Genomic DNA, 115,343 nt, shown 5'->3' with positions numbered 1-115,343 from the left:
TAGACTCAAAACAAAACTCAGGGGCAGAAGGTCTCTTAGTAATGGAATTAGTTGATGAAATAAATAAGAAAAAGAGTCACAATGATATAGTACAAGCTATAGAAGAAAAGGTAGCAAAAACTAAAATTCTAGTTAATGTTAAGAAAATAGATAATATGATTAAATCAGGAAGATTAAGTATAAATGCAGGAAAGGTAGCTAAATTTATAAATATGAAGCCTATTATTACTTTAGACAATGATGGCAGAGGAGCTTTAGAATCTATTGCTTTTAGTAATAAAGGAAGTTTAAATAAAACAGTAAAATCTATAAAAAGGGTATTAAAGGAAAATAAGATAAAGGAATACTCGATAGTGCATGTTAACAATGAAGAAGAAGCAAATATCTGGGCAAATATTTTTGAAAAAATCATTGGCAAAAAACCAAACTATATAGATAAAACTTCTTCGATAATAGCCATAGGAGCAGGCGATGGAGCTGTTGCTATTTCTTATATTACTGAATAGAGATGGGATTAGGGTTTAGACCATATTTTAAAATAATTGCACTCTACAATCTGAAAATAACACTTATTAAAGTGAAACCTTATCTCAAAAACAATAATATAAATATCAACAATATTCTAAAACAGAGGTTTTAAAAAAAAGGGGAATTAGAAAATGATTTATTTACAAACAGCGTTAGTTTTACTAGTGTATTTCACTATAGTTTTTATAATAGGACAATTTTTAGAGAATAACTCCATTGTTGATATGGCTTGGGGATTAGGATTTGTTATTGTTGCTATATTTACTTTCTTCATGGGAGGACATTATACCGTAAGAAGTATAGTGACGCTTATATTAGTATCTATTTGGGGCATGAGATTATTTTATCATATAGCTCGTAGAAATATTGGTAAGCGGGAAGATTTTAGATATGTCAATATGAGAAAAAATTGGGGTACAAAATTTGTGAGAGTAAAGGCATTTTTTAATGTTTATTTTCTCCAAATGGTACTTATGTATATAATTTCATTGACAATAATTCTAATAAACAACTCAAGTGATGCTACGTTACATATATTAGACTTTGTTGGTATTTTAGTTTGGATTATAGGATATATTTTTGAAGCTGTGGGAGACTATCAGTTAAAGATGTTCATAAAGGATAAAGCCAACAAAGGTAAGCTTATGAAGTATGGTCTGTGGAAATATACTAGACATCCAAATTATTTTGGTGAAGCTACAATGTGGTGGGGAATATTTATTATAGGATTATCAGTGAGTGGAGGACTATATGGAATGATAAGTCCAATAGTAATAACTTACTTATTAGTATTTGTATCTGGAGTTCCGTTGCTTGAGAAAAAATACAAAGATAGAGAAGATTTTAAAGAATATATGAAGGAGACTAGTATTTTTATACCTTGGTTTCCTAAAAAGAAGAAGAGGTGAAGTATGAATATTGTAAAAAGTTATTTAGTAACGTTCATTGTGTTTATGAGCATAGATTTAATTTGGCTAGGTGTTGTTGCAAAAAATCTCTACTCTAGAGAATTAGGATATATAATGAGCCCAAAACCAAATTGGCTGGCTGCTATAATTTTCTATCTTTTATTTGTAGGGGGAATAGTATTCTTTGTTCTAAATCCTGCCCTAGCTAAAGAAAGCTGGAAATATGCGCTATTTGTAGGAATGTTATTTGGATTTATAACCTACTCAACTTATGACCTAACAAATCTTGCTACATTAAAAGATTGGCCAATACTAATTACTTTTGTAGACCTAGTCTGGGGAACAACTCTAGGAGGAATAACGGCTGTTTTAAGTTATTTTATTGTGAATAAATTTTAATATAAAAATCATCAATAAAGGTGGATTATTGTGATTAAAAATCAGTGGTACGGAATATTGGATTCAAAGGAAGTAAGAGTGAACAAGCCTATTGGGGTAACACGTCTTGGAGAAAAGTTAGTGCTTTGGAGAAGTGAAGATGGCAAAGTGAATTGTATTTTTGACCAGTGTTGCCACAGAGGTGCTGCATTAAGTGCTGGCAAAGTAGTGCATGATAAAGTTGTTTGTCCATTTCACGGCTTTGAATATGATGCATCTGGTAAGGTGATTTCAATACCGGCTAATGGTAAAAATAATCTAGTTCAGGATAGATATAGAGTAAATGCATATAAGGTAGAGGATAAATACGGTATAATTTGGTTATGGTATGGAGAATATCAAGAAGATTTGCCTGAGATACCATTTTTTAAAGAATTACGAGAAGGCTTTTCATATGGAAGCTTTTCAGAGACTTGGCCAGTTCATTATACAAGAGCTATTGAAAATCAATTAGATGTTGTTCATTTACCTTTTGTACATGCATCATCTATTGGTAGAGGAAATAAAACTCTAGTAAATGGACCTGTTGTTAAATGGAAAGATAATTTAATGACATTCTACGTGAATAATGTTGTAGATGATGGCAATGTACAACCATTAAAACCAAAGGAAATTGAAAATTATGAAGACCTTTTTAGCCTTCAACTGCAGATTCCTAATACATGGCAAAATATTATTAGTGATAAAATTAGAATAGTGGCAATTTTTGCTCCTATAGATGATGAAAATACTCATATATATCTTAGATTTTATCAAAAATTTATGAATGTACCTATACTTAAAGAAATCGTTAATGGAATGAGCAGTATTAGCAATAAATATATTCTTCATCAAGATAGAAGAGTTGTTTTGACACAAATACCTAAGAAATCTGAGCTTAAAATGGGTGAAAATCTTATTCAAGGAGATGCACCAATTATTGAATATCGTAGAAAAAGAGCTATTCTTAAGGGTGAACCCAATAGTAAATAGTGCAAAGTATAAAGAGCGAGTCTGAAATTGTGCATGATTTCAAACTCGTTCTTTATAATATTAATGGAGGTAATAAAGTTGTATAATATAAGGTATATTATTATATACAAAGGAGTTTGTTATGGGAAATAACTTATCAATAGATACTATAATATTTGATGCAGGGTGCGTACTATTTTATATTAAAGAATTTAGGTCTTCCATTACGAGACGGGTACTTTTATCATCGGGATACTCCAGTGAAGAAGCTGATTTTGCATTAAACAAAGGCGAAGAATTCGATAAAAAATACATAGATGAAGGTAATGTAATAATAGGATGGCAAGATGAAAAAGAGTGGTTTAAGAAAAGATATGATGTAATTGCAGAAACTATTGATAAGTCAAATTTTGAATTAGCAGAAAAATTGTATATGCTAGCCTTTGATACGTTTCAATACAAAATATACGATGAAACTAAAGAAGTTCTAGATAGACTAAAAGAAAAATATAGTTTGAGTGTGCTTTCTAATGCAACTACTAGTTTGGATTGGGCATTTGACCTTTTAGACTTGCGAAAATATTTTAAAGAAGTGATAATTTCTTCTTATGTTCAGTGTGCTAAGCCAGATAAAAAAATATTTAATATAGCCCTTGATAAAATTGGTGTACAAGCTGGGCAATGTATTTTTATTGATGATAGATTAGAAAATATAAAAAGTGCAGAAGAATTGGGTTTTAATGTATTTCATCTAGAACGTAAGAAAGGTATGACACTATATGATTTTGAGGAGTATTTGGCACATCAGGTGATTGGTACAGAATAGGCATGAATTACATAAAAATATAAGATAACAAACAAGCAAAAGTATGCAATTTAAAAAATCCATCCTATAGAAAAAAAGAAAGTGCCATCAGTTACTCATGTAGAATTGGTGGCACTTTGTATATTGTATTAGAAAAAATCCTTATCGTAATAATATATTACTAACATATTTATCTAGAGATAATTTAACTTTATGCATATCCTCATTCATAGGTAAAACTTCTAAGGTTTTATCTATGAAATTTCTTTCTTCTATTAGTTTAAGGCTCACAGGGAAGTTTATATCAAAAATCCAAGTTAGAGTAAGAAGTCTCATATCATATCTAGTTTTAAGCAATTTTGAATTTGAATTTCTAAAGTTTATTATATCATCTATTATTAATGGAGAGTATGTTTCGCTTTGTGAAAGATTATGTTCTAATGCAGGATTTAAATCAAGGTCAAGTTCTTCATAGTAATTTGTTAAAACCTTATATATATCGATTTTATCTGCATCTCGTATTAATTTAGAAAAAAATAGGCATTTGTCATTTTCGTCTAAGGGAAGCTTGTACATATTATGATAGTTTATAGCTTTTATTATTAGTTCTTCTTCCTCTTTTGGTAACCTACTAAGAATTTTTGTGGATTTTAAAATGTTAACACCAAGTTCAGCATGATTTTCTGAATTTGGATCGCTAAAAGTTTTATATTTTGTAAACTGATAAAATCTTCCGATATCATGGAATAAAGCTATTGTTTCTGCTATAAGAGTAGAATTTTCATCTAAGGATAAATCTTTTGTAATAATAGACATATTTTCTAATACTCTTAGTGTATGGTCTCTTTTTAATATTATATTTGTTTGAATAGTTTCATTTTTAGAATGAAATCTTTCTACATAATCAAAGAAAAAATCTTTAAAATGTAGTAAATCTTTTTTATCCAACTATATCACCTCACAATTATTAATTATACTATTTTATGTTAATAAAAGTATAAATTTTTTATTAATAATCTTGAAAAGTATATTGGATAGTATGTATATTTTTATCTTTTAATATAGTATTTATAGCGGTTTCTTAAATGAGCTAGTTTTTGCATGTTTTCTAGGGTTTTTTTCTTTGTTTTTAATGGACCAATTAATATATAATTTGATTAGGCACATTTGTTTGCTTGAACCAAATACGCTAAAACTTTATAAACATCCTAAACTATTAGAAAAAGTTTTGAAGATTTTGGTTTTGAAAAAAATAAAATAAAAGTGAGTGAGTTAAATGAAAGGAATTATAGTTTACTTTAGCGGTACAGGCAATACTAAGTTTGTTGCTATGCAAATAAAAAAATATTTTGAAGATGAAGGAGTTTCTGTGGATATATGTTCCATAGAAGATGATTTTAAAATAAAAGATAATTTATATGATTTTATTGTTTTTGGAAGTCCTAAACATTATGAGTATACACCGTACTTCTTTGAAAACTGGTTAGAAAACAATGTTCCAGTTTTTAAAAAGGAAACTCCAGTAATTCTGTATTTGACAGGTACAGCACCGACAAAAACTAGCTTTAATTCAGAAGAAGCTATATTAAAAAATAAAAATTGCAGAGTGGTTATTTCAAAAACTATAAGAATGCCAAATAATTATTTGATTAACTTTTTTAGCGGAACATCTCCAGATAATTTTAGTGCATATACTTTTGAGGCATCAACTTCAAGTAAGAAAATAGTTACTTGTTTTTTAAAAGGGGAAGTTTCTAAAGAGAAAGTTAGACCTCTAATGGCACATTTATGTAAAGATGTTAGCAAATATTTTGGAAAAAGGACAGGCAAGGCAGGAAAGCATTTTTCAGCAGATGATACCTGCATACAATGTGGTTTGTGTATTAAGTCATGTCCAACAAAGAATATTACTTTAGAAAACAACAGGATTACATTCAGTGATAAATGTATTATGTGTACTCGATGTATAAATATTTGTCCAAGCAATGCTATTATTTATAAAGAAAAGAAAGTACCACAGTATAGGTATCATATGGATAAAATAGCTTAGTAGAAAAAGTGATTAAATGATAAAAACAAACAAAAAATTTACACCTCTATGATATGATAAATATTAGTATTGTAAGTGGTTAATAAGTGAAATTTTTGATAAAGATAAACTTAATGAAAGAGTTTATATTTATGTGAGGGGACATAGAATATGAATAAATTAGCATTAAAAGGGAAAAGACAGTTACAAATAATATTTGTGATTCAATTAATTTTGCCAATAAATAAAATTCTTAAGGATATTAGTGGGATGGGTAGGCTAGATTATATAACCAATACGATAGGGTTTTTTATAATAATAGGAATATTCTATTTAGTATTTAAGAAAAATAATGGAGCTAAAAATCTTATAGCTTTCTTAGCAATTATAGATGGAGTATCTGGAATTACTGAAAGTATAATTATAAGGGATATTGTTTCAATAATAGTAGCAATAGGGTATCTTGCATGTGGTATTATGCTATTCAATTCAAAACCAATAAAAGCTTATATGAAAAATGATGAATAAAGCGAAAATTTACCAAGCTAGTTAGTGGTACTATAGTATAAAAACTATTATGATATCTTGAACTTCTCAGTTATATGTGATATTTAGAAGTTTAAAAAGATATATAAAATAATAAGTAAACCCCAATATCTAAATTTCATATTGGGGTTATGTTTTTAATTAAGTTGCTCTTTAGTACTTAGTATAACACGGAAGTATTTTTGTTATGATTTTTTTATATTGATCACTACATAAAAATTAATAAACATAAATATAGTAGATAGTAGCGCTAATAGTTTAAAGGAAAATGCTAATGAACAAGTATCGCCAACTTTCCCGATTAAAGGGAAAATAACTATCATAAAGAAGCTAAATATCATACTTTGAAAGGATATTATTGTTGCTCTATTTTCACTTGGTATTAGTTTATTTATATAATCTGAAGTAGCAATAAATATAATTACTTCTATAGCATTTAAAATTATAAAAAATACACTTTCATAATTCGTAAGAGCTATTCCCCAGGCACATATTACAAAGAGTAACGGCATAATCAGTAATAAGCCCTTTTGTTTTAGTATTTTTTCAATTTTGTAGACTTTAGAGGCAATTATAGCACAAATTAGTGAGGAGATTGATAAAATTACGCCTATTTTAAATTCATTGCTCCCGCCAGTTTTCCAGTAGTTTTGTAGATAATAAAAGAGACAAGTCGAGAAAGCACTTATAACATTTGTAAATATAATTAAAAAGGCTATTTGTGTGTTCTCTTTAAGTATGATGAGACTACTTGTTACTTGATTCTTTAAGACTTTAAAAACATTATATTCTTTTTTACTTTTTTTTATAATTTTGGGTTCTTCAAAAATCATAGCTTGGAAGATTGTTATTAAGGCGAAACTTGCACTAAGCCAAAAGGTAAAAAAATAACTCTTAGTAGCCAAGTAGCCACCTAGTAAAAAAGAAATTATAGAAGCTATTTGAAATATAGTTTCATTATTTCCGTTTATTTTCATAAATCTTTTTTCTTCATTAAGATCTTTAAGAGAATCATATACTAAGGCATCTCCTGCACCAGATTCTAAATTATATCCGAGAGCAAGTATAATAAAAGATAAAGCAAACATGTAGAAACCGTTTGAATATATAAGTATAATTGTACTAATGAAAGTAGCGATTCTTCCAAGAATTCTACTAACCTTTCTTCCAAATATATCAGCAACAGCTCCTGTAGGTACTTCCATAAGAAAAGAAGTAACATGAAATAATCCTTCTAACATTCCTAGTTGTAATAAAGTCATACCTTTAAAGGCTAAATATAGCATCCATAAGCCTTGTGTTAAATCTAAGCGCGATAAAAATATAAATATATAGTTTAAATAGATGTTTTTTTCTAGTTTGTTTTTATAGTTCAATGTAGTACCCTCCAATATAATTTTTTATCAGTTAATGTTATATAGACATACAGAGCTACAACGTAAACTAATACAAGTACGTAATTTGTTACACCATCAAATTTAGTACATGTATAAATTTAATTTCAGCTAAGTATGTCTTAGAATTGTTGATTTGAGGGTAAAGTGCAGAATAAAAAAACCTGAGCAGAGAAACTATTCAGGTAAATAAATTTAAAATTATATTTACATGCAATTTCTCTTTATGGCAAATTCATTATTAATTTAATTTTAGACGCACTTATCCCTTGGCCTCTAAAAATGAATGTTTGGTTTTGAATTTCACTTAAAAATTCTAAAATATTGAATTTGCTCATGAAGTAAATTACACCACCTTTTAGTATAAATTTATAATCAACTAATACAAATTATAGCATGATTTTACTTTCTTTGAAAATATAATTACCTCAAAGGGGATTTTCAAGAAACAACAGCTTCTTAATAAATATATTAAGAAAAATAAATTACAACACGACGAAGTAATTTATATTGGTGATGAGATAAGCGATATAATTTCCTGCAAAGCCAGCGGAGTAAAAAGTATTGCTGTTACCTGGGGTTATGATTCCGTAGAGCTTATTAAATCTGAAAAGCCTGACTTTATTGCTTTTGAGCCCTGTGACATACTACGGATTGTAGAGGAGTTAGCTTGAAGGCAATATAATGTAAAAATATTATTTATTAAGGGCATCGATTTTTCGTTTAGTATTATATCTATTAAGCCATTTATGAATAGTATTAATTTCTTTTAATCCTAAATCGTCGGTTAGGTCTTTATCATTAAATAATAAATCTAATATATGAATACCAATCTTTCCACCTCTAGTTAGGGATTCTACACATTCTTGGCAATAGGTTAATATATATTTAGAATTAGCCTCACTAGCTCTTTCTTTCATTTGAGTTAAAGCAATCTTATTATTAGTTACAGCAACCATCGCTCCTGAGCCACAACATTGAGTTTTTTCTCTAGAGTATTCAAGCTCTTCTATATTAAGGTTCATCTGTTTTGTTATTTCTCTTACAGAATCGTGGATTATAGTCTCATAGCGAGTGGGACATGGGTCGTGAATAGCAAATATTAAGTCATTGTAAGTTTCCTTATATGTACTAGGGATACCAATTTCAGCGATTTCTTGGTATAGAGATTTCACTTTAATGTTTGGGCTATTATTTTTGAGTGAATTATAGCAGTTTTCACAGGCTACTATTACTTCTGATACATTAGATTTTTCAAAATCATTTTGTAAACTGTCATAATAATTATTGAATTTCTTATTATCTCCAAGTGTGTGTGTAGGATTGCCACAACATTTTAGCATAATATCTATATCTCTATGTTTTTTCAAATATTCATAGGTTTTCATTACAAGGTCTGGACTATGAGAAGATAAACTACAGCCTGGGAAAAATACAGTTTTTTTCTTTCTGTCAGTAGACTTTTTAACCTTTGTAGTGAAAAGTTTAGAAAAACTATTTTTCTGATGAAATTCAACGGAGGTAGTGTTGATAGTTTTAAACACATCCATAGTGTTATCAACAATTTCTTCTCTCAAACTATGAAAGACTGTTGGTAAATCCACAGATTTTGGGCACACTTCCATACAGAGTCCACAATGGTTGCAAGAATAGGGGATAATGGCTTCTATTTTGCTAGTTTCTACTATATTTCCTAGAAGTTCTTTTGGGGAATTACAAAACTCATTTAGCATAGGGCATGTCTTCATACACAATTTGCAATCTATACACTTATCCCATTCTTTATATATATTCTCTTTTACAGGTTGACAAATTTGTGCTTTATCCATAGTAAAATCTCCTTTTGCATATTTTAAATATAAGGGTTTATTGATGACTACATACAAAATATAGTCTAACATGCATTATGATGAATATAAAATAGAAAAAAATTATATAAGCATGAATAGTTATTTGAAATATTAATAGAGAAACAGTTAAGAATAATTTGAGCCTATAAATATGATAATAATGAGATGTATAAGAATAAACGATAAAAATTATTATTTACACTTGATTATCTAAAAGTAATAAGATATAATAAAATTATTAGGACACGATTAATCTTAAACTAATGAATGGAGTGTAAAAATGAAAAAATACGATGTAGTCATTATAGGAGCAGGTTCAGGTGGACTTACAGTTGCTTTTACTGCAGTAGGATTTGGCAAGAAAGTTTTGATTATAGATAAGAATAAACCAGGTGGTGAATGTACTTGGTCAGGATGTGTTCCATCTAAAGCATTGATAAATGAAGCTAAAAAAGTAAATAATATTAAAAAGTATGTAAATGATTATGAATATGATAGTTCATTAGTATTTAAACATATAAGAGAAGTTAGAGAAGATATTTATAAACATGAAGATCCAGAAGCGCTCGCTAAAGCTGGTATTGACTTTATACAGGGAGAAGCTACTTTTAAGGATTCAAAAACATTAATGGTAGGAAAAGAAGAGATTATAGGTAAGAAATACTTTATAGCAACAGGTTCATCTCCTTTTGTTCCACCAATTAAAGGGCTTAATGAAACTAGTTATTTAACTAATGAATCTTTCTTTGAATTAGAATTTCTACCAAAATCAATTATAGTATTAGGTGGAGGGGCTATAGGGGTAGAATTAACACAGGCGATGAATCGGTTAGGTGTTAAAGTTGACTTAGTTGAAATGATGCCCACTATTTTATTTAGAGAAGAACTTGATATGGTAGATTCTCTTCAAAAGCAATTAGAAAAAGAAGGGGTTATATTACATACAGGAGCAAAAGCAGTTGAGGTAAAAGAGGATGGTAAAGTTTATTTAACTTATGAGAAAGAAGGAGTACAAGAAACTATTGAGGCTGACAAAATACTTGTGGCAATAGGACGAAAACCTAATATCGACGGTTTAGGACTAGATGAAACTGGAGTTAAATATAATAGAAAAGGAATTGAAGTTAATAAATATCTACAAACAGCTAATTCAATTATTTATGCAATTGGGGATGTGGTAGGTCCTTATCAATTTTCTCATATGGCAAATGTCCAAGGGATTTTAGCTACTCAAAATGCAGTACTACCTATTAAGAGAAATATTTCATACGACCATGTGGCTTGGGTTACTTTTACAGAACCAGAACTTGCAAGAGCGGGTATGACTGAAAAAGAAGCAAGAGAAAAGTACGGTGATAAAGTTAGGGTATATAATTATGATTTCAATGACCTCGATAGAACTAAGACTAAAGGTGAATCTATAGAGAAAATGAAGGTCATACTTAACTCTAGAGGTAAGGTTCTTGGAACTTCAATATTGTCAGATAGAGCTGGTGAAATGATTGGAGAAGTTCAGGTGCTTAAGACTTTAGGACACAACTTCGCTAAAATGGGCAAGATTATTCACCCATATCCAACTTATAGTGAGGTATTTTCAAAAATAGGAAAGCAAGTTATGGTAGATAATCTTCTAAATAATCCTGTTATAAAGTTGTTCAGAAAATAGATAAGGTTATAAATGATATGTTTTTTTTCGTATAAGTTAGTGATTAAAATTTTAAAGGTTATCTGTAGAGAGGTGATATTATGAATGAAGAAAATCTTTTGCTTGAGAGACAAATATGCTTTAGATTATATAAAACATCTAGAAAAATGACTCGTTTATATCAGCCTATTTTAAATGAATTAGGGCTGACTTATCCACAATACTTGGTAATGCTAGTTTTGTGGGAACATAAAATTATTGATTTTAAAGAATTAAGTGAGATATTAGACTTGAAGACAGGGACATTGACACCTATTGTACAAAAATTAGCAAATATAGGATATTTGACAAAACAAAAAAATAAAGAGGATAATCGAAAGATAGATGTGAGTATTACAGATGATGGTATGGATATAAAGAAGAAAGCTATAGATGTACCAAATAGCGTGTTCACAAAAATTGGAATGACTCCTAATAAGTATTATGAGTATGTGAAAATACTAGATGAGATAGGAGAGGCTTTGGATGAAGCAGAAAAAAAATAGAGGAGGTAGAGGTAAAATGTATTATGTATTATATATTGTTTTAGCAGTAGTTTTAGTTCTTGTTTTAAATTTAGCTATAGGGAATATGAAAGCACCAAGTAATCTAGGGGTCAATGATGGTAAATTAGCACCATTACCAAATAAACCAAATGCAGTATCTAGTCAAACAGATAAAAAGGAATTTTACGTAGAGCCATTTCCATTTAAAGAAAGTTTAGAGGTATCAAAGGAAGCTATAATTAAGGCCGTTAATAATTTTGGAGATGGTGAGATAGTAGTAAATGATACAGGATATATAAGAGTTATGTTTACAACACCTAAAATGAAATACCATGACGATGTTGAATTTTATTTTGATGACGAGGCAAAGGTGATCCATTTCCGCTCTGCTTCACGTGTTGGATACTCAGATATGGGGCTTAATAAAGAACGTTATGATAAGCTATATGATTACTATATAAAAGATGTTAAGTAACAGCGATTATATTTAATAAGGGGACATCGATATCATAAAAGATTGGAAATAAAGGCACAATACACAGTTTATTATAAGTGTGTATTGTGCCTTTTGTTGTTATTATTATTCTGCTTTTTCTTGCAGCTTTGTATTTCTATCATTCCATATTTTTTTACCTAAAAATATTAGTATACTTAATGAGAATAATATAAGAAGTCCAAATACGAACATTTTAGTACCACCAACTAGCATACCACCAACATATGAATATATAATAGTTGCAGGAAGTTGTCCTAGACCTGTTGCAAGTATAAATGACCATATTCCCATAGAAGTAAGCCCAGCAGCATAGCTAACTATATCAAAAGAGATAAAAGGAAGTAATCTAGCTATTACAATAGCATATTTGCCATATTTATCAAAGAAATCATCTATATGCTCTAATGCAAACTTACTTGTAAGTTTTTCTACTACATCTCTACCTAGTAAACGAGCTATATAAAAGCATAAAATAGCACCCACCATAGAGCTAGTCCAAGATAAAATAGCACCGTATACCCATCCAAATAATCCTGCATTAGCAAAAGTTATAATAAAAGCAGGTAACGGTGCAAGTACTGACTGAATTATCATTAGGAAAAATGAAACAACTGGAGCCCATACACCAAAGGAAAGAATGTATCCACGAGCCATATCTACATTGATTGCGCTTAGTATAAAGATTGATTGTTTCAATTGGTCACGAATAGGTTTAATACATATTAATAAAACTAAAGCTATCAAAATAGATAGCTTTATTAGATTTGATTTTTTCATTTTTTTCATAAAGGAGAACCCTCTCTTATTTTAAATTATATTATTGCCCTATTATTCAATAGGCAAATCCTCATTTGCTGACCATTCATAGTAAGAAGCATCATAATTTTTAGCATTTTCATATCCAGCCATGGCTAGAACTATTTGCAAATGAGCTGAACGTATACCGGCTGTACAATAAGTTACTATTTCATCATCTTTATTTAATCCTGCATCTGCAAATATTTTTTCAAGTTCATCAGCACTTTTTAAAGTTCCATCTTCATTTAAAAGAGTATTAAATGTTAGAAGTTTTGCATTTTTGATATGTCCGCCTCTTTTTTCACCATATTTTGTTGCACCATCGTACTCAGCTTTTTCTCTGCTATCTATAATTACAACATCTTCTAATTTATATTTAAGTTCATCTGTACTTATTGTAGTAGAAGTGTTAAGTTCCTCTACTTTAAAACTGCTTACTGTAGGAGTCGTAACTTCTTTAGATGTTTCATAATCATTACTTTCCCAGTAATTCCAACCACCATCTAGCATTTTTGAGTTATAGGCACCGGCCATTCTTAACATCCAAACGAATCTACCATCTTCTCCCCAGCCGCTTTCTGTATCTGCATAGATAACTAAAGTTTTTTCATTATCAACACCGATACTTGCTAGTTTTTCAGAAAGAGTTTCAGCATCTAAAACAGTTCCCCAATCAGTATCTCCAGGTGCGCCATCCATTTTAGCAAATCCTTGCCAAGATACGCTTATAGATCCAGGAATATGTCCTTTTGCATATGCTTCATCTCCACGTGCATCAAGAATTAGCACTTCATCATTTTCTAAATTTTCTTTTAACCAGTCTGCATCAACTAAATAACTAGTATCTGCATATGTAGCTACAACTTCTTCTTCATTTTCAGTATTATTGGTATTATTAGCTACAGTGTTACCTGCATCGTTATTATTAGTTTTTGAACTGCAGCCTGTTAAAGCTGCGCTAAGTAATGATATAGCCAAAGCTGAAACAATAAGTCTTTTAATATTTTTCATTGTAAAATCCCCCATTTATTATATAGTTTTAGTTCAACTAGAAAATGCATGAATTACCTATTGATTTATGCTTGTACATTTCTTAGAATATTAAACATATACAAGTATAAAAAATTTACATAGACACTCTAGGCTGACTTGTTTAAATATTATCTAGCATACATCGCGTAGTGTACCATATTTTATATTAATTATAAAATAGAAAAAAATTATATATAGAGTTATAGTTATTAAAATTATCTATAGTAAGTAAATAATTAGAAGTATAGGTTGATTATAGACCGGTTTATAGTGATATAATAATGAGATGCATAAATATATTTTATGCAAATTAAATTTTGTACTTTTGCAAAAAAAAGGGGTTTATAAGGATGAAAAGTTATTTTAAATTTATTATTTTGATATTATTGATTATAGTAGGCTTTGTAGTTGTAAGAGTACTTAATATACAAAATGTATCGCCGCAAGTTATAAAGCAATTTGTTCTATCATTTGGTATATATGCGCCAATGATATATATACTTGCTTATATTTTAAGGTCAGTTTTATTTTTTCCTGCATCTATATTTACTATAGCAGGAGGATTAACTTTCGGACCAGTTTGGGGTACTATATATGTTGTTATAGGGGCTTCGTTGGGTGCATATTTATCTTTTTTCCTATCTAGAATTTTAGGAAAGGAAGTAATTAATAAATGGATTGGTAGTAGGATTACAGGAACAAAATTAGACCAAGAGATTGGGTTTAAGGCAGTAGTTATATTTAGACTAATACCAATATTCCCTTTTGATGGAGTGAGTTATGTATCAGGATTCACTGATATTCCGTTTTGGAAATATGCATTAGCTACAACAATTGGAATTATTCCTGGTACCTTTGCATTTATATATTTAGGCTATTCATTGAATAATCCTATTTCAAAAACTTTTTTTATAGCAATTGGGTTACTGGTATTATTGATGATAGTTCCTTCAGTTTATAAGAAGATTAGTGCAAAGAAAAAAGAGGAAAAGCATTTATAAAATATCTATTATGAAATCTTATTTAGTTCTTTTGAAAAAATTATGAATCACAATAGATAGGAGGAGGAAAACTTGGATAGCTTTAATTTAGATAGTAATCTAAAGGAAATCCTTTTGATAGGTGGTGGACATGTTCATGTGCACGTTATAAAAGAATTGAAAGAATACATAAAAAAAGGTTATAACATAACTTTAATTTCTGACGGACGATTTCAATATTATTCAGGTATGGCTGCCTCTTATCTTGAAAATATATACGAATTAGAAGAAATTGTTTTTGACCTTCAAGAAATTTGTAGGGGATACTCTGTGAAGTTCATTCAAAAAGAAGTAGAAAAAATAGATAGCATAAATAAAAAAGTGTGGTTAAATGATGGCACTTTTGAAAATTACTCAATTTTATCTATAAATATGGGTTCAACTATAGCTTTTAAAGATATGGCTAATAAGTATGAAAATGTGGTTACTGTAAAGCCATTATCAAATTTATCTAGTATAAAAGCAGCAATAGAAAAGTTACATAGTGAAGAGAAAATTGTTATTCTTGGAGGGGGAGCAGCAGGAGTAGAAATAGCATGTGCTCTAAGAGTAAACTTAAATCAATTACACAAAAACATTGACATTACTATTGTTGATGGCAATAATAGTATATTAAAAGGATTTAATGATAAAGCAAAAAAGATTGCTACTAAGAGAATTTTAGAATTAGGAATTAAAACTGAATTAAACAGTAGAGTAAAAGATATACAAAAAAATAATATAGTACTAGATAATGGGCAAACAGTACAATATAATTTGTTAATTATAGCATCTGGGGCAAAGGCTTCAAATGTTTTTATGAACAGTGATTTTTCTTGTGATAAAAAAGGGTATCCATGGATTGAAAGTACCCTTCAAACGAAAACTGATAATCATATTTTTGCTGTTGGGGATTGTGCCAGTTTTCAAGAATATACGCATGTTAAAAAAATAGGTGTTTATGCAATTAAGGAAGCACCTATTCTAGAAGAAAATATTAAGAGGATATTAGGAAGTAAAACATTAGTAGAATATTTACCTCAAAATAAATACCTGCTTATAGTATCATTAGGAGATAAGAAAGCCTTGTTAATTTACGATAAAGTTTCATTCTACGGAAGAATACCATGGGCTATTAAGAATTATATTGATAAGAGCTTTATGAAAAAGAAATAATTAACTTTAAGAAAAGTATGCTAGGAGGAGTATTTATGATTGATACAAAATATAGAAAACGTGTTCAACCATGGTTTGATTACTTAGCTAAAGGGTTTGTTAAGTGTAAGCTATCACCTAATATTATAACAATAGCTGCATTTATTATTGGTATAATAGCTAGTGTTTTTCTTTCGCAAGGATTTATTATTATTGCCTTAGTTTTACTCTGGATGTCAGGGTTGTTTGACGTTATAGACGGCACTGTGGCGAGGCTTACCAATAAATCTAGTAGAGCAGGGGCCTATATGGATTTGGTTTTTGACCGTATGGTTGAAGCTGCTGTTATATTAGGGTTCTATTTTTGGTATCCGGAGTATTCTTTCGCATATTTAGTCTTCTTTATTTCAGTTATCTTTAATTTTTCAACATTTATGGTAGCAGGGGCACTTTTTCGAAATGAAGGGAGTAAAAGTATGCACTATGATATAGGGATAGCAGAGCGTACGGAAACTTTTATTGCTTTTAGTTTGATGATGATATTTAATCAATATTTATTTTGGATACTTATGATATTTAATGCTATAATTTTTATAACTGGTATTATAAGATTTTTTAGAATAGTTAGATATGATATATAAAACATATAAAACATATAAAACCTACAAAAAACCTCAAGGGGGAAAATTTTTTGTAGGTTTTCTTATATTTATATGTAACATTTTAAATTATATGAAGTATAATATTTAAAAGGTGGTTGATATTATGGAATATAATGTTAGAAGCAACTTCAACAACTTAATTATTTATGAAGTTATGGTTTCATCATTTATAGATGGGGATCGAGATCTTGGATACAGGACTGGATTTGGTCCAAGCAGTTTTGGTGGAGATTTAAAAGGAATAAAAGAGGCATTGCCTTATATAAAAGACTTAGGAGTAAATATGATATGGATCACTCCTATTTTCGATTCTGATGGAGATTCTAAGCTTGATTCTACAGGGTATTTTGCAAGAGATTATTATAAAGTAGATTCAAGATTTGGTACTATAGAAGATGCTAAAAATCTAGTTAAGGAAGCACATAATATTGGATTGTATGTTATTTTAGACGGCGTTTTTGGACATCATAAGAGCGATGTTAAAGCTTCCCCAGAAGGTCTTAAACCTTTTGGAGAGGATGGTTTAGTTTCATATCCAGAAAGTTTGGAGTTTTATAAAGGTGTTGCAACCTTTTGGATTGATGAGTTAGAAATTGATGGATGGAGGTTTGACCAAAGTTATCAGCTTTCAGCTCCAGACCAGGATAGAAATTACTGGATAGATATACGGAGAGCTGTTGAGGATAAATGTAAGGAGAGAAAAAATGAAGGAAAAAAGTGGGGCATTTTAGGATATATGGTTGGTGAGGACTGGAATGGAGACCCTAAGGTTATTGCTGAAAGAACTTATGGAACAGAGGACAAGCCAGGATTATACTCTGCCTTCAATTTTCCACTAAGATATAAATTAGTACAGGTTTTGGCTACTCAAGAAATAGTAGATACATATAATGCATATGGAAGACCTGCATCTGTTTTGAACGAAGGATTGAATAATGAAGCTGTATATCCAAGTTATGCAATACCTAATTTAATGATAGGAAATCATGATCTAGTGAGGTTTGGTGATTTGATAGAAAGAGCACCAAATCTAAGCTATGGAAAAGAAAATGATGATTATTGGAAAAGATATAAGATAGCCTTTAGCTTTTTAGTGGCATATACGGGTCCTATTACTATATATTATGGGGAAGAAATTGGTGATGAAGTTAGTGGTTTTGTAAATAATGGAGATGAAGGTTTTTATGATGACCATGTATCAAGAACAAATGGGCAGATAATGAATTTATCATCACAGCAAGAGGATTTGCGTAGTTATGTGGCTACACTTATAAATGTAAGAAAAAATAATAGAGCTCTATGGAATGGAAAGAGAACAAATATAATAGCTAATGATATAATTTTTGTGGACCTTAAAGAAGATGAAGATAATAGAGTTATTTATGTACTCAATATTTCAACTGCAAAGCAAACTATAAATATCCCTAAGGAAAAGATTGATGGAAATTTTGTAGAAGATTTGATATCGGGCGATAAAATAGAGAGTTATGAAAATATATATAACATCCAAATTGATGGACTTTCTGCAAGATTTCTGATAGTTAAATATTAAACAAATTCATTGTATTATATTGGAAAGTTATATATAATTATTACTATAGAAGTATAAATTAACTATAATCTTATTGCATTGAAATTCAATATCTAATGAAAGTTAGATGAAACTTTTATGTAAAAATTAATATCTATATTAATTAGGCGGTGTTATATGGAAAAAAACTATCAAAGGGTGTTAGAAGATTTAGAGAATTATTATGGAGATTGGTTCAAGGATGAAGAAGTTTTGGAAAAAGGTAAAATGACAGCAAATAATTATCCTTACAATGAAATGTTCTCACCTATTACTATCAATAGGTTGAAGGTAAAAAACAGGTTAGTTATGGCGCCTATGGGTAATGTGCAAATGGCGGAAGAAACAGGTAGACCAAATGAGAAAATGATACAATATTTTGTGGAAAGAGCTAAAGGTGGAGTGGGCTTGATTACTTCAGGATTAGTTCCTACTAGCTTTGGTATTGACAATTCTCTTATAGAAAAAGGAAATCTTTCTTATTTTCCTAGAATAGATAGGTCACGTACGGTTTTTTCTGGATGGAGAGATTTAGCAGCTGGAGTGCATGCACATGGGTCAAAATTTTTTATTCAGTTAACACCAGGGCTTGGAAGGGTAGGAAATCCTCAATGTCTTGTAAATTCTCTTAAATTTCCTGTATCGGCTTCATGGAATCCTAATTATTATATGTCAGATGTGCCATGTAAACGTTTGACTGATGGTCAGTGTAAGAAGATTATTAAAAATACAGGTCAAGCTGCAGCTGATGCAAAGGCTGCAAATATTGATGGGGTTTACTTACATGGGCATGAAGGATACTTATTAGAGCAAATGACAAACCCAGCTTTCAACAGACGTAAAATAGGTAAATATGCAGATTGGCAAAGGTTTGGATTAGATATGGTAAAAGAAATTAGAAGACGATGCGGTGATAGGTATCCTATTATGTATAGAATAGATCTATCACTTGTTTTGAATATTACTTACGAATCAAAAATGGATACAGAAAAAGGTCTTAAAAAGTTCAAAAATGAAAGAACAGTAGAAATGACTTTAGATTATATGAAGAACCTTGTACAAGCAGGCGTAGACATTTTTGATGTTGATTTAGGTTGTTATGATAATTGGTGGTTACCTCATCCACCGGCATCGATGCCACCTGGATGCTTTTTAGATATTTCAAAAATTGTTAAAGATTATTTTAAAGATAATAATATTCTTTCAAATGCAGGTGTTGAAGTCCCTGTAGTTGCCGTTGGTAAGTTAGGATATCCTGATTTAGCTGAACAAGCACTTAGAGATAATAAATGTGATATGGTTATGCTTGGCAGACCACTTTTAGCAGATCCTAAGTGGCCAATGAAAGCATATAAGGGAGAGATAGATAGAATTATTCCATGTATTGGTTGCCAAGAAGGTTGCATTAATGAATTCGTTGAAGGTGGACATCCTCAATGTGCTGTAAATCCTAGAACTGCTTTTGAAAATATTTATCCTGAAACTTTCACAAAGACAGAGAAGGTTAAAAAAATAGCAGTTATTGGGTCAGGTCCTGCAGCAATTACATTTGCTTGTATAGCTGCAAAAAGAGGACATGATGTAACTATTTATGAAAAAGATATGCAAATTGGAGGAATGTTAAATCCAGGTTCAGAGCCATCTATAAAATATGAAATTAAAAATTATATAGCTTATTTAGGGAAATTAATAGAGGATACAAAAGAACAATACAAGTTAAGTATAGAGTTTGGACTAGAAATGACAGAAGAAAGTTTAAAAGATAAAGGATTTGATGTAATTGTAACGGCAACAGGTACAAAACCAGCATGTCCTAATATACCGGGTATTGATAAGGCACATGTACACCAAGCTATTGATATTTTAGGGAAGAGAGAATTAGCAAAAGACGCTACTAATATTGTAGTAGTTGGTGGTGGCGTAGTTGGATGTGAAGTGGCATATATGCTCAAGTATGAAATGAATAAAAATGTAAAAATTCTTGAAATGGAACCTTATTTCATGAATCATACTTGTACTGCTAATAGAGGGCATATAATTCATTATCTTGAAAAAGGAGAAGTAGAGCTATTAAATTGTACTGCCTTAAAAAGCATTGGTGAAAAATCAATTTTAGTTTCAAAAAATACATCAAATACAGTTCCTAATCCATATATAACCTGGAAACCTATTTTACCTGAAAATGTAGAAAACCCACTTGCAAAGAAGATTAAAGAAGAAAATCAAGAAGTGGATATGGAATGTGATTTAGTAGTTCTTGCTATGGGTGGTAGGTCTAATGATGCTCTTTATTATGAATGTGTAGGAAATAATACAGCAAAAGAAATTTATAATATTGGTGATTCTTTCGTTCAACACAAAGTTCTAGAGGCAACACGAGCTGCTTATGCGCTTGGAATAAGTATATAGGGGGATTATATGGAATATAAAATGGAACTGACTAGGGAAGAAAAAGATATTCTAGAAGGAAAACAAGGTGAAACACTTCAGAAGGTTTTGAAGACATTAGTTATGTATGGAGAAGTATTTGAAGCTAAAAGATTAGTCTCTATTGATGCACCAGCTCATCTCGTGACTTCTTTTGGGGTTTCTATTTTAAAGCCTTTGTATGAAATGATGGACGAATTAGTGGAAAATAATATAAAAACTAAAGAGCCATTTACTGTGGACCCTAGGCCAACTGATTATGAAAATGTTAAGGCAAATATGCTTCAAAAGCTTGTGTTTAAATTTGTATATGGGAAACAAAATGAGTATGAAAAACAGTTGCAAAAGGTAGGCCTTAAAAATAGTAACGCATTCACATGTACGTGTTATTTAGATGAGGTTGGAAATCAACCAAAACAAGGAGATATATTATCATGGGCAGAGTCTTCGGCCGTAGTATATGCCAATTCTGTGCTTGGTGCAAGGAGCAATAGGAACTCAGCTATTATGGAGTTGTTTGGGGCTATTATAGGCAAAGTCCCAGAGTTTGATTTATTAACAGATGAAGGAAGAAAAGCAACCTGGGTTATAGAAGTAAAAACTACAAAGATACCTGAAGCTCAAATATTAGGAAGTGCTATTGGACTTAAAGTTGTTGAAGAAGTCCCATATATTAAAGGCCTTGATAAATTTTTAGGCAATACTTTAAATGATTCAGCAAAATCCTATTTTAAAGATATGGGAGCAGCAAGTGCTTCTAATGGGTCTGTTGGATTGTATCATGTAGAAGGGTTAACTCCTGAAGCTGTTTCATTAGGGACTGATTTAATTAGTAGTAATGTAAAAACTTATGTCATTGATGATGCTGAATTAGAAAGAGTTTATAAGTCTTATCCAGTGATTTGGAAAGATAAAGAGGCTAAACCTAAAATATGTTTTATAGGGTGTCCGCATCTTTCATTTAGTCAGATTTATCAGTGGTACGAAAATATTAAGACTGGATTACTTGAAAATAATCAAAGCAAAGTAGCCCTAAGAACTATATTTTGCTGCGCTCCTGATGTACTTCAGAGGTTTATTAAAGAAGATAAAGAAAAATATGATGAATTAAAAAATCTTGGAGTTAATTTTACATCAATCTGTCCATTAATGTATATGAATAACCCTACTTGTGGTAAGCAACCAGTTATTACAAATTCTAATAAATTAAGAACCTATACTTCTAGTAGATATTATAAAGATGAAGATATCATTAAAATAATTGCAACTGGGAGGTGTTTATAATGGGTGAAAATAAAAGCATTAGTAATATAAAAGAAGCTACTGTTAATGAGAAAAGATTTAAGGGCAGAGTAATTATTGCTGGAGAGTTTAAAGGAAAATCTGTTGTTTCGAAAGAAGGAGTAAATACTCTAGCAACTTTTCAGAAAAGTGCTTTAAAGAAGGCAAAAGAAGCAATTTGTGCAGATCAAAACAATCCAGATTTATATAATAAAAACTTAACAGGTAAAGTTTTGTGTTTACCAACAACCATTGGTTCTACTACAGGAGGTCTGGTTTTGCAAACAGTATGCAAAATGGGCATAGCTCCTTCTGTTATGTTATTTTCAGAACATATAGATTCCTTAGCAGCAGCTGGTGTTATACTATCTGATATATGGACAGATAATACTATTATTGCTATTGATCAATTAGGTGAAGAATTTTTATCTTATATGGAAGATGATATGGAAGTAGAAGTTATGAAAGATGGAGAAGTAATTGTACGAAGGGTATAGTTAAAGGTTTTAATAAAGGGCTGTATTTTAAAGAAGTGTTGATATTAATAAGATTATTTGTATAATAGTTTAAATATCAATATTATTTTAAAACAGAACTTAAAAATGAAACATAAGTAGCTAGTGAGCTACTTATGTTTCATTTAACGTTAATTAGTTAAAATTATTCTTTAATATATGAACAACAATAATCAGTAGTTTCTTTTACAACTAGTTTGAAACTTGAGTTTGCAGGTACTTCAAACTCACTGCCAGATAGGAAGTTTTCCCATTTTTCACTTCCAGGTAGTTTTACATCTAGATTTCCTGCGGTAATTTCCATTAATTCTTTGTCTTCTGTTCCAAATTCATATTCTCCAGGTAACATTATACCCAAAGTTTTCTTTTCGCCATTTTCAAATAATACAACTCTACTTGTAACTTTTCCATCAAAATAAATATTTGCTTTTTTTAATATTGATACTTTTTCAAAATTATCCATTTGAATTCCTCCTTAAAGTTGTTCTAGTAGTATAATTATAATTGCTTTTTATAGAAAATTCTACTTTATAATTGATGTATAAACTATATATATCAAATCTTATGATTATTATGAAGAGGATGGAGATTCAAGAGATGAAAAAGAAGAATTAAGAATGAGATTTTGACAATTTATAATGAGTAAAAGGTTGTCGGAAAAACTTCTTGACTTATCTTAATTTATTAATATAATTTAATTGAAATGACGATATGTATTTTGTTAGTAATGGGTTGAGGTGATGGGAAAATGATGAATGTAATATTTGTGTATATTTTAATATTAGTTGCAAAAATAATTGAAGTAACATTAGCAACCACTAGAATTGTATTAATTACTAAAGGTGAAAAATTATTAGGATCTATAATTGGATTTTTTGAAGTCATAATTTGGGTTATTATTATATCAACGGTATTAAAGGACATAACTAGTGATCCTATTAAAGTAGTTGTATATGCTCTAGGTTTTGCTCTAGGAAATTATTTAGGGTCAATTGTTGAAGAAAAACTTAGTTTTGGTACATTAAGGCTAGAAGCTATAGTAAAGGAAAAAGATGGTGATGAGTTAGTTAAAACTTTGAGAGATAAAGGATTTGCTGTTACGGTTCTTAAAGGTAAAGGAATGAATTCGGAACGATATGTTTTGATTATGAATATAAAGAGAAGAAAATTATCAGAAGCAACTCAGTTGATAAGAGAGTTACAAAGTAATGTTGTAATTACAATTAATGATATTAAGCCGGTTTATGGAGGATATGGTTTAATAAAGAAATAAATATTTTCTTATTTAAGTTCACTTAGAATAGGGTGATGTTTTTTTTTAGTATCGAAAATCAAAGATCAAAGATATACAAGTAATACAGAAAGTTATTTTGGCTATAATATATATGAAAGGAATGTTTATATGAACAAACAAGAGTTACTTGGAAGATGGACTAAAGAAAAATCTGAAGAACTTTATGGGATAAAAAATTGGGGCAGGAGATATTTTTCTATTTCTGAACAGGGAGAAGTTTTAGTCAATCCTTATAAAAATGAAAATTCGGCAGTAAGCTTGATGGAAATAGTATCTGGAGTAAAAGAACGTGGTTTAGATATGCCAGTGCTTCTTAGGTTTGATAATTTGATAGATGCTCAAATTGCCTATTTAAATGATTCTTTTAATAAAGCAATGAGAGAACTTGACTATAAAGGTTGCTATAGAGGAGTATATCCTATTAAAGTTAATCAACAACAACAGATTGTTGAGGAAATTGCAAAATTTGGACAAAAATATCATCATGGATTAGAAGTAGGAAGTAAGCCAGAGCTTATAGCTGCTTTATCAGAAATGCAAGATAAGGAAGCTTGTTTGATATGTAATGGATATAAGGATGAAGAATTTATTGATCTTGGACTGTATGCTGTTAAGATGGGGTATAATTGCTTTTTCGTAATAGAAATGCCAAATGAATTAGATATAATTTTAGAACGTTCAAAAGTTATTGGTGTTAAACCTAATATTGGAGTTAGAATAAAACTTTCTGCAAAGGCAGGTGGACATTGGACAGAATCAGGTGGAGACCGTAGTATATTTGGACTTAATATTTCACAAATCATTGAAATAGTTGACAAACTTAGAGAAAAAGATATGTTAAATAGTCTTAAACTGCTTCACTACCATTTGGGTTCGCAGATACCTAATATAAGAGACATTCGAAATGCTGTGCTTGAAGCAGCAAGGGTATATGCTGAACTTGTAAAAGAAGGAGCACCGATGGGATATCTTGACCTTGGTGGAGGTCTAGCCATAGATTATGATGGTTCGAGTACAAATTATACTAATAGCCGTAACTACAGTGTAGAAGAGTATTGTGCAGATATAGTAGAGGCTGTTATGAGAGTAATGGATAGGAGTGAAATTCAGCATCCTGTTATAGTTACAGAATCAGGTAGAGCTTTGGTAGCGCATTGTTCTGTTTTGTTATTTAATGTTCTTGATGTAACAAAATTTGAGAAGTATGAGGTTCCAGAAAAACTCAATGAAAATATGCCAGAGCAAATTCAAAACCTATATGAGGTTAATAAGAATATTTCTCATAAGAATTTGCAAGAGTGCTATAATGATGCACTTTATTATAGAGATGAAATTAAAAGTATTTTCAAACATGGACGTATTAATTTAAGAGATAGGGCTTTCTCAGAGAAGATATTTTGGAATACTATTTATCAAATAGCTAAAGAAAAAGAAAAACTAAAGATTGCACCGCCTGAATTAGAAGATATTGAAAGTGCAATTGCAGATATATATTATTGTAATTTTTCAGTTTTTCAATCTATTCCGGATTTATGGGCTATAGATCAGTTGTTTCCTATTATGCCCATTCATAGATTATTAGAATTGCCTAAGAGAAATGGAATAATTGCTGATATTACTTGCGATTGTGATGGAAAAATAGATAGATTTATTGATTTACATGATGTTAATAAGACATTGTCATTACATGAGTTAAAGGAAGAAGAATATTATATTGGGACTTTTTTAGTAGGTGCTTATCAAGAAACTCTTGGTGATTTGCATAATCTATTTGGTGATACAAATGTAGTAAGTGTGCAAATTAACAAGGAAGGTGAATATCATCTTACTAAAGAAATAAGTGGTGATAGTGTAGAAGATGTATTATCATACGTAGAGTTTGATGCTAAACAAATGCGTTTGAAATTTAGAGAAATTGCTGAGAAGGCTATTAAAGAAGGTAGTATAAGTGCTAGTGAACGAAAGGAAATAATGAACTCTTTAGATAATGGACTACGAGGATATACATATTATGAAAGATAAATGAAAAAATTATTCAAGATATAAATAAGTAAAAAATAACGGAGGTAATAAAATGGGAAAAGCTTTAATAATAGGTGCCGGAGGGGTATCAAGTGTTGTTGTGCACAAATGCTGTCAAAATCCAGAAGTGTTTGAGGAGATTTGTATAGCTAGTCGTACTAAATCAAAATGTGATGCGCTGAAAGAAAAACTAGATGGTGGGAAAACAAAAATTTCAACTGCTAAAGTTGATGCAGATAATACTCAAGATGTAATTGATTTAATAAATGATTTTAAGCCGGATATGGTTATCAATGTGGCACTTCCATATCAAGATTTAACTATTATGGATGCTTGTCTTGCTACAGGAGTGCATTATCTTGATACAGCCAATTATGAACCACCTTCAGTACCTAAGTTTGAATATAAATGGCAATGGGTGTATAGAGAAAGGTTTGAAAAAGCTGGACTTACAGCTATACTAGGATGCGGATTTGATCCAGGGGTAACAGGGATATTTAGTGCTTATGCTATGAAACATTATTTTGATGAAATTCATTATATTGATATATTAGATGCTAATGCAGGAGACCACGGATATCCTTTTGCAACAAATTTTAATCCAGAGATAAATATCCGTGAAATCACAGCTAATGGTCGTTACTGGAATGAAGGAAAATGGATAGAAACAGAGCCACTAGAAATAAAAAGAGTTTATGATTTTCCACAAATAGGGGATAAAGATATGTACTTACTTTATCATGAGGAATTAGAGTCATTAGCTCAAAATATTAAAGGGATTAAACAAATAAGATTTTTTATGACATTTTCACAAAATTATATCAATCACTTAACTGTTCTTCAAAATGTAGGGATGACTTCTATCCAGCCTATTAAGTTTGAAGGAATGGAAATCCAACCGTTGCAATTTTTAAAAGCTGTTCTACCAGATCCAGCGAGTCTTGGACCACGTACAAAAGGTAAGACTAATATTGGTTGTATTTTTAGAGGGATAAAAGATGGTCAGGAAAAAACTTATTATGTATATAATGTTTGTGTACATGAAGAATGTTATGCAGAGGTAGGTTCACAAGCAATTTCTTATACAACAGGTGTACCAGCTATGATTGGTGCTAAGTTATTACTTGAAGGAAAGTGGAAGAAACCTGGGGTTTATAATGTAGAAGAATTTGACCCAGATCCATTTATGGAAGAGTTAAATAAACAAGGACTTCCTTGGCATGAAGAATTTAATCCAACATTAGTAGACTAAGGGGTAAAAGATGAATATAGATTTTAATAAAGTTCCAACACCATGCTATGTGGTAGATGAACGATTACTACAAAAGAATTTAGAAAAATTAAAAAGAGTACAAGATGAAACAGGATGTAAAATTCTTGTGGCATTGAAAGGTTTCTCTATGTATCATACTTTTCCACAGATTGCTAAAGTTTTAGCAGGAGTAACTTCAAGTTCTCTTAATGAAGCAAAACTTGGATTTGAGGAAATGAAAAAAGAAGTCCATATATATGCCCCTGCTTATCATAATCGAGAAATTGATGAAATTATTGGGTATGTAGACCATATGGTATTTAATTCTTTTGACCAATTAGACCGTTTTAAAGAAAAATTGGATAATGTTAAAGATAGATATATTCAAAGAGGGATTCGAATTAATCCTCAGTATTCTGAGATAAAAACTCCTATTTATGATCCTTGTTACAGAGGTTCAAGATTAGGTGTTACTTTAGACCAATTTGACAAGAGTAGATTAGATGAAATTGATGGTATACATTTCCATACTATGTGTGAACAAAATTCAGATACTTTAGAGAGAACTCTTGAAGTTGTTGAAGAGAAATTTGGCGATTTCCTTGGAAATATGAAATGGTTGAATTTTGGTGGGGGACACCATATTACTAGAGAAGATTATGATATAGATAGACTGATAAAGAGTATTAATTATATGAAAAACAAATATAAGGTAGATATTTATCTTGAACCAGGTGAAGCTATTGCATTAAATACTGGGTTTTTAGTTACAGAAGTTCTTGATATTGTTCATAATGAACTAGATGTAGCTATAGTTGATACATCTGCCGCATGTCATATGCCTGATGTAATAGAAATGCCTTATCGCCCTGAAATTATAGGAGCAGGTAAACCAGAAGAGAAGAAATATACTTATCGTCTAGGCGGAATGACTTGCCTTGCTGGTGATATAATTTCTGATTATTCTTTTGATGAACCTTTAAAAATAGGTGATAGGCTAGTATTTACTGATATGGCACATTACACTATGGTTAAAAATAATACCTTTAATGGAATCAATCTTCCGTCTATTGCAGTGGCAAATGATGGAGGAGTAAAAATTATTAAATCTTTTGGATATGAGGACTATAAAAGAAGATTATAATTTCTATAGTATAGAAAAATTGGAGTTATAATTATACTTGTGAATATAATAAAATTTCCATTTAAAATTTAGAATTTTGTAGTTGCAAAAATAAAAAAGACTTTCCTTTTTATAATTAGGATAGTCTTTTTATTTTTACCAGTGATTTTAAATTGCTTTAGTATATTTACTGATTTGCATTTCTTTTTCTGTTAATTTTCCTAGCATAGGAACAATTCTAGTAAAGTGCTCAGATTTAGCGTGGATAGCTAAAACTTCAGCATTTTCCCATTCTTCTATGAAAGTTAATATTGTAGGATCTTCAATATCTTGGAATAATTCATAACTAATATTTCCTTCTTCTTTTAATGTAGAAGCTACTAATTCTTTACATAATTCTTTAAATTCATCAACCTTATCTTTTTTAACAAAATTTTTCGCAACTATTTTTAACATATATTTACACCTCGTCCTATATATTTTTCAATTAAAGTATAAACCTTATTATATATTAAATCAAGTTATTGTAGATAATTAATTGTATACAAAATCATTAAGGAAAATAGTTAATGATAAAGAGAAACAATATGTTTTATCTTTGGAATGAATTGTAAATCCATGCTTTCAGAAAAATGACAAATAGATAAAATAATGACTGTTAAAATATTAATATGATTGAAAAATATTGATTATTTTAACAAAATGGTATATAATTATAACAATATTTATCAATTAAGTCATACTTTATAAAAAATGTAAAGTTATCAAATAATTATAAAATTATTAATCTAAGGGGATGTTTATTATGGCAATGGATATGAATTTATGGAGTGTTTTATCTAGTTTGAAAGAATGTAAGTGGGTTGATTTAACACAAGATTTTGGTTCTGATACACCTAAATGGTCAGGTTTTCAACCAGAGAATATTGAAACACTTTTTACAATTGAAGAACATGGTATTTTTGTGAATCAATTTACTCTACCAGGACAATATGGTACACATATGGACGCGCCAGGACATTTTGCAAAAGGTAAAAGGTTAATAGACGGTATAGAACTTAAAGAAATGGTATTACCTTTAGTAGTTATTGATTGTTCGGAAAAAGCTAAAGAAAATATTGATTACGAATTAACTATTGATGATATAAATGATTGGGAAAAGGAATATGGAATTATTCCAGAAGGTTCTTTTGTTGCAATGAGAACAGATTGGAGTAAGAATTGGCCAGACCAAGAAAAATGTTCAAATTTAGATAGTGAAGGAAATCCTCATTATCCAGGATGGTCATTAGACGCATTAAAGTTTTTGTACGAAGAACGTAATATAGCAGCAAATGGACATGAACCTTTTGATACTGATGCGCCAATAAGGCAGGGTGAACATGGATTCGCAGGTGAATATTATATATTGAATAGAAACACATATCAAATTGAAGTAATGGCAAATTTAGATCAAGTTCCACCAAAGGGAGCAATTATTTTCTGTATAGTTCCAAAGGCTAAAGATGCACCAGGTTTTCCAGTAAGAGCTTTTGCGATAGTGAATGAATAGTAGCAATTAAAGTTTAATAACATATTAGAAAAGCTAATGAGCATCAAGGAAATTATCCTTTATAATCATTAGTTTTTTTATTTAGGCAATGGTTTAAATAATTGTGAGTAATAAAGTATTTATTAATAATATTTTTATGCTTATTACTTTAGTGTTGAATAATTAGTGTATGTATTGTATCTTATAAATAACAAAGTTTTAATATAGGTATAAGATAATAATCTTTATTTTATACTTAATCTAGAATTATAATCTGCTTAGGAGGAATATTAATGAGGTTTGCTATTATAGGAGATATTCATAGTAATAAATTTGCACTTGATAGTGTATTTAAAGACATAAATGATAAAAAAGTTGATTTTATTATATCTACAGGAGATCTTGTAGGGTATTTAGCTTTCCCTAATGAAGTTATAGAAATGATGAGAGAGCATAAAGTACTTGTAGTTCAAGGAAATCATGATAAGAGAATTGGGGATTCAGAGAAGGTTAATAATGATATTATTAATGTTATGTCAGAGGAAGAAATTCAAAAGAAGGCTTCTCTTGTTTTTACTAATTGGATAATTAGTGATGATAATAGAAGGTATCTCAAAAATCTTCCAACTCGTTTAAAGCTTGTTTGTGGAAAATTAGAAATATTAGTGGTACATGGTAGCCATAGAGCAATAGACGAATATTTATATGAAGATAAGGAATATTTATCACAATTTGAAAAAACGGTTCAATCAGATGTTATTATATGCGGACATACGCACATACCTTATTACTTGAAAATTGGAGATAAACATTTTATTAATGCTGGTTCTGTAGGCAAACCAAAGCATGGTGATTCTAGAGCTACATATGTTATTGTTGATATTCAAGAGAGTAAAGTTAAGTGTGAGATTATTAAGGTGAGCTATGATGTTGAAAGTATGGTAAAAGCTATTAAAGAGAATAATATGATTTATGATAAGTTAATACCGATGATAGAAAAAGGATACTAAATTATAATGCACAATTTACAATTAAGGTGGATTTTCTTGCCGTTGGTCAGAAAATCTATAATTGTTAAATTGATTGAAAGATTTTGTGTAGCATAAGATATACATTACTAAAAATAAATCTATGCAATACCAAAATCACATACTTTTGTGAGGTTGAGACTTGCATAGAGTTATAGTTGTAGTTAAATTATTTATTTACTCATATCTTTAGATTTTTTTATACAAGCTGTAACGGATTCTATAACTGAAGATCTAAAGCCGGTTTTTTCTAATTCTTTTACTGCGTTGATTGTTGTTCCACCAGGGCTACAAACCATATCTTTAAGTGCACCTGGGTGCATACCTGTTTCAAGTACCATTTTAGCAGAACCATATACAGCTTGTGCTGCAAAAGTATAGGCATCAGCTCGAGGCATACCAGCCATAACAGCCGCATCGGCCATTGCTTCTATAAACATAAATACATATGCAGGAGAAGATCCACTTACCCCAATTACGCTATCAATTAAGTATTCACCAACTACTTTAGCTTTGCCAAAGCCAGAAAATATATTAACAATTAAGTCTTTTTCTTCATCAGAAATATTTTTATTTGGGCAAATTGCTGTCATACCTTCGTTAACTAAGGCAGGTGTATTTGGCATAGTACGTATGATTTTTTTATCATCTCCAAGTATGTTTTCTATAAAATTAATTGATATACCTGCTGCAATAGAAACTACTAGAGTAGAAGGTTGAATTTTATCTTTAATTTGCTTTAATACAATTCCAGAAATGTTTGGTTTTACGGCAACTATTATAATTTCTGAAGTTTCTGCTAACGCTGCAGAATCTGTTGTTGTGTTTATACCAAGTTCTTCATTAGCAGCTTTTAATGATGCTTCGTTCAAATCAGAAACAATAATTTCTTCAGGTTTTAATTGACCAGAATTAATAATACCCCCAATCATTGCTTTTCCCATATTACCACAACCGATAAATCCTAGTTTATTCATTTTATTTCCTCCAGTTCACATTTTTATATAAATTATAACACTAAAGATAAAACTTACGTAAGCTTAATTTATATATAGTACAAAAATAGCTGATTTGACGACGTATGGACTTTTATAAATTTATGTTCAAGTAGTTTATCTCTAATTAAACTTTTGTTCAGTTCTATAAATAATCTCATCTTGAAGTGCCTTATCAAGATTATTAAAATGGTCACTATAGCCAGCGACTCTAACAATAAGATCGTTATAGTCTTGAGGATTTGCCTGAGCATCTAGTAATAGTTGACGATCAATAACATTGAACTGTATATGATGACCATCCATTGTGAAATAGGATTTTACAAGTGAACTCATATTGTTTAATCCTTGCTCGCCTTCAACAACTGATGGAGTGAATTTTTGGTTCAGTAGTGTACCCCCTGTACTTAAATGATCCATTTTCGCCGCTGATTTTATAACAGCAGTAGGGCCATTAGTATCAGCACCTTTTTCAGGTGAAATACCTTCTGAAACAGGTTTGTGTGCAAGACGACCATTTGCACTTGCAGTCATTACAGATCCAAAATAAACATGACAAGTTGTTGGAAGCATATTAATTCTACAAGTTCCACCTTTTACAGTTGGACGTCCGGTTACTTCATCTCGGTAGGCAAAGAATACTTCTTTCATAATGTCATCAGCATAGTTATCGTCATTTCCATATTTAGGTGTTTTATTTAATACTAAATTATGAAGTTTTTCATAACCTACAAAGTTATTTTTAAGAGCATTCATTAGTTCTGACATGGTGAATTTTTCTTTATCAAAAACATTATATTTAATTGCAGTTAGTGAATCAGTAATAGTACCGATACCAACTCCTTGTATATAGTTAACGTTATATCGTGCTCCTCCAGCATTGTAGTCTTTAGCTCTAGAAATGCAGTCATCTGTAAGTATTGATAAGAATGGAGCAGGCATATACTCAGCATAAATTTTTTCAATTATATTATTTCCTTCAACTTTGATATCTACAAAATGCTTCATTTGTTTTTTGTAGGCTTGGAATAATTCATAATAGGATTTAAAATCTTCGGCATTACCAAGTTGTAAACCAAGTTGTTTTTTCGAAACAGGGTCAAAACCATTATTTAATGTTATTTCTAAAATTTTAGGTAAATTGAAATACCCAGTTAGTATATAAGCCTCTTTACCATAGGCTCCTGTTTCAACACAGCCACTTGTACCACCTTGACGAGCATCTTCTATAGATTTTCCTGCATTTAATAACTCTTGAATAATAGCTTCAGTGTTATAGAAGGCAGGCTGTCCCCAACCTTTTCTTGAAATTTCACAAGCACGTTTAATAAAGGCTTCAGGAGTTTTTTTGCTGATTTGAACATTTGAGCTTGGTTGAAGTAATTTCATTTCATCCATTGTATCGAGAATTAAATAACTTACCTCGTTTATACCATCATGGCCATCTTCTGTTATTCCACCAGTATTGATATTTGCAAAGTCAGTGTAAGTACCGCTTTCTTTTAGTGTTACACCAACTTTAGGAGGGGATGGCTGGTTATTAAATTTTATCCAGAGGCATTCGAGAATTTCTTGAGCTTTTTCTCTTGTTAAGATGCCTTCATTAATATCCTTTTTATAGAAAGGATTTAAATGTTGGTCAATACGTCCTGGGCTGTATGCATCCCAGTTGTTAAGTTCAGATGTTACACCAATATGAGCAAACCAATACATTTGAACAGCTTGCATGAATGTTTGTGGTTTATGAGCAGGAACAACATCGCAGTTTGAGGCAATTAGTAGTAAAATTTCCTTTTGTTTTTCATCTTTTTCTTTTGAGGCAAGTTCTCTTGCATAGTCGCCATAGCGTTTTCCATAGGAAATAATAGCATCACAGCAGATACTCATTGCTTTTAATTCTTCTCTTTTTTCTAATGCATCCAAATCATTAATAAAGTCTAGCTTTTCTAGTTCATTTTGAATTCTAGCTTTGAAATCTAGAAATCCATTTCTATACATTTTACCATCAGCAACAGTATGCCCAGGGCTTCTTTGTTCCATAAATTCGGTGTAAATACCACTGTAGTAACAGTCTCTCCATTCTTTAGAAACGGAGTTTATAATTTTATGTCTGATTGAACGATTCTCCCAGAAAGGAATAATTTCTTCCTCTTGAATTTTTCTAACTTCAGGACTAACGTTAAAATTAATACGTTCCCTTGAATTCATAACGTCAAAATCTTCAAGAGTATGGCAACATAATTCTGGAAAGGTTGGCGTTGATTGTGGACCTTCACCTTTTTCACCTACAATTAGTTCGCCTGGATTGATACATAATTTTTTGTTTTCCATAATATTTTTGAAAGTTAGAGCTCTTAAAACCGGAGTTGATACACTGCCTTGATAGTTTTTATAAGTTTCTGTCACTAGCTGAGCTCTTTCTATAGTTATACTTGGCTCTGTTGATACACTTTGTTTTCTTAATTGTTTTACTCTTTCAGTTGATCCTCGTTTTGACATAATTTAACCTCCTATTATTACAGAATAATTTTTTTCTTCTAAAATTGATTTATATTTATTTAGCTCTTCAGAAGTTGGTACTGAAAAAGCATTTTTATTGTAAGGAAGATTTAACTTATCATATTTACCCGCAGCAATTGAGTGGTAAGGTAATAAGTTAACTTGTTCAACATTTATATTATTTTCTTCAAGCAATGTAATTATGTTTTTAATATGTTCTTCAGTGGCATTGACACCTATAATAATTGGTAACCTTAAGAATATATTTGCTTTTAGTGAGCCAAGGTATTTTAAGTTCTCTATAATAAGAGAATTATCTACACCAGTAAAATTTTTATGAGCTTTCCTGTCTATTAGTTTTATATCGTAGAGGAAAAGATCAGTGTACGGAGCAATACGCTTAAAGTAATCTGTTGGAACATATCCACAAGTATCTATAGTTGTATGGATATTTCCAGCTTTAAGTCTTTTAAGTAGTTCTTCCACAAAATTAATTTGAGTAAGGCATTCTCCACCGGATAGGGTAACACCACCACCAGATTCTTCATAAAAAATTTTATCTTTTAAAGCTTCTTCAAGAGCGTCTTCTATAGTATAGATTTTTCCTGCAATTGTGAGTGCATTGTTTACACACTCATCAATAATATTTTCATCACCAGAGAATATTTGATTATTGATATTAAGCTTATTATCTTTAATAGTTATGGAACCATCAACACAATTTTTTGCACACTCACCGCAGAGAGTACATTTTTCTTTATTGTGTAAAAGTTCAGGTTTTAAGGAAAAGCTCTCAGGGTTATGACACCAAGCACATCTCATAGGACAGCCTTTAAAGAAAAGAGTAGTACGAATGCCAGGGCCATCGTGGATGGAGAATTTTTGTATATTAAATAAAGTCCCAGTTATCATTTTATCAACTCCTGCTTTTTAAAATTAGCAATTACTACAATTGTGAATTATGTTTTAAAAGGTTTTAAATTATTTGTATTTTCACTTCATATTTCACACTTTACTCTTTATATTATGATTTCAAAAACGGGTTAGGTGCACTTACAACTAGTATTCTTGTTACTTTATTAGTATAATTTGCCCAGTTATGATTAATTGTTGAAGGGTAGTGGGCAACATCTCTAGGATATAATTCCTCTCTTTTTTCATCCATAAAAAGGGTTAAAATCCCTTCAAGTACATAAACAAATTCTTCACCATCGTGACCATATTCACCTATTTTTTCATCATATTGACCAGGTAAGATTTCAATTAATCTTGGAAGCATAGTACTATGTTCTGCCATAGTTGTAAGGTGATATTGTATGTAACTATTATTTTCAATTTGAAATATAGATTGTTCATAATGTTTTAAAACAAAGGTATTTTTTTCTTTAGGACTTTCAAAAAAATAGGTAAGTTCAACGTTGAGAATATTTGCGATAGTACTAAGAGTATCAACAGCTATACTAGTCATACCTCTCTCTAACTGTGAAAGAAAACCTGTAGATAGATTTGAAAGTTCACTGAGCTCTTTTAAAGTCATTTTTTTTTCGGTTCTTAAATTTTTGATTTTTTCACCAATAGCTTTGTTCATGTAAACCTCCTTAAATAGGATATAATATTTTTTTAAACATAGACTAGTAATTATAAGTTCATTATACAACAATTAAGAGGTAAAATCTACAAATAATTTATAAATATGAATTATATTTCATATAAATGAATACAGTGTTTTTTTATAAATATAATAATTTATAATTAGGGGAATATTTTTATTATAGGTAATAATAAATGATTTTTAATATGTATGATGAAATTATAAGTAGTATTTTAACTAAATTAGTATAATATTTTTTCAATCAAAAATTAAATAAAGTATTTTGCAAGTATTGATTAAATAATATTATTAAAAATTATTAAAAAAATAATTTGACAAAGAATAAATATGGTGTTAGTATGTATATGAAACCGGTGCCACATATGGAGGAATAGAATGATAACGATTAAAGAGATTGCAGAAGAAGCTGGAGTTTCGAAATCAACTGTATCTAGAGTGTTAAACGATACTGGATATGTTAATGAAGAAACTCGTAAGAAAATTGAAGATTTAATTAAAAAACACAATTATTTGCCTTCTGCAATGGCTAGAAATCTATCTAAAAGAGAAACTAATACCATTGGAGTTGTGATTCCAGAGATTGATAATACTTTCTTTGGAGAAGTTTTAAAAGGCATTACTGAAATAGTAGACCAAAATGATTTTAATATTATTTACTGTGATACCAACAATAATGCTGAAAAAGAAGAAAAAGCTCTTCGAATGTTAGAAGAAAATAGAGTTAGAGGTGTTATTATGACACCAGCCGTTGATTATTCTCAACCCGATGCGTCAAACAAACTTAGGAGATTATTAAATAATTTAAGAGTTCCTGTTGTAATTGTCGATAGAGAAATCGAAAATTCACAGTGGGATGGTGTTTTTTATGAGAATTATAAAAGTGCTTATTGTGCAACAGAGGTATTGATTAATGAAGGTCACAAGAAAATTGGTATTATAACAGGTGATATGGACCTGAAATTAGCAAGAGATAGATTTAATGGGTTCAGAGATGCTATGGAAGACAACAAAATATGTGTAGAAGATAAGTATATATATCGTGGTGATTTTAGTATTGAAACGGCTTATAAAATTTCTAAAAATATATTTGAAAGTGAAGATATTCCAGAGGCAATATTTACATGTAATAATAGAACAAACTTAGGATTAATTAAAGCTGCTACAGAAAAGGAAATTAAAATAGGTAGAGATATTGCGGCTATTGGAATTGATCATATAGAGGTTTTAGATATTCTTGGATATAACTTTAGTTATGTTACAAGGGATACAATAGAAATGGGTAGAGTTGCAATGAATATGCTTTTAGAGAGATTTAAATCTCCTAATAAGGAAAGAAATATGTGTATTATGCCATATAAGTTGGTTTTGAAAGGTTCAGAGAAAAAAATTTAGAAATAAATTTTTTTATGGAATGTGGAACCGGTAACATAAAGGTTTTTTATTGCATTAAATTGCAATTTAAATAAATAATAAATAGGGGAGAGGTAATATTATGAAGAAAAAATTAATTATTCTTTCAATGGTAACATTAATGATGACATCACTAGTAGGATGTGGTGGAACAAACACAAATTCAGAAAACACAGTAAATGATTCAGATTCAGAAGCCTACGAAATCGCTGTCATAGTTAAGGCAACAGACTCAGATTATTGGCAAACATTATTGGCAGGTGCAGAAGCAGCAGCAGCAGATAGCAATGGAAAAATTGTAGTAACTACAGATGGACCACCATCAGAGGCTGATATTGATAAACAAGTATCTATTTTAGAAAATATAGTTATAAAGCAGCCAGATGGTATTGTAATTGCTTCTAGTAGTACAGATGCAACAGTTCCAGCTATTGAAGACGCAATGTCACAAAATATACCAGTAATTACTGTTGATAATCAGTTAAATACAGATAATTACACAGCTTTCTTAGCTACCGACCATGCTTTAGCAGCTGGGCAAGCAGCAGAAGCAATGCTAGAAGAATGGAAAGAAAATGGAATAGACCCATCAGGTAAAAAAGTAGTTGTTGTTAGTTCAGTTGCTGGTACAAAAGTAAATACTGATAGAACTGAAGGCTTTATAAACAAAATAAAAGAGCTAGTACCAGATATTGAAGTGTTAGAAACTCAATATGGAAATAATGATATAACAGAAGCATTGAGTATTACAGAAAATTTAATTTCTGCTAATCCAGAATTGATTGGGATTTTTGCAGATAATAATCATATGGGTGTTGGAGTAGCTAAAGCGCTTGAAGAAAATGGAAAAGCTGATGAAGTTATAGCTTATGCATTTGATGCTGATACAGATGAAATTAGTGCATTAGAGGCAGGTACTTTAAAAGGTCTTGTAGTACAAGATCCATACGGTATGGGCTACAATGGTGTTATGAAAGCAGTTGAAGCTATAGAGGGAAATGAAGTAGAAAAAAATATTATTATTGATGCAACTATTGTAACAAAAGATAATATGAATGATGAGGACATATATAAATTATTACACCCAGGTGAATAGTAGATATAAATAAGAATAGGATTTAGTGATGAGAACATTTAGTGGATGTAGATAAAGTTTCTACATCCACAATAATTGGTAAAGTATGTTAGGAGGATGACCATGCCTTTACAATATAAAAATGTAGTAGAAATGAAGGGGATAACAAAAGAATTCCCAGGGGTTAAGGCTTTGACTAGTGTAGATTTGGATATTAGGGCTGGTGAAGTTCATGCATTAGTTGGAGAAAATGGAGCAGGGAAATCAACCTTTATAAAAATTTTAATGGGTGTTTATACTAAAACAGCAGGAGAAGTTTTTGTTGAGGGGAAGAAAATAGATATAAAATCTCCATTGCAAGCACAGGCTCTAGGATTAGCAGCAGTTTATCAAGATGTTAATTTAGCATTGCAATTATCTGTTGCAGAAAACTTTTTTATGGGACAATTGCCTAAGACTAAGTTAGGGCTTATAGATTATGAAAAAATGTATCGAGAAACAAAGGAAATCATGGATTCTATTGAAATTCATATAGATCCAAAAGCAATTGTCAGTACGCTGTCAATAGCTCAACAAGAAATGGTTGCTATAGGAAAGATAGTTTACCAGAGAGCAAAATTAGTTATATTTGATGAGCCAACAGCCTTACTTACCAATGATGAAACAGAGCAATTATTTAAGATTATTAAAATGCTGAAAGAAAAAAATGTTGGTATAATTTATATTTCTCATAGAATGGAAGAAATTTTTAATATTTGTGATAGAGCAACTGTATTTAAAGATGGAGTAAAAGTAGACACATTAGATACAAATAAAACAAATGAAGACGAATTAATAGCAAAAATGGTTGGTAGAGATGTTGAGGATATGTATGGTATTGAAAGAGTAAAACCTAAAGACGTGGTACTTAAAGTAGAAAATTTAACTAGAGGCAAGGATTTTAAAAATATTAATTTTGATGTAAGACGCGGAGAAATTTTTGGTATGTTTGGGTTAGTTGGATCTGGAAGAACTGAAATAGTACGTAGTATTTTTGGCGCTGATTTAAAGGATAGTGGGAATGTAACTTTGAATGGAAAGTTGGCGGAGTTCAAAACTCCAAAGGAAGGTATAAATGCGGGAATTGCATTGTTGCCAGAAGATAGAAAAGAACAAGGTATAGCACTAGGACTTTCTATTGCAGTTAATACTAGCATGGTAGCAATTGATAATATATCGAAATATGGAATTATTGATAATAAAAAAGGCATAGAAGTTGCAGAGAAATATCGTAAAATTTTACGGATTAAAACACCTTCTGTAAACCAATTAGTTAAAAATCTTTCTGGTGGAAATCAGCAAAAGGTTGTTATCTCAAAGTGGCTTGCTATGGGCAGTGATATTTTTATTTTTGATGAACCAACAGTTGGGGTTGACGTTGGAGCTAAAACAGAAATATATAAAGTATTTGAGAGCTTAGTAAAAGAAGGTAAAACAATTATTATTATTTCTTCTTATTTGCCTGAAGTTATGGGATTATTAGATCGTATGCTTGTTATGTATGAAGGTAAACAAATGGGCATTTTAAATAGAGATGAATTTGATGAAGAAAAAATTATAAAATATGCTTCTGGTATGAATGGAGGAGAATAAAATGAGTGAGAGTGCATTGGGAAAAAATAAAAAGAATGGATTAAAAGTATTTAAAGGTGGGCTTAAAACAGAATTTTTTCTAGTTGGTGTTTTGTTTCTTTTGTTTGTTGTATTTGCTTTGTCATCTGATGTATTTTTAACTATGAATAGTTTGAAAACCCTAGTAAGACAAACTTCTATATATGGAATTATTGCAATTGGAATGGTTTTTGTAATTACGTCTGCAGGTATTGATTTATCTGTTGGTTCTGTAGTTGGTTTATCTGGTGTAATTACAGCTATGGGTTTAATTGCTGGTATGCCTATATGGATTACTATTATTATAGCAATAGCATTAAGTTCTTTAGTAGGTTTGTTAAATGGTGTTTTAGTACATGATGGTAAAGTACCACCATTTATTGCAACTATGGGAACAATGACAGTTATAAGGGCACTTATTATGCTACTTACTGGAGCAAAGATGATTTCGGGTTTACCGGATGATTTTAAGAGTATAGCTCAGTTTAGTGTTTTAGGATTACCGTTTTTATTTGTATCATGGATTGTAGTTATTATAGTGGCTTCATTTATAACTAAGAAAACAATATTCGGAAGAAATATTTATGCTGTAGGTAGTAACAAAGAAGCAGCTAGATTAAGTGGTATTAATATAAGAAAAACAACCTATGGAGTCTATGTTTTTTCAGCGATAGTATGTAGTATTGCGGGTATTTTATTAGCTTCAAGATTAGGAAATGGAGTGCCTACTGCAGGGACTGGGTATGAGCTAGATGCGATAGCAGCGGCAGTAGTAGGGGGCGCAAGTTTAGATGGTGGTGAAGGAAGTGTAATTGGTACAGTTTTAGGTGCTATGATTATGGCTACACTAAGACAAGGTGGTACGCTGCTTGGTGTCAATTCATTTATCTTAGAAATTATTATTGGTTCTTTAATTGTAATTGCAGTTTTACTAGATAAATTAAGAAAATAATTGTAATAATATTTAAGCATATTTGATAAGTTCAAATAGAAATTTATAGGAGGAATTTAAAATGTTATATAAAAAAGTTGATAAAATAAAAGAAGAAATATCTGCTATAGGAATTGGTTGTTGGAATTTTGGTGGTGATTGGGATTCTTCAGAAGAAAAAAATTCTATTAATATTGTACATGCAGCAATAGATGCAGGAATCAATTTATTTGATGTAGCACCTGTTTATGGTTGGGGTACTTCAGAAACTATTCTAGGAAAAGCATTAAAGGGCGGAAAGAGAGAAAAGATAATTCTAACGTCTAAATGTGGTTTGTTATGGAATGAAAAACACGAAACAACAAATAACCTTACAAAAGAAAGTATTTTGAAAGAAATTGATGATAGTTTAACCAGATTACAAACTGATTACATTGATGTCTATCAATTACATTGGCCAGATCATAACACTCCAATAGAGGAGACTGTAAGTGCACTGGAAGAAATAAAAAAAGCAGGGAAAATAAGATATGTTGGCTTGACTAATTATTCTAAAGAAGATGTTGAAACTTTTATGTCTATGATTGAAATTAATTCACAGCAAGTACTATATAATATGTTAGAAAGAAATACTGATAGCTATCATAATATTCCGTTAGAATATAAGACAGAAAAAGAAATATTACCAATGGTAAAAGAACATGGACAAGCATTTTTACCATATAGTCCATTGTTCCAAGGCCTGCTCACTGGTAAGTTTACAAAAGGTAGAAATTTTTCAGAAAAAGATATTCGTAATGCAAATCCTAAGTTAAAAGGGGAAGCTTTTAATACGTATTATAATGCTACACTTGAATTAGCAAAAATCGCAGAGAAGATTGAAAGACCAATGAATGAGATAGCACTAAACTGGTTAAGACAAAAGCCAGAAGTTACTTCTATTATTGGGGGAGCATCTTCAATTTCTCAACTAGAAAAGAATGTACATTCTACTACTTGGGATATTTCAGAAGAAACAATGGCTGAGATTGGAGAAGTATTAAAACCTTTTGAAAATTTATAGAAGAGTTTAAGTCGGCGCCATTTAAAATAAATATTTTTAAAACAAATGTGGAGATACATTTAAAGAAATTGATGGTTGGATAAGAAGGGAATTGAATGGGAAAATACCTAATAGTTCAATGCCACATAAAACCATAACTAATCAAAGATTGATTAGTTATGGTTTTATAAGTTTATCTTCACAGTATAAGAAAGTCAAATTATCATAATGGATTGCCGTATACAAAATGGCATGTACGATGGTGTGAGTAAAAGTTAAATAAAATGATGGTTTGCTTTCTACTTGATACTTAATTAGCTAGTTTTTCAATATCTTTATGGATGATAATGTGGGCTATTACTCCCACAATAAAATAAGATGAAACTAATGAAATGAAAATACCAACTATGCCAAAATGCTTTGAAGTGATTATAGCTAATGGGACATAGATAGCAAGCATCTGTATTAAATTTATAGAAGCTGCTTTAAAGGGTTTGTGTATAGCATTTAATGAACCGTTAATTATAAGTAGCATTCCTTGGAAGGCATAGCCTAGCGGAACAATTCTAAAATACGTAACTATAGTATTTGAAACTAAGGCATCTTTTGTAAATAAATATGATATAGGTCTTGCTAAAATAGCTAAAACAATATATATTATTATTCCTGATATTAAAGAGAATTTTTCACTTATTACAATGGCTTCTTTAATCCTACTGATTTTCTTAGCTCCAAAATTTTGGCCTACAAATACAGGTAGTACTGAGGCTAGTGCATTAATTATTGCAATGGCGAAATACTCAATTTTAGTAGCAATTCCAAAGCCAGCTACAGTTTCTGTTCCTAAAGTGGCAATTAAACCTGTTATTATTCCTACGCCTATAGGGATTACCATTCTTGCTATGGCATTTGGTATTCCGATGAATAGTATGCTTGTCCATGATTCTATAACTTCTTTAAGTTTAATATTATGCAGAGAAACAACTTTTTCTCTTACTATCAATATATACAAGGCTACACAGAATGTAAATGCTCTTGAAATTACCGTAGCTAAAGCAGCTCCAGATACATTTAATTCTGGTAATATTCCGATACCCATTATTAGTAATGGATCTAATACAATATTTATACTAGCAGCGACTAACATTACAAAACTTGGTGTTTTTGTATCGCCTAAAGCTCTTATTACGTTATTTCCAACTACTGGGATAACTATAAAGGGTACACCTGCATACCAGATTGTCATATAATCAATAATATATGGGAGTGTAGCTTCATCAGCACCTAGAGCACGGAAGAGAGGTTCAATAGTTAATTCACCTATTATGATGGCTGTTAGTGCAACGATAACTCCTAAGATTAAGCTATGAGTTGAAAGACGTATTACTCTATCCTTTTGATTTTCTCCAACAGCCTTTGAAATAGCAGCAGAAGTACCTATACCAATGCCATGATTTAGACTATTAATTACTAATATTACAGGAAAAGTGAAGGTTAAAGCGGCCATTTGAATTGTTCCTAGTTTACCAACGAAATAAGTATCAGCTAGATTGAAGGCTACAATTCCTAAGATACCAAATATCATAGGTAAAGTTAAATCCTTTAGAATTTTGCCTATACTACCTTCTGTTAGAATAATTCGATTATTTGATTTCATTTGATTTTTCCTCTCTCAGCTTATTTACACATTGCTGTACATTTGTATTTATTTGTTCAAGAGACTCAAATAGATATTCTCTTTTATCTTCAAATATACCTGTGGACATTATTTCAGTAATATTTAGTAATTCTTTTTTTAGTATAGGAACTAAATTTTTTCCTTCTTCGGTTAAATAGGATTTATGATTTCTACGATCTTCTTTATCTTCTAAAGTATATATATAACCCAATTGTTCTAATTTTTTTATAGCCCTATTTGTATTAGCTCTATCAATTTTTACGTTTTCACTTAAGTTTTTCTGATTGATACCTTCATTTTGAAAAATATTGAGTAGAAAAATATATTGACCACATCCAAAGCCGTATTTTTGAAAGCTATTATTTATTAATATGCTTTGATGTCTGTAAATTGATGAGATATATTGACCGATTGATTGTTCCTTCATAAGTTTACTCCTTTAAATTAATTGCTATAGCAATTATAATAACATGAATTGATTGTGATAGCAATTAATATGGCCCAATATATATTTAGTCAACATATTATTGATTACTAGGAATTTATGATTTGATTAAAATAAAAGTTAATGCACTAAAAAGTTTCCAAGGGGGAGTAGGAGACTTTTTAGTGCATTAATTATTTTAATTAACTATTCTGTTAAGGGATTTTCAATTGGTATGTTTATATAATAATATAGTATTCTTAAATTAACCTTAATTAATAAAAATCTCCTGATTTAGATATAAGAGATTTTTGTTATAGAATTATGCTATTTTATAATTGAATTACATAATGTAGGTAAATATTTTTCGATTAATATTCCTTCTTTAGTTGGTAGATTACTTTTCATACTTTCCTTTATTACTTTTGATAAAAAGTCAGAACTAATATTTATTGATTTTTCAAAAGTGAGCCCATATAGAATGCAACCTATAAGTATAGAAGTGAATGCATCGCCGGTACCAGGATAACTGATAGGAATTTTTTTGATTCTTTTTATATAAAAAGTGTTACTAATTTTATTATACATAAGTATATTTGTGTAAGTAACATCGTCATCAGGCACTGAAGTTATTATTACATATTTAGGTCCAAAAGATGATAAGGCAATTGCCCATTTTTTGATTTCTTGAAGCGATATATTACTGTTATAATCTTTACCTAACAAGAGTGCAGCTTCAGTATAATTAGGAGTAATTACATCACCTAATTTGATATAATTCTTCATTTTTTCTACCATATCTATATTAATTGTTCTATAAAGATTGCCGTTGTCACCCATAACAGGATCTATAACTATAAGATTGGTATTATTTTTAACAAGTTTTATATAATTAGAAATAATATCTATTTGATTTGGAGTTGATAAAAAGCCACTGTATATACAGTCAAAAGAGATATTGAGTTTATACCATTGATTAAAATAGTTTTCTAGAGTGCCTGTTAAATCTATATAACTAACATTGGCAAATCCAGTATGGGAAGAAAGCACTGCTGTTGGTGAAGGACAAACTTGAATACCCATAGAGGATAATATAGGAGTAATTATGCCTAAAGATGCTCGGCCAAAGCCACAAGAAGCATGTATAGCTGCAAGTTTTTTTATGTTTCCATTGTTTGTATTCATTAGTATCCTCTTTTCTTAAAAAATTATCTTATAAGCGTTCTTGTAATTTTACAGTAATACTTTTAGGCATAAGTTTTTTTATAACTTTTGAAAGAGGTATTGTTACTAAAATGCCTATAATTGTAGTAATTACAGAAGTTGAAGAGTGAGCAAATGAAATTGCAACACTTTGATAGATGAGCACTCCTGCTGCAAAATATCCTAATAAAGAAACTAAGCCACCAGCAACAAAGGCTATAATATTTGTAAGTAGATTGTTACCTTTATTATTATTAGAGAAAGCAATCCAGCCTACAACATATCCCGTTAAACCTTTTATCACAAATGTAAATGGAGCCCAAAAAGCGAAAGCAGGATCCATTATATCAAATAGACTCATACCAATTGCAGCTGCAATGCCAGCATCTTTTCCAATGATTATTGCTATTATGAATATGGCTGTAGTCCCTAGATGTATCATACTATTAAATCCACCTATTGAAATAGGTATGTGTATCCAAGTACATACATAACAAATAGCTGCCATTAGACTTATTATAACAAGTTTGAAAACATTGAGATTTTTTTCCATTTAAACTACTCCTTTTTCTTAAAACTTCAAACAAGAAACTTTTCCCATAATTCTAAAGATATTGTTATTATATTGCATATTATAAAATTGTCAATTGTATGGGTACAATAGCATGGGTATTAAAGATTCTTTGCAAGCATAGATTAAATTTCTATAAGGAATAGCTTTAATTATAAAGATTTATAATAATTATTTTTATTCTATAGAGAATATTAATACAAAGATGTAAGGATAGCTATATATAATAATATTTCTATATTTTATGATAAAATAATACTGTTGAGATTTTATATATGAATAGGTATTAGTTATTATAAAGGAGTGAATTTTGTGGAAAATAAAATTGTTAATGCAGTGGGATTAGATTGTCCAAGACCAATAATTGAAACTAAAAAGGCAATTGACGCTATAAAAGAAGGAAAGGTAACTACTATAGTGGATAATGAAATTGCTGTTCAGAATTTATTAAAGTTTGCAAAGAGCCAAAATTTTGAAGTAAGTAATAAAGTAGAGGGCGAATTATTTCATGTAACTATTACTAAAGAAGTAGTAGCAGAAGAAGATAATGCTTCACAGAACGAAGAAAATTTAGTGATTGCAATTACATCAGATGAATTAGGTACAGGAGCAAGAGAATTGGGAGTTAATTTAATGAAAGGATATGTTTATGCTCTTACAGAAGTTGACCCTAGACCAAAGACTCTTTTATTTATTAACAGCGGTGTGAATTTAACTGTTGAAGATTCTCCGGTTTTAGATAGTTTAAAGAAATTAGAAGAAGAAGGCGTAGAAATTTTATCTTGTGGTACTTGTCTTAACTTTTATGAATTAGCTGATAAATTAGCTATTGGAAGTGTTTCTAATATGTATACTATTGTGGAAAAACTTAATGGAGCTACTAATACTATAAAGATATAATGTCAATGCACAATTATAATAAAACAAATGCACAATGCACAATGCACAATGCATAATTATAAGAAAACAAATGCACAATGCACAATGTACAATGCACAATTAAGGATGATTTTCTTCGTTCCTCAGAAAATCTTTATTTAATTAACTGCACTTGCACTCTGCAAATTGCACTCTGTTTTTTAAAAAAGGGTGGAAAGATGAATAGTAAAATTTTTTACGTAGTTTCATTTGATTCTACGAGTCATGCTATAAAAACAGAAAAATTACTCCAAAAATATTTTAAGATTGCAGTTATTCCTACACCTAGAGAGATTACTAGAAACTGCGGACTGTCAATTAAAATATTTTCGTTAGATATTGAAGAGATAATAAATGTTCTAAAAGAGGTAAAAATACCTTATGGGCTTTATAGTTTAAGTGAAGAAAAAACTGAAGGTAAAAGAGAAATAAGTCAAATCATATAATTGTAATTAGAAATTGTTTTTTCAAAAGAGGGTGAAAGGTATAGTTTATTTAGATAATGCAGCTACTTCTTTTCCAAAGCCGGAAGTAGTGTATAAAGCAGTGGAAACTTGCATGAGAGAATACTGTGCAAATCCTGGTAGAGCGGGACATAAACTTGCACTAAAGGCAGGTAGAGAAATTTATAATACTAGGGAACTTGCGGCAGAATTATTTAATATTGAAGATCCTATGAGAGTTATTTTTACTAGCAATGCAACGGATGCTTTGAATTTAGCTCTAAAAGGTATATTAAAAGATGGTGATCATGTAGTTACTTCAAGCATGGAACATAACTCTGTAATAAGACCTTTAAATCATTTGAAAGAGAATGGAGTTACTAATACTATTGTTTACTGCAATAGTAAAGGTGAAATTGACATAAAAGATATAGAAAAAGCTATTTGTGATAATACTAAGCTTATATGTATTACACATGGTTCTAATGTAACAGGAACAATTTTACCTATAAAAGAAGTTAGTGAAATATGTGAAAAACATAATTTGTTATTTATGGTAGATGCATCTCAGACAGCAGGCGTTTATGATATTGATGTAGAAGAGATGAAAATAGATTTGCTTGCTATGGCTGGACATAAAGGACTAATGGGACCACAAGGTACAGGTCTTTTGTATATAAGAGAGGGGTTAGAGCTAAAATCTCTTAAAGAAGGCGGAACAGGAAGTAAATCAGAAGAAGTAGTACAACCAACTATTATGCCTGACTATTATGAGAGCGGAACTTTAAATACCCCTGGTATTGTGGGACTAGGTGCTGGTATTCAATTTGTAATGAAAACTACACCTACTAAAATAAGAGAGCACGAAGCTAAATTAACAAAACTTATGTTAGAAGAGCTTAAAAAAATAGATGAAGTAACAGTATACGGGGTAGGAGATACAGATAAACAAGGAGCTGTTATATCTTTTAATATTAAGGGTATGGATTCATCTGAAACAGCTTATAGATTAGATGATGAATTTGATATTTGCACTCGCTCAGGATTGCATTGTGCACCACTTGCGCATAAAACTATTGGTACGTTGGAAAGTGGAACTGTAAGAATGAGTTTTGGATATTTTAATAATGAAGAAGATATACTTAAGGCAGCAGAAGCTATTAAAGAAATAGCAAAGTAATATATTAATTAAATAAGATATTGAACGTAATATCCACAGTTTATTGTTAATAGTGAATATATTTAACAATAAACTGTGGATATTTTTATAATTTATTAAGAATTTACTTTCAAAAGAATTAAATGTTATTTCTTGTAAACTAGATTTCCTTCTACAAAAGTCATCTCAACTAATACATCTTTAATTTTATCAGGAGATATTGAGTAGATATCTTCCGATAGTACAACCATATCTGCTAATTTACCAATCTCAATAGAACCTTTTATATTCTCCTCAAAAGAAGCAAAAGCACCGCCTAAAGTAAAACCAAATAAAGCCTGGTCAATTGTCAGTTTTTGATCAGGGAGCCATCCACTTTTAGGGTATCCCTTCAGATCTTTTCGCGTTACTGCGCAGTAGATTCCGGGTAATACATCGAAAGGCTCCACAGGACAATCAGAACCAAATGAAATAGAAATATTTTTATTGAAAAGTTCCTTCCAATTGTAGCTTGTTTTTGTTTTTTCTTTTCCGATTCTATCTTCTACAATGTGAAGATCATAGTCTAAGAATATAGGTTGAATATATGCATGCACATTTTGTTCTTTGAATTTGTTTAATAAAGTTTTATCAGTAATTTGACAATGTACGATACCATGTCTAGCATCTTTTTTAGGATTTTGTTTTTGAGCCTTTTTAAAGCTGTCAAAAACCATATACATTATTTTATCTCCAATACAATGGACAGCTATTTGCAAATTAGAATTATGAGCTTTAATAATTAATTGGTCTAACTCTTCTTGAGTAAATATTGATATACCCCTTGTGGAAGGATCATCATTATAAGGTTCAGTCAAATAGGCTGTTCTTGCTCCTAAAGAACCATCTCCTAATAGTTTTAAAGGTCCAATCTTGAAAAATTCATCACCATCTCCTGTTTTGTATCCGAGGTCTATGAATTTATTTAGCTTAGTAATGTGAGGTAATAGGCATTGTTCATAAATTCTAACTGGTAATTCTTTATTTTCTTTTAGCTCAGTATAGGCATTGATTATTTCATCAAAGGTTATACCTGGAAGAGACTCGAAGTCATCAGTTTGTATAGAAGTTATACCTTGTTTAAGAGCATGATTTGATGCATTTACTATTATTTCTTTGATTTCTTCTTTAGTTGGTGAAGGTATTTTCGAATAAATAAGATTTGTAGATTTCTCTCTGAAAATACCGGTAGGGTTACCTTGTTCATCAACATCAAATTTGCCACCTTCTATTTGAAGAGTAGTTTTATTAATATTTGATAATTCTAAAGCTTTACTATTAACTACTAATATATGACCACAAGCTCTAGTTAAGCATATAGGATATTCAGTAGATATATTATCTAAATCATATCTTGTTGGAAAGTCTTTTTTAGAGAAATGGTCTTGATTCCACCCTCGTCCATTTATCCATTGTTCATTTGTTAATTTAGACTTTGAAATAAATTCTTTTGTTAGGGTTATTAGGTCTTCAAGAGATTTAGCTTCTTTTAAATCTACCATTTGCAAACTGTAGCCATAATTAATTAGGTGCATATGGCTATCATTAAATCCTGGTACTAGCATTTTCCCATTTAAATCGATAATTCTAGTGTTTGGTGTTTTTAAAGGTAAAAGTTGTTCAGTAGTACCAACTTTTGAAAATTTACCGTTCTTTATCCCCACAGCTTCTACTTTTGGATTATTAATATCCATCGTAATAATCTTACCATTAATAAGTATTAAATCCATATTATTCTCCTTTTAATAATGAAATTTAAAGACCGATGATAAATCTTTAATTTAAAATATTAAAATTATTATAAATGAAAGTAGCAAAAAAAGATAGAACAATACACCTAAATAATAAAATAAGAGGGTGAATATTAACAAAATAATATGTAAAGGTTAACTGTTTTAACAAGTTATCAATAAAATGTATAATATTTTAATAAATTGATAATTAGGTATTGACTTTTAAATAGAAAAAGACTAAAATATTAATAATTTAACAGATTGATAATAATAACCGGTAAATATTATTAATCTATCAATAAAAACAGAAATATATTTAAAAATTAAAAAGTATTAAAAGTATTGAAATGATTTGTAAAAGAAGTATCAAAAAAATGGGGAGGTTGCATATGAAAAGAATTTTAATTAGTTTGTTAATGGTGGGAGTTTTAATATTAGGAGTAGGTTGTGGAAATGGTGCAAATAATGCATCAGAAAATACATCAAATAATGGGGAAACTAATGAGACAGAAGTAAAAACAGTTTTAGTAGGGGTAACAAATGCTTCTAAACCATGGGGATACTTAGATGAAAATAATGAGTTAATAGGTTTTGATGTAGATATTGCTAAAGAAATAGATAAACGTATTGAGGATGTAGAATTCGAATATAAAGGAATGGAATTTAGTAATTTATTTTTAAGTTTAGATAGTGGAAAAATCGATATGATTGCTTTAGAAGTTGAAAGAAATGAAGATAGAATGGCTAAGTTTCTCTTCTCAGATGCAGCATATAATACTTTCCCAAGCTATATAACTACAATGGGTGATACTGAAGGAATTGAAACAATGAAAGATTTAGAAGGTAAAGCACTTATTGTTTCTGCATCAACAAATCAACAAGCATTTGCAGATGAGTATAATGCAGCAAATGGAGATGCTATTGAAATAGTTCTTGCAAGTACGGGTACTTCAAATGAAATAGTAAATCAATTAACTTCAGGAAGAGCTGTTGCTACTTTATACACAAAAAGTGAAGCTGAATCAGTAAATGAAAGTTTAGGTATTGATTTGAAATGTGTTGGAGAACCAGTAATGGCAAATGCTGTTTATCATGTTTTCCAAAAAGATAGTGAAGAGGCAGCTGAGTTAAAAGCAAAAGTAGAAGAAGCGGTTAATTCTATGATGGAAGACGGTACATTAAGTAAAATATCTGAACAATGGTTAGGTGAAGATTATACAAAATATCTAGATAAATAGAAGGGGATGAAATAATAATGGGTAGCTATTTTGATCCAAAGTTGATAGTTGAATTTTTACCAGATTTATTGAAATTCTTTCCTATAACACTAGGAATACTGATAGGTGCCATATTATTAGGTGGAGTCTTAGCTTCTATAGTAGCTTCATTTAGAATACTCAATGTTCCGGTATTAAATCAATTATCTGTAGTTTATATATCATTTATGAGAGGTACACCTACAATAATACAGTTGTTTTTAGTTTATTATGGATTACCTATACTATTGCAAATGATTAATATTGATGTTTCAGGTGTATCGGAAATAGTTTTTGTAATAATTGCTTACGCATTAGGTATTGGTGCATTTTTAGCAGAAATAATTAGAGGCGCTATTAATAGTGTAGATAATGGGCAAAAAGAAGCAGCTTATTCTGTAGGGATGAAAACATATCAAGTATTTATCAGAATTATAATTCCTCAGGCTCTAATTGTGGCTATACCAAATTTTACAAATTTGTTAATTTCATATTTAAAAGAAACCTCCCTAGCTTTTATGCTAGGGGTGGTTGATATGGTTGGAAGAGCTAGTGCACTAGGTAACTTGAATTATCATTATCTTGAAATATATATAGGGCTTACAATTATATATTATGTAGTTTGTATATTTATCCAAAAGGGATTATCTATATTTGAATTTAGGATAACAAAGCATGAACAACATTTGGCAAAGGGGTAGGTGATGTGTAGTGGGAATTCAACTTGATTACAAATTTATATGGGTGGCATTTTTGAAAATTCTGCAAGCTTTACCTCTTACTCTTGAGATAACTATTGTTGCAATGGTTGTAGGATTACTAATAGGTATAATTGTTGCAACGATAAGGTTGTTCAAAGTTAAATATTTATCTCCAATTGCTGATTTTTATGTTTCTTTTGTTAGAGGAACTCCGTTATTACTCCAATTATTACTTGTTTATTATGCGATTCCTTTAGTTTTTGATAATTTAGCTGCAAAGAATGGTTGGGCTTTTAGATCAAATCAAATTCCAATCATTGTATTTGCATTGATAGCTTATTCTATCAACGCGGGTGCTTATATGTCTGAAATAATACGTTCGGGTATAATGGCAGTAGAACCAGGACAACTTGAAGCATGTCATTCAGTGGGAATGACAACTCCACAAGCGCTTAAAAGAATAATATTGCCACAAGCTTTAGGGATAAGTATTCCTATGCTGTGTAGTATGCTAATTGAACTTTTAAAAGGTTCGTCTATTGCTTTTACAATTTCACTTGTAGAGATAACAGGAATGGCAAAGGCTTCTGCTACAAAAAATTATAATTTTCTTGAGGCTTATATAGCCTGTGCGATTATGTATTGGATGTTATGTATATTAATTGAAAAAGCTTCTGTAGTTTTAGAGAAAAAAGTTAACATTTATAATAAAGGAGGATTAGCATGATTCAGATAAAAAATATTCATAAAACTTTTGGGAAACATACAGTTCTTAAAGGCGTAGATTTAACAATAAAAAAAGGAGAGGTAGTTGTAATATTAGGACCTAGTGGCTCAGGTAAAACAACTTTGCTTAGATGCCTAAATTTTTTAGAAAAAGCAGATGACGGCGTGATTGGAATAGATGGCTTTGTGAAAAATTTCAAAGGTATAGGTAAAAAAGATATTTATGAAATTAGAAAGAAAACAGCAATGGTATTTCAACATTATAACTTATTTAAGAATAAAACAGTTTTAGAAAATGTTATGGAAGGACTATTGATTGTACAAAAAATGCCTAAAGCAGAAGCGAGAAAGAAAAGTTTAGCTTTATTAGAAAAAGTAGGTCTTGCCGATAAAGTAGATTCGTATCCGAGTCAAATATCAGGTGGACAGCAACAAAGGGTTGGAATAGCAAGGGCTTTAGCATTAAATCCTGAAGTAATACTTTTTGATGAACCAACATCAGCATTAGACCCAGAGTTAGTGGGTGAAGTTTTAGATATTATAAGAAAAGTTGCCGATGAAGGAATTACAATGATTGTTGTAACACATGAAATTGGTTTTGCAAGAGAAGTAGCAGACAGAGTTATATTTATGGATGGTGGAATTATTGTAGAAGAAGGTAAGCCGGAGTTTATATTAACTAAGCCACAACACAATCGTACACAGGAATTTTTAAAGAGAATTACAGCATAAATACTATAGGAGAATAAGAATGAAAATTTTATCTAATATTCCCATTACTGAGCTGCCTATTTCAATGGAAAAGTATGATTTAAATATTACATCTATTGATAAGGCAGACAGTAATGAAGCTTATTATAAATCTGTTATGTCTGATTATGATATATGGATAGAAGAAGACCCGAAAAGAATAACAAAAGAGGTAATTGAGGCAGGAATCAATTTGAAATGGATTCATGTTGGTAGAGTTGGGTATGATGGTGCTCATTTACATACTATTAGAAAAAAAGGGATAATATTAACAAACAGTAAAGGTTGTAATAATATTTTTATTGCAGAAGACGTAATTCTTAAGATGCTTATGCTTTCAAGAAATTCTTATCAATATTTTAAGCAACAACAACAAAAGAAATGGCAAGCATATCGGAAAAAACCTTTGACTGGGAATATAAAAGAAGACTTAAGAATATTTGGTGAGAGCACTTTTTCATTATTCAATAAAACTATAGGAATACTAGGTACTGGTGCTATTGGTATGGAAATAGCTAAAAGGACAAAGGCTTTTGATATGAAAGTTTATGGATATAATAAATCTGGGAGAAGTGTTCCTAACTTTGATTTTATAATGAATGGGGATATGCTATATCCAATGCTTAAAAAGTGTGATTATGTAGTATGTGCATTCCCGCTTAATAAAGACACTCTAGATTTATGTAATATGAGGTTTTTTAAATCTATGAAAGAAAGTTCATATTTTATAAATGTGAGTCGTGGTGAGGTTGTAAATGAGGATGATTTAGAGGAAGCCTTAAATAGTGAAATTATAAGAGGAGCGGCAATAGATGTAGCATCATTAGAACCATTACCCAATGCTAGTAAGCTTTGGGATACAAAAAATTTAATTGTTACACCACACCAAGCCTGGATTTCCGAACATACCTTCCAAAAAATAAAAGATATAATAATAGAAAACATTAAATATTATCCCGATAAAAGGAAAATGATTAATGTAATAGAGTAACAATTTAATTTTAAATAATGTGTATATTTATAATATAAATGGTAAGAGGGAGGATTCATCTAATGGATTTTAAATTTTCTGAAAGAGCTGGTATAGTAGAGCCTTCAATATTAAGAAGTGCGTGGAAGTTGTTCACACCATCTACAATAAAATTTGCAGCTGGCTGCCCTGATAGTGAATGTTTACCAAATAAAGAATTGTCTTCAATAGCAGAGGAGATTTTATCTTCTGAAGAAGGAGTGATGGCACTTTCATACAATGATAGTGACGGGTATTTACCTCTTAGAGAAAATGTGGCTAAAATAATGAGTAGTAGAGGCATTGATGCAAGTGCTGATAAAATTGTTATGACTAATGGAAGTCAGCAAGGTATAGATTTTGTAGGTAGAATATTATTAGATATAGGTGATACTGTATTAATTGAAAAGCCTACCTATATAGGAGCATTAAATACACTTAAAAATTATCAATGCAATTTTGTAACAGTAGATTCAGATGTAGATGGTATGTTAATAGATGATCTTGAGAAAAAATTAAAAAGTGAAAACAAAGTTAAGTTTATATACATGATATCAAACTTTCAAAACCCGACAGGTAGGGTATGGTCATTAGAAAGAAGAAAAAAATTAGTTGAGTTAGCTAATAAATATAATGTAATTATAGTGGAAGACGACCCCTATGGAGAGTTAAGGTTTGATGGTGAAGGGGTTCCTATTTGTAAATCATTTGATACAGAAGGAAGAGTTATTTATTTGGGCACATTCTCAAAAATTTTAGCACCAGGTTTAAGAGTGGGTTGGGTATATGCAGATGAAGAAATAAAATATAAAATTTTGATGTGTAAACAAACTGTAGATATGCATGTATGTGCATTGACACAAAGAATTGTAAATAAATATATAGCTGAAATAAATCTAAAAGAAAGAATTGATGAGTTAATAGAGTTTTATGGGAATAGAAGAAATTTAATGATGGAAGCTTTAGATAAATATATGCCAGAAGAAGTTCTTTATGAGAAACCATTAGGGGGATTGTTCATTTGGCTTGAACTTCCTGAAAATGTTGATACAACTAAATTGTTCTTTGAAAGTTTAAAGAATAATGTTGCTTATATGCCAGGGACTATGTTTTTTTCGGATGATAATATAAATAATTATATTAGACTTTGCTTTTCACAAGAAAATTCCGAGCAGATTGATAAAGGTATTAAAATATTAGCTAATATGATTAAAGAAAAAATTGAAATGGAAAAACAAGAGTTAAGTAAGGTGGGTTAGATGATATTAAGTGCAAAAAAGATAAATACGACTGAAGGAAGTATTAAAAAGAATTTATGGCTATTAGCTTATCCTATAATTATTGGTAATCTTATTCAGATATTTTATAATTTTGGAGATACATTTTGGGTTAGTAAACTTCCTTATGGTACTGAAGCAGTTGCTTCGGTAAGTATAGTTTTTTCTGTAGTGTTTTTACTAATGTCATTTATAATGGGATTTTCTGGAGCGGCAGCCACGCTTATTTCACAGTTTTTTGGGGCGGGTAGAAATGATGATGTTGAAGAAGTTGCTTATACAACAATTAATATATTTAATGCTTTAAGTATATGTATTGTTGTATTTAGTCTTTTGTTTGGAAAAGCTATTTTAAGATTTATGAAAACCCCTGAGGAGATTATGGTTTATGCGCTTGATTATTATTACATTATAATTATTGGAATGATATTTATGTTTGTATTTTATTATTTAAGTGCTTTGTTAAGAGGTATAGGAGATACAACTACACCTATGATTGCTGGCATATTGTCGGGTATTTTTAATCTTGTATTAGATCCGTTTTTAATTTTGGGGATAGGGCCATTTCCCTACATGGGGATAAAAGGAGCTGCCTATGCAACGGTAATTTCTAGAGTTATTGTAGCTGTATTTCTTTTTTATGTTACCTTTAAAAAGGATAATTTAATGAATTTAAAGTTGAGAAAATTAGTTACATTTAATAAGGATTTTGCTGCTAGTATAGTTAAAATTGGAATTCCAGCAAGTTTTTCCAACGTTGTTATTTCATTAGGATGGATAATAATAGTAAGTAGAGTAAATAGTTTTGGAGCCTATGCTTCTGCAGTTTATGGTATTGGAAATAGAATAGATTCTGCAATGTTTCAGCTATCGGGTGGTATACAACAAGCACTTGCTACTGTAGTTGGGCAAAATATAGGTGCAAATAAAATAGAGCGTGTAAAAGAAAGTATTTCTTATGCTTTGAAAGCATCTTTTGTTTTGATAATGTCTTTATCGTTAATAATTCTATTTTTGCCAGAACAAATATTTAGAATATTCTCTAGTGATCCAACTGTAATTGAAATGGGCAAGATGTATGTTTGGTGCCTAGCAGGAGGATATGCATTTGTTTGTTGTAGAATGGTACTAGTCGGTGCATTTCAAGGGGCTGGGGCTACAGCATTTAGTATGATTCTAAGTATGATTTCCTTATGGATATTTAGGGTGCCTATGGCCTATGCATTTTCTTATACAACTATGGGAATTGATGGGGTATGGTTTGGGCTTGGAACTTCTTTTGTAATTAGTTATGTATTTATGTATGTATGTTATAAAAGATATGATTGGCTAGGTAAAGGTTATGTTTTAACATTAAACAATAATAATAAAATGATTGCGCAACTTGCAGAAAAAGCTAGAGAATAAAATATTGAAGAAATAAGAACAAGATAATCTATTGAGATTTTCTTGTTCTTATTTTATATCTTTATAATTTATTATAGAATCTATAAATTTTTCACAGCTTTTTCTATTCTTTGTAAAGCATCTTCTAAAGTGGAGCGAGGACAAGCTATATTTATTCTTTCAAAACATGCTCCTTCTTCACCGAAAATGTATCCTTCATCTAGCCAAATCTTACCTTTTTCAAGCATTAGTTTTTCTAGTTCATCTTTGTCGTTTGTCAATTTTCTGAAATCCATCCAGATTAAATAGGTACCTTCAGGCTTAATTACATCAACAAGAGGTAATTTTTCTTTTACAAATTCCATAAGAAATTTTAGATTTTCTTCTATATATTCTAATAAACTTTCAAGCCACTCTTCACCAGTAGAGTAAGCTGTTTCAAGAGCGGTTATAGCAAATATATTTGGTCCGTTTAGGTTGTCACTTTCCAAAACATTTGTAAACCTACTTCTTATTTTATGGTTTGGAATAATTACTGAAGACACTTGTAGACCAGCAAGGTTAAAAGTTTTACTTGGAGCGATACATGTTATTGAGTTTTGTGAAAAGTCCTCTGAAATAGAAGCAAAAGATGTATGGGTATTACCTTTAAATATTAAATCAGAGTGAATTTCGTCAGATAAGATAAGAACATCATTTTCAATACATATTTTACCTAGTGAAGTTAATTCTTCTTTTGTCCAAACTCTACCAACAGGGTTATGTGGGCTACAAAGTATCAATAATTTTACTCTAGGATCCTTCACTTTCTTTTCAAGGTCTACAAAATCCATAGAGTATTTGCCTTCTTCAAATTTTAACGGATTATTAATGAGAGTACAGCCATTGTTTTTTATTGCCTTGAAGAATGGATAATAGACTGGAGTTTGTACTATAACTTTATCTCCAGGTTGTGTTAGAGATCTTAATAACATATTTACAGCGGGAACTATACCGGGGCTATATACTATCCAATCTTTTTTTATATCCCAGTTGTTTCTTTTCTTTTGCCAATTTATTATTGATGAATAATATTTGTCAGTACAAAATGAATACCCATAAATGCCATGCTCAGCAATTTTTATAAGTGCATTTTTTACTGGTTCTGGAGTTTCAAAATCCATATCAGCTACCCACATTGGTAGTAGATCTTTTTCTCCTAAATCCCATTTTGCAGAATTTGTATTATGCCGATTTGTAATTTTATCGAAATTAAACTTCATTAAAATCATCTCCTAATATATATAGTGTTGTTAAAAAATGATATCACAAAGCCTATATAATTACAATATTATTAATATATAGCCGAGTAAAATATCAAAGTGATAAAATATTAACTAAAACATATAATTGCATTAATTTACATTAATGGACAATACATATTAAAATAATTCAAGTAAATGTAAAATATTTATAAAAATTTTAATTATATAACGATTTCATTAAAAAAACACAATAAATATGTAGAAATGATTTTTTTATGTTGACAAAATATTAAATTACAATATATAATAAATATAAATTAATAATTCGTTAAAAAATTACTGGTATAATTATTAAATCGTTAAACGCCATATAAAAAAATAATGAATTAATAAGAAGTAGATAATAAACCTAATTAAGAGATGAATTATAAATTAGAGGTGTGAAAATGTTAGAGAATAGAATTGTAGAAAAGTCAGAAGAAATTAAAGATGAGCTTATAAAAATAAGGAGAGATATTCATTCCCATCCAGAAATTGCTCTAGAAGAGAAAAGAACTTCTTCTATTGTAGCAAATAAGTTAATAGAGTTAGGATTAGATGTTCAGGTTAATGTTGGAGTAACTGGTGTAATTGGACTATTAAAAGGTAAGTATGAAGGTAAAACAATTTTACTAAGAGCAGATATGGATTGTCTTAAGATGGAAGAATTAAATGATGTAGAGTACAAGTCACAATATGCTGGTCAAATGCATGCTTGTGGACATGATGCTCATACTACGTGGCTATTAGGAGCTGCAATGATATTATCAGAAATGAAAGAAGAAATACATGGAAATGTAAAGTTTTTATTTCAACCTGCAGAAGAAGGTATAGGCGGTGCAGAAAGAATGATAAAAGCTGGAGCTCTAGAAAATCCTAAGGTGGATGCAGCTATAGGAGCTCATGTATGGCCATCTATAAAAGCAGGTGAAATTGGAGTTAAATATGGAGATATGATGGCAGCTGGAGATATGTTTACGCTCAAAATAAAAGGAAAAGGAGCTCATGGAGCAGAGCCACACAAATCTATAGATCCTATTTCAATATCGGTACAAGTATATTTGGCTTTTCAAGCAATATTGAGTAGAAGAATTAATCCTATTGATACCGCTGTAATTACTGTAAGTATGTTTAATGCTGGTTCCGCACATAACATAATTCCACAAACTAGTGATATTGAGGGAACAGTAAGAACTTTTAATGAGGAAACCAGGGATAATATAATTGAAATGATGGACTCAAGTATAAAAGGTATTACAGAAGCCAATGGTGCAGATTATGAATTTTATTATAGAAAAGGATATCCAGCAGTTGTAAATAATGATGAAATTGTTTCTGTTGTTGAAAAAGCAGGAAGAGAAATATTAGGTAATAATAAGGTAGTGATAATGAATGAACCAACTATGGCAGCTGAGGATTTTTCTTATTTTACTCATAAAGTACCAAGTGCATTTTTTATAGTTGGAACTTACAACAAAGAGAAATCTTTAGTAAATGAACTTCATAATGCTAATTTTAATATAGATGAAGATATATTAAATAAAGCATCAGCTGTGATGGCTAAGTGTGCTTTAAATTATTTAAACAATTAACAATTAAATATAAATTTTAATTTATATTTAATTGAATTATAATTAATAAACTAAAAAGGGGATGTAGTTTTATGAAAATTGTAAAAAGGATAGTAGCGTTAATGTTATGTATTTTGACAACGGTAAGTCTAGTAGCCTGTGGTGGTAATTCAGCAAATACAGCTACTAATGGAGGCAACACTGAGGGGACCAGTGATACTAAAAAAATTATTAGTATAGGAATTATGAATGCTCCAAGTGGATTTAATCCATTAGAATCTACGGATATATCTCAAAACGAGGCATCAGGAATTTTATATTTACCATTAGTTGAGCTTGATACTGATTTGGTATATAAACCAATGCTTGCTGATTCTATTGAGACTGAAGATAATCAAACTTTTACAGTTAATATTAATGAAGACGCTAATTGGACAGATGGTACTCCTGTTACAGCTGATGATGTAATATTTACTATAGGATTAATAACTAATCCAGAAGTACCAGCAACAATAGCATCTAAATTTTCTATACTTGAAGGTTTAAATGAAAATGGTAAAAATGAATCTGGCGAAGATACTTTTGCAGGAGCTGTAAAAGTTGATGATAAAACTGTTGAACTTATAACAAAAGCTCCAGTAGACATTGTTTCAGTTCAAGAGAATATTGGAAGATACTTAAAAACTATGCCTAAACATATTTTTGAAAGTGTAGCTTTAGAAAGTCTTTATCAAGATACTAATATGATAAATCCTGTTGTAACAAACGGAGCTTTCAAACTTGTAACATATGCTAAGGATCAATATGTTCAATTTGCAGCAAATGAAGAATTCTTTAAAGGAACTCCAAAGATAGACGAGTTATACTTAAAAATCATGCAAGGTTCTAATATTACAGTTCAACTTGAAAGTGGAGAAATTGATATGAACCACCCAGGTCTTGGACTAATACCTTTTGAAGATTATGAAAAAGTAAAAAGTATGGAAAATATAAATGCTACATCAGAAGGTATAGCAACTACCGTTCAAACGTTAATGATTAATAATGAAACAATAACTGATGTAAGAGTAAGAGAAGCTCTTTCATACGCAATAAATAGAGATATGATTATAAATGATTTCTTGAAAGGTGACGGAGAATTTACTGAGTTACCATATTGCGGTTCAAGTGCATATATAGACTCAGATATAGAAATAAAATCATATGACCCTGAAAAAGCTAAAGCTTTATTAGAAGAAGCAGGTTGGGATTTTGATAGAGAAATTAATTTTGATGTACCAACAGGTAATGCAGTTCGTGAGAAAGTAGCAGATATTCTTACAGCTAACTTTACTGAAATTGGACTTAAAATAAATGTTCAAAAATATGATTTTGTTACTAGTTTATCTACAGCAAGAAGTGGGGATTTTGATATATATATAGTAGGAATTCCAAATTACCCTACAAATGCAGATCTTTCAGGTACATTAGCAACTAGTGGTAATCTTAATATTTCAAAATATAGTAGTGAAGAAATGGATGAATTATTAACAGCTGGTTTAAATGAAACTGATATTGAAAAGAAAAAAGAAATTTATAGTGATGTACAAGAATTGTTTATGGAAGATTTACCATGTCCATCTGTTTACATTCAAAACCAACTTAAAGCTGTTAATAAAAGAGTGCTTGTTGGTGAACCAAAAGATTTCGGAACATATATTGATTTACATTTATGGGATGTAGAATAGTAGGACAATAGAAGAATAGAACAAGAATAGAACAAGAATAGAACAAGAATAGAAGATAATATTGAATAGTCCATAATAATTTTTATGGACTATTTAATACTAAGTATTAAGAAATTGGGGTGATATAATTTGGATTATTTACTTAAAGTAAACCACCTGCAAACAGCTTTTAAAGTTGAAGATAGAGATGTTGTAGCTATTGAAGATGTTAATTTTAATTTAGAAAAAGGTAAAACAACAGGCATTGTTGGAGAATCTGGTTGTGGGAAAAGTGTAACATCTTTTTCTATAATACAACTTCTAGGTAAAAATGGTAGAGTAACTGGTGGTGAAGTTAATTTTAAAGGGAAAAACTTATTGGATTTAAGTGACAAAGAAATACGTGATATTCGTGGTAATAAGATCTCTATGATTTTTCAAGAGCCAATGACTTCTTTAAACCCTCTTTTTACCATTGGAAATCAAATGATAGAATCAATAATGTTGCACTTGAAAATGAAGAAAAAAGAAGCAAAGGGTTATGCTATTGATATGTTGAAACAGGTAGGGATACCTAGAGCAGAAAAAATTATTGATCAATATCCACATACACTATCTGGTGGAATGAGACAGAGAGTAATGATTGCTATGGCACTATCATGTAAACCAGAGCTATTGATTGCTGATGAACCTACCACAGCTTTAGATGTAACAATACAAGCACAAATATTAGATTTGATAAAGAAATTACAAAAAGACATGGACATGACAGTTTTGCTTATAACTCATGACCTTGGTGTAATTGCTGAGATGGCGGATAAAGTTATTGTAATGTATGCTGGACAAGTAGTTGAGGAAGCAGATGTATTTACATTATTTGATAATCCGGTACATCCTTATACAAAAGCTTTAATGAAATCAATTCCTCATATTGATATAAAAGAAGAGAAAAGATTAGAATCAATTCCTGGGACAGTGCCTTCATTATTTAATATGGTAGAAGGATGCCGTTTTCATACCCGCTGTCCATATGTTACAGAAAAATGTATGAAACAAATGCCAAAATTGAATAAAATTAAAGAAAATCACTTTTCACGTTGTTGGCTTACAGGAGAGGAGGGAACTGTATGAGTATAAATAATAATGAGCAGAAAACTCCTATATTAAAGGTTGAAAATTTGAAAACTTATTATCCTATAAAAAAGGGTATAATATCTAAAACGGTAGGGTATGTAAAGGCTGTAGATGATGTTAGTTTCGACGTTTATCATGGAGAAACTTTGGGACTTGTTGGCGAATCAGGATGTGGAAAATCTAGTATGGGGCGTACTATAGTTAGATTAGAGCAACCTAAAGACGGACATATATTATTTGAAGGAAAAGATATTTCTAGAAATTCTGCTAAAGAAATGAGAAAAGTTCGTTTAGATTTGCAAATGATTTTTCAAGACCCTTACTCTTCATTAAATCCTCGTAAAAGAATAGGTGATATTTTAGCAGAGCCTCTTAGGGTTCATAAAATTGTACCTGAAGATAGAATTCAAGATGAAGTTGATAAATTATTAGAGATGGTTGACCTGCAGAAAAGTTATAAAAATAGATACCCAAATGAATTTTCGGGTGGACAGAGACAAAGAGTAGGTATAGCTCGTGCATTAGCATTAAGACCGAAATTAATTGTTTGTGATGAACCAGTTTCAGCATTGGATGTATCTACACAAGCACAGGTACTTAACTTATTAAAAGATTTACAGAAGAAGTTTGATTTAACATTTATATTTATTGCACATGGATTGGGTGCTGTTAGATATATAAGTGATCGTATAGCGGTAATGTATTTAGGTAAGGTAGTTGAAATTGTGGAAACAAATAAAATTTTTAGTATGGCGAAGAAGCATCCTTATACTGAAGCTTTATTAACTTCATATCCTATCCCTAATCCACATTTAAGGAATAGAAATAAAATAATTATTGAAGGAGATCTACCTAGCCCGGCAAATCCACCAAGTGGTTGTAGGTTTCATACAAGATGTCCTAAAGCTATGGATATATGTAAGGAAAAAGTTCCAGAATTAAAAGGAAAAGATGGACATTTGATAGCTTGTTTCCTTTATGAATAATATTTATAGTGTTGAAAAACAAGTTATTAAGGTATTTATTTTGAATTAAGTACTTTAGTAAGGGTGAGGAGGAGTTTACATTGTTTAACTATATTATGCGTAGAATATTAATCACTATTCCTGTGCTTATTGGAGTTACGATTATTAGCTTTATTATAATAAATATGGCACCTGGTAATCCTGTAGATATGATGGTTGATCCGAATATTACAGCAGCAGATCTTGCGTTAAAAAAGGAAGCTTTAGGACTAAATGATCCATTATATATCCAGTATTTTCATTGGGCAGAAAACGTGTTACATGGGAATCTTGGATATTCAATGACTTCATACCGTCCAGTTTCAGAAATTATCGGAGAGAGGTTAGGACCTAGTTTCCTTTTGATGATTCTTTCTATGATAGTTGGATTTTTAATAGCAATTCCTGTTGGGATTTTAAGTGCTACTAAGCAGTATTCTAAATTAGATTATATAGCCACAGCGGGATCTCTTATAGGGATTTCAATACCTACGTTCTTTTTATCACTTAGTTTGATTTTTATATTTGCATTAAAACTAAAGTGGCTTCCAACGGGAGGGATGGTTACATTAGGGGGAACCGCAGGCTTTGTAGATAGAGTAAAACATTTGGTTTTACCAGTTTTAGTTCTTGGTATTTTTGTTGCAGGAAAGCAGGTAAGATATGTTCGATCTAGTATGTTAGAAATTTTAGAACAAGATTATTTGAGGACTGCAAGAGCAAAAGGAGTAATTGAACGTTTAGTAATAAATAAGCATGCCCTAAGAAATGCGTTGATTCCAATAGTTACTGTAATAGGAATCGAAGTTGCTTCAATAATGGGTGGAGCCGTTATTACTGAATCAGTATTTTCATGGCCTGGTATAGGAAGACTTACTATTGAAGCTATAATGAGTAGAGACTATCCTACACTTATGGGATTGAATTTTATAGCAGCAATAATAGTTTTGGGCGCAAATTTAATTACAGATATACTTTATTGCGTTGTTGACCCACGAATCAAATACAATTAGGGAAGGAGTGGTAGTGTGTCCCAACTTAAAATGAACTCAAAAAAGAATAAAACTTCTATAAAAAAGAATAAAAAAAAGGATGAAGAAAGTTATATCAGTATGATATTACATCGCTTTAGGAAACACAAAATGGCAATGGTAAGTGTTATGCTAATGCTATTATTAATAATTTGTGCTATTTGTGCATCAATTATTGCTCCACAAGATCCTTATAAGGTAACTTCTTCATTTAGTGCTGCACCATCAGTAGAACATATATTAGGAACTGACCAATCGGGCAGAGATGTACTTAGTCGATTGATTTATGCATCACGAGTTTCGTTAATTGTGGGAATAGGTTCAGTAACAATTAGTACTATTATTGGTACAATTCTTGGACTTATGGCTGGGTATTTTGGTGGATGGATTGATATGACATTGATGCGTATTACTGATGTATTTATGGCATTTCCTCAAATCATGATAATACTAGTAGTTGTAGCTATAATTGGACCTACTCTGTGGAATATTATTGCTGTTCTTGGATTTTTGGGATGGCCACCTATAACACGAATAGTAAGAGGAAGCGTTCTGTCTGTAAAAGAAAATGATTATGTAAAAGCTGCTGTTGGCCTTGGATTAGAAACTCCTAGGATTTTGATATTTCATATTTTACCAAATATATTAGCACCTATAATTGTTAATGCTACTTTTGGTGTTGCTTATGCAATTTTACTTGAAGCTGCACTAAGTTTCCTTGGTATGGGAGTTCGCCCCCCTACAGCAAGTTGGGGAAATATGCTTACAGAAGCACAATCTTTGTCAGTTCTCACATCAAAACCTTGGTTGTGGTTACCACCAGGAATTATGATATTTTTAAGCGTTTTGTCAGTGAATTTTATTGGAGATGGATTGCGTGATGCATTTGATCCTAAGAGTGGAAAATAAATTTTATAATTCAAGCGAAAAGAGTGATATTAATAACTCTTTTCGCTTTTGTTTCAGTTTTTATTATTTATATTCTTGCACAAAAGGTAATGCACTACAAAGTTCCTAAGGGGGGAAGAAACTTTGTAGTGCATCAATTATTTTAATTAACGATTATGTTAAAGTTACTTTCTATTGGTATGTTTATATATTAAGGTAGTAAGCTTAAAGTAATCTTAAATATGCTTAGATTAGTAATAAAAGTTTTTTATTAAAAATAAAAAGCTGGTGAAGAAAATAAATTCTTTACACCAGCATAAAAATAGCAGAAATAAATAAAACACCATAGACTAATTGACTAAAATATTTATCTTTTATTTTATAGTGAGCCCAGTTACCTAGGATTCCACCAACAAATAAAAATGGTAGCATATACAAGGTTGTCCTTGTAATTTCTGGAGAAAACATTCCATTAATAATATTCTCTCCTATTATTAGAGTGTTTAGGGTTACCCATATCATACAAAGTGTAGCACGAAATTCATTTTTATTAGGTAATTTTTCAATAGCATATATAATTAGTAGAGGACCACCTGTAGTGAAGGCACCATGTATGCAACCAGCTAAGAAGAGAATAAACCTTAATATATAGGGGTTGATTTTTTTTGAGTGTTTTTTAGGTCTATAGATTGTGAATAAGCCTCTAAGAGAAACGAAGATCATAAATAAAGATAATATCATTATGAGTAAATCTTTTGGTAATTTATTGAAGGCAAGTAGACCTAAAGGCATACCAATTAGCATATAAAATAGAATTGTAAAGTATTGCTTCCAAAGTATATGTTTATAAGAAATAATAACTACATATAATGTTAAAAGTAATCCCATAACAGTAAGGACTGGTTTTGCTATATCTATACCTACTAAAAGAATGGCAAAAGGCATAGCAATAACAGTGCAACCAAATCCAGTAACACCTTCTAAAAAATGTGTGATTAAAACAATAAGACCTAGTAATAAAAGAATAGTAATTGAATTCATATTTTCACCCCTTAACAAGAATTGATTAAAGTTGTTAATTAATTAAATTTATTATACAATAGAATTAGAAAAAAATCTATTGTATAATGATAAGAAAATATAAATTATTGTGAGGTGGAGGATTTATGTCTAATACAAAAGGGGTTAATTCTACAAATTTAAAGAGACAAAATAGAGCTAGTATATTAAGGACTTTAAAAAATTCGGGAAGTATGTCAAGAAAAGATTTAGCAGAAAAGATAAGATTAACTCCAGCAGCAGTCACTATTATTACTAATGAGATGATAGAAGAAAAGATCCTTGTTGAAAAAGGTGTGGAGCAAGGAGAACAAATTAGAGCAGGAAGAAAAAAGATATTAATTGATATAAATGAAAATTATAAATATGTTGTATCTATTGATATAACTAAAGAGACAGTTACTTTAGGTATATATAATATAAAGGGAAAATTAAAGGGTAAAATGAAGATTCAAAATAATAAAGGAGAAGATCCTAACACAATTATTAAAGAAGTTTCTAATAATTGCATGAAATTATTATGGGAAAATAATCTTATAAAAGAACAAATATTAGGAATCGGTGTTAGTATTGTCGGTCTTGTAGATAAAGAGAAAGGTATAAGTAAAAAAGCTTTTGGACTTTGGAAAGAAAAAGTACCTTTAAAAGAATGGTTTGAGGAAAATATAGGAGTACCTGTTGTGGTAGATAATAATGTTAGAACCTTGGCTATGGCGGAGATTGAAATGGGATCAAACAGGCTAATAAATGATTTGTTATTTATTAAATATGGACCAGGTATAGGTTCAGCTCTTATTTTAAACAAGCACATACATTATGGAGGAAAATATTTAGCAGGAGAAATAGGACACATTACTCTTGATGTAAATGGTAAAGAATGTAGATGTGGTAAAAAGGGGTGTCTTGAGACTTTAGCATCTGAAGAAGCAATAGTAGCTAATATTAAAAAGATATTTTCAAAAGAACAAACACCATATTTATATAATTTATGTAAAGAGGATCCAAAAGAACTTACGATAGCAGCCATTGCAAAGAGGTACCCTTTGCAAGATCAAAAGGCTAATACAATTATAAATAAAGCTATTTTTGAATTAGCGCTTGTGATATCTAATGTGATAACTTTTGTTGATATTAATAAAGTAGTGATTTACGGACACTTCTTTAAAAATACTGAGGCTTTTAATGAATTACGAAGACAGCTTTTTAGTTTGAAGAATGATTATCAAGAAAATTGTATTTTAGAAAAAAGCACATTAAATAATGAAGACTATCTTATTGGGTCTTATGTTATTGCTATTAAAGAATTATTTTATGATAAAGGAGGGCTTTAATAATTATTTTATGAAATTATTGACATTGGTTAATTATTGGAATAAAATGATTATAGGTAATTAATTAAAGACTTTAATTAAAAAACGGAGGTATGATTATGAAGTATTTTTTAGATAGTGCGAAGATTGATGAAATTAGGTATGCTTATAAAAATTGGGGTATTGATGGTGTTACAACTAATCCAAAACATATCAAATTAAGTGGAAAACCATTTTTAACTGTTGTAGCTGAACTTGCAGCTGAATTTGAAGGAATTGATTTTCCTATTTCTTTAGAAATTGATCCATATCTTGAAGAAGCAGAAGATATGATTAGGAAAGCTAAAAAAATTGCAGCAATGTCAAAAAACTTTTGTATTAAAGTACCTTGTACTGAACAAGGATTAATAGCAGCTAAAACTTTAACTGAAGAAGGAATTAAGACAAATGTTACATTAGTATTTTCACCATCACAAGCATTACAAGCTGGAAGAATTAAATCAAAATACGTATCACCTTTTGTTGGATGGAAAGAAAATAGCGGAGATGATTGTGAGCAGTATATTAAGGATATTGTGAATATTTACAGAAATTATGATATGCAAACAGAAATAATAGTGGCAGCGATTAGAAATGGTAAGCAAATTGTTGATGCTGCAAAGGCAGGAGCAGATATTGTAACTTGTGGGTTTGGTGTATATAAAGATAGTTTTTATCATCCTTTTACTAATCATGGTTTAGGAGTATTTAGAACTGCATGGGATGAAACAGCAAAAGGCGGTGAATAAGATGAAAAAGGTGGGATTTATTGGACTTGGAATAATGGGCGAGTCTATGTCAGAAAATATAGTGAAAAAAAGTAGTTTAGAGGTGTGGGTATTTGATTTTGTAGATGAAAAAGTAAAACAGTTAGAAAAAATTGGAGCAATTGCAGCTAAATCATCAGAGGAAATTGCAGAAAATTGTGATGTAATTATTACTATGGTTCCTAAAGATGAACATGTAAAAGCGGTATATGATGTTTTATTATCAAAAGTAAGAGAAGGTACAATACTTATTGATATGAGTACAATAACTCCATCAACAAGTGTTTCTATAGCAAAAGAGGCAAAGGAAAAAGGCTGTGTTATGATAGATGCACCTGTTGTTAAAAGTAAACCAGCAGCTATTGAGGGTAAGCTAGGTATTTATGTTGGTGGAGATAGAGAAACTTTTGAAGAAGTAAAACCGATACTCTCTTGTATGGGGAATAATATTATTCATATGGGTGATAATGGAGCGGGTCTTACTATGAAAATATGCCATAATATGCTAGTTGCTGAGATTCAAAATGGTGTTAATGAAATGCTGGTATTAGCAGAAAATTCAGGTTTAAACTTTGATGATGTTATTAAAGCTATTGGGTATGGTGGAGGACAAAATTTCTATTTAGATGGTAAAAAGAATGCAATTAAAGAAGGGAATTTTGCAACGGCTTTCTCAGTGGCAAATATGCATAAAGATATTAATATAGCTGTAAAACAAGCTAAAGAGTTAGGAATAGATTTAAAAGGTGCAAATGTTGTTAAGGAGATTTATCAGAAAGCTATGGATCAAGAGTTAGGTAATGAAGATTTCTCTGCAACTATTAAAGTTGTTAGAGAAGATACGAAATCTTAGCGAAAGAAGGAATAACTATGAAGCAGCATATTGAACTTGGAGTTATCTGTTTAGGTAGAAATACATTTGATGTACAGGCTGCCAAAGATATTTATGAAGATATTATAAAAAAATTAAATAGTTTAGAAGAGGTTACGCTACATTTTATTGAGGATATGGTTATAGAAGTAAAGGATGCTAGAGAAGCTGCATTAAAATTATCAAAGGAAACTTTAGATGGAATAATTGTAATAAGCGGAACTTTTCATCTTGGACATTTGATTTTAGAAATTGATAAAATTATGAAAAAACCTATTTATTTATGGGGTCTAAACGAATTACCTTATAATGGTGGCAAAATTAGATTGAATTCTGTTTGTGGCGTTAATTTGAATGCTTCTAATTTATATAAGTCTGGTAATGAAAATTATTATGTGAATATAGAGGACGAAGTAGATGAAAATTGGATAGATGCAATTAGAATGAAGACTGCAATAGAAGGCGCTAATGTAGCACTTTTAGGTTATCATGCTCATGGATTTTTCAATTTAAATGTTGATGAACTTAAGATGTTCAAAGAAATGGGTGTATTATTCAATCATTATGAGTTAAAAGATGTTTTTTCTGTAGAGATAGAAAAAGATGAGGTTGAGAGTCGGATTGAGCATATTAAATCAATTTTTGATATTTCAAAGATTTCAGACTACCAACTTGAGAAAGTTGCAGAACTAATTGTTAAATTAAAGAAATTTGTAGATGAAAAGAAGATAACAGCTTTAGCTATTAGATGTTGGCCGGAGTTTGCCGATACTTTTGGTATTTCACCTTGTGCGGCTATGTCCATTTTGCAAGAGGAAGATTATATTTTAAGCTGTGAGGGAGATGTTGAAGGAGCTATTTCTATGATAGCACATAAAGCTGTTGCAGGAACTCAGCCGTTTTTAGCAGATTTATCACAAGTTGATTTGGAAAAGGATTTTGCTTTAATGTGGCATTGCGGAGTTGCACCTTGTAATCTTAGAGATGGTATATGTAATGCAAGTTTAGAACCATACTTTGCAGGTGGAAGAGGTGTTACAGCTGATTTTGTTTTAAAGAGTGGAGAAGTTTCTATTCTTAGAATTGATTCAGCTTTAGGTAAATATCGTATTTTCATGGAGAAAGGTGACGCCATTTCTATGGAAAAACTTTTGAAAGGTACTTATGCTAAAGTTAAATTTGAGCATAACATAAAAGATGTTTTAGATAGAGTGATATATTCAGGTGTTGCACATCATGTTTCTATGATTTATGGGGATTACACTGAAACTATAAAAATATTTGCTAGATTGATGGGTTGGGAAGTTATTTAGAAGACACAAGGTACAATGCACAATGCATAATGCACAATTAAGGATGATTTTCTTCGTGCCTCAGAAAATCTTTAATTTAGTAGTCGATTTTGCGTAGCAAAATCATTCTTTAACTGTGAACTGTGAACTGTGCACTAAAAAAACCGGGGGGATTTTTATGGGAGTTACTTATTCTGCTGAAAAACAAAGGAAAGTTGGATTTAAGAATAAAATAGCTTATGGTATTGGAGATTTGTATGGTGGAGGGTCTTTCTTAATAATTGGAATGCTGTATCTCATATTTTTGACTGATGTAGCAAAATTAACGCCTGCTTTAGCAGGACTAGTTATAGCTCTTGGAAAGATTTGGGATGCTGTTTCAGATCCTTTGATGGGATATATTTCAGATCATACTCAGTCTAAAAGAGGAAGAAGAAAGGTATATTTTTTATTAGGTATATTTCCTATATTTATAACTTTCACATTGATATGGATACCTTTTCGATTCTCTTCTCAAGTTACAGCTTTTATATATTATCTAGTTGCTTATTTATTATTTAATACTGTGTTTACAATGGTAATGGTTCCTTACAATACAATAGCAGCTGAAATGACTAATGATTATTCAACACGTTCTTCTATGACAGGTGTGAGAATGGCTTTTTCTCAAATTTCAGCATTAATAGGCGCATTAATCCCTCTAAGAATAGTAGCGGCATTTCCGGATAGCAATAAAGGATATATAGTAATGGCAGCTTGTTTTGGATTGCTTTTTAGTTTGCCTTGGTTATTAGTATATAAAGGAACCTGGGAAAGAAAACATGAAAAAATAGAAGCTATTCAGAAAAAGAATTTTGTAAAAGAGATAAAAGATTTTTATAAAACAATAGGTAAGGCCTTATGTAATCGTTCACTTAAGGTTCATACAGGTATGTATTTATCGGCATATGTACCAATGGATATTTTTAATGCGTTACTTATTTATTACTTTACTTGCTATTTGAAACAGCCAGCAAGTAATAGCTCTCTTTTTTTAGGAGTAGTATTATTAACACAAATAGCATCATTATATTTTGTTACTAAAGAATGTAGTAAACGAGGGAATGCAAAAGCATATCGTTTTCATACAATAGTACTTGCAGTAGGAGTTATTGCCCTAGGTTTTGCAACTCCGAATGCTAGCAATTTAAGAATATATTTTAATGCAATTTTAATTGGTGTAGGATTAGTAGGATGTGTTATGATTCCATACAATATGTTGCCTTTTGTAACAGATGCTGATGAAATTATATCAACAGAAAGAAGAGAAGGGATTTATGCAGGTCTAATGACATTTGTAAGAAAAATATCTCAAGCTGCGGCGATATTCTTAGTTGGAGTTTGTCTTGATTTATTGCAATATGATAGTAATTTAGAAGTGCAATCCCAGTTTACAATATCAGGTATTCGTGTAATGCTTATGACGATACCGATAATAATCGTTTTAATTGGTTTTTTTATATCTTTTAAATATAAAATTAGTCCTAAAAATCATGAAATATTACTTGCTGAGATAGAAAGATTAAAACAAGGCGGAAAAAAATCTGAAGTAGATAAAAAAGTTAAAGATGTCTGTGAAGAGATTACAGGTATTGAATATAAAAAACTTTGGGGTGGAAGCTATGCAAATGAAGATAATTAGAGAGGAAAATAAAATCTCTCTTCAATATAAAGGACGAATAATTTTTGAGCATAAAAAAAATAAGCCGATTATTTCAGTAGGCTATGGCAAAGCCGTTTATAAAATGAAAAGAGGAAGTTTCAAAGTAAGTGAAAAAGAAGTAGAAAAGTTTCTTTTAACAGAAGTTGAAGTTGTTAAAGAAGATTCAGAAGTTATTTTGAAATTTTACGATGAAAGTAATCATAAATTATTAATTAAATTATTTGAAGAAGATGACAGACTTAATATGTCATTTGAAACAAAGGACACTTTTAATAGATTATGGTTAAATATTTCATCTTCTAGTAAAGAACATTTTTACGGGTGTGGAGAGCAATATCTTAAATTTGATTTAAAAGGTGAGAAGGTTAATATATGGGTTTCAGAGCATGTTAGCTTAAGCGGTATTTTGAAAAAGCATTTTAAGAAAAAATTGAAGATTGAGTATAAGCCAGAAGAATTTAAATATGCGAAAAGTTATTATGCACAACCAACTTTTATTTCAAGTGGAAAGTATTTTTGCCATGTTGAAGATGATAGTTTTATGAGATTTGATTTTAGTAAAGATAATGAAGTGGAATTAAATATCTGGAATATACCTAGTAAAATTATAATAGGGATTGAAGAAAATTATTGTGATTTATTAGAGAATATGACGGGATTACTTGGCAGACAACCAAAATTACCTCAGTGGGTTTATGATGGAGTTATTTTAGGTATTCAAGATGGTACAGAAACAGTGCTTGAAAAAATAAATAAAGTAAAAGAAAAAGAGGTACCAATTAGTGGGGTGTGGTGCCAAGATTGGGAAGGACAAAAGATAACATCTTTTGGAAAACAATTAAGATGGAACTGGCAGTGGGATGAGAAGCTTTATCCAAATCTTGATAAAGAAATCAAAAATTTAAAAGATCAGGGAATTCACTTTTTAGGATATATAAATCCTTTCTTAGTTCAAAATGGGGACCTTTATAATATAGCAGATAAAAAAGGATATTTAGTAAAAAATCAAAAGAGAGAAAATTATTTAGTGAAAAGTACAACCTTCTATGCAGGTATGATTGATTTGACTAATCCTGATGCGTATGAATGGATTAAAAATATTATTAAAAAGAATATGATAGAATTTGGGTTGTCAGGTTGGATGGCAGATTTTGGTGAATACTTACCAGCAGATGCTGTAGTTTATAACAATGTACAAGGAGAAAATGTTCATAATATTTGGCCTGTTTTATGGGCAAAAGTAAATAGAGAAGCTATAGAAGAAGAAGGTAAACTGGGAGAAGTATTTTTCTTCACAAGAGCAGGGTATAATGGTACTCAAAAATATTCAACATTAATGTGGACAGGCGACCAGCATGTGGATTGGTCTCGAGATTATGGTCTACCTTGTGTACTTCCGGCACAACTATCTCTTTCTATGTCTGGGTTTGGATTATGCCATAGTGATATTGGAGGATATACAACCCTGCTTAGCATGAAGAGATCCAAAGAATTATTATTAAGATGGATAGAAATGAATGCATTCACACCTGTTATGAGAAGTCACGAAGGAAATAAACCAGAGAGAAATTATCAATTTGATAGTGACGATGAAATACTAGAACATTTGGCAAGAATGGGCAGAGTATATACAGGGTTAGGACCTTATATAAAAGAACTTGTAGAGCTTAATAGTGAAAAAGGAATACCTGCAATAAGACCGCTATTCTTTCATTATTATGATGATGAGAAAACTTTTGATAAGCAATGGGAATATTTATTTGGAAGAGATTTGTTAGTTGCGCCTGTTTATGAAGAAGGAAAAACTACTAGGAAGTTATATTTACCAAAAGATGAGTGGATATATTTATGGTCAGATAAAGAGTATAGTGGCGGTGAAGAAATTATTGTTGAGGCTCTTATTGGATATCCAGCTGTTTTTTATAGAAAAAAATCTGAATTTAATGAATTATTTAAGGGTGTAGGAAACATATAAACGAGGATATATTTTAAAAAAAGTTGTTGATATTTAAACTGTAATTGCACATTGCACATTATTTAAGAATAAGGACTTTGTATAAAAATATAGCTTGTGCATATAAACAATACTTTAAAATATATCCATAAGTGAATGGGGGAATGAAATTTTGAAAATTGAGGATGTGAGGGCGAAAAATCCTGATTTTTTAATAAAGTCTATTAAGGATAGTGAGTTTATATCCTATGGAAAGGTTATTGAAGATATTGACTTTACAGATTATATAAAATATATGAATAAAGTAGAGATTCCTCCTGAAGGAAATGTATACCAGGTTTCAATAATTGATATGGAAAAGTTTAAAGTTACGAAGCTAGTTGAAAGTTGTATTTATGGGGAAATGCCCATTGAAGTAGGTTTTTGTAATGGACATAATAGAGCTTTGAATGGACTTGAATATCATAAAGGTAGCGAAACTATTGTTGCAGTAACAGACTTAGTATTAATGCTTGGTAAAATAAAGGATATTATAAATAATAATTATAATTCAGACAATGTAGAAATGTTTTTTGTACCCAAAGGGATAACCTTAGAATTGTATCAAACTACACTTCATTTTTCACCATGTGAAGTAAATATGGACGGGTTTAAAGCTGTAATAATTTTGCCTAAAGATACAAATTTGCCTTTAGAAGAACAAAAATATATGGATGGTAATAGTGAGTTATTATTTAAAAAAAATAAATGGTTGTTAGTACATAAATCTAATAAAAGACTAATTGAAAAAGGGGCATTTGTTGGAATTAAGGGAGAAAATATTAGTTTGCAATAAGGTAAATATATAATTAAAGCGAAAATGAGAGTTTTACTGTTCTTTCTTTTCGCTTTTTATATTTGTTTAAAAGTTAAATGGACTTGTGAACTTTGGATTTGTATAAATAGTTAAATTAGAAAAAACCTAGATATTTTAATAAAATAAATTATGGAAAAAACGTAATATTCTTTGAATAAGAGAAGTAATTGTAATATAATATAAATTATACAATAACAATTTGATGATAATTTTAATTTTAAAATATTTTTAATTAAATTAAGTAGGATTATCAAAAAGTCATAAGTTAAAAAAATAAATTGGGTTAACGAATAAAAATCACTATTTAGCGATGACAAAATATCTGGGGGGATAAAAATGTTTAAGTTTTTTAACAAAAGTATAGCAAGAAAATTAAGTTTAATAATGGCATTAACTGTATTAATAGTTTTGACAGCGGTTGGAGTATCTATGAATATTAATACTAAAGTAAAGCTGATGGAAGATGTTGAAAAAGAAATCGTTCTAAATTCAAAAGTAATAGTTGCTAATGTGTCTTTGGCTTTAGAAAAAAATGAGACAGTAACAAATCAAATACCAGAAATTATGCAAGAATATAAAATTGGAGAAAAAGGTAAGAATATTTTGTTATCCTCACAAGGGGTATACATATATACAGAAGAGGAAGATAAAATAAATAATGAAAAAGCTACAGATGATATTGTTTTAAAACAATACGTGGAAGCAGCACTTAAAGGAGAAAAAGGAATTAAAGAAGTGACTTATAATGATGTTGATTATTATATAGCATATGAACCAATAAATATTAATGGAGGAGCAGTTTTATCTTTAATAAACAAATCTGAGATGATGAAATCTTTTAGTGGAACAATGGTAAAAGTCATTGGTGTGGGTGTTTTAGGAGCTATGTTGATAATTATCATTAATTATTTTGTAATATCAAAGAGCTTAAAACCAATAAAAATAGTTATTAAGTATGTAGATATTATAGCAGAAGGTGATTTTTCACAAGATATTCCAGAAGTGTTTATTAAGAGAGCAGATGAAATTGGCGAGTTAACTAAAGCTTTTAGTACGATGTCTAGAAAAATAAATAATATAGTAGGCAATATAAATTCAGCTTCTGAAGAAGTAGCTTCTGGATCAAGACGACTATCGGATGCAAGTATAGCTTTATCGGGAGGAGCAACTGAACAAGCAAGTTCAATTGAACAATTAACATCATCTATTGAAGAAATTGGTATACAAACTAAACAAAATGCTCAAAATGTGAAGGAAGCTAAAGAAATTACATTAATAGCTAAAACCAATGCAGCAAAAGGAAATAAACAAATGTATGATATGTTAGAAGCGATGAGTGCAGCTAATGAATCAGCTAAAAACATATCAAAAATAATAAAAGTGATTGATGAAATTTCATTTCAAACTAATATATTGGCACTCAACGCAGCAATAGAAGCTGCAAGAGCTGGAGAAAAAGGAAAAGGGTTTTCAGTAGTAGCAGAGGAAGTAAGAAATCTTTCATTACGTTCAGCTAATGCAGCAAAAGAGATATCAGTCAAAATAGAAGAATCTATTAATAAAATTGAAGAACTATCTAAAATTACAATGGTAACAGCAGAAACTCTTTATGGTATTGTAGATGATATTGATAAATCAGTTAAGTTAGTTGAAAATATTTCAGTGGCTACAAGTGAACAGGCTATTGGTGTTGATCAAGTTAATAAAGGAATTACTGAAGTTTCAGCTGTTATACAAATAAATTCATCAACTTCAGAGGAAGCAGCAGCTGCTAGTGAAGAGTTATCAGGACAAGCTCAAATGTTAAAGGAACTAGTTAGCACTTTTAAATTAAAGAAAGAGATTGAATATTCTTCCCATGAAAAAATAGAAGATATCAACCCAGAGGTTTTAAAAATCCTTGATAAAATAAAGGGAAATAAAGCTATAGTAAAGAGTGATAGTATTGAATTAAGTGATTCAGAGTTTGGAAAATACTAAGAAATAAATTCAATTATTGAGATTAAGTAAAAAAATATTGATTTAAACCTAAGCCCACAATATATTATATTGTGGGCTTAAGTTTTTCTGTAATAGCATTTTCATTAAGCTATCATTATTAGGAAATATTAATTTAGTTTTTGTTACTTTTGTAAATTGATTGTTCAAGCTTTTTATAATATATGCAGTTTTAACTACTACCTGTTTATATTCTCTAATTTATACAACGATTTTTTCCTCTTATTCATCAAATTCATTATCTAAATATTCAATTCCGGATTTTTCACTATCTTTTGAGCATGAAGAAGTATCTGTGCAATTATCAAAAGAATGATCCTTTTGATAATTGCAATCTTCTGGTTGAATAACAACCTCTCTACTACATACTGGGTCTGCATACCAAACTTTGATCACATAACAGGTACAAGGATTCAGTGGGCCGAATAAGAATTGTCCACATTCATCTGTAAAAGTATGTGTAAGTGGTTTCAATAAAGGTTTTTTATTAGAATCTTTTTTTAAAAATAATTTAACTACAGCATTTTTAACAGGTTTTTCATTGTAATCAAGAACTACACCGTGAATTGCACTTCTATATTCTTTGGCAACTTTAATTATTGCTTCAATTTCTTCATTACGTTTAGGTTTAAACTCAAATTTTGTTAATCTTGCCCCCATAATTACCTCCTAAAATATATCTTAATTAAAGTATATTTATAAATATAAGTTTTAATTACACAATTATAAAGTTATATGATCAGTTATATGATGTATAGAACAAGGAATGTAACATATGAATTTTAAAGGAATATATTATATTGAGTATAAAATATCCAAACATAGGAAGTGGTTAAATGGGAAGTATAGTAAAAAACTTAATTGAATATGATGGATTAGCTGATTTTATACCTGAATTCAGTGAAAATATTGCACCAATTAAGGAATTTAATGTTCAAGAGACACTAGATATACCTTCTGCAAAACCTGATATTGAGCAGATTGTTAAGATAAAATCAGAATTAGTCATTACCAATACAAAAGTTATAAAGACTCCCGTTGGAGTTTCACTTGATGAACAAATTTTAACAGGCTGGAAGGTGATTGTAGAAGGAGAATTAAGACAAACGGTACAATATGTAGCGGATGAGACTACTCAACCTGTGCATGGAGCACATTTTGATGTACCTATAAGCATTTTTATTGTGCTTCCTCCAGATTTTAATGAAGAAACATGTGTAAATGTAGAAGGCTATATCGAAGATATTTATGCTGAGATGCTTAATAAAAGGCAAATATTTAAGAATACAACTATTTTGTTAGTTGCACGTATTTTATAAGAAAGGAGAAACAGTATGGATGAAAAAAGACATACTATAAAAACATTAGGAGTTTCAAGTGAACTACCAGAGAATCCTTTATATTTTACAGAAATATCAATTGTGGAAACGTTAAAGATACCTCCAGAAAAACCAGATATAGAGCAAGTGCTAACTATTAATGTTGAACCAGAAATACTATCTATGCGAATTGCAGACACACCATGTGCAGTATCATACGAAGGACATCTTTTAAGTGGAAAAAAGCTAATAATGGAACTAAAGCTTAGAGAAAAGGTAATATATGTAGCAGATGAAACAACTCAACCTGCTCATGCAGCTCACTATGAAGATGTTATGCAAAGTGTATTTGTTGTTGTTCCAAAGCAGATTGACAATATTCCAATAGAGAGACTTTTAAAAGCCGATAGAATCATAGTTTCCCCATATATAGAAGATATATATGCAGAACAAAAGGACAATAGAACTGTATTTAAAAATATAACAATGCTTATTGATGTAACTATTTCATGTTGAAAATATAAAAAGAAAGGAGGATTAGTATGGCTTATCAATCAGTAACATTTCAACCAGGAACATTAATTATACCTATGGACACAATATCTCAAGACAATGGGATGTATCGTGCATATGGTTTGATATTTAAACTTCTTTACAACAATGTAATAAATCCTGGAACTCCAATATATGTTTATTGGGCAATAAATCCTACTAAAACTAATTTTTCAACTGTAGATTTTATAGCCTCTGTTAGAGAATTTGGAACAGCTAATGTTCCAGCAAACTACTCTTATACAGGTGGACCATTTATTATAGAAATAACTCCACAAAATCAAGCATTAGTAGAACAGATTATAAATGATTGGAATTCAGCAGACCCTGATCCACCAGCCGTATTTATACATGAACTTGTTGGTTCGGCAGTTACAGTACAAACAGCAGCAAAACTTATAAGGCCACCTAGAGTTTCTGTTGAGGATAAAAATAATGGTATTGTAACAGAATATTTAGATGTAGCAGGAATACCTGATTACTATACAGTATTTCCTAATAATTATACAATACCACCAGAATGGGATGATAAGGAATCGCCAAGTATACTAACATCAGAACAAATTGATGCAGGAGGATTTTTTGGAAATACTGCAGATTTAAATTGTAGGAAGAGAGCTTATGATATTTTTATATCTCCGCATACAGGTGAAGATGTTTGGACAGATCTAGGAAATACTTTGCCACAACTAGACCAATTTTTACAACTTGGTGGACATTTACACTCTATGTGTGAGTCTATAGTATCAATAGAAAATAATGCTTATTTTTTAACTTCTACTGGAATTAAAGAAGAGAACAAAGGGGAAGATTTCTTTATAAATCAAAGTGAAGCTGAAAATCCACTTCTTCAAGCAGTTGATACTGGTGAAGTTCAAGGGTTGCCTGGAGGAAGTGTACAAACTTGGAACATGGATGAAACAGGGAACAATCCAGTAAATTATCTTCCTGCCACTAAAATATTCTCATATTTTACAGAAACTAAAGATGATGTAACTACACAATATGATTTTATGATAGGTGGACCTTATCAGGGAAGTACCTATTCTCCTAATAACCCAGGTGCAGGTGCTATAGTATATGAAGGTGGACATAGCTATGATTCGAAGGTACCATATACTGATAAGATGTCAAATTTATATTACAAATTCGTATTAAATTCAATATTTTTGTCAGTTACAAAACCTTTATTAGATTTAAGCTTTACACCTAATGCAATTACTGCTGGTTCTACTAATAATTATGACTTCACAGTTAAAAATATAGGTGGAGGAGAAGCAATAAATAGTAATATATCTGTTACCTTACTTCCAAATATGAATCCAAGTAATTATAGTACTCCGCCAACTAGTATTACAGGAACATTACCTACAGGATTTACTTTAACTTGGAGTGGTATTACATTAGATGCAGGAGAAGAAATAACATTTGATGTGCTAAATTATACTGCGCCTGGAAGTCCAGGAGACTATCCAATAGGTTTTACAGCAACTTATGGAGACGATTTTTTCTCAACGCCTCAAAATCCTTTGACTTTAAATACATGTACATCACTAGTAGTTATACCTTCTGATTCACCATTTTTACTAGTTGATAAACAAGTTGATGGAAATCTTCAAACAAGTATAGAAGAAGGAGGAACAGTAACATTCACCTATACTGTTACAAATGTGGGAGATCAGCCGGCATATGATATAGAACTTGTAGATCCAAATTTATTTGACTTTTTCACATTTACAATATTAGATGTAACACCGACAGCATCTTTCATTGATACTATTAATAAGAAGATAATATTTCCAAGTGGGTTACTTGGTTTAGTTATACCAGCAGCACCAGGACCAGGGAATGTCCTTACAATAACCGTTAATGCTACACACAATGCAGCCGTACCGCCTACCCAAATCATAAATAACGCAACTGTTAATTATGTAAACAATTTTGATCCTCAGCAACCACTCCAATTAACATCTCCAGAAAGTAACGGAGCAACAACTAATATAGTAGTACCAGATATAGAGGCTTTAAAAAGTGTTGATAAATTAGATGCAGCAATAGGAGATATATTAACTTACACAATAGAGATAACAAATCCAGGTAACACTGTCATAAACAGTGTTACAGTTGCAGATACTATACCAGCTGGAACGAGTTATGTAACAAATTCACTTAATGTAGCTGCAAATATTCCAATTATAACTACGGTGATACAAACAAGTCCACAAATTCAAGTTCAGGTAGATGGAAATTTAAATCCAATATCTACAGATCCAGATGTGCAGACAGATAGAATAACTATAACATTCCAAGTTAGAGTAAATTCAATAGTATCAAATCCTGTTACAAATACAGCAACAGTTGATTATATATATGAAATAGGACCACAAGAGACTGGAACTGAAACTGAGGATAGTAATACTGTAGAGACAAATATAGCTTCTATAATTGTTACCAAGAGTGTACCACAAGCTGTACAATTAGGAGAAAATCTAGTTTATACAATAGCAATAAATAATAATGGAGAAGTACCATTACAGAATGTGGTAATTAATGATACTATACCGAATGAAACTAGTTTTGTAAGTGCAACGGCAAATGGAGCTAATATAATAGCACAAATAATAAACAATAAGGATATAACCTTAGTATTAGATTTAATACTAGTAAATAGTACAGTTACTATTGATATTACAGTTAGTGTGAATATTTTACCACCTGATCCATATGAAATAGATAATATTGCAATTGTAACATTTACAGTTGATCAGGAAGAAAAACCATCTGTACCTAGTAATGAAGTAATTACAATTGTGGGAGATGGATCAATACTTGTAGATAAAGGTACTGAGGGCGATATATCAAATACAAGGGTAGGAGATACAGTAACTTATAGTATAGTTGTAACCAATACTGGTAATACTCAGGTGACACTTACTACACTTACAGATGTTATACAACAGGCTGCAAATACAAGTTTCCAAGATAACTTTACTATAGGAGGAGTTCCACTAGTTCCTCAACCAGTTAGTTTGAACAATGTGGATTTAACTACAGCATCACCTTTAAATATATTAGATCCACAAGAATCCACAATAATAACCTATGATGTAAGAATTGACTCTCTTCCTCAAGATGAAAAGATAGATGATACAGTTACAATAGATTTTGATTATCAAATAGGTCAAGAGAGAAGAACAGGTGAAGGGGAAGATTCATATATAGTAGATATACAGACACCGGATATAGATGCACTAAAAAGTGTTGATAGGATAAATGCAGTAGTTGGAGATAGATTAACTTATATAGTAGAAATTACAAATCCAGGAACAGTAAATATAGACAGTGTACTCTTTACGGATACAATACCAACCGGAACAAGTTATGTAACAAATTCACTTAATGTAACTGCAAACATTCCAATAGTAACAAATATAATACAGACAACTCCACAAATAATAGTTAGGGTAAATGGGCAATTAAAACCTATAACAGATACTATAATTATAGAGTTCCAAGTACAAGTAGATTCAATAGTATCAAATCCTATACAAAATGTAGGAACAGTTGATTTTGATTATACACTAAATCCAGGTGGACCTATTATTACAGAAACAGAAGATACTAATATTGTAGAAACAAATATAGCTTCTGTAATAGTAACAAAAGTAGGGCCTCAATTTGTAGAGCTAGGTGAAAACTTTGTTTATACAATAAGTGTAGAAAATGACGGGATTGTTCCACTACAAAATGTAGTAGTACAAGACATTATACCAAATGAAACTAGCTTTGTAAGTGCAACAGCAATTGGAGGAAATATAGTTTCTCAAACAGTAATTGGTAAAGAAATAACATTGGTTATAGATTCAATATTACCAGGAAATACAGTTGATATAGATATAACAGTTTTTGTAGACGCATTACCACCTGAACCATATGAAATAGATAATAGTGCAAATGTAATATTAACAGTTGAGGGAGAAGAAAAACCACCTGTACCAAGCAATGAAGTAACATCAATTGTTCAAGAAGGTGAAATAAGTGTAACTAAAGGAACTCTTGGAAATATCCAATATGCAAAGGTAGGAGACACAGTAACTTATACAGTAGATATAGTTAATATTGGTAATATACCTGTCACACTTACTACACTTACGGATGTTATACAACAAGCGGCAAATACAAGTTTCCAAGACGATTTTAGAATAGATGGAATACTAGTTTTTCCTCAACCATTAAACTTGAATAATGTAGTATTAAATAAAATATTACAACCACAAACATCTACTAGCATCACTTATAATATAAGGATTGAATCATTACCACAAGGTAAAATAATAGATAATACAGTTACAATAGATTTTGAGTATCAAATTGGGCAACAAAGAAAAACAGGAGAAAGGGAAGATTCCTTTACACTAAATGTTGAAGAAATAGAAGTTAATTTGATAAAAGAAGTGGATAAAGATTTTGCAGAGCCAGGAGAGGAATTGACATATACTTTTACCATTGAAAATCAAAGTAGTATTCCTATAACGGATGTGTATTTATATGATCCACTACCTCCAAACACAACATTTATTGAAGGCTCATTTTCACTTAACCCTGGTGAGAATCCTACTATATTCCCTGGGGCATTTATAGGAACTATTTTAAGCAATAGTCAAGTTGTAGCTAGTTTTAGGGTGAGGGTAGATCCTGATTTGACAAGTGCTGTAAATATACCAAATGAGGGATCAGTAACTTATAACTTTAAATTAAATCCAAATGAACCAGGTCCAGGACAACCAGGAGGCCCAGAGAATAGTAATGTGGTGCATACCCAAGTAGAAATCGCAGAAATTGCATTAATGAAATCTGTATCAGATGAGTTTGCTGAAGTAGGAGATATTATAACTTATACAGTAACTGTAGAAAATACAGGAACAGTTGATGCACATGATGTTGAAGTAATAGATATACTTTCTTCTGATTTGCAATTTGTACCAGGAACATTGGTGATTACACCACAACAACCTGGGGATACTGTAACAGGAACAAACCCAAGTTATGTGAAAATAAGTATTGTTAGAGCAAATCCTAATGTTGCTACTATTCAATTTGATGCAGAAGTAATTAATAGACCATTATCAGGTAATATAGCTAATATAGCTCATGGAAACTTTAAGTATAGTTTAGATCCACAACAACCACCTAATTTAAGCAAAACAGATATACCAAGCAATGAAGTAACTACTACTATTGAACAAATAGAGGTGGAACTTCTCAAAACAGCAAATAATACTTTTGTGGAAGTAGGACAGAATCTAACTTATACAGTTCAAATAACCAATAAATCAACGGTACCTGTTGATATTAAATTTACAGATACTTTGCCAGTAGTAACGGAGTATGTAACTGGAAGCTTTAATTTGATAAGTGGAGCAGCTACTGTCACCAATAATACTTTACCAAATGCTATGCTGATAGATGTAGATATAGATGATATGGCACCACAATCTTCAGTGATATTTAGTTATAAGGTTAAAGTTTTAACGTTGCCACTTCCACCATTGCCATATGAAATAACCAATGCAGCTAAGGCAGTGCCTTTCTATAGTTTATATCCAGGTGGACCAATAAGAGAAGGGGATCCAGTTGAAGATGAGGTAACTACAGAAGTAAAACTAATAAAAATAGATGTAATAAAAGCAGTAGATGAAGCAGTTGCTACTATAGGAGATATATTACACTATACAGTTACTATTATAAATAATGGAAATACAATTGCTGAGAATGTTGTGTTTAGTGATAATGTTCCTGATGGAACAGAATTTGTAGAAGGAAGCTTAACAGTAGATGGAGTTACAGTAGATTCTAGTCCAGAAACTGGAGTAGATATTGGTAGCATATTACCTGGTGAAATAGTGATTATCAAATTTAATGTAGAAGTTGTGGCTATACCAGAACCACCTAATGAGCCAAAAGTTGAGAATATTGCATTAGTAACCTTTGATGTTGAATTAGATGGTGTGTTACAACCTAGAGATCCTGCTTTGAGTAATCCAGTAGAAACAGAATTATTAAGAGTAGGATTAGAAGCTATAAAAACAGTAGATAAAGAAAGTGCTAATGTTGGAGATATTTTAACTTATACAGTAGTTGTAACAAATACTGGAGACGTTACTATAGATAATGTTATATTCTCAGATATAATTCCTGAGGGTACGATACTTGTAGGTAATCAACCAGTACAAAATGTAAATCTAGGAAGTATAGAACCAGGAGAATCGAAGACAGTAATTTTCCAAGTTAAGATAATAGCTAAAATATGTCCTCCTAAGTTAATAAATAAAGCAACAATAAATGGTAGTTTTATAATTGAAACTAGTAGAAGGATAAATATAGAAAGCAATGAAGCAATAACTTATGTAGATGTGAGGATGTTTAAACAGTTTAGTGTAGATGAAAATCTAACTATACCAAGTCAAAAACCAGATATGGAGGATATATTAGAAGTAATTGTAGATGTTGAAATAACTTATACAAATGTTATAAAAACTTCAGTTGTGAAATCCTATGAAGGACAGATATTGACAGGTTGGAAACTAATTGTAGAGGGGAAATTGAAACAGAAGATAGTATATATTGCTGATGAACCTACACAGTCTGTGCACGCAGCCGAGTTTGATGTACCTTTCAGTACTTTTATTGTACTACCAGAGAATTATATGAAATGTATGAAACTTAAGGTAGAAGGTAAAATAGAAGACGTATTTATAAGAAAAATAGATGAAAGAAGGATATTTAAAAATGTGACGTTATTTTTAGAAGCAAGAAAAGGTTGTTAAAATTAAATGGGGTGGGTAAGAGACACCCCATTTAATTAAATTTTTAAGGTAATTGATTTCATGAGTACCTTTAATAAATTATTTTATGACATACAACATGTTGCATCTAAGAATAATACTACATTTTTGAAAAGGGTTCTTTTATCAATTAGTTGAATATATATGTCTTCAATGTAGGGTACTACATTTACTATACAGTCTTCACTGAATTCTTCTGGAAGAACTATATATGTGCTAAATGGCACTTTGAAATGAGCAGCATGAACTGATTGAGTCGCTTCATCTGCTACATATTCAATTTTTTGAACTAATTCACCTTCAATTATTAGTTTCCACCCAGTTAAAATTTGACCTTCAGCAGAAATAGATACGGGAGTTTTTACTAGTGTTTTATCTGTAATTATAACTTCTGCAATAACTCTTACAATTTGTTCAACATCTGGTTTAACACTAGGGATAACTAAGTTTTCTTGAACAGTTAATTGTTTGAAACATTTAGGGTTTTCAGGAAAAATATCAGCTATACCAGAGTATTCTATTAATCCTTTTATTATACTTCCCATTATAAACCTCCTTGCATTAAATTATTTGTTTAAAAAATGGTAATTGTTTATGGTGCTGGAACTGGAATAGTTAAACTGTTACTATCATTTGTTGTAGTATCAGGTGAACATGGTTTGTATTCATATTCTGTACTAGCTTGATTATCAACCGTTTCTGCTGCAACTCCATTTACTGTAACACTATAGGTTACTGTAACAGTTGTGCAAGCAGGAATATCCCCAATATTTATAGGCTCAGAAAATATATTTATAGTTCCACTTCCAGGGACAGGAGCACCATCCACTTCTAAATCAAGGTTATAAGCTACTGAGGCAGTAGTGGTAAGGGTATCGCTAAACATGACATTTCTTGCATCTATCTGTCCTGTATTTTCAATTTCAACTGTGTAGGAAATTGTTCTGGAATCTTCTGTACCAGATTTGGTTAAAGTAAGTGCTGCTTCTCCACTACAATTAGATACTACATTAATTAAAAGAGTGATATTTTTAAATATTGTTCTTTTGTCTAATTGTTCACCGTAAATATCTTCTATATAAGGAGTAACAATTAATTTACCTTGTAACAATAAGGTTTCGATTGGCACATCGGTACCTTTATAATTAATAGTTTTAGGAACAACTATCCAAATACTATTAACTATATTTTCAAAGTGAGCAGCGTGAACTGATTGAGTAGGTTCATTAGCTATATATTTTACCTTTTGTCTGAGATTTAGTTCAATACTTAGCTTCCTACCAGTAAGATGTTGCCCTTCTTTTGATGTACCTTCTGGTGTTTTGATGATTCTAAGAGATACTATTTTAGCATCTACCATAACAGAAAGAAGTTCTTCTATATCAGGTTTTACAGTAGGAAGAATAACAGTTTCTGGTATGGCTACTTCTGTAAAGTATGAATTACCACAAAGCTTTGGTAGAGAAGGGGATATACCTATTCCTTCAACACCTTGACGTACTACATTAGCCATATACGGCACCTCCTTAAATAATATTTAATATACTGCATGAAGAAGTAGTGTTACATTTTTGAAAATATTTCTTTTATCTGTTTGTTTAACAAAGATATCTTCTATATAAGGTATAATTGTTACAACTGTTCCATCTTCAAAATCTTCAGGAAGTACAATAAATGTACTAAAAGGTACTTTGAAATGTGCGGCGTGAACAGGTTGTGTTGCTTCATCTGCAACGTACTCGATTTTTTGATTAAGAATACCCTCAATAATGATTTTGCGGCCAGTTAATATTTGTCCCTCAAGAGCAGTTCCACGAGGCGTTTTAATGATTTTTGTGCTTGTTATTATTGCTTCTGCCATAACCCTTACAATTTGTTCTATGTCTGGTTTAGCAGAAGGAATAACTAAGTTTTCTTCAACAGTTAGTTGTTTGAAAGCAGTCATGTCCAGAGGAAGTTGAGAATACTCAACAATACCTACGTACTCAATCAAGTGTTTAACAATACTTGCCATAAAAACCTCCTAAAATATTTCTAAAGATAATAATTTATTAAGTCACTATAAATAAGTATTGTTATATGTAATCTAATATGACTTTTTTTGAAAGAAATTAAAAAGTACAAGCTAGTTTTTTATACTAATAAATTCCATAGTTATTGAATATATTGTACGAGAATGACTATTTTGTGGGGAGATATATATATGAATATGAAGAATTCAAAGAAAAACGTGCATTATAATAAATTTGGGAATAAAAAAAGACTGTTGTTTAAGCAGTTTGTTTGTGAAGAAAAACTTGAAATTCCAAGCCAAAAACCTGATGTAGAGGAAATAATATCAGTTATAGTTAATCCTGAAATTGTGTCATTAAGAGTAATTAATACACCTAAAGGAACATCTTATGAAGGACAATATTTATCAGGAAAAAAAGTTTCTATTGAAATAAAATTAATGCAGAAAATAATGTATATTTCAAAAGAAGTTGACCAGTCTGTTCATGTTGTAGAAAATGAATGTTATAAGAGTACATATATTGTGATTTCTGACTTAATATATGGTAGTAAAGTGGAGGATTTAATAAAACTTGAATATATTACACCAAAAATTACTTTAGAAGGGGTATTTACTGAAAAAATTGATGATAGAACTATATATAAGAATATAACATTGTTTATTGAACTAAAAATATGTACTGCATACGTATTATGTTATTCTGAGGATTATAATTGTACTAAAAGTAAACTATATTTATCTTGTGATGATGGAACTAATAAGAAGCAAATTGCTAACTTTGATAACTGTAAAATATATAAACCTAAATGGTCTTCATGTGGGAAAAAAATTGCATATATTTGTTATCGTAAGCATACTAGTTTTTTGTGTGTATCTGATATTTATACTAAAAAAGTAAAAAAAATAACAGAACCATATATATTTAATAGAATTACTAGTTTTTCTTGGGGAGGTAATGCAAGAAAAATTTATTTTTCATCATATTTAAAAGAGAAAAAGGAGATTTTTTCTGTAGATATTAATACCTACGAATGGAAGCAGCTAACATATAGTAATAGAGACTGTAATAATTTTAAGGTTAGATCATCACCAGATAGCAAAACGGTTGCATACTTTAAAAAAATACATGATAATACGGATATATATACAATGAATTCAAATGGACTTGAAACAAAAAAAATAACATCATCAGGAAATGTGAAAGATTTCTGCTGGGGAAATAATAATAAAGATATTGCGTATGTTTCTTTAAAAGATTATGGAGACAGAGAGTATGGAATATCTGCTTCCTTAAAATGTAAAGAGAAAGGGGATGAAATTTATATTATTGATATAGTAAGTTTTAATAGAATAGATTTGGATATTTGTGATGAAAATTTAATGATAAGAAATATAAAATTTTCTCCTAATAATAGATATATAGCTTTTATAGGAGCAAAAGAAAGATATCAAAATATATATATTTATAATTTGGTTAAACATATATTCATTAGTACTAATAATGATTTCAATATAAAAATAGCTGATTTTGATTGGAATAGTGAATCTACAAAGTTGTATTTTTCATGTAATAAATTAGATTATTATAATATATTTGAATTTACAATTTTTGACGAATCCGTAAAACAAATCTCTAACACTTTTGCAAATAATATTAAGATTAGCTATAGAACTAGAATAATATAAAAATAGGATATATTGGGGGGTATCAGATATGGGGGTTGTAAGAAATTTTATTGATATAGTAGGGATAACTCCAGAAAATGAACTGCCAAAAAAAGTGTTAGGACAAGTAGTTCAAACAGCTGAGGCAGAAATAATTTTAATTGAAGATAATATAAACATAAAGAGCATATATCAAATTGTTATTGACGTTGAAATAGAATCTCATAGAGTTATAAATTCACCAATGAGTAGAATAATAGTAGTAGACTCACAAAAGAAAATAAAGATTTTATACTATGATGATAGTGATAGAGTTAGAGCTTTAGAGGTTAAACGACCATATAATTTTTTTATAGATGTGGAGGATAAAAAAAATGAAATTGATAGTATAAATATTCACATTGTAGATGCATATTTTAAATTAATCGATAAGAAGCAATTATATTGTAATATTGTGTATATTATTAACGTAATTTATCATGAATACGAAAAAGGTAAATTTAGGAATAACATTGAGCCAAATATCTCAGTATATTCAGAAGAAGAAAACTATGGAAGTGAGAATGAATTTCATCACTATGAAGAGTACATTGCATTAGCAAATAGCCATGAGATACACGAAGAAAATATTAGTAAATCAATAGAGTTATATAATAGTGTTAAAGAAGTGAGCATTAAAGAAAACATAGAATTAATTGACATTGATTCTGAGTACTTATAAGGAGGATACTATTGTGAAGATTTGTATTGATGGATTAGGGATAACTCACCTAAAGACAACAGGTATGGGAGTATATACTTATGAATTATTAAATGGATTATTTACTATTTATCCTCAACCTACTTACCATTTATTATGGGATGATTCGGATTTAAGACTTAAGGATTACAAAAATATCAAAGTTTCATATTTGGATTTAAAGATAAATAGAAAAGAAAATAATTTAGAAAGTATTGAAAAATATATTTTGAATAATAAAGTAAATATATATCATTGTCCTAATAATGGATTTAGTATCCCTAAAAAAAAGCATTGTCATTATGTCACAACGGTACATGATGTACTACCATTAATAAATAGTAGTTATGTTGACAATAAATATTTGAAGAAGTTTAATGAAGTTTTTGAAAATGCAATAGATCAATCAGATAAAATTATTACTGTTTCTGAGTCAATAAAGGAAATTATTAGGAATAATTTTAATATGCCAGAAAAAAAGATAGAAGTTATTTATCCAGGATGTCCAGAGTTGTTTAAAAAGAAGGATGAAGAAAGCTGTAAAAATATTTTAAAAAGTAAATATAAAATTGAAGGAGATTATATACTTTACGTGGGAAGTATACATAAAAGAAAAAATTTAGAGCAGTTAATTTATGCTTATAAAGATATTAATAGATACAGTAATAGTAATTTGAAATTGATTTTGATTGGTGATTATAGAGGTAAGAGAAGAGAATATTATTTAGAACTTATGAGATTAGTAGAAAAATTTGATTTAGTTGATTCTATTATTTTTGTAGGAAGTGTAGATTATAATGATATGCCTTACTTTTATAGTAAAGCTAAATGTGTAGTTAATTTATCTAATTATGAAGGTTTTCCACTGTCTACAGTAGAAGCTATGGCATGTGAAGCACCAGTTATATGTAATAAACAAACTTTTTTTAGAGAAATTCTTGATGATGCGGGTATTTGTGTAGATGCTAATTATAAGAAAGATATTGTACAAGGTATACTTGAAATTATATACAATAATCATAATAGGCAAGAAACAATAAGCAAACAAAGCAAGCAAGTTAATAAATTCAAAGGGGATAAAAATATAAAAAAAACTATACGTGTATATGAATCATTTTATTGAATACTTAATTAGGAATTTCGGATATTGATGGAATTATTGTTGATGAATAAGTAGATGAGAATGTTGAGAGTAGTTTAAACGAATTAAATATTGAATTGATTTAAGGATTTAGTAGCTACTCGGGCTTATTCTTTATTGCAAATTGATCTGTTTTCCCCATAGTATAAGCAAGTTTGAAATTTAAGGCGACGACAGGCATCCGTTTTTGGTAGTATAAAAGATACTTTACGTTTTAATGTACCACATGAATGGTTACAACATGAATTATCATCATATGAGTTGCAATGTTTGTGTAATATAGTAGTGAAAGTTTTGAATTCAATTATTTTGCCACAATCATCACATAAAATGACACCAATAGAAATTTCTTTATTATAACAAACATTTTTTAAAGTAACTCTAATGTTTAAAAATCTATTCATACATTTATTTAAATTTATTTTATACCTGATTTTAAGCTTTTTATTATAGAAGAACCTTTCTCAAGAAGTTGTCTTAAAATATCTGCAATTTGAGCTAAAAGATAATGATTTTTCATAGCATTATAATTTAATGAGCAAGCATGTTCTATGTCATATCTTATATTTTTTCTTTATTTTTGATGCTAACCGGTTTAATGCTTTTATTTCACAATCTTGTTTGTCATAATGGTTATTTCCATTTTATCCATTTTTTTATAAATATTGAAGAGCTAAGTAATATTAATATAGATGTTCAAATTATAAGGAAAAAAGTAATTGTTACATCAAGGTCAGGCGGTGTTGATGCAGTTACACTAATAGATAATAATGAGGGCAAAAGATTAACAGGAAGAAAGCTTATTATTTAGGGTATCTTGAGATAAAATTATATATATACTGCAGCTAAAAAAGTACAATATCAACATGCTGCTCATTTTGATATTCCATTTTCAGTATTTATAGTAGTTCCTGAAAATACTCCGATAAATAGGAAATTTAAAATTGAACCTTGTATAGAAGATGTATATGTTTGTACTATTAATCCTAGACAAATATTTAAGAATGTTACAATGTTTATTAAAGCAACAGAATTGTCCATTCCAGAAATGTTAACTATTCCATGTGAAAAGCCTTGTATTGAAAGTATTGATAAAGTATTTATAGGTGTTAAAAATTTTTTTATTTTAATAAAATACAAGCTAGAACATTAATAAAGTTACTTTGGGTATCAACTAAAAGTACTCTGTAATGTGCTAGCTTTAAATTTAATATTATAAGAATTTTTTATATTTCCACATTATTACGGTAAAATTATTGAGTAATAATGACTAGATATTAAGAAATGAAAATGTTATCATAAAGTCAGATGAAATAATAAAAACAAATAACAAACAAGTTAAAAGTAATTAAAACCAATATTGGAAGTGATTAAAATTACTAGTAAAAAAGCTGTTAAAGAAAAATTATTGAATATTTTAATTGACAGTCAAACCCCGTTAACGGTAAAAAATTTGGCTAAAATGGTTGGCAAATCAGACAAAACTATTAGATGCTACTTGAATCAAATTCAAGAAGAACTGCAGAAACTTGATATTATTCTAGTAAAAAAACCTAATGTAGGCGTCTACATTAATCTAGATGAAGAAAACAAGGAAAAACTAAAAAATGAACTGTATTCAGCTGAAGAAATTTTTAAAAACTATAGTCCAGAGTATAGAAGAAATTATATTTTAAGAACATTGTTTGAAAACAAATTTAGTTATACAATCCAACTTTTTGCAGAGGAATTATATTGTAGTCCCACTACTATTGCTAATGATTTAACCTTTATCCAAAAATGGATAGAAGGAAGAGGGTTAACTTTAGTTAGGAAACAAAATCAAGGGTTATGGATAGAAGGTAGTGAAAAAGATTATAGATGTGCAATGATGGATTTAATTCAAGAAAAGTGTTTAATAAACATTAATGAAGAAATAGAAGAAAGAGAGAATATTGATTATAGAATAGATTTCATCAATTATAAAAAAATAAAACATTTGATTCCTGATATAGATCTTTTGAAAATACAAGGGGTAATCCAAATAGCCGAAAGTAAATTAGGATATTATTTCACAGACCAAGCGTTTTTAAATCTAATTACTCATATAGCAATTGCTATATCAAGAGTTAAGAATGATAATGAAATTTTGATGGAAAAAGAATTCTATAAAGGATTAAAGGAAAAATATGAGTTTCAAATATCAAAATGGTTATTAAATGAATTGAGTGAAGAATTTAAAGTTGAATTTCCTGAAAGTGAAATAGCATATATTACTTTGCATATGCTAGGAGCAAAAATCCAACAAGATGAAAATATAAGTGTAAATGAGTTATTTCCAGATGTTGAAGATGAAATATATGTTGAAATAGCTAGTGAAATTATTCAGTTAGTTGGTAGTATTTTAAATGTTGATTTTTCTGAAGATGAAATTTTATTTAATTCCCTTATTTTACACTTAAGGCCTACTGTTGTAAGACTCCAAAATGGTCTTAGACTTAGAAATCCTATTATAGAAAAGATTAAAAGTGAAATCACAAGTATATTTGGTGCAGTATGGGCTTGTAGCAGTATTTTCGAAAAACATTTAGGTGTTTTGATAAATGAGGATGAAATAGGATATATTTCTATACACATAGCTAGTGCATATGAAAGAATAAAAAATAAGTTAAAAACAATTATAGTTTGTTCAAGTGGTGTTGGTACTTCACAATTGTTAAGAACCAAGTTACAAAATAGGTTTACTGAATTAAATATTATTCATTGTATTCCTTATCATTATTTAAGTGAGAAATTGATTGAAGACAGTGATTTAATTATATCTACAATTCCAAATATTAAAAATATATCAAAAATGGTTAATGTTAGTGCTATTTTAACAGATTATGATGTTATTAAAATAAAGAATAAAATAAATAGAGTGAGCAAGGACCGTATTAGTGAAAGCTGTGAAAATTACAATGAGAATAATGATAAATATATTAATGGTATTAGTGATAGTAGTCCAGGCGATATTTTTGATGAAAATTTTATTTTCTTGGAAGAAGACTCCAATAATTTTGAAGATATAGTATATAAGTATGGACAAATAATGGTGGAAAATGGCTATGCAAAAGATGGTTTTTCAGAAAATATTATTAAGAGAGAAATGATAGAATCAACAGTAATAGGAAGAGGCGTTGCTATACCTCATGCCATAGAGGAATTTGTGGCACAATCAAAGATATGTATTGTTAGGCCAAAAGAAGCAGTTGAATGGAAGGGTTCTCAGCTTAATTTAATTTTAATACTTTGTTTGAAATTTGGAGTTGTAGATATAACTAGAAGGTTTTTTAAAAACTTCTACTCAATATTAAGTAATGAAGATTTAATAGATAAAATTATTAAATCTAGGGACAAACAGGAAATTATAGAGATATTTAAAAATGGAGGACATAAAAATGGATAAACTTATAAGTAAGGATTTAATTATGATGGATATTGAAGCTTCATGCAAAGATGAAGCAATTGAAATACTTGCAGAAAATATGAATAAACAAGGTAAACTAAATTGTTTAGAAGAATTTTTGGCACAAGTACACGAAAGAGAAGCTATGTTTCCAACTTCTGTAGGATATGATTTCTGTATACCACACGGAAAATGCGAAGCTGTAAAATCAGCAGCAGTAGGTTTTGCTAGACTTAAGCATCCTGTTAAATGGAGCGATGAAGAAGAGGGTAAATATATTTTCCTCATTGCTGTTTCTGATAAACAAGCTGGTGATGAGCATTTGAAAATTTTAGCGCAATTGTCTAGAAGTATTATGAGAGAAGAATTTAGAGATGGAATTAAGAATGCAAACACTATAGATGAGATTAATTCTTTGTTATGTTTTTAAGGTAGATATTTAAATTAAGTACTTAGATTAGGTGCACCTAATTTAATAATAAAAAGTTAAATTATTTTATTTTATTACTATACTAAATTTATTAAACGGAGGTATTATTAATGGATGATTTAAAAAATATATTTAAAAATTCAAGACAGCATCTTATGACAGGTGTTTCTTACATGATTCCCTTTGTAGTAGCGGGTGGTATATTATTGGCATTATCTGTGTTACTAACAGGACAAGCTGGAGTTCCAGAAGAAGGTATGTTAAATGATTTGTTCTTTATTGGGGTAGCTGGTTTCACATTAATGATTCCTATTCTTGCGGCATTTATTGCTTTTTCTATAGCAGATAGATCGGGTATTGCACCGGCAGCTATAGCAGCATATGTTGGTAATGAAATGGGAGCAGGATTCTTTGGTGCTATTTTTGCTGGATTTATTGCAGGTATAGTTGTATACTATCTTAAAAAGATAAAGGTTCCTAATACATTTAGATCGATTATGCCTATATTTGTTATTCCAATCATAGGTACTTTTATAACAGCAGGTTTAATGAAATGGGTTATTGGAGCTCCAATAGCAGGGATTACAACAGGATTAACTGCTTGGCTTCAAGGTTTGCAAGGTGGAAGTATAGTTGTTTTAGCAATTATTATGGGATTAATGAATGCATTTGATATGGGTGGCCCAGTTAATAAAGTTGCATACGCATTTACTATCATGGCAGTTTCTGAAGGATTATATGCGATAGCAGGTATCAACGCTGTATGTGTTGCTACTCCTCCAATAGGAATGGGTATTGCTACACTATTAGCTTCTAAAAAGTATACTGCTGAAGAAAAAGAAGCTGGTAAAGCAGCTATTCTTATGGGGTGTATAGGTATTACAGAAGGAGCAATTCCTTTTGCAGCTGCTGACCCACTTAGAGTTATACCTTCACTTATGGTTGGTGCAGCATGTGGTGGTGCTACTGCAGCTTTACTAGGAGTACAAAATATGGTTGCTTGGGGTGGATTAATAGTTCTTCCTGCAGTAACTGGTGGATTGAAATATACACTAGCAATTATAGTTGGTTCAGTTGTTACAGCTTTAATGGTTAATTTACTTAAAAAAACGGTTCCACAAAAGCTTGAAAATGAGATTACAGAAGAGGATAATGAAGTTAAACTAGATTTTGAATAATAATAGTATAAATTATATAGGAGGCAATTTTAATGAAGATAGTAGCGGTTACAGCGTGTCCATCAGGAGTAGCTCACACATATATGTCTGCTGAAGCCCTTGAAAGAGCTGCAAAATTAAGAGGCTTTGAAGTGAAAGTTGAGACGCAAGGATCAATTGGCATTGAAAACAAGCTTACAGCAGAAGATGTTAAATCAGCAGATATTGTAGTGTTAACAAAAGATATCGGTATAAAAGAGACTGAGAGATTTGCCGGTAAACCTATAGTAAAAGTAGGCGTTAGTGATTTAGTAAAAAAAGCTGACCAGATTGTTGAAAAGATTGAAGCTCACTTGAAAAATAAAAAATAGTAAATATAATTAAAAGTAATAGAGCATCTGACAGTTTGGATGCTCTATTACTTTTAGAGTAAAACCAAAAGCAAAAGCAATTGTTTATTGTGACCTTGAACTGTGAGCTGAAATCTAATGAGTATAACTAGATATAAATCTATATAAACAATTTTTTAAGCATATCCAAAAAATAAAAGAGGTGCATATGACTATGAAAGAGATGAATTTTGCAATTGTAGGATTTGGTGGTATAGCTAAAACACATGCAATGGCTACTTATGATGCGGCTATAAGATTTAACTTACCTTATAAATTGAAACTTACGCATATCATTACTAGAAGACCAATAGACCAAGGCATTAGTGGGGTAGAGAATAGTATGGATTTAGAGCAAGTTTTAAGTAATCCGGATATTGATTTTATTGATATTTGTACACCGAATGAATCTCATTTAGAAATACTTAAGCAAGCAGCTAAATATAAGAAACCAGTTTATTGTGAAAAACCATTAGCAAGTATTTATGAGGAAGCTCTTTCTATGACTAGAATTGTAGATGAGAATAATTTAATAACTAGGGTAGCCCTTATGTATAGATATTCTCCAGCAGTAAACTTATTAAAGAGGGAAATAGAAGAGGGTACAATTGGAGATATAATTGATTTCAAAATAAAAACATACCATAGTAGTTATTTAAATCCTAATAAAAAAGGGGCTTGGAGAACTAAAAAAGAATCTGGTGGAGGTGCTTTGCTAGATTTAGGGGTTCATCTTATAGATTGTGTTCAATATACGTTAGGTGATATTAATAAGATAAAAGCAAATACTAGAATATATTTTAAGGATAGAACAGAAGTAGATGAAATTGCAAAATTGGATATTATATTAAAAAATGGGGCTAATGGAAGTTTAGAAGTATCTAGAGTATTTGCAGAAAGGGAGCATACAGATTCTTTTGTAGTCTATGGAACAAAAGGGAGTATAAGTGTGGAATTTTCTAATGCTTATGATATAAATATTTTCCTTTACGAAAAGAATATTACTATGATTAAATCTGTTGGTAAAGGAGATGAATTATTAAAATATTATCCTGAAAGAAGAAATTCGCTTGGGTATTTTCAAAGTTGCCATACAGCGTCACTTATAGGTATGGCAAATAAGGTTTTTGGTATAGATGATAATATAGGGGCTGGTTTTGACGATGCGCTTAGTTGTCAGAAATTAATTAAAGAAGCTTATTTTAATGATTAATAGATAGATATGATGAAATGCACAATGCACAATGCACAATGCACAATTAAGGATGATTTTGCTGCGCAAAATCTTTAAACTAATAAGAACTTAATCGGGTACTTTATGGGGACTTATTAACTAATTTTTTTAATTTAGTCCTTTATAAATCCATATCAATAATTTTTTAAAACATACTCAACTAATAAAATAAATATCAGAGAATTTTGAAAAATTACCTTATATTAAAAATGATATCTCATAATAAAAATGAGATATCATTTTGCTGTTTTTTCAGGCTTTTAACATTGTGCAAATTAGTATAGAGTAATAAACTTTTTAATTTATTATTCTACGTCTAAAGTAGTTGTTCCTTCTCCGTAAACTTTTTCCCAATCAGAGATAAACTGGTCGATACTCCAATCAGTTAATGGATGTTCTATTAGTTTATCCATTATTTCAGGATTGATAGTTGCAGAGTGTGAGCCACATAGAGCTATTGAGTGAACTTGTTGTACATTTTTGAATGAAGCAGCTAGAACTTTAGAATCAAGAGAATAATTTTCAAATAATTGGACTATCTCGGATACGACGTTTATACCATCACCACTGATATTATCAATTCTATTAACGTATGGGGCTACATATTCAGCACCAGCAAGAGCAGCAATTAATGCTTGTTGAGGGGTGATTACAGCTGTGGCAGTTATTTTTATATTTTTTTTCTTTAGGATTTTTATTGCCTTGACGCCCTCGGCAGTAACAGGGATCTTAACATAAAGATTTCCACCAATACAGTCATTTAAGTATTCTGCTTCTTTTACCATTTGTTCTGCATTAGAACCTAGTACTTGAACATGTAACATTGAGTCATTACCTATAATTTTTCTTATGTTTCTTAGCATTTTAAGAAAGCCTTTTTCACCTTTTGACACAATAGTAGGGTTTGTAGTTACACCACTCATTGGAAAGATTTCATAAGCTCTTTTAATTTTTTCTAAATCAGCAGTATCTAATAAATATTGCATTTTAAATTCTCCTTTTTATATTAAGTTTTTTTATAGAAATTTAATTTCATCAATAATTAAAATTTAAACTTAAACTCATTAATACATTTTGTTAACCCATCTTTTGATTCAGAAAACTTAAAACCTAAATTACTTAATTTTTCACAGTTTAAGCGAACATCTCTTGGGTTAGTTTTATATTTTTCTGTATCCTTTTCAACAAGCAAATCAACTTTATTTTCAAGCCCTAATTCTTTAAGTATATGGCATGTTATTTCATATCTACTTAAATCATTTTTACTACCAACATGATATGTTCCGTAAGGGATTTCGAATATTTTAGGGTATTGATCTATTAGTTCGTGGACATATGTTAAACCTCTATATTCATTGTCAGTTACTTTAGTTTTTTCCCCTTTAAGGGCGATTTGAAGTGTATTCCATAAAATGTTTGGATTTATATTCATATTTCTTTCTGGGAAACCAAATAGCCAAGTATATCTTAAAATCCATAATTCATCTAGTATTTCTTTTAATAAACCTTCTGCTTCAAGTTTGTTTTCACCATAAACAGTGTTTGGCACTGGTGTATGATTTTCATCGAATGGGCCAGATTCAGTATTTCCGTTAAATACTTGTTCAGAACTGATGAACACCATTTTAGCGCCTACAGATTTACAAGCTTTGGCTACATTGATAGCACCATCTACATTGATTTTGTGAGCAATTTCAGGGTGTTTATTACAAAAATCAGTAACGGCAATGGCAGCAGCGTGGATAACATAGTCAGGTTTAAATTCTTCCATAGCTTTAAGAACTTTATACCCATCTGTAATGTCTAAATCATCTTTGTCTGTTGATAAAATCTCAAAATCATTTTTGTATCTTTCAGCAAGTCTTGTGCAGAAAAATCCTTGTCCACCAGTTAATAATAATTTTTTTTTCACAGTATTCACCTCTTCATTAAATTTATATTATAATCCACCTACAACAATTTTAAAACCTTCTAATTCAAATTTGTATTTTATGTTGTTAATTTCTTCTTCATTAGAAATTTCAACATTTTCCATAGTGTAGACTTTATTTATTGTTTTATACTTTCCACTACCTAATTGATGAAAGGGAAGTATATGGACTTCTTTTATATTAAGGCCTTTTAAGAATTTAATTATTCTTAATATGTTTTTTTCATCCATTGTATAATTGGGTATAAGAGGTATTCTAGGAATAACATTATATCCATTATGCACAAGGGCCTCAAAATTAGTTAATATGGAGCTTTGATTTGCACCTATAAAATTTTTAGCTTTTTCATAATCCATAATCTTTAAATCAAACAAAATCAAATCTGTATATTCAGCAATTTCTAATAGTTTTTCCAGATTGCCTTGGCCACAAGTTTCTATAGCTGTATTTATGTTAAGCGCTTTCAATTCTTTTAGTAGCGCTAGTGCAAAATTAGCTTGGGATAATACTTCGCCACCAGATAAGGTTACCCCTCCACCAGAGGTGCGATAGAAAATTTCATCTTTTAGGATTTCTTTTATAACATCTTCAATTTTCATATAATTTCCGAAGTGCACAATAGCACCAGAGGGACATTCACTTTCAGAGAAACTACATTTTTTACAATGTATGCATTTGTTTTGTAATTTACCAATCTCAATCTCAAAACTTTGAGATTCTGGATTAGAGCACCAAGGGCAATGCAGGGGGCATCCTTTAAAGAATACTATTGTTCTAATTCCACCACCGTCATGAACAGAATACCTTTGAATGTTGAGTATTAAACCTTTCATTAATTCACCTCCGATTTTTAAAATAAAGATATAAATTAGAGAGCGTGCTCTGTTCTATGAATTATATCATCTTGGATTTTTTTGCTTAGCTCAGTGAAAAAGGCACTATATCCAGCTACTCTTACAACCAAACCTTTATATTTATCAGGATTAGCTTGTGCATCTCTTAAAGTTTCTACAGAAACTACGTTAAATTGCACATGCTGTATTTTTAACTTCATAAAAGCCATTAGAAAGTCTGAGAATTTTTTTATTCCTTCATTTCCTTCTAAAGTAGAAGGAGTGAATTTTACATTTAATAAACTTCCGTTAGTTAAAAGGTAAGAATCTAATTTACTTACACTTTTTAAAACTGCTGTAGGGCCTAAAATATCTTTGCCAACCATAGGGGATAGACCACCGTCAGCTAGTTGGTCTCCAGATTTTCTCCCATCAGCAGTAGCTCCAACAGCTCCACCTAAAGGAATGTGTGCAGAAACAGTGTAAGCTCCTGGTGTGAATACTCCACCCCTTGGATTTCTATATTTTTCAACTTCTTTTGAATAGACTCTTAAAATATCAGAGCTCAAGAAGTCAACTTCATCATTGTCATTACCATATTTATCGAATTTATTAATTAATCTAATTCTGAGTTTTTCGCCTTCAGTACCATTAAAATCGCTGTCTAATATATCTATTAATTCTTTAAAAGATAATCTTTTTTCTTCAAAGACAATTTTTTTGAGTGCATACAGTGAATCGCTTAGATTTGCAATTCCTATACCTTGTACTCCAGAGAAGTTATATTTAGCACCGCCAGATGTTATATCTTTACCTGTTTCTATACAATTAGTTATCAATGTTGATAGGAGAGGTACCGGAGCAAATTCTTTATGGCCGATATCAACTATATTAGAGCCTTCTACCATATATTTAACATAATTTTTTATGTTTGATTTTATTTTATCTATAATTTCGTTAAAAGTTATTGATTCATTATTTTTATTTTCTAGAAGGGTTATTTCCATAACTTTTAGGAGGTTGAATAAGGCAATATCATGGAGCCCATATGTTTTACCAGGAATAGAAAGTTCTACACAACCAACTACAGAATAATCTCTTGAATCTTCTATGGAAACACCTCTATTTAGAAAAGCTGGTACGACAACTTCATCATTGAAAATTTGAGGTATGCCGGTACCTAGTCTTATAGTTTCTGCAGTAAGATTTAAAAATGGTTTTTCTATTAATTCATTTAATCTTACACCTAAATTAGGTTGAGGTAACATTATATCGTGGTAACTTTTAAGTATAATGTAAGATAGCTCATTAATGGAAGAACGACCATTGCTTGTTAAACCACCTAAAGTTATTGTATATCCTGTAGGGAAACCGGCAAAAAATTCTGCACTATGGCTACTACGAACAAGAACGACATCGTTTGTTTTAATCCATAGACATTCTAAAATTTCTTTTAAGTATTCTTCATCAACACCATTATCTTTATCTTTTTTGTAGAAAGGGTACATATATTTATCAAATCTTCCTAAAGATATAGAACTTGCATTTGATTCATACTGAAGTATAATGCACATAAACCAAAGAAGCTGACAAGCCTCGTAAAATGATTCGGGTGCTTTACTTGAAATTTTATTAGCTATATTTGAAATTTTAAGCAATTCATTTTTTCTTGTTTTATCTTGTTCTTTTTCTGCTAGGGATGAAGCTAATACTGAATACCTTAGTATATGTCTCTTAGAGGCTAGTAAAGTTATTTTAGAAGCTTCAAAGAAAAGATTGTTTGGTTCTATAGATTGTGAACTTTCAACTTTTTTAAGTAATCCATCTAACCCATATTCTAATATTTTCTGGAAATCGGGTATAATATGTCCTTGACCTTTATCAGTTTGATTTAATTTTATTATTTTCTTATCTACATAGATTTTAGCATCTTCAGTTAATTTATTGTTGATAAAATCCTTCATAGATTTATCTTTCCAGTAAGGTAAAAGTACGTTTTTGTAAATTTTTTTATCGTTCTCTGTAAATATGAAAGGGTCTTGAGGTCTAGTTTCCATAGTATCTAATTCATCATAAATCCAATAAGGGTCCATTTCAGGAGAGACTATACCACTTCTAGGTTTTACTGTTCTATTTCCTGCGATTAGTTCTCCGTCGCGTATTGAAATTTCTACTTTATCTAAAATATTTTCAGTAGCTTTGGCTCTTCTTATTATGGATGGAAGTCCTTCAGTATTTTTATAACTTTCAGTATACAAGAGAGCTCTTTCTATAGAAATTTCTCTTTTGTTTTTAAATAGTTGGGTTTTTAATTTTTCTACCCTTGGAAATAACATAAATATTCCTCCTTTGAATTTGGTTAGAAATAGTAAATGAAGATGAATACAATTTATTATTGTTTGTTATCATTGTTTATTGTTTAATATTATTGTATAATTAAAACAATAAAAAATCAATACAAATTTATAGTAAATTAAAACTTTTAAAATAAAATATTTATGGAGGAATATATGATAAAAATGGAATATAATTTAGAAGAATTGCAAAAACAAGAGGAAGAATTAAAATTTAAAAAATTCACTAATGAGATGGCTATGGAAGTTGGACTTCTAATAATTGAAAAAGTAAAAAAGATGAAGAAATCAATTTCTGTAGATATTAGGAAAGGCGACCTGCAAGTTTTCCATTATGCTATGGAGGGAACAGTCCCTGATAATGATTTATGGATTATTAGGAAAAATAATGTTGTTAAAAGGTTTGGCAAAAGTTCTTTGTATATGGGGACAAAGCTTAAATTGGAGAAGAAAACTATTGAGGAAAAATATTTAATTGATTCAAAAGAATATGCTGTATTTGGTGGTGGATTTCCTGTTAATATAGAGGGAGTAGGTATAATTGGTACTATAACAGTATCAGGTATGAAGCAGATAGAAGATCATAATATAATTGTTGAAGCTTTATACCAATATTTAAATAAAGGGGAAATTTAAAATGTATAAATTATTGGCAGTAGATATGGATGGTACATTATTAAATAATAATAAAGAAATATCTAAAAGGAATATTGTTGCTATAGGTAAAGCTAGAGATATGGGTGTTAAAATAGTGCTATGTACAGGTAGGGCTCATCAAGGGATTGAAAAGTATTTAAAAGAGCTAGAATTAATGAGGGATGATCATTATTCAGCGACTTGTTCCGGAGCTTATGTTTTAAATAACACCAGGAGTGATGTGTTAAAATGCAATACTTTTTCAGTAGAAGATATTAGAGTATTTCAAAAGATTGCAAAGGAAATAGATATAAAATTTAATATGTTTACAGATAGAGAATTATTAATTTTAGAAGATAGTTTTTTCAGTTATTATGATTCTAAAGCAAATAATTTGCCAACAAGATTAGTAGAATTGGATAATATTAATGATAATTCTAATATAACTAAAGTAACTTTCATTAATGAAGATTTATCTGTAAAAGATTCTATTGTAAAGTTATTTGAAAATGTAGGAGAAGATGAAAAAAATAGTGATATTTATATTAGAAATAATGATAGATTTAAAAAGAATCTATTTGATGATTTGAGTAAATTACCTGATAATATTTTTGATAATTATACATTATTAAAAACATCTCCTTATACTGTTGAGGTGTTAAGTAAAGAGGCTAACAAGGGGATGGGAGTTAAAGTAATTGCAGATAAATTTCATATAAGACGGGAAGAAGTTATTTGCATAGGTGATTCTGGAAATGATAAACATATGATCGAATATGCAGGACTAGGAATTGCTATGGACAATGCGTTTGAAGAAATAAAAGCAATAGCTGATTATATAACATATGACAATGAGAATGATGGGGTGGCTCATGTCATAGACGAATTTATATTAAATTAATAGTATTTTGTGTTTTTACAAGCATTCTATATAGATTATTTGTTATAATAAATTGGTAATAATTATTTTTAAGGTTAGGTGAAAATATGTTTGCAGAAGAAAGAGTAGATAAAATTTTAGAAAATTTAAATAAAGAAGGAAAGATTGTTGTAAAAAATCTTAGCAAAGAATTTGATGTTACTGAAGATTGTATAAGAAAAGATTTGAAAAATTTAGAGAAAAAAGGCCTAATTAAGAGAACTTATGGTGGTGCAGTACTTAACCGCAATTCTGCACATGAAAACCCTATAGTTTCTAGAAAAAACTTAAATTTAGATGCAAAACAAAAAATAGCTCAAAAGGCGTTTAACCTTATAGAAGATATGGATAATATATTTTTAGATATTTCTACTACAAATATACTTTTAGCTAAACTTATTGATGGAAGTAATAAAAAAGTTACAATTATAACAAATATGTTTGATATAGTGAATTCATTTTCTAATAATTCTAGTGTAACGGTAATTTGTACTGGGGGAGTATTTAATAATGAACTAAATGGATTTGTAGGTTCGTCAGCTATTGAACGTATTGAAAAGTTTAAGGTTGATAAAGCTTTCATTGGTAGTTGTGGTGTTGATATGTTTGATAAAAGCATTACAACTTTCCAGATGGAAGATGGCAATACAAAGGCAGCGATAATAAATGCAGGGAAAAAGGTTTATTTAGTTATGGAAAGCAAAAAATTCTATATTGATGGTACATATAAATTTGCAGAGATTTATGATATTGATGGAATTATTGTTGATGAAGAAGTAGATAAAGATATTCAAATAAGTTTAAATGAATTAGATATTGAATTAATTTAAAGGTTTATTAGTTGTTGGTTTTTCCTCAATTGTAAATTGACCTGTTTTCCCCATAGTATAAGCAAGTTTGATAATTGATTTTTCCTCGTCGGTTATTTCTCTATTATACATTTTTTCAAATTGCTTTATTAGGCTATAAGTATCAACAGTTGTTTTTTTGTTACCCTGCCTAGAACGTTTTAAAGTATTGTTATGGTCGTAAGTCTTAATTTTGATATTTATATTAGGGATATTAGACATTTTTTTAAAAACTTCTCCTGTGTAGTAAGCATCATTAAAAGCATCGTGGAAGTTTTCTTTGATTGATATATTTAATAATTCTACAGCATTGCTAAGACCGATACTTGTTCCTTTGGGGCAATTAAGATATTTAGATGCTGGTGATTGAATATTAATATATTTTTTAGATAATAGTTCTGTATCTAATTTATGATATTTTACATTTCTATATAATTCTTTTATATCGGATAATCCCCAAACGCATAAAACACTTTCTTTATCCCCAATAAACTGTATGAAAGCTTCATAAGCTTGGTTAAAACTAGGTGCAGTAGATAGTTGGTTTGCTGTAATACCTGTAAGCTTTTTTATAAAAGGGTGTAATTCAGGATATATTTCAGGTTTTATTAATCTATTGAAATTTGAGATTGTCTTAAAATCTTCATCTAGTTTAATAGCCCCAATCTGAATAATTTCAAAGCAGATTTTATAAGGTTCGGTAATAGATTTTTCTTTTTTGGATCTAAAATCTTGATTATACTCTAAATCAAATATTATATAATTCATTGTATTTGCTCCCAACAGTTGGCTACAAAGTCTAAAATTTATTTTTTAATAAAAATATTTATTTTATTGTCTTACTATATTATAAACAAATATATGAGTATTGTCATCTTGAATAAAAAATGATACCATCAAATGAACTACAATATGATTTTGTAATATAGTTTTTCTAATAGTAGAGGAGATAATAAGATGGTTGATATAATACAAAGTATTGATCTGCAAGTGCTCGGGTTTATTAAAAATTTTAGTGGTAATATTTTTTTAGATAAATTAATGATTTTAGTTACCACATTAGGTAATAAAGGAGCAATATGGATTGTAATATTATTTTGTTTAATTTTGAACAAGAAATATCGAAGAGCAGGTCTTATGGGTCTAGCAGCATTGATTTTATCAGCAGTTTTGGGAGAACTGATAATCAAAAATATTGTGCAACGTGCACGGCCATTTATTACATATCCAGTTTTTAAGTTAATAATAGAGGCACCTTCTTTATATTCATTTCCGTCTGGACACACAGCATCATCATTTGCAGTGGCGGGAATTTTAGCGGGTGAATTCAAGAAATATCGAAGTGCACTTTGGATACTAGCAATATTGATAGCTTTTTCTAGATTGTATTTATTTGTTCATTATCCTTCAGATATTATAGGAGGAATTATACTAGGGCTTGTTTGTGCCTGGATAATACGTAAAGTTTTTAATAGAACTACAAGGGAATTGCAAACATAGAAACAAGGCGCTTTTATAAATAAAAGTGCCTTGTTTCTATGTTTATAAAACTTTTTATGAAATTTTGAAAAAATATACTTAATATGCGCCAGCAGAATAAGTCATTTCATAGCTGTGGCTATATATTTCGAAGATATTTCCAAATGGATCTTCTACATAACACATTTTAAATGGTTTTTCACCTGGATAGTATTCTCTAATAGGCATTCTTTGTTTTCCACCATGCTTAACTATTTTTTCAACTAATTCTTCTATATTAGGATCTTGAATAGAGAAGTGGAATAAACTAGTTTTCCAATATTCAAAATTGTTTTCTGGTTTTTCGTTATTAGGAAATTCGAATATTTCTACACCAATTTTATCTCCAGTAGAGAGGTGTGCGATTTTAAAGGTTTCCCAGTTTTCACCAAAGACATCATTGCACATTATTCCTATAGCACTATCATCTTTTTTGATTTCACTAGGTGCCATTATTACATACCAACCAAATACCTCTGTGTAAAATTTCACTGCTTCTTCTATGTTAGGAACTGAAAGTCCTATATGAGAAAATGATCTTGGATACATTGTAAATCCTCCTTTTTTATAGAAACAAATTTTTAAGTCATAGATTTGTTTTATTAATCTTGACTACCTTAGTATATACCAATATAATTTGAAATATAAGAATGCACTTTTTTGTAATATACTATCTAAAAAGAAAGTATAGGAGGATTAAGATGAAGAAAGTTAAATCACAGGTAGATGAAAATGGAAAATTGAAATGTTCAATAGAATATACTTTAACAATTATAGGTGGAAAGTGGAAACCAGTAATATTATGGCATCTAGGAGAAGATGGCACTCTTAGATATAGTGAGTTAAAAAGACTTATGCCTGGAATAACACATAAGATGTTGAGTCAGCAACTTAAGGAGTTAGAGCAAGAAGGATTAATTAATAGGAAACAGTATAATGAAATGCCTCCTAAGGTAGAATATTCTTTGAAGGAGAAAGGGCATACTGTAATGCCGATATTACAAATGATGCATAAATGGGGGAAAGAAAATTAATTAAATTACACTACGAATATATTTAAATAGATATAATTGTTCTAAATAAGGAGGGCTAAAATGGAAATACGAAAGATAAATGCAGAAGATACTTGGCAAATAAGGCATAAAGTAATGTGGCCCCAAAAGGATGTCGAATTTATTAAACTAAAAAATGATACTGAAGGAATACATTTTGGTCTTTATGAAGCAAATAATTTAATGTCAGTAATATCTCTTTTTATTGATAATGAAAAAGTACAGTTTCGTAAATTTGCAACTTTATTAGAAAAACAAGGGCAAGGTTATGGGAGTAAATTGCTCAATTATTCCTTAGAAGAGGCAAGAAAACTAGAAGCAAAAATAATATGGTGTAATGCAAGAATAGATAAAACTGGGTTTTATGAAAAGTTTGGGTTAAAAGAAACTGAAAAACGATTTGTTAAAGCGGGTATACAATATATTGTTATGGAGAAAAGTTTATAAAAAAAATGCTGCAAAAAAAGGAGCGTAGATGTTTTCACATGAAAATATCTACGCTTCTTTTTTATATGTGTAAAACTAAAATGAGCATAATTATCTGTTTGAGTGTTTATTTATTATGAGTGGGATTCTAAATTTAGTAATAAATATTTTATATTACTTATAAAATTACTTGAACTATTATTGATTTCTGATTTTGTAACATAGAAACATAATAGAAATATTGGTATAATTTAGTGAAAGAATAATATGAGGGATGATTAAAATATTAGATAAGATGGTGATTGTTGCATGAAAAATATTGATGTTTTGGTAGTGGAAGATGATACGGATATAAATAATCTATTATTTAAAATATTATCTAGAGAAGGTTACAATGTAAGACAAGCTTATTCAGGGTCGGAAGCAAAAATGTGTTTAGAACAATATGACTATCATATAGTTTTACTGGATTTAATGATTCCTAGTATCAAGGGCGAAGATTTAATAAAGGAAATAAGGAAAACAAAAGTTATGCCTATAATTGTGATATCAGCAAAAACTTCTAAAGAAGATAAAGTTAATGTATTGAAGTTAGGAGCAGATGATTTTATAAGCAAGCCTTTTACTATTGATGAGGTTTTAGCTAGAGTATCAGCACAACTGCGAAGATATATGGAATATTCAACTCTAAAAGCTAAAGATAGTATATTAAAATATAAAAATATTGTTTTAGATTCAGAAGGAAAACAAGTTACTGTAAATGGGGTAGTAATAACTTTAACTTTTAGAGAGTTTTCAATATTAGAACTCTTAATGAGAAATCCTAATAAAGTCTTTAGTAGAGCGAATATATTTCAAAATGTATGGAAGGATGATTTTTTAGGAGATGAAAAAACAGTAAATGTCCATATTAGTAATCTGAGGTCCAAATTGGCAAAATCAGAAAAAACAGAATATATTGAAACGGTTTGGGGAATAGGATTTAAGCTGAAAAAATAAATCTTTATACTTTCTTAATATTTATTTTAAGGTAACTTATAAGTTTGATTATACTATGTAATTAAGCAAATAAGTTTGAGGAGGAAAATTATGAGTGAAGAAGTTTTAAAAACTATTAATTTATCTAAAAAGTATAAAAATACTTATGCTTGCAACAATGTGAATATTAATATTAAGAAAGGTGATATTTATGGTCTTATAGGACAAAATGGTGCAGGTAAAACTACGCTATTTAGGTTGATTACAGGACTTATAGGAAAGACAAAAGGAGATATAGAATTATTCGGGAAAAATGGCATTAAAAATCTAGATGAGAAGAGAGTACTTATTGGAAGCTTAATTGAGTCACCAGCGGTTTATGGAAGTATGACTGCTAGAGAAAATTTAGAAGTATCGAGATTAGTTAGAAATATTGTAGGAAAAGAGTGCATTGAAGAGGTTTTAGAGTTGGTAGGATTGAAGAATACAGGTAATAAAAAAGCTAAAAACTTTTCATTAGGTATGAGACAACGTCTTGGACTTGCCAATGCACTACTTGGAAATCCAGAATTTCTTATATTAGATGAACCTATAAATGGACTTGATCCTATGAGCATAGTTGAGATAAGAGAAATTTTGAAGAATATAAATAAAGAAAAACAAGTTACAATCCTTATATCAAGTCATATATTAGGAGAGCTATCTGAACTTGCAACGACATATGGGATATTAAATGATGGAAAGTTGATAGAGGAATTCTCTGAAAAAGAATTAAAAGAAAAGTGTAGACAGTATATAGAAATAAATTTAAATGATACAAAAAAAGCAGTAACAATATTAGAGCAAGAACTGAATATATCTGAGTATGAAGTATTTCCTAATAACACAATTAAAGTATATAGTCACTTAGATAGTGCTGGCAAAATAAATAGTATATTATCTGCAAGTGGGTTACAGGTAGAGAAGATTTTACTTAAAGGTCAGAATTTAGAAGAGTACTTTATTAGTGCTATTGGGGGTGAAAAAAATGCTTAGATTATTAAGAGCTGAAATATATAAGTTATTTAGAAATAGAGCATTTATAATTTTATGCATAATTGCTTTAGGATTTGGAATTTTAAATTTTGGAATGACTAAATTGGTATCTTCAGAGGACTTTATTAGAAGTAGCTTAAGCAATATGTCGGAAGAAGAAAAAGATGTAGCAATTGAGCAGTTAAAGCTTGCTACTGAAGTTGGAACTACTGAGGATACTACAATAATTACACCAGGAAGAATTGGAAGTACTGCACAAGTAAAAGATATTTTCAATCCAAAAGCAAAGGAATCTTTTCATTCAGGATTTGGGCAAGGAACTATAGAAATATTACTCACAATATTAATAGCAGCTTTAGTTGCAAAAGAGTACTCCTCTGGCACTATTAAAAATATGCTAGCTTATGGAAAAAAACGAAGAGACTATTATTTATCTAAATTCTTAGCGTCTTCAATTGGAGCAGTAATATTGCTAGGGATAACGGTGTTTTCTAATTTAATCTTAAGTTCCCTTGTTTTTCCATGGGGAGGAGCATTTGATTTCTATGAATTTATTTATATCGTTAAGATATTTGGAACAGCACTTATTGTAGTTATGGCTATGATTTCACTTATGATGCTTTTAGCATCTATATTAAAGAGTAGTGGGGCAACTATAGGAATAGGGATAAGCATATTTGTATTATTACCAACAGTTATTGCTTTCTTGTATGGAAGATATACTTGGTTTGATAAAATATTTGAAAGTACAGTATCTTATAATTATGCATTAGCTACTGCCGCATATAGTACAAATAATGATATAATAAAAGCAATAACAATTTCACTTATTACAATAATAATAAGTTTGATAGCTGGAATAAGTATATTTAATAAACAAGATATTAAGTAGAGATAATGAATAATGCACAATGCACAATTTACAATGCACAATTGAGGAGAATTTTCTTCCTTGCAGTCAGAAAATCTTTGATTAGATAAAAATATTTGATGTAAGGGGAAAATCGTTTTACACATTTTGTATGGTGAAGTGGGTTAAAGAACTCTGGATTTTAAGGGTTTAAGGTTTTCACTGCAAATTAAACTCTGCAAACTGCACACTTGTTTTAAAAGAAAGAAAGGGGTGGGTAAAATGGTATGGTTAATTTTTTCAATATTAATAATAATTATGGTTATTTTACTTGCCTATATTATTTTGATTAAGAGAGATATAAAATATGTTTCTAACCAAATAAAATGGTGTGATGGAGATTTTACTACAATTAGAATGAAGACTTTGGATAAAGAATTAGAAGAATTAGTGATTAATATTAATAATTCATATGAGTTATGTAATAAAAAGAATATTGAAGTAATTAATAAAGAAATAGAATTAAGAAAAAGAATAGCTAATATATCACATGATTTAAGAACTCCATTAACTTCAATGATGGGATATTTGGAACTTCTGAAAGAAGAAAGGGTTACAATTGATGAAAAAAATAAATATTTAGAAATTATAACAAAACGAACTGAAGTACTACAAGCATTGATACACAATTTTTATGATTTATCTAGAATAGAATTAGATGAAGAAAAATTTGATTTGAAATCTCTTAATTTAAGGGAAATCCTTTCAGAAAGTATTGTAATTTTTTATAATGAATTTCAAGACAATAATATAAATCCTGTTATAAATATTGAAGAAGATATTCCTAATATAATAAGCGATGAAAATGCAGTATCAAGGATATTCTCAAATTTAATAAATAATATACTAAAGCATGGGGAAAAAGAAGTGTTTATCAGTCTTAGAAAAGATAAAAATGGTATTACTTCTGAATTTACTAATGCTGCTCCAAATTTGAATGATAAGGATATTGAATTGATTTTTAATAGTTTTTACACTAAAAATCCTACAAGAAATGATGAAAATACAGGACTTGGTTTATACATAGTAAAAACATTAGTTGAAAGATTAGGAAATAAAATTGATGCAAAACTAATTGATGGAATGATAACTGTTAAAATAACTTGGATAATAAGATAAAGGATGGCTTATGGAAAATAAAATTAGAAATATAATTTTAGTAATAAATTATGCTGTATTAACAATGATAATGATTATAAGTGCTTTACTTAACATTAAACATTCAGTAGTAATTATGTTTTTATATCTAATTTTATTGTCTTTGTATACTTTAAAAACTTATTTTATTTATAATAATATAAAAGTAGTTTTTACTAAGATTATTTTTAGTACTTATGTGGCAGAAATACTAGTAACTTTGCTTCTTCAGAAATATGATGTTTATTTTCTATCTTTCATAGTTTTATGTACTATAGTTGAAGATGTAGCTTTGAATTTAAAAAGAAAAGCATCTTTATTAGTTACTACGAGTGTATATTTTATTTCATGTATTATTTTGTGCTCTAATTTTAAGAGGGATAGTTCTACTTTTATAATAAGTATGTTTGCAATATTCTTAGTATATTTAACTGTTTATATTATATTTTCTTTGATAAATTATTTGTTTAAGCAGAATAGGATAATAGATGAATCTTTAAAAGATATTACAATTAAAAATCTTGAAAAAGATATTATATATAAAAATTTAAAAGAAGCATATAGTAGAGTAGAGAATATAACGGCACTTAGAGAAAGAAATAAGATTGCAGCTGAAATTCATGATACGGTAGGACATACTTTAACTACTGTACTTGTAGAATTAGAAGCTTCAAAGAGACTTATGAATAAGGATAAGGAAAGAGCCTTAGAAAAATTAAATTTAGCTCAAGGACAAGTTCGAAAAGGATTAAATGATATAAGAAGTTCAGTAAGAGTTTTAGAAAAAGGCGAAGAAGTTTTAGATTTTTATGATTCATTAAAAGCTTTTATTGAAAGTACTGAAAAACACTCTGAAGTTGTTATAAAAAGTCATATAGATAATAATTTGAATATTAATAAAAAAGTACAGAAAGTTATTTTTTCTTCACTTATGGAAGGGATATCCAATGGTATTCGTCATGGGAAAAGTACTGCTTTTTTATTTAAATTATATATAGAAAAAGATAAGCTTCACTTTTCTCTTGAGGATAATGGAACAGGTTCTACTGTGGTTTCACCGGGATTTGGTCTTAGAGCTATGAAAAATAGAGTAGATGAGATAAATGGTGAATTTATTGTAGATTCAAAAGAAGGAGAAGGCTTTGGTATTTATATAACTTTACCTTTGCAGACAAAGGATTGAATGAGGATTAATAGGATTATGAAAAAATTTCATGGAATGTTTTAGAGTTGTAAAATTGATAAATAAGTGTTGAAATTAAAAGGCAGAGGTGCTAAATGGAATTGATAAAAGTGCTAATTGTTGATGATCAAACTTTAATGAGAGATGGACTTAAAACTATTATTGAACTAGAAGACAATATGGAAGTTGTGGGAACAAGCAAAAATGGGTTAGAAGCTATAGAATTTTGCAAAAATAATAAGCCAGATGTAGTACTTATGGATATAAGAATGCCGGGAGTGGATGGCGTAGAGGCTACAAAAATTATTAAAAGTCAATTTCCGAGTATCGTTATATTAATATTGACTACATTTAATGAAGATGATTATATTGTAGATGCACTATCTAATGGAGCAACTGGGTATCTATTAAAAGATATTGAAGGAGATGCGCTTATAAAAGCTATAAAAGATGCTCATAAGGGAGCATTTATGTTGCCATCAGAAGTTGCTATCAAAATAGCTAAAAAATTATCTAAAAATTCAGTAGTAAGTGTAGATGATAAGAAAAATTTAGAGGATTTTTCGGAAAGAGAAATAGAAATAGCTAAAATGTTAGCACTAGGTTTTACAAACAAGCAAATAGCTTCATCTTTATTTATATCAATAGGAACAGTGAAAAATTATATAAGCACCATATACTCAAAACTTGGAACCTCAGATAGAATGGCAGCTGCTATGAAGATAAAGAAGGCACTTAATTTATAATGCACAATGCACAATGCACAATGCACAATGCACAATGCACAATGCACAATGCAGTGCGTCCAGCTAAGCTGGACCATACTAACTGATGAAAGTTCAGTCGAGGTAATTGCCAAGAAGCCTTGTAACTAA

At 30.0% G+C, this 115,343-nt stretch carries 106 protein-coding genes (1 of these 106 running past the window's edge); 77 read left to right on the top strand and 29 right to left on the bottom strand.

All coding sequences use genetic code 11. The features are described 5' to 3' along the window. From ACVHXK_RS02910 to ACVHXK_RS02890, 5 genes are all read left to right on the top strand, one after another. A protein-coding gene (locus ACVHXK_RS02910; protein ID WP_461204856.1) for a DAK2 domain-containing protein crosses the window boundary here: on the top strand, positions 1-506 show its 3' portion. 1,294 nt of this gene lie to the left of the window's left edge; the window shows 506 of its 1,800 coding nt (coding positions 1,295-1,800); its start codon lies off the left edge, out of view; its stop codon occupies positions 504-506. Between the two features lie 153 nt (positions 507-659). Then, positions 660-1,436, top strand: a complete 777-nt coding sequence (locus tag ACVHXK_RS02905; protein ID WP_461204855.1) for a DUF1295 domain-containing protein — start codon at positions 660-662, stop codon at positions 1,434-1,436. Positions 1,437-1,439: 3 nt separating this feature from the next. Then, the gene (locus ACVHXK_RS02900) at positions 1,440-1,835 is read left to right on the top strand and encodes a DUF2177 family protein (protein ID WP_461204854.1); all 396 of its coding nucleotides are present in this window, start codon (positions 1,440-1,442) and stop codon (positions 1,833-1,835) included. A gap of 30 nt (positions 1,836-1,865) precedes the next feature. Next, complete coding sequence (locus ACVHXK_RS02895) at positions 1,866-2,846, top strand: Rieske 2Fe-2S domain-containing protein (protein ID WP_461204853.1); 981 nt, start codon at positions 1,866-1,868, stop codon at positions 2,844-2,846. Between the two features lie 121 nt (positions 2,847-2,967). Continuing rightward, complete coding sequence (locus ACVHXK_RS02890) at positions 2,968-3,651, top strand: HAD family hydrolase (protein ID WP_461204852.1); 684 nt, start codon at positions 2,968-2,970, stop codon at positions 3,649-3,651. Between the two features lie 141 nt (positions 3,652-3,792). On the opposite strand, the gene ACVHXK_RS02885 is transcribed toward ACVHXK_RS02890, so the two are convergent. After that, entirely contained in the window at positions 3,793-4,578 is a 786-nt protein-coding gene (locus tag ACVHXK_RS02885) for an HD domain-containing protein (RefSeq protein WP_461204851.1), read from the bottom strand. A 328-nt stretch (positions 4,579-4,906) separates the two neighbouring features. Here ACVHXK_RS02885 and ACVHXK_RS02880 point away from each other — a divergent pair, with 328 nt between their 5' ends. Both ACVHXK_RS02880 and ACVHXK_RS02875 read left to right on the top strand, forming a co-directional pair. Further along, positions 4,907-5,680 (top strand): EFR1 family ferrodoxin, encoded by a 774-nt coding sequence (locus tag ACVHXK_RS02880; RefSeq protein WP_461204850.1) that lies wholly within the window; start codon positions 4,907-4,909, stop codon positions 5,678-5,680. Positions 5,681-5,830: 150 nt separating this feature from the next. Next, positions 5,831-6,187, top strand: coding sequence for a hypothetical protein (locus ACVHXK_RS02875; protein WP_461204849.1), 357 nt, complete (start codon positions 5,831-5,833; stop codon positions 6,185-6,187). A gap of 203 nt (positions 6,188-6,390) precedes the next feature. Here ACVHXK_RS02875 and ACVHXK_RS02870 read toward each other — a convergent pair whose 3' ends face one another. Beyond that, positions 6,391-7,581, bottom strand: coding sequence for an MFS transporter (locus ACVHXK_RS02870; protein WP_461204848.1), 1,191 nt, complete (start codon positions 7,579-7,581; stop codon positions 6,391-6,393). 437 nt (positions 7,582-8,018) lie between these two features. Here ACVHXK_RS02870 and ACVHXK_RS02865 point away from each other — a divergent pair, with 437 nt between their 5' ends. Beyond that, positions 8,019-8,273, top strand: coding sequence for an HAD hydrolase-like protein (locus tag ACVHXK_RS02865; protein ID WP_461204896.1), 255 nt, complete (start codon positions 8,019-8,021; stop codon positions 8,271-8,273). A 21-nt stretch (positions 8,274-8,294) separates the two neighbouring features. On the opposite strand, the gene ACVHXK_RS02860 is transcribed toward ACVHXK_RS02865, so the two are convergent. Then, the gene (locus ACVHXK_RS02860) at positions 8,295-9,428 is read right to left on the bottom strand and encodes a (Fe-S)-binding protein (RefSeq protein WP_461204847.1); all 1,134 of its coding nucleotides are present in this window, start codon (positions 9,426-9,428) and stop codon (positions 8,295-8,297) included. Between the two features lie 301 nt (positions 9,429-9,729). On the opposite strand from ACVHXK_RS02860, the gene ACVHXK_RS02855 reads away from it, so the two are divergent. The 3 genes from ACVHXK_RS02855 to ACVHXK_RS02845 all read left to right on the top strand — a co-directional run bounded on the left by ACVHXK_RS02855 (position 9,730) and on the right by ACVHXK_RS02845 (position 12,114). Next, entirely contained in the window at positions 9,730-11,115 is a 1,386-nt protein-coding gene (locus tag ACVHXK_RS02855; RefSeq protein WP_461204846.1) for a dihydrolipoyl dehydrogenase family protein, read from the top strand. Positions 11,116-11,195: 80 nt separating this feature from the next. Further along, the gene (locus tag ACVHXK_RS02850) at positions 11,196-11,639 is read left to right on the top strand and encodes a MarR family winged helix-turn-helix transcriptional regulator (protein WP_461204845.1); all 444 of its coding nucleotides are present in this window, start codon (positions 11,196-11,198) and stop codon (positions 11,637-11,639) included. Further along, a complete protein-coding gene (locus ACVHXK_RS02845; RefSeq protein ID WP_461204844.1) occupies positions 11,620-12,114 on the top strand; it encodes a DUF1499 domain-containing protein in 495 nt (164 codons plus the stop codon). Before ACVHXK_RS02850 ends, ACVHXK_RS02845 begins: the two co-directional genes overlap by 20 nt. A gap of 105 nt (positions 12,115-12,219) precedes the next feature. On the opposite strand, the gene ACVHXK_RS02840 is transcribed toward ACVHXK_RS02845, so the two are convergent. Next, positions 12,220-12,921, bottom strand: a complete 702-nt coding sequence (locus ACVHXK_RS02840; RefSeq protein WP_461204843.1) for a TVP38/TMEM64 family protein — start codon at positions 12,919-12,921, stop codon at positions 12,220-12,222. 42 nt (positions 12,922-12,963) lie between these two features. Next, positions 12,964-13,944: a sulfurtransferase gene (locus tag ACVHXK_RS02835; protein WP_461204842.1), complete on the bottom strand. Its 981-nt coding sequence runs from the start codon at positions 13,942-13,944 to the stop codon at positions 12,964-12,966. 371 nt (positions 13,945-14,315) lie between these two features. Between ACVHXK_RS02835 and ACVHXK_RS02830 the strand changes: the two genes are divergently transcribed. The 7 genes from ACVHXK_RS02830 to ACVHXK_RS02800 all read left to right on the top strand — a co-directional run bounded on the left by ACVHXK_RS02830 (position 14,316) and on the right by ACVHXK_RS02800 (position 22,576). Then, positions 14,316-14,966, top strand: a complete 651-nt coding sequence (locus ACVHXK_RS02830) for a TVP38/TMEM64 family protein (protein WP_461204841.1) — start codon at positions 14,316-14,318, stop codon at positions 14,964-14,966. 72 nt (positions 14,967-15,038) lie between these two features. Beyond that, on the top strand, positions 15,039-16,160 hold the full coding sequence (locus ACVHXK_RS02825) for an NAD(P)/FAD-dependent oxidoreductase (protein ID WP_461204840.1): 1,122 nt from the start codon (positions 15,039-15,041) through the stop codon (positions 16,158-16,160). A gap of 35 nt (positions 16,161-16,195) precedes the next feature. After that, positions 16,196-16,780 carry a CDP-alcohol phosphatidyltransferase family protein gene (locus tag ACVHXK_RS02820; protein WP_461204839.1) on the top strand — a complete coding sequence of 195 codons (585 nt, stop codon included), beginning with the start codon at positions 16,196-16,198 and terminating at the stop codon, positions 16,778-16,780. Between the two features lie 124 nt (positions 16,781-16,904). After that, positions 16,905-18,353 carry an alpha-amylase family glycosyl hydrolase gene (locus tag ACVHXK_RS02815; RefSeq protein WP_461204838.1) on the top strand — a complete coding sequence of 483 codons (1,449 nt, stop codon included), beginning with the start codon at positions 16,905-16,907 and terminating at the stop codon, positions 18,351-18,353. Positions 18,354-18,509: 156 nt separating this feature from the next. Beyond that, on the top strand, positions 18,510-20,780 hold the full coding sequence (locus ACVHXK_RS02810) for an oxidoreductase (RefSeq protein WP_461204837.1): 2,271 nt from the start codon (positions 18,510-18,512) through the stop codon (positions 20,778-20,780). Between the two features lie 9 nt (positions 20,781-20,789). Then, a complete protein-coding gene (locus ACVHXK_RS02805; RefSeq protein WP_461204836.1) occupies positions 20,790-22,082 on the top strand; it encodes an aconitase X in 1,293 nt (430 codons plus the stop codon). Then, complete coding sequence (locus tag ACVHXK_RS02800; protein ID WP_461204835.1) at positions 22,082-22,576, top strand: aconitase X swivel domain-containing protein; 495 nt, start codon at positions 22,082-22,084, stop codon at positions 22,574-22,576. Before ACVHXK_RS02805 ends, ACVHXK_RS02800 begins: the two co-directional genes overlap by 1 nt. A 163-nt stretch (positions 22,577-22,739) precedes the next feature. On the opposite strand, the gene ppnP is transcribed toward ACVHXK_RS02800, so the two are convergent. After that, on the bottom strand, positions 22,740-23,057 hold the full coding sequence (gene ppnP / locus ACVHXK_RS02795; protein WP_461204834.1) for a pyrimidine/purine nucleoside phosphorylase: 318 nt from the start codon (positions 23,055-23,057) through the stop codon (positions 22,740-22,742). 285 nt (positions 23,058-23,342) lie between these two features. Here ppnP and ACVHXK_RS02790 point away from each other — a divergent pair, with 285 nt between their 5' ends. The 4 genes from ACVHXK_RS02790 to nspC all read left to right on the top strand — a co-directional run bounded on the left by ACVHXK_RS02790 (position 23,343) and on the right by nspC (position 28,306). After that, positions 23,343-23,867, top strand: coding sequence for a DUF2179 domain-containing protein (locus tag ACVHXK_RS02790; protein WP_461204833.1), 525 nt, complete (start codon positions 23,343-23,345; stop codon positions 23,865-23,867). A 129-nt stretch (positions 23,868-23,996) separates the two neighbouring features. Continuing rightward, positions 23,997-25,910, top strand: coding sequence for a biosynthetic arginine decarboxylase (gene speA / locus ACVHXK_RS02785; protein WP_461204832.1), 1,914 nt, complete (start codon positions 23,997-23,999; stop codon positions 25,908-25,910). A 52-nt stretch (positions 25,911-25,962) separates the two neighbouring features. Beyond that, positions 25,963-27,162, top strand: coding sequence for a saccharopine dehydrogenase family protein (locus tag ACVHXK_RS02780; RefSeq protein ID WP_461204831.1), 1,200 nt, complete (start codon positions 25,963-25,965; stop codon positions 27,160-27,162). A 10-nt stretch (positions 27,163-27,172) separates the two neighbouring features. Beyond that, the gene (nspC, locus tag ACVHXK_RS02775; RefSeq protein ID WP_461204830.1) at positions 27,173-28,306 is read left to right on the top strand and encodes a carboxynorspermidine decarboxylase; all 1,134 of its coding nucleotides are present in this window, start codon (positions 27,173-27,175) and stop codon (positions 28,304-28,306) included. Between the two features lie 147 nt (positions 28,307-28,453). Here nspC and ACVHXK_RS02770 read toward each other — a convergent pair whose 3' ends face one another. Continuing rightward, a complete protein-coding gene (locus tag ACVHXK_RS02770; protein ID WP_461204829.1) occupies positions 28,454-28,741 on the bottom strand; it encodes a putative quinol monooxygenase in 288 nt (95 codons plus the stop codon). A gap of 349 nt (positions 28,742-29,090) precedes the next feature. On the opposite strand from ACVHXK_RS02770, the gene ACVHXK_RS02765 reads away from it, so the two are divergent. After that, complete coding sequence (locus ACVHXK_RS02765) at positions 29,091-29,837, top strand: cyclase family protein (RefSeq protein ID WP_461204828.1); 747 nt, start codon at positions 29,091-29,093, stop codon at positions 29,835-29,837. 272 nt (positions 29,838-30,109) lie between these two features. Continuing rightward, on the top strand, positions 30,110-30,826 hold the full coding sequence (locus ACVHXK_RS02760) for a metallophosphoesterase family protein (RefSeq protein WP_461204827.1): 717 nt from the start codon (positions 30,110-30,112) through the stop codon (positions 30,824-30,826). Positions 30,827-31,017: 191 nt separating this feature from the next. Here the strand turns inward: ACVHXK_RS02760 and proC are convergent, their stop codons facing one another. From proC to ACVHXK_RS02740, 4 genes are all read right to left on the bottom strand, one after another. Further along, complete coding sequence (gene proC, locus ACVHXK_RS02755) at positions 31,018-31,821, bottom strand: pyrroline-5-carboxylate reductase (protein ID WP_461204826.1); 804 nt, start codon at positions 31,819-31,821, stop codon at positions 31,018-31,020. A gap of 141 nt (positions 31,822-31,962) precedes the next feature. After that, on the bottom strand, positions 31,963-34,338 hold the full coding sequence (gene hypD / locus ACVHXK_RS02750) for a trans-4-hydroxy-L-proline dehydratase (protein ID WP_461204825.1): 2,376 nt from the start codon (positions 34,336-34,338) through the stop codon (positions 31,963-31,965). Between the two features lie 3 nt (positions 34,339-34,341). Continuing rightward, positions 34,342-35,250, bottom strand: coding sequence for a glycyl-radical enzyme activating protein (locus ACVHXK_RS02745; protein WP_461204824.1), 909 nt, complete (start codon positions 35,248-35,250; stop codon positions 34,342-34,344). A 112-nt stretch (positions 35,251-35,362) separates the two neighbouring features. Continuing rightward, complete coding sequence (locus ACVHXK_RS02740) at positions 35,363-35,926, bottom strand: helix-turn-helix domain-containing protein (RefSeq protein WP_461204823.1); 564 nt, start codon at positions 35,924-35,926, stop codon at positions 35,363-35,365. Between the two features lie 399 nt (positions 35,927-36,325). Between ACVHXK_RS02740 and ACVHXK_RS02735 the strand changes: the two genes are divergently transcribed. The 5 genes from ACVHXK_RS02735 to ACVHXK_RS02715 all read left to right on the top strand — a co-directional run bounded on the left by ACVHXK_RS02735 (position 36,326) and on the right by ACVHXK_RS02715 (position 42,079). Then, positions 36,326-37,342 carry a LacI family DNA-binding transcriptional regulator gene (locus ACVHXK_RS02735; RefSeq protein ID WP_461204822.1) on the top strand — a complete coding sequence of 339 codons (1,017 nt, stop codon included), beginning with the start codon at positions 36,326-36,328 and terminating at the stop codon, positions 37,340-37,342. Positions 37,343-37,442: 100 nt separating this feature from the next. Further along, the gene (locus ACVHXK_RS02730) at positions 37,443-38,456 is read left to right on the top strand and encodes a substrate-binding domain-containing protein (RefSeq protein ID WP_461204821.1); all 1,014 of its coding nucleotides are present in this window, start codon (positions 37,443-37,445) and stop codon (positions 38,454-38,456) included. Positions 38,457-38,558: 102 nt separating this feature from the next. Further along, a complete protein-coding gene (locus ACVHXK_RS02725) occupies positions 38,559-40,067 on the top strand; it encodes a sugar ABC transporter ATP-binding protein (protein ID WP_461204820.1) in 1,509 nt (502 codons plus the stop codon). A 1-nt stretch (position 40,068) separates the two neighbouring features. Next, complete coding sequence (locus ACVHXK_RS02720) at positions 40,069-41,037, top strand: ABC transporter permease (RefSeq protein WP_461204819.1); 969 nt, start codon at positions 40,069-40,071, stop codon at positions 41,035-41,037. A 61-nt stretch (positions 41,038-41,098) separates the two neighbouring features. Then, complete coding sequence (locus ACVHXK_RS02715) at positions 41,099-42,079, top strand: aldo/keto reductase (protein ID WP_461204818.1); 981 nt, start codon at positions 41,099-41,101, stop codon at positions 42,077-42,079. Positions 42,080-42,368: 289 nt separating this feature from the next. Here the strand turns inward: ACVHXK_RS02715 and ACVHXK_RS02710 are convergent, their stop codons facing one another. From ACVHXK_RS02710 to ACVHXK_RS02695, 4 genes are all read right to left on the bottom strand, one after another. Beyond that, the gene (locus ACVHXK_RS02710; protein WP_461204817.1) at positions 42,369-43,715 is read right to left on the bottom strand and encodes an MATE family efflux transporter; all 1,347 of its coding nucleotides are present in this window, start codon (positions 43,713-43,715) and stop codon (positions 42,369-42,371) included. Beyond that, complete coding sequence (locus tag ACVHXK_RS02705; protein WP_461204816.1) at positions 43,702-44,163, bottom strand: MarR family winged helix-turn-helix transcriptional regulator; 462 nt, start codon at positions 44,161-44,163, stop codon at positions 43,702-43,704. The genes ACVHXK_RS02710 and ACVHXK_RS02705 overlap by 14 nt, the downstream gene beginning before the upstream one ends. 324 nt (positions 44,164-44,487) lie before the next feature. Further along, positions 44,488-45,345 carry a pyridoxamine kinase gene (locus ACVHXK_RS02700; RefSeq protein ID WP_461204815.1) on the bottom strand — a complete coding sequence of 286 codons (858 nt, stop codon included), beginning with the start codon at positions 45,343-45,345 and terminating at the stop codon, positions 44,488-44,490. Positions 45,346-45,373: 28 nt separating this feature from the next. After that, on the bottom strand, positions 45,374-45,916 hold the full coding sequence (locus ACVHXK_RS02695; RefSeq protein WP_461204814.1) for an ECF transporter S component: 543 nt from the start codon (positions 45,914-45,916) through the stop codon (positions 45,374-45,376). A gap of 330 nt (positions 45,917-46,246) precedes the next feature. On the opposite strand from ACVHXK_RS02695, the gene yedF reads away from it, so the two are divergent. The 3 genes from yedF (at position 46,247) to ACVHXK_RS02680 (ending at position 48,475) form a co-directional block, all read left to right on the top strand. Next, a complete protein-coding gene (yedF, locus tag ACVHXK_RS02690; RefSeq protein ID WP_461204813.1) occupies positions 46,247-46,834 on the top strand; it encodes a sulfurtransferase-like selenium metabolism protein YedF in 588 nt (195 codons plus the stop codon). Between the two features lie 197 nt (positions 46,835-47,031). Continuing rightward, positions 47,032-47,298, top strand: a complete 267-nt coding sequence (locus ACVHXK_RS02685) for a DUF3343 domain-containing protein (protein ID WP_461204812.1) — start codon at positions 47,032-47,034, stop codon at positions 47,296-47,298. Positions 47,299-47,329: 31 nt separating this feature from the next. Further along, a complete protein-coding gene (locus ACVHXK_RS02680; protein WP_461204811.1) occupies positions 47,330-48,475 on the top strand; it encodes an aminotransferase class V-fold PLP-dependent enzyme in 1,146 nt (381 codons plus the stop codon). Positions 48,476-48,600: 125 nt separating this feature from the next. Here ACVHXK_RS02680 and ACVHXK_RS02675 read toward each other — a convergent pair whose 3' ends face one another. After that, a complete protein-coding gene (locus ACVHXK_RS02675; protein ID WP_461204810.1) occupies positions 48,601-50,223 on the bottom strand; it encodes an amidohydrolase in 1,623 nt (540 codons plus the stop codon). A gap of 392 nt (positions 50,224-50,615) precedes the next feature. Between ACVHXK_RS02675 and ACVHXK_RS02670 the strand changes: the two genes are divergently transcribed. From ACVHXK_RS02670 to ACVHXK_RS02640, 7 genes are all read left to right on the top strand, one after another. Next, entirely contained in the window at positions 50,616-51,464 is an 849-nt protein-coding gene (locus tag ACVHXK_RS02670; RefSeq protein ID WP_461204809.1) for a transporter substrate-binding domain-containing protein, read from the top strand. Positions 51,465-51,481: 17 nt separating this feature from the next. After that, complete coding sequence (locus ACVHXK_RS02665) at positions 51,482-52,183, top strand: amino acid ABC transporter permease (RefSeq protein ID WP_461204808.1); 702 nt, start codon at positions 51,482-51,484, stop codon at positions 52,181-52,183. 52 nt (positions 52,184-52,235) lie between these two features. Beyond that, positions 52,236-52,910, top strand: a complete 675-nt coding sequence (locus ACVHXK_RS02660) for an amino acid ABC transporter permease (protein ID WP_461204807.1) — start codon at positions 52,236-52,238, stop codon at positions 52,908-52,910. Further along, positions 52,907-53,641 carry an amino acid ABC transporter ATP-binding protein gene (locus ACVHXK_RS02655; protein WP_461204806.1) on the top strand — a complete coding sequence of 245 codons (735 nt, stop codon included), beginning with the start codon at positions 52,907-52,909 and terminating at the stop codon, positions 53,639-53,641. Before ACVHXK_RS02660 ends, ACVHXK_RS02655 begins: the two co-directional genes overlap by 4 nt. A gap of 19 nt (positions 53,642-53,660) precedes the next feature. Beyond that, complete coding sequence (locus ACVHXK_RS02650) at positions 53,661-54,650, top strand: NAD(P)-dependent oxidoreductase (protein ID WP_461204805.1); 990 nt, start codon at positions 53,661-53,663, stop codon at positions 54,648-54,650. A gap of 62 nt (positions 54,651-54,712) precedes the next feature. After that, positions 54,713-55,927, top strand: a complete 1,215-nt coding sequence (locus tag ACVHXK_RS02645) for an aminotransferase-like domain-containing protein (RefSeq protein WP_461204804.1) — start codon at positions 54,713-54,715, stop codon at positions 55,925-55,927. Next, on the top strand, positions 55,928-57,352 hold the full coding sequence (locus ACVHXK_RS02640) for an MATE family efflux transporter (RefSeq protein ID WP_461204803.1): 1,425 nt from the start codon (positions 55,928-55,930) through the stop codon (positions 57,350-57,352). It abuts the gene before it with no gap. An 80-nt stretch (positions 57,353-57,432) separates the two neighbouring features. Here the strand turns inward: ACVHXK_RS02640 and ACVHXK_RS02635 are convergent, their stop codons facing one another. After that, complete coding sequence (locus tag ACVHXK_RS02635) at positions 57,433-58,593, bottom strand: MalY/PatB family protein (protein WP_461204802.1); 1,161 nt, start codon at positions 58,591-58,593, stop codon at positions 57,433-57,435. A 428-nt stretch (positions 58,594-59,021) separates the two neighbouring features. Between ACVHXK_RS02635 and ACVHXK_RS02630 the strand changes: the two genes are divergently transcribed. The 6 genes from ACVHXK_RS02630 (at position 59,022) to opp4C (ending at position 65,969) form a co-directional block, all read left to right on the top strand. Next, positions 59,022-60,206 (top strand): M20 metallopeptidase family protein, encoded by a 1,185-nt coding sequence (locus ACVHXK_RS02630; RefSeq protein ID WP_461204801.1) that lies wholly within the window; start codon positions 59,022-59,024, stop codon positions 60,204-60,206. Between the two features lie 71 nt (positions 60,207-60,277). After that, complete coding sequence (locus ACVHXK_RS02625; RefSeq protein WP_461204800.1) at positions 60,278-61,912, top strand: ABC transporter substrate-binding protein; 1,635 nt, start codon at positions 60,278-60,280, stop codon at positions 61,910-61,912. 129 nt (positions 61,913-62,041) lie between these two features. Further along, positions 62,042-63,022: an ABC transporter ATP-binding protein gene (locus ACVHXK_RS02620; protein WP_461204799.1), complete on the top strand. Its 981-nt coding sequence runs from the start codon at positions 62,042-62,044 to the stop codon at positions 63,020-63,022. Then, a complete protein-coding gene (locus tag ACVHXK_RS02615) occupies positions 63,019-64,011 on the top strand; it encodes an ABC transporter ATP-binding protein (RefSeq protein WP_461204798.1) in 993 nt (330 codons plus the stop codon). Before ACVHXK_RS02620 ends, ACVHXK_RS02615 begins: the two co-directional genes overlap by 4 nt. Positions 64,012-64,091: 80 nt before the next feature. Further along, a complete protein-coding gene (locus ACVHXK_RS02610) occupies positions 64,092-65,042 on the top strand; it encodes an ABC transporter permease (RefSeq protein WP_461204797.1) in 951 nt (316 codons plus the stop codon). Between the two features lie 15 nt (positions 65,043-65,057). Continuing rightward, positions 65,058-65,969, top strand: a complete 912-nt coding sequence (opp4C, locus tag ACVHXK_RS02605) for an oligopeptide ABC transporter permease (RefSeq protein WP_461204796.1) — start codon at positions 65,058-65,060, stop codon at positions 65,967-65,969. 285 nt (positions 65,970-66,254) lie between these two features. Here the strand turns inward: opp4C and ACVHXK_RS02600 are convergent, their stop codons facing one another. After that, positions 66,255-66,989 carry a sulfite exporter TauE/SafE family protein gene (locus tag ACVHXK_RS02600; protein ID WP_461204795.1) on the bottom strand — a complete coding sequence of 245 codons (735 nt, stop codon included), beginning with the start codon at positions 66,987-66,989 and terminating at the stop codon, positions 66,255-66,257. A 125-nt stretch (positions 66,990-67,114) separates the two neighbouring features. Here ACVHXK_RS02600 and ACVHXK_RS02595 point away from each other — a divergent pair, with 125 nt between their 5' ends. From ACVHXK_RS02595 to ACVHXK_RS02560, 8 genes are all read left to right on the top strand, one after another. Then, positions 67,115-68,338 (top strand): ROK family transcriptional regulator, encoded by a 1,224-nt coding sequence (locus ACVHXK_RS02595; protein WP_461204794.1) that lies wholly within the window; start codon positions 67,115-67,117, stop codon positions 68,336-68,338. A 98-nt stretch (positions 68,339-68,436) separates the two neighbouring features. Beyond that, the gene (locus ACVHXK_RS02590; protein WP_461204793.1) at positions 68,437-69,105 is read left to right on the top strand and encodes a transaldolase family protein; all 669 of its coding nucleotides are present in this window, start codon (positions 68,437-68,439) and stop codon (positions 69,103-69,105) included. Position 69,106: 1 nt separating this feature from the next. Then, a complete protein-coding gene (locus ACVHXK_RS02585) occupies positions 69,107-69,976 on the top strand; it encodes an NAD(P)-dependent oxidoreductase (protein ID WP_461204792.1) in 870 nt (289 codons plus the stop codon). A 17-nt stretch (positions 69,977-69,993) separates the two neighbouring features. Beyond that, positions 69,994-71,307 carry an L-fucose/L-arabinose isomerase family protein gene (locus tag ACVHXK_RS02580; RefSeq protein WP_461204791.1) on the top strand — a complete coding sequence of 438 codons (1,314 nt, stop codon included), beginning with the start codon at positions 69,994-69,996 and terminating at the stop codon, positions 71,305-71,307. Between the two features lie 157 nt (positions 71,308-71,464). Further along, the gene (locus tag ACVHXK_RS02575) at positions 71,465-72,967 is read left to right on the top strand and encodes an MFS transporter (RefSeq protein ID WP_461204790.1); all 1,503 of its coding nucleotides are present in this window, start codon (positions 71,465-71,467) and stop codon (positions 72,965-72,967) included. Next, positions 72,948-74,963 (top strand): alpha-glucosidase, encoded by a 2,016-nt coding sequence (locus tag ACVHXK_RS02570; protein WP_461204789.1) that lies wholly within the window; start codon positions 72,948-72,950, stop codon positions 74,961-74,963. Before ACVHXK_RS02575 ends, ACVHXK_RS02570 begins: the two co-directional genes overlap by 20 nt. A gap of 151 nt (positions 74,964-75,114) precedes the next feature. Next, the gene (locus ACVHXK_RS02565; RefSeq protein WP_461204788.1) at positions 75,115-75,777 is read left to right on the top strand and encodes a DUF4867 family protein; all 663 of its coding nucleotides are present in this window, start codon (positions 75,115-75,117) and stop codon (positions 75,775-75,777) included. Positions 75,778-76,134: 357 nt separating this feature from the next. Then, positions 76,135-77,778: a methyl-accepting chemotaxis protein gene (locus tag ACVHXK_RS02560; protein WP_461204787.1), complete on the top strand. Its 1,644-nt coding sequence runs from the start codon at positions 76,135-76,137 to the stop codon at positions 77,776-77,778. Positions 77,779-78,018: 240 nt separating this feature from the next. Here ACVHXK_RS02560 and ACVHXK_RS02555 read toward each other — a convergent pair whose 3' ends face one another. Continuing rightward, complete coding sequence (locus ACVHXK_RS02555) at positions 78,019-78,456, bottom strand: transthyretin-like family protein (protein ID WP_461204786.1); 438 nt, start codon at positions 78,454-78,456, stop codon at positions 78,019-78,021. A gap of 176 nt (positions 78,457-78,632) precedes the next feature. Between ACVHXK_RS02555 and ACVHXK_RS02550 the strand changes: the two genes are divergently transcribed. The 3 genes from ACVHXK_RS02550 to ACVHXK_RS02540 are packed head-to-tail and all read left to right on the top strand — an operon-like array spanning position 78,633 to position 86,494. Further along, on the top strand, positions 78,633-79,115 hold the full coding sequence (locus tag ACVHXK_RS02550; RefSeq protein ID WP_461204785.1) for a DUF3794 domain-containing protein: 483 nt from the start codon (positions 78,633-78,635) through the stop codon (positions 79,113-79,115). A 15-nt stretch (positions 79,116-79,130) separates the two neighbouring features. Then, complete coding sequence (locus ACVHXK_RS02545) at positions 79,131-79,631, top strand: hypothetical protein (protein WP_461204784.1); 501 nt, start codon at positions 79,131-79,133, stop codon at positions 79,629-79,631. A gap of 26 nt (positions 79,632-79,657) precedes the next feature. Next, positions 79,658-86,494, top strand: a complete 6,837-nt coding sequence (locus ACVHXK_RS02540) for a DUF7507 domain-containing protein (protein WP_461204783.1) — start codon at positions 79,658-79,660, stop codon at positions 86,492-86,494. Between the two features lie 83 nt (positions 86,495-86,577). On the opposite strand, the gene ACVHXK_RS02535 is transcribed toward ACVHXK_RS02540, so the two are convergent. The 3 genes from ACVHXK_RS02535 to ACVHXK_RS02525 are packed head-to-tail and all read right to left on the bottom strand — an operon-like array spanning position 86,578 to position 88,526. Next, entirely contained in the window at positions 86,578-87,057 is a 480-nt protein-coding gene (locus ACVHXK_RS02535; RefSeq protein ID WP_461204782.1) for a DUF3794 domain-containing protein, read from the bottom strand. A 47-nt stretch (positions 87,058-87,104) separates the two neighbouring features. Continuing rightward, a complete protein-coding gene (locus ACVHXK_RS02530) occupies positions 87,105-88,025 on the bottom strand; it encodes a DUF7507 domain-containing protein (protein WP_461204781.1) in 921 nt (306 codons plus the stop codon). A gap of 24 nt (positions 88,026-88,049) precedes the next feature. After that, entirely contained in the window at positions 88,050-88,526 is a 477-nt protein-coding gene (locus ACVHXK_RS02525; protein WP_461204780.1) for a DUF3794 domain-containing protein, read from the bottom strand. Positions 88,527-88,715: 189 nt separating this feature from the next. Between ACVHXK_RS02525 and ACVHXK_RS02520 the strand changes: the two genes are divergently transcribed. From ACVHXK_RS02520 to ACVHXK_RS02505, 4 genes are all read left to right on the top strand, one after another. Next, positions 88,716-90,212 (top strand): TolB family protein, encoded by a 1,497-nt coding sequence (locus ACVHXK_RS02520; protein WP_461204779.1) that lies wholly within the window; start codon positions 88,716-88,718, stop codon positions 90,210-90,212. 28 nt (positions 90,213-90,240) lie between these two features. Further along, complete coding sequence (locus ACVHXK_RS02515; protein WP_461204778.1) at positions 90,241-90,912, top strand: hypothetical protein; 672 nt, start codon at positions 90,241-90,243, stop codon at positions 90,910-90,912. Between the two features lie 13 nt (positions 90,913-90,925). Continuing rightward, entirely contained in the window at positions 90,926-92,053 is a 1,128-nt protein-coding gene (locus tag ACVHXK_RS02510; protein WP_461204777.1) for a glycosyltransferase family 4 protein, read from the top strand. Between the two features lie 616 nt (positions 92,054-92,669). Beyond that, positions 92,670-92,882 carry a hypothetical protein gene (locus ACVHXK_RS02505; RefSeq protein WP_461204776.1) on the top strand — a complete coding sequence of 71 codons (213 nt, stop codon included), beginning with the start codon at positions 92,670-92,672 and terminating at the stop codon, positions 92,880-92,882. Between the two features lie 62 nt (positions 92,883-92,944). Here ACVHXK_RS02505 and ACVHXK_RS02500 read toward each other — a convergent pair whose 3' ends face one another. Beyond that, positions 92,945-93,211, bottom strand: coding sequence for a hypothetical protein (locus tag ACVHXK_RS02500; protein ID WP_461204775.1), 267 nt, complete (start codon positions 93,209-93,211; stop codon positions 92,945-92,947). A 226-nt stretch (positions 93,212-93,437) separates the two neighbouring features. Here ACVHXK_RS02500 and ACVHXK_RS02495 point away from each other — a divergent pair, with 226 nt between their 5' ends. The 5 genes from ACVHXK_RS02495 to ACVHXK_RS02475 all read left to right on the top strand — a co-directional run bounded on the left by ACVHXK_RS02495 (position 93,438) and on the right by ACVHXK_RS02475 (position 98,687). Next, positions 93,438-95,498, top strand: a complete 2,061-nt coding sequence (locus tag ACVHXK_RS02495; RefSeq protein WP_461204895.1) for a BglG family transcription antiterminator — start codon at positions 93,438-93,440, stop codon at positions 95,496-95,498. Beyond that, positions 95,491-95,928 carry a PTS sugar transporter subunit IIA gene (locus ACVHXK_RS02490; protein ID WP_461204774.1) on the top strand — a complete coding sequence of 146 codons (438 nt, stop codon included), beginning with the start codon at positions 95,491-95,493 and terminating at the stop codon, positions 95,926-95,928. The genes ACVHXK_RS02495 and ACVHXK_RS02490 overlap by 8 nt, the downstream gene beginning before the upstream one ends. Positions 95,929-96,038: 110 nt before the next feature. After that, a complete protein-coding gene (locus ACVHXK_RS02485) occupies positions 96,039-97,106 on the top strand; it encodes a PTS fructose transporter subunit EIIC (protein WP_461204773.1) in 1,068 nt (355 codons plus the stop codon). Between the two features lie 32 nt (positions 97,107-97,138). Beyond that, positions 97,139-97,456, top strand: coding sequence for a PTS fructose-like transporter subunit IIB (locus tag ACVHXK_RS02480; RefSeq protein WP_461204772.1), 318 nt, complete (start codon positions 97,139-97,141; stop codon positions 97,454-97,456). Positions 97,457-97,643: 187 nt separating this feature from the next. Further along, positions 97,644-98,687 carry a Gfo/Idh/MocA family protein gene (locus ACVHXK_RS02475; protein WP_461204771.1) on the top strand — a complete coding sequence of 348 codons (1,044 nt, stop codon included), beginning with the start codon at positions 97,644-97,646 and terminating at the stop codon, positions 98,685-98,687. Positions 98,688-99,013: 326 nt separating this feature from the next. On the opposite strand, the gene fsa is transcribed toward ACVHXK_RS02475, so the two are convergent. From fsa to ACVHXK_RS02455, 4 genes are read right to left on the bottom strand one after another with little or no spacing between them, the layout of a single operon-like run. After that, positions 99,014-99,694 (bottom strand): fructose-6-phosphate aldolase, encoded by a 681-nt coding sequence (fsa, locus tag ACVHXK_RS02470; protein ID WP_461204770.1) that lies wholly within the window; start codon positions 99,692-99,694, stop codon positions 99,014-99,016. Between the two features lie 56 nt (positions 99,695-99,750). Next, positions 99,751-100,620 carry an SDR family oxidoreductase gene (locus ACVHXK_RS02465; RefSeq protein WP_461204769.1) on the bottom strand — a complete coding sequence of 290 codons (870 nt, stop codon included), beginning with the start codon at positions 100,618-100,620 and terminating at the stop codon, positions 99,751-99,753. Positions 100,621-100,647: 27 nt separating this feature from the next. After that, entirely contained in the window at positions 100,648-101,472 is an 825-nt protein-coding gene (locus tag ACVHXK_RS02460; RefSeq protein ID WP_461204768.1) for a [formate-C-acetyltransferase]-activating enzyme, read from the bottom strand. Between the two features lie 35 nt (positions 101,473-101,507). Continuing rightward, a complete protein-coding gene (locus ACVHXK_RS02455) occupies positions 101,508-103,808 on the bottom strand; it encodes a formate C-acetyltransferase (RefSeq protein WP_461204767.1) in 2,301 nt (766 codons plus the stop codon). Positions 103,809-103,982: 174 nt separating this feature from the next. Between ACVHXK_RS02455 and ACVHXK_RS02450 the strand changes: the two genes are divergently transcribed. The 3 genes from ACVHXK_RS02450 (at position 103,983) to ACVHXK_RS02440 (ending at position 106,211) form a co-directional block, all read left to right on the top strand. After that, the gene (locus tag ACVHXK_RS02450) at positions 103,983-104,462 is read left to right on the top strand and encodes a heme-degrading domain-containing protein (RefSeq protein ID WP_461204766.1); all 480 of its coding nucleotides are present in this window, start codon (positions 103,983-103,985) and stop codon (positions 104,460-104,462) included. A gap of 1 nt (position 104,463) precedes the next feature. Continuing rightward, positions 104,464-105,363, top strand: a complete 900-nt coding sequence (locus ACVHXK_RS02445) for a Cof-type HAD-IIB family hydrolase (RefSeq protein ID WP_461204765.1) — start codon at positions 104,464-104,466, stop codon at positions 105,361-105,363. An 86-nt stretch (positions 105,364-105,449) separates the two neighbouring features. Continuing rightward, the gene (locus tag ACVHXK_RS02440) at positions 105,450-106,211 is read left to right on the top strand and encodes a DeoR/GlpR family DNA-binding transcription regulator (RefSeq protein ID WP_461204764.1); all 762 of its coding nucleotides are present in this window, start codon (positions 105,450-105,452) and stop codon (positions 106,209-106,211) included. On the opposite strand, the gene ACVHXK_RS02435 is transcribed toward ACVHXK_RS02440, so the two are convergent. After that, positions 106,203-106,997 (bottom strand): 3'-5' exonuclease, encoded by a 795-nt coding sequence (locus ACVHXK_RS02435; protein ID WP_461204763.1) that lies wholly within the window; start codon positions 106,995-106,997, stop codon positions 106,203-106,205. The two genes, ACVHXK_RS02440 and ACVHXK_RS02435, sit on opposite strands and share 9 nt — an antisense overlap. Positions 106,998-107,186: 189 nt before the next feature. Here ACVHXK_RS02435 and ACVHXK_RS02430 point away from each other — a divergent pair, with 189 nt between their 5' ends. Beyond that, positions 107,187-107,729, top strand: a complete 543-nt coding sequence (locus tag ACVHXK_RS02430) for a phosphatase PAP2 family protein (protein ID WP_461204762.1) — start codon at positions 107,187-107,189, stop codon at positions 107,727-107,729. A 78-nt stretch (positions 107,730-107,807) separates the two neighbouring features. Here the strand turns inward: ACVHXK_RS02430 and ACVHXK_RS02425 are convergent, their stop codons facing one another. Continuing rightward, positions 107,808-108,296: a lactoylglutathione lyase family protein gene (locus ACVHXK_RS02425; RefSeq protein WP_461204761.1), complete on the bottom strand. Its 489-nt coding sequence runs from the start codon at positions 108,294-108,296 to the stop codon at positions 107,808-107,810. 152 nt (positions 108,297-108,448) lie between these two features. On the opposite strand from ACVHXK_RS02425, the gene ACVHXK_RS02420 reads away from it, so the two are divergent. From ACVHXK_RS02420 to ACVHXK_RS02385, 8 genes are all read left to right on the top strand, one after another. Next, positions 108,449-108,781 (top strand): winged helix-turn-helix transcriptional regulator, encoded by a 333-nt coding sequence (locus ACVHXK_RS02420; RefSeq protein ID WP_461204760.1) that lies wholly within the window; start codon positions 108,449-108,451, stop codon positions 108,779-108,781. Between the two features lie 60 nt (positions 108,782-108,841). After that, complete coding sequence (locus ACVHXK_RS02415; RefSeq protein ID WP_461204759.1) at positions 108,842-109,246, top strand: GNAT family N-acetyltransferase; 405 nt, start codon at positions 108,842-108,844, stop codon at positions 109,244-109,246. A gap of 288 nt (positions 109,247-109,534) precedes the next feature. After that, on the top strand, positions 109,535-110,224 hold the full coding sequence (locus ACVHXK_RS02410) for a response regulator transcription factor (protein WP_461204758.1): 690 nt from the start codon (positions 109,535-109,537) through the stop codon (positions 110,222-110,224). Between the two features lie 90 nt (positions 110,225-110,314). Then, entirely contained in the window at positions 110,315-111,238 is a 924-nt protein-coding gene (locus ACVHXK_RS02405; protein ID WP_461204757.1) for an ATP-binding cassette domain-containing protein, read from the top strand. Beyond that, a complete protein-coding gene (locus ACVHXK_RS02400; RefSeq protein WP_461204756.1) occupies positions 111,231-112,130 on the top strand; it encodes an ABC transporter permease subunit in 900 nt (299 codons plus the stop codon). Before ACVHXK_RS02405 ends, ACVHXK_RS02400 begins: the two co-directional genes overlap by 8 nt. A gap of 240 nt (positions 112,131-112,370) precedes the next feature. Further along, entirely contained in the window at positions 112,371-113,267 is an 897-nt protein-coding gene (locus tag ACVHXK_RS02395) for a sensor histidine kinase (RefSeq protein ID WP_461204755.1), read from the top strand. Positions 113,268-113,277: 10 nt separating this feature from the next. Continuing rightward, a complete protein-coding gene (locus ACVHXK_RS02390; RefSeq protein ID WP_461204754.1) occupies positions 113,278-114,468 on the top strand; it encodes a sensor histidine kinase in 1,191 nt (396 codons plus the stop codon). A 95-nt stretch (positions 114,469-114,563) separates the two neighbouring features. Next, positions 114,564-115,214, top strand: a complete 651-nt coding sequence (locus tag ACVHXK_RS02385) for a response regulator transcription factor (RefSeq protein ID WP_461204753.1) — start codon at positions 114,564-114,566, stop codon at positions 115,212-115,214. Positions 115,215-115,343 lie beyond the last annotated feature (129 nt).

This window comes from Clostridium sp. DL1XJH146 (assembly GCF_054819755.1).
The sequence above is the reverse complement of the archived record's forward strand: the minus strand, read 5'-3'. Positions and strand labels throughout refer to the sequence as shown.

Coding starts and splice junctions, on each gene's coding strand:
- ACVHXK_RS02905 (WP_461204855.1), top strand. CDS start 660: ATGATTTATTTACAAACAGCGTTAGTTTTACTAGTGTATTTCACTATA.
- ACVHXK_RS02900 (WP_461204854.1), top strand. CDS start 1,440: ATGAATATTGTAAAAAGTTATTTAGTAACGTTCATTGTGTTTATGAGC.
- ACVHXK_RS02890 (WP_461204852.1), top strand. CDS start 2,968: ATGGGAAATAACTTATCAATAGATACTATAATATTTGATGCAGGGTGC.
- ACVHXK_RS02880 (WP_461204850.1), top strand. CDS start 4,907: ATGAAAGGAATTATAGTTTACTTTAGCGGTACAGGCAATACTAAGTTT.
- ACVHXK_RS02875 (WP_461204849.1), top strand. CDS start 5,831: ATGAATAAATTAGCATTAAAAGGGAAAAGACAGTTACAAATAATATTT.
- ACVHXK_RS02860 (WP_461204847.1), bottom strand. CDS start 9,428: ATGGATAAAGCACAAATTTGTCAACCTGTAAAAGAGAATATATATAAA.
- ACVHXK_RS02855 (WP_461204846.1), top strand. CDS start 9,730: ATGAAAAAATACGATGTAGTCATTATAGGAGCAGGTTCAGGTGGACTT.
- ACVHXK_RS02850 (WP_461204845.1), top strand. CDS start 11,196: ATGAATGAAGAAAATCTTTTGCTTGAGAGACAAATATGCTTTAGATTA.
- ACVHXK_RS02845 (WP_461204844.1), top strand. CDS start 11,620: ATGAAGCAGAAAAAAAATAGAGGAGGTAGAGGTAAAATGTATTATGTA.
- ACVHXK_RS02840 (WP_461204843.1), bottom strand. CDS start 12,921: ATGAAAAAAATGAAAAAATCAAATCTAATAAAGCTATCTATTTTGATA.
- ACVHXK_RS02835 (WP_461204842.1), bottom strand. CDS start 13,944: ATGAAAAATATTAAAAGACTTATTGTTTCAGCTTTGGCTATATCATTA.
- ACVHXK_RS02830 (WP_461204841.1), top strand. CDS start 14,316: ATGAAAAGTTATTTTAAATTTATTATTTTGATATTATTGATTATAGTA.
- ACVHXK_RS02820 (WP_461204839.1), top strand. CDS start 16,196: ATGATTGATACAAAATATAGAAAACGTGTTCAACCATGGTTTGATTAC.
- ACVHXK_RS02815 (WP_461204838.1), top strand. CDS start 16,905: ATGGAATATAATGTTAGAAGCAACTTCAACAACTTAATTATTTATGAA.
- ACVHXK_RS02810 (WP_461204837.1), top strand. CDS start 18,510: ATGGAAAAAAACTATCAAAGGGTGTTAGAAGATTTAGAGAATTATTAT.
- ACVHXK_RS02805 (WP_461204836.1), top strand. CDS start 20,790: ATGGAATATAAAATGGAACTGACTAGGGAAGAAAAAGATATTCTAGAA.
- ACVHXK_RS02800 (WP_461204835.1), top strand. CDS start 22,082: ATGGGTGAAAATAAAAGCATTAGTAATATAAAAGAAGCTACTGTTAAT.
- ppnP (WP_461204834.1), bottom strand. CDS start 23,057: ATGGATAATTTTGAAAAAGTATCAATATTAAAAAAAGCAAATATTTAT.
- ACVHXK_RS02790 (WP_461204833.1), top strand. CDS start 23,343: ATGATGAATGTAATATTTGTGTATATTTTAATATTAGTTGCAAAAATA.
- speA (WP_461204832.1), top strand. CDS start 23,997: ATGAACAAACAAGAGTTACTTGGAAGATGGACTAAAGAAAAATCTGAA.
- ACVHXK_RS02780 (WP_461204831.1), top strand. CDS start 25,963: ATGGGAAAAGCTTTAATAATAGGTGCCGGAGGGGTATCAAGTGTTGTT.
- nspC (WP_461204830.1), top strand. CDS start 27,173: ATGAATATAGATTTTAATAAAGTTCCAACACCATGCTATGTGGTAGAT.
- ACVHXK_RS02770 (WP_461204829.1), bottom strand. CDS start 28,741: ATGTTAAAAATAGTTGCGAAAAATTTTGTTAAAAAAGATAAGGTTGAT.
- ACVHXK_RS02765 (WP_461204828.1), top strand. CDS start 29,091: ATGGCAATGGATATGAATTTATGGAGTGTTTTATCTAGTTTGAAAGAA.
- ACVHXK_RS02760 (WP_461204827.1), top strand. CDS start 30,110: ATGAGGTTTGCTATTATAGGAGATATTCATAGTAATAAATTTGCACTT.
- proC (WP_461204826.1), bottom strand. CDS start 31,821: ATGAATAAACTAGGATTTATCGGTTGTGGTAATATGGGAAAAGCAATG.
- hypD (WP_461204825.1), bottom strand. CDS start 34,338: ATGTCAAAACGAGGATCAACTGAAAGAGTAAAACAATTAAGAAAACAA.
- ACVHXK_RS02745 (WP_461204824.1), bottom strand. CDS start 35,250: ATGATAACTGGGACTTTATTTAATATACAAAAATTCTCCATCCACGAT.
- ACVHXK_RS02740 (WP_461204823.1), bottom strand. CDS start 35,926: ATGAACAAAGCTATTGGTGAAAAAATCAAAAATTTAAGAACCGAAAAA.
- ACVHXK_RS02735 (WP_461204822.1), top strand. CDS start 36,326: ATGATAACGATTAAAGAGATTGCAGAAGAAGCTGGAGTTTCGAAATCA.
- ACVHXK_RS02730 (WP_461204821.1), top strand. CDS start 37,443: ATGAAGAAAAAATTAATTATTCTTTCAATGGTAACATTAATGATGACA.
- ACVHXK_RS02725 (WP_461204820.1), top strand. CDS start 38,559: ATGCCTTTACAATATAAAAATGTAGTAGAAATGAAGGGGATAACAAAA.
- ACVHXK_RS02720 (WP_461204819.1), top strand. CDS start 40,069: ATGAGTGAGAGTGCATTGGGAAAAAATAAAAAGAATGGATTAAAAGTA.
- ACVHXK_RS02715 (WP_461204818.1), top strand. CDS start 41,099: ATGTTATATAAAAAAGTTGATAAAATAAAAGAAGAAATATCTGCTATA.
- ACVHXK_RS02710 (WP_461204817.1), bottom strand. CDS start 43,715: ATGAAATCAAATAATCGAATTATTCTAACAGAAGGTAGTATAGGCAAA.
- ACVHXK_RS02705 (WP_461204816.1), bottom strand. CDS start 44,163: ATGAAGGAACAATCAATCGGTCAATATATCTCATCAATTTACAGACAT.
- ACVHXK_RS02700 (WP_461204815.1), bottom strand. CDS start 45,345: ATGAATACAAACAATGGAAACATAAAAAAACTTGCAGCTATACATGCT.
- ACVHXK_RS02695 (WP_461204814.1), bottom strand. CDS start 45,916: ATGGAAAAAAATCTCAATGTTTTCAAACTTGTTATAATAAGTCTAATG.
- ACVHXK_RS02685 (WP_461204812.1), top strand. CDS start 47,032: ATGAATAGTAAAATTTTTTACGTAGTTTCATTTGATTCTACGAGTCAT.
- ACVHXK_RS02675 (WP_461204810.1), bottom strand. CDS start 50,223: ATGGATTTAATACTTATTAATGGTAAGATTATTACGATGGATATTAAT.
- ACVHXK_RS02670 (WP_461204809.1), top strand. CDS start 50,616: ATGAAAAGAATTTTAATTAGTTTGTTAATGGTGGGAGTTTTAATATTA.
- ACVHXK_RS02665 (WP_461204808.1), top strand. CDS start 51,482: ATGGGTAGCTATTTTGATCCAAAGTTGATAGTTGAATTTTTACCAGAT.
- ACVHXK_RS02655 (WP_461204806.1), top strand. CDS start 52,907: ATGATTCAGATAAAAAATATTCATAAAACTTTTGGGAAACATACAGTT.
- ACVHXK_RS02650 (WP_461204805.1), top strand. CDS start 53,661: ATGAAAATTTTATCTAATATTCCCATTACTGAGCTGCCTATTTCAATG.
- ACVHXK_RS02645 (WP_461204804.1), top strand. CDS start 54,713: ATGGATTTTAAATTTTCTGAAAGAGCTGGTATAGTAGAGCCTTCAATA.
- ACVHXK_RS02640 (WP_461204803.1), top strand. CDS start 55,928: ATGATATTAAGTGCAAAAAAGATAAATACGACTGAAGGAAGTATTAAA.
- ACVHXK_RS02635 (WP_461204802.1), bottom strand. CDS start 58,593: ATGAAGTTTAATTTCGATAAAATTACAAATCGGCATAATACAAATTCT.
- ACVHXK_RS02630 (WP_461204801.1), top strand. CDS start 59,022: ATGTTAGAGAATAGAATTGTAGAAAAGTCAGAAGAAATTAAAGATGAG.
- ACVHXK_RS02625 (WP_461204800.1), top strand. CDS start 60,278: ATGAAAATTGTAAAAAGGATAGTAGCGTTAATGTTATGTATTTTGACA.
- ACVHXK_RS02615 (WP_461204798.1), top strand. CDS start 63,019: ATGAGTATAAATAATAATGAGCAGAAAACTCCTATATTAAAGGTTGAA.
- ACVHXK_RS02600 (WP_461204795.1), bottom strand. CDS start 66,989: ATGAATTCAATTACTATTCTTTTATTACTAGGTCTTATTGTTTTAATC.
- ACVHXK_RS02595 (WP_461204794.1), top strand. CDS start 67,115: ATGTCTAATACAAAAGGGGTTAATTCTACAAATTTAAAGAGACAAAAT.
- ACVHXK_RS02590 (WP_461204793.1), top strand. CDS start 68,437: ATGAAGTATTTTTTAGATAGTGCGAAGATTGATGAAATTAGGTATGCT.
- ACVHXK_RS02585 (WP_461204792.1), top strand. CDS start 69,107: ATGAAAAAGGTGGGATTTATTGGACTTGGAATAATGGGCGAGTCTATG.
- ACVHXK_RS02580 (WP_461204791.1), top strand. CDS start 69,994: ATGAAGCAGCATATTGAACTTGGAGTTATCTGTTTAGGTAGAAATACA.
- ACVHXK_RS02575 (WP_461204790.1), top strand. CDS start 71,465: ATGGGAGTTACTTATTCTGCTGAAAAACAAAGGAAAGTTGGATTTAAG.
- ACVHXK_RS02570 (WP_461204789.1), top strand. CDS start 72,948: ATGCAAATGAAGATAATTAGAGAGGAAAATAAAATCTCTCTTCAATAT.
- ACVHXK_RS02560 (WP_461204787.1), top strand. CDS start 76,135: ATGTTTAAGTTTTTTAACAAAAGTATAGCAAGAAAATTAAGTTTAATA.
- ACVHXK_RS02555 (WP_461204786.1), bottom strand. CDS start 78,456: ATGGGGGCAAGATTAACAAAATTTGAGTTTAAACCTAAACGTAATGAA.
- ACVHXK_RS02550 (WP_461204785.1), top strand. CDS start 78,633: ATGGGAAGTATAGTAAAAAACTTAATTGAATATGATGGATTAGCTGAT.
- ACVHXK_RS02545 (WP_461204784.1), top strand. CDS start 79,131: ATGGATGAAAAAAGACATACTATAAAAACATTAGGAGTTTCAAGTGAA.
- ACVHXK_RS02540 (WP_461204783.1), top strand. CDS start 79,658: ATGGCTTATCAATCAGTAACATTTCAACCAGGAACATTAATTATACCT.
- ACVHXK_RS02535 (WP_461204782.1), bottom strand. CDS start 87,057: ATGGGAAGTATAATAAAAGGATTAATAGAATACTCTGGTATAGCTGAT.
- ACVHXK_RS02530 (WP_461204781.1), bottom strand. CDS start 88,025: ATGGCTAATGTAGTACGTCAAGGTGTTGAAGGAATAGGTATATCCCCT.
- ACVHXK_RS02525 (WP_461204780.1), bottom strand. CDS start 88,526: ATGGCAAGTATTGTTAAACACTTGATTGAGTACGTAGGTATTGTTGAG.
- ACVHXK_RS02520 (WP_461204779.1), top strand. CDS start 88,716: ATGAATATGAAGAATTCAAAGAAAAACGTGCATTATAATAAATTTGGG.
- ACVHXK_RS02515 (WP_461204778.1), top strand. CDS start 90,241: ATGGGGGTTGTAAGAAATTTTATTGATATAGTAGGGATAACTCCAGAA.
- ACVHXK_RS02505 (WP_461204776.1), top strand. CDS start 92,670: ATGCTTTTATTTCACAATCTTGTTTGTCATAATGGTTATTTCCATTTT.
- ACVHXK_RS02490 (WP_461204774.1), top strand. CDS start 95,491: ATGGATAAACTTATAAGTAAGGATTTAATTATGATGGATATTGAAGCT.
- ACVHXK_RS02485 (WP_461204773.1), top strand. CDS start 96,039: ATGGATGATTTAAAAAATATATTTAAAAATTCAAGACAGCATCTTATG.
- ACVHXK_RS02480 (WP_461204772.1), top strand. CDS start 97,139: ATGAAGATAGTAGCGGTTACAGCGTGTCCATCAGGAGTAGCTCACACA.
- ACVHXK_RS02475 (WP_461204771.1), top strand. CDS start 97,644: ATGACTATGAAAGAGATGAATTTTGCAATTGTAGGATTTGGTGGTATA.
- fsa (WP_461204770.1), bottom strand. CDS start 99,694: ATGCAATATTTATTAGATACTGCTGATTTAGAAAAAATTAAAAGAGCT.
- ACVHXK_RS02460 (WP_461204768.1), bottom strand. CDS start 101,472: ATGAAAGGTTTAATACTCAACATTCAAAGGTATTCTGTTCATGACGGT.
- ACVHXK_RS02455 (WP_461204767.1), bottom strand. CDS start 103,808: ATGTTATTTCCAAGGGTAGAAAAATTAAAAACCCAACTATTTAAAAAC.
- ACVHXK_RS02450 (WP_461204766.1), top strand. CDS start 103,983: ATGATAAAAATGGAATATAATTTAGAAGAATTGCAAAAACAAGAGGAA.
- ACVHXK_RS02445 (WP_461204765.1), top strand. CDS start 104,464: ATGTATAAATTATTGGCAGTAGATATGGATGGTACATTATTAAATAAT.
- ACVHXK_RS02440 (WP_461204764.1), top strand. CDS start 105,450: ATGTTTGCAGAAGAAAGAGTAGATAAAATTTTAGAAAATTTAAATAAA.
- ACVHXK_RS02435 (WP_461204763.1), bottom strand. CDS start 106,997: ATGAATTATATAATATTTGATTTAGAGTATAATCAAGATTTTAGATCC.
- ACVHXK_RS02430 (WP_461204762.1), top strand. CDS start 107,187: ATGGTTGATATAATACAAAGTATTGATCTGCAAGTGCTCGGGTTTATT.
- ACVHXK_RS02425 (WP_461204761.1), bottom strand. CDS start 108,296: ATGTATCCAAGATCATTTTCTCATATAGGACTTTCAGTTCCTAACATA.
- ACVHXK_RS02420 (WP_461204760.1), top strand. CDS start 108,449: ATGAAGAAAGTTAAATCACAGGTAGATGAAAATGGAAAATTGAAATGT.
- ACVHXK_RS02415 (WP_461204759.1), top strand. CDS start 108,842: ATGGAAATACGAAAGATAAATGCAGAAGATACTTGGCAAATAAGGCAT.
- ACVHXK_RS02410 (WP_461204758.1), top strand. CDS start 109,535: ATGAAAAATATTGATGTTTTGGTAGTGGAAGATGATACGGATATAAAT.
- ACVHXK_RS02405 (WP_461204757.1), top strand. CDS start 110,315: ATGAGTGAAGAAGTTTTAAAAACTATTAATTTATCTAAAAAGTATAAA.
- ACVHXK_RS02400 (WP_461204756.1), top strand. CDS start 111,231: ATGCTTAGATTATTAAGAGCTGAAATATATAAGTTATTTAGAAATAGA.
- ACVHXK_RS02395 (WP_461204755.1), top strand. CDS start 112,371: ATGGTATGGTTAATTTTTTCAATATTAATAATAATTATGGTTATTTTA.
- ACVHXK_RS02390 (WP_461204754.1), top strand. CDS start 113,278: ATGGAAAATAAAATTAGAAATATAATTTTAGTAATAAATTATGCTGTA.
- ACVHXK_RS02385 (WP_461204753.1), top strand. CDS start 114,564: ATGGAATTGATAAAAGTGCTAATTGTTGATGATCAAACTTTAATGAGA.